Raw genomic sequence first — 115343 nt, 5'->3', positions numbered from 1 at the left:
ACGTTTAGCGGCCTGAATACCAGCGATACGGGCGGTGGCAAACACATCACCCTTGTGATGGCTGCCGTCGATAATCATCGCCAGCGTCTCCGGCAGCATGGTGATGAACGCTTCAGCACGCGCCTCGCGCACCGTTTCGGCTTTGGCGGAGACATCCACCATATGCGCTTCGCCAGCGGCGTTTATGTGGGTCAGTTGTGACATAGCTTATTTCTTTAAATGGGGATGGAAATTACACGGACGGGTACGAGCATCCAGCTGCGGGGCAATAATGTTTTCCCACGCGGTGCGGCAGGCTTTGGTCGACCCCGGCATGGCGAAGATCAGCGTCTTGTTCGCCACCCCCGCGACAGCACGGGACTGAAGCGTAGAGGTACCAATCTCTTCAAACGAGAGCATGCGGAACACTTCGCCGAAGCCTTCCACTTCGCGATCGAACAGCGGGAGCAGCGCTTCCGGCGCCTGGTCGCCTGCGGTAAAGCCGGTGCCGCCAGTGATCAGCACCACCTGGACGTCATTGTTCGCAATCCACTGTGAGACCTGAGCGCGAATGGCGTAACGGTTTTCTTTGACGATCGCTTTATCAACAATCTGGTGTCCGGCTTCGTGTGCCGCCTCGCGCAGCCAGTGGCCGGAGGTATCATCCTCTTCACCACGACGTTCGGAAACGGTAAGAATAGCAATGCGTGTCGGGATAAATTCCGCGCTTACTTGACTCATCTTCTGGTTCCTTCTAAAGCCTGATTACCCGCCGATATAGGACAGGTTCTGAGTAATGCCGGTGTTGCCCTGATGCAGGAAATGGGTCTGCTTTTTGTGCGTCAGCGCCTCGGAAATGCGTGCTTCAAGCGCGTCCTGTTGAGCGTCATCTTCCAGCAAATCGCGCAGATCGACGCCGCCATCCCCGAACAGGCAAAGATGGAGCTTGCCAACGGAGGAGACACGCAGGCGGTTGCAGCTGGCACAGAAGTCTTTTTCATAGGGCATGATCAGGCCGATTTCGCCTTCATAATCCGGATGACAAAAAACCTGCGCCGGGCCATCGCTGCGCTGGCGGATCTGGTGGATCCAGCCGCGTTTCAGCAGTTCATCGCGCAACACCATGCCGGAAATATGGTGACGGCGGAACAGCTCGCTGCCCTCGCCCGTTTCCATCAGCTCGATAAAACGCAGTTGAATGGGACGGGATTTAATCCACGCCAGGAAGGTGTCCAACTGATGGTGGTTTACGTCGCGCATCAGCACCGTGTTGACTTTGACTTTTTCGAACCCGGCGGTAAACGCCGCATCGATGCCGTCCATCACCTGGCGGAACTTGTCCTGACCGGTAATGGCGTGAAACTGCCGGGCATCAAGGCTGTCCACGCTGACGTTGATCGCCGTCAGCCCCGCATCGCGCCAGTTCGCCACGTCACGCGCCATGCGGTAACCGTTGGTGGTCACCGCGATCTGGCGGATACGTTCGTTTTCACGCACGGCGGCAATAATGTCAGGGAAATCACGACGCAGGGAGGGCTCTCCCCCGGTAAGACGCACTTTTTCCGTGCCGAGTTCCGAGAACGCACGCGTAACGCGGCGTACTTCATCCACGGAGAGAAAGCCATTATTGGTGACGCTGCCCGGCTTGTAGCCATCGGGCAGGCAGTAGGTGCAACGGAAGTTGCACACATCGGTAATCGACAGACGCAAGTAGTAAAACTTACGCGCGAAAGCATCAGTAAGTTGTGAAGCCATGTACACCTTTCCAGATCGGGAGGCACAGTCATTTCTTTCTGTACCCTGGTGGCAAATCCGCCACGGCCAGGGCGCCATATCTCTCGACACAGGCGCCAGGGCTAGAGTGTATGTTTTCAGTTTTGAAAACGTGGTTATGGCGATAGTAGCGTGGAAATCGCCACTTCGCCATTGTCGCTTTTCGCTATATAAATTTATACATAACGATGTTATCGTGCATTTTCACTACAGAATACGCAAAAACAGCGCTTTCGCATTGATATACGTCATTATGGATTGTGAGAGGCATCGTCTTTTAGGAGTAGTTGCGTTACTGTGACGCAAGCTTAACAGGATAAGGAATAGGTATGCGCAATCGCACTTTTGCGGATCTGGACCGCGTGGTCGCTCTTGGCGGAGGTCACGGGCTGGGACGGGTTATGTCGTCGTTATCGTCACTGGGCTCACGCCTGACGGGCATCGTGACAACAACGGACAACGGCGGCTCAACCGGGCGGATCCGACGTGCTGAAGGCGGGATAGCCTGGGGCGACATGCGCAACTGCCTCAACCAGCTCATCACTGAGCCAAGCGTGGCCTCGGCGATGTTTGAGTACCGTTTTGGCGGGAATGGCGAACTTTCAGGCCATAACCTTGGAAATCTGATGTTAAAGGCGCTGGATCACCTGAGCGTGCGCCCTCTGGAAGCGATCAATTTAATTCGTAACCTGCTAAAAGTGGATGCGTTCCTGATCCCAATGTCCGAACAGCCGGTAGATTTGATGGCGATCGATGCTGACGATCACGAAGTGTATGGTGAAGTGAATATCGACCAGCTTCTTCTGCCGCCAAAAGAGCTGATGACCTACCCCAGCGTACCCGCAACGCGTGAAGCGGTAGAAGCGATTGGCGAGGCCGATCTGATCCTGATTGGGCCGGGAAGTTTTTACACCAGCCTGATGCCGATCCTGCTGGTGAAAGAGCTGGCGCAGGCGCTGCGCAGAACGCCTGCGCCCATGGTCTATATCGGTAATTTAGGCCGCGAACTCAGCCCGGCGGCGGCAAGCCTGTCGCTGGCGGATAAGCTGGACCTGATGGAACAGTACGTTGGTAAGAAAATTATCGATGGTGTCGTGGTCGGGCCGAAAGTGGATGTGTCAGGGATTGGCGATCGCGTGGTGGTACAGGAGCCGCTGGAAGCCAGCGATATTAAATATCGCCACGACCGCCATCTGCTACGCGAGGCTCTGGAGAAGGCGATTCAGGCATTAGGTTAGGTTCGTTTTGTGCGGCCTGATGCCCTCATCCCGGCCCTCTCCCACAGGGAGAGGGAGAAAACGCCACCGGGCAAAAAACTACGATGCCGCAATAAACAGATCCCGCAGCTGATGCAGCTGATCGCGGATTTGCGCAGCCTCTTCGAACTCCAGGTTCTGCGCATGCTGCATCATCTGCCCTTCCAGCTCGTGGATCTTCTGCTGCAACGCTTTCGGCGTCAGCGCGACGGTATCCTCTTCCACCACTGAACGGGCCTTGCCGCGGCCTTTCGCTTTAGTCTTCGCAATGTTCTGACCCAGCGCCAGGATATCCACCACCTTCTTGTTCAGCCCCTTCGGCGTGATGCCGTGCTCTTCGTTATAGCGCTGCTGCTTCTCGCGACGACGTTCCGTTTCGCCAATCGCTTTGGCCATCGACGGGGTGATTTTATCCCCGTACAGGATCGCCTTCCCGTTGACGTTACGCGCGGCGCGGCCAATGGTCTGGATCAGCGAGCGCTCGGAACGCAGGAAGCCCTCTTTGTCCGCGTCCAGAATCGCCACCAGCGACACCTCAGGCATATCCAGCCCTTCTCGCAGAAGGTTAATCCCTACCAGCACGTCGAACTCGCCCAGACGCAGATCGCGGATGATCTCCATACGCTCCACGGTATCGATATCCGAGTGCAGATACCGCACCTTCTCGCCGTGTTCTTCCAGATACTCCGTCAAATCTTCCGCCATACGTTTGGTGAGCGTGGTAACCAGCACGCGCTCGTTGATGGCGGAACGGGCACGTATTTCCGAGAGCAGATCGTCCACCTGCGTCGCCACCGGACGCACCTCGATAATCGGATCCAGCAGCCCGGTCGGACGCACCACCTGGTCCACCACGTCATCACCGGATTTTTCCAGCTCGTAGTTGCCCGGCGTCGCCGATACGTAGATGGTCTGCGGAGCAAGCGCCTCAAATTCTTCAAACTTCATCGGACGGTTGTCCAGCGCTGACGGCAGTCGGAACCCGTACTCAACCAGCGTCTCTTTACGCGCGCGGTCACCGCGGTACATCCCGCCGATCTGGGGGATCGTAACGTGTGATTCGTCGATCACCAGCAGGCCGTCCGCCGGAAGGTAGTCAAACAGCGTCGGCGGCGCTTCGCCCGGCCCGCGCCCGGATAGGTAGCGCGAGTAGTTTTCGATGCCGGAGCAGTAGCCCAGCTCGTTCATCATCTCCAGATCGAACTGGGTACGCTGGCTCAGGCGTTGCTCTTCCAGCAGCTTATTGTTCGCCAGCAGCACCTTGCGGCGGTCCGCCAGCTCAATTTTGATCTCTTCCATCGCCTGCACGATACGCTCGCGTGGCGTCACGTAGTGCGTTTTCGGGTAGATGGTGAAGCGCTGGATCACCGACTCGACGTGACCGGTCAACGGATCGAACAGCGACAGGCGTTCAACCTCTTCGTCGAACAGCTCCACGCGCAGCGCCATGTCGTCCGATTCCGCCGGGAAGATATCAATCACCTCGCCGCGCACGCGGAAGGTCCCGCGCTGGAACGCCTGATCGTTACGGGTGTACTGCAACTCCGCCAGACGGCGCAAAATCGCCCGCTGATCGATGATCATCCCCTGCGTCAGGTGCAGCATCATCTTGAGATAGAGATCCGGATCGCCCAGGCCGTAGATCGCCGACACCGAGGCCACCACCACCACATCACGACGCTCCAGCAGCGCCTTGGTCGCCGACAAACGCATCTGCTCGATATGTTCGTTCACCGAGGCATCTTTCTCGATAAACGTGTCGGAGCTGGGAACGTAGGCTTCCGGCTGGTAGTAGTCGTAGTAGGAGACGAAATACTCCACCGCGTTTTCCGGGAAGAACTCTTTCATCTCACCATACAGCTGCGCCGCCAGCGTTTTGTTCGGCGCGAGGACCATCGTCGGACGCTGGAGATCGGCAATGACGTTGGCAATGGTGAAGGTTTTGCCCGAACCGGTAACCCCCAGCAGGGTCTGGTGCGCCAGCCCGTCCTCCAGCCCCTCTTCCAGGCGACGAATAGCCTCGGGCTGATCCCCGGAAGGACGGAAAGCAGAATTCAGTTTAAACGGTTTACTCATGGGCGACGACCTGATGACAGAATAAGCGGCAGGTGAGTAATTTTACTCGTTGTGGCCAGGATTGCCAGTAAAAAACACTGGATGAAAAACCAGTAGCGTGTCAGGATATTTAGCGTAGCGCAGAGAGGATTAGTGCGTTCGCGAGCCAAATTTCGACTGTGACAAAATAAAACACCAGCCTCAGGGGGTTATCCCCAGAACTATTACTTTTTTAACATTTGTCAAGGGCGGTTATGAAAGTTTTATGGCAACAGGTGTCGCTGGCGTTGAGGGAATTGCTTTTATCTAATTCGTTAAAAAATAAAGACTAATTTATTAAGCCGCGTTTCCCATCAATTTGGTCGTAACCCGCGTATTCTCTCGCTTATCGCGTGTTTTCTAACTCTAATGCACAAGGTTATCCACAGGAATAGTGGATAACTGCCTCCAGCCCGTACAGCATGCACTTCAGCAAATTCCCGGTTTTTCCCACGAAGCGGCAGTAAAAAATTTTTATCACTCTTTTTTGCCTGGAAAACGTTCATTTTTTCATAAGCAACTGGCGAGATCTTAATCACAATTCTGTCATTTCTCCTGCACCACGATTCGACATACGCGGCACCGGGAATGTGCATTTCGTATAAACGTACAGCTTTTGATAGTGAGTTATTCCTAAAAATGGCCTTTTTTTAATCATTATGAAGTTCCTGGCAGGCGTTTTGCAGACATCACTCTGTGCATCACCCCCACACATTTTTAAGGAGAGAAAGATGTTGAGTCTGCGTGCTGTAAATCAGTTTTACGGAAGCCAACATACGCTATGGAACGTGAATATCGATTTCCCGCAAGGCATCTGTACGGGCATTGTTGGCCTGCCTGGCATGGGTAAATCCACGCTCATGAACTGCATTACCGGAAAGGTGCCCGTTGAGAGCGGCACCATCATCTGGCATGAGGCTGGCGCGCCGCCGCGTAATTTGCTCAGCCCTGCGTCAGCATTCACGGCGCCGCCGACGATAGGCTACGTCCCGCAGGATCGGCGGATATTTTCCCAGCTGACCGTCGATGAAAATCTGCATATCGCTATGCGGGCGACAGGGAAACCTGACCCGACATCAAAAAGTGACGTGTATGCCCTGTTTCCGGAGCTCTATCCGCTGCGACAGAGCCGTGCCTCTTCGCTGTCCCCTGACGACCAGTATCAGCTGGCCCTCGCCAGTGCGCTGGTTAATCGCCCGCGCGTGTTGATTCTGGATGAGCCCATGCATGGCGCAGGGCACGGTTTCGCGCGCAGGCTGGGGCAGCTGCTGGTGCGGCTGAATCGGGAGCTGGGAATGACGGTGCTGTTAGCTGAGCAACAGCTGTCGTTTATCCGCCGGGTAGCGGATCGTTTCTGCATGCTCTATCGCGGGCGTAACGTGGCACAGGGCCACGTTAACGAGCTGGATGACGACCTTATTGCGCACTGGATGGCGCGGGACATAAGGCGCTAAGGTCAAGATAGCGTCCGGTTTCCGCCTGCTCTGCGCCGTCGGCAAGCCACGGGATCTCGCCGAGAAACGGCGCAGGCAGCCCCCGCTTCAGCGTCGCCAGATACTCAGCATGACGTTTACCCGGCGCAACCACGTCATTGGCAATCCACCCTGCCAGACGCAACCCGGCCTGCTGCACGGCCTGAGCGGTCAGCATGGCGTGATTGATACAGCCAAGCTTCACGCCGACCACCAGAATGACAGGAAGCTGCTCGGCCTGCACCCAGTCAGCAAATGTCTGCTCGTCGGACAGCGGGGTAAACCAGCCGCCAGCCCCCTCCACCAGCACCCAGTCGGCCTGCGTTTCCAGGTCGCGTAACCCGGAAGAGAGCACCGAAAAATCAATCGGACGATCTTCATCGGCGCTGACGATGTGCGGCGAGGTGGGTTCAGCAAAGGTATAGGGGTTCACCGCAGAATAGGCCAGCGCAAGGCTGCTATTACGCTGTAGCGCCAGCGCATCGGTATTGCGTAAGCCTTCCGGCGTCATCTCGCTGCCGGAGGCTACGGGCTTATACCCGGCAGTTGTTTTCCCCAGCAGACGCGCCGCCTGCAACAGCGCGGCGCTGGCAACCGTTTTACCGACTTCAGTGTCCGTGCCGGTAACAAAATAACGTTCAGTCACGTTCAATAATCCCATGAAAAAGATGATAAGAGAGCGGGAACCGGCCCCGCTCCTGCGGCCAGGCCAGCTCGAGACGCTGGAGTTGTCCGCGGGTAAGGGGTTTCTTCTCCCGTCCGGCGTGCAGGTGCGTCGCGCCTATGCCCTTAAGCGATCGCATGGCGCTTAACGCATCGCTAAATTCGAGGGTGACGGTCTGGACCACGCTGCGATAGCGCCAGCCTGCCAGCGCCTGAGTGACCTGTTCGTGCGAGAGAAACCGGTTGGCATGAGGCTGTGCATCCACTGCCCTCCACGCCTGATTCAGCTCCGGCAACGAACTTTCCAGCAGGGTGGTAAAGGCCACCGCTCCGCCGGGCCGCGCCACGCGGTATAACTCGCGTAGGGCCTGCGGCAGGCTGGCGCACCACTGCACCGCCAGATGGCTCCAGACGAGGTCAAACAGCGCATCCTCCAGCGGGATGGCCTCGATATCGGCCACCAGATAACGGTCTGCTGACTGCTGCTGGCGGGCTTCATCCAGCATCTGCGCGGATAAATCCAGCGCCGTGACGTGGCTACCTGTTGCGCGCCAGTAACGGCTATTGCCGCCTGGCCCGCAGCCTGCGTCGAGCACCTGCGCAAAACGCCCGTCACCGAGCGCGGCCAGCAGCCCGCGGGCGCTCAGGCGTTGCAGCTCATCGTGCTGTGAATAGCTTTGCGCTGCCCGGCCAAACGCGGCGGCAACGGCCTGTTTATTGACGAGAGACATACAGTGCCTCCAGAAGCGTATCGATATCCTGCGGCTCATGCGCTGCCGTGAGCGTCAGACGCAAGCGCGCGGTGCCTGGTGGCACGGTGGGTGGGCGGATCGCCGTGACCCACTGCCCGCGTTCTCGTAGCGCCTGTGCCACCATCAGCGCCCGATGGTTTTCACCCACAATTACGGGCTGAATGGCGCTGTGCGAGTCGGTAAGCCGGTAAGACAGCTCGCTTATCCCCCGGCGAAAACGCTGAATATGGTCGGCCAGGCGCGCCCGGCGTTCAGCGCCGTCTTCGCCGCGGATCACCGCAAGCGACGCAGAGAGCGCCACGGCCTGCGCCGGGGGCATGCTGGTGCTGTAGATCAGGTGACGGGCGAACTGCACCAGGTAATCGGCCACCGGCTCGCTGCACAACACCGCGGCGCCGCTGACGCCGAAGCCTTTGCCGAAGGTGACCACCAGCAGTTCCGGCCTGACGCGTTGCTGGTGCGCGCTTCCGCGCCCCTCCTCGCCGGTGACGCCAATGCCGTGGGCATCGTCGACCAGCAGCCAGGCGTTCTGCTGTTTTGCGACGTCATGCAAGGTGGCAAGGGGCGCGCTGTCGCCGTCCATGCTGAATACCCCTTCCGTCACCGCCAGCTGAAGCCCAGAACAGGGTTTACCCAGCAGAACGTTCAGCTGAGAGGCATTGTTATGGGCAAAACGCCGCAGCTGCGCCGGGCTGAGACTGGCCGCTTCAAGCAGAGACGCGTGGCTCAGGCGGTCCGCGACGATGCGGTCATCTTTGCCCATCAGGGCGGCAATCACCGCCTGATTCGCGGCAAAACCGGAGATAAACAGCAGCGCCCGCGGGTAGCCCAGCCAGTCGGCCAGCTCTTCCTCCAGCGCCTGATGCGCCGTGGTGTAGCCGCTGACGTGCCCGGAGCCGCCGCTGCCCACGCCGTAACGATCCGCGCCCTGCTGCCAGGCGCGAACGATCTGCGGGTGCTGGCTCAGTCCCAGATAATCGTTGCTGGAGAAATTACAGAACCGCTCTCCTTCCCGGGTGAGAAAACGGCCTGCACCGTTTTCCACTACCCTGCGCACCCGAAACGCATCCGCCGCCCGCCGCTCGTCGAGCGCGGTCCTGATACGTGCCTGCCAGGTCATACGGCTGCCGCGTTGTAGAACTGGTCGGTGTCGGCGTTAAAAATCTGCTGCTCCAGCTGCTGCTGTTGCTCGTTATCCCCCACCTGTACCCCGGTCTGGTGTGGGTTCAGCCCCAGCTTGCGGAACAGCTGGACATCTTTGTCCTCTTCCGGGTTTGGCGTGGTCAGCAGTTTGCAGCCGTAGAAGATGGAGTTGGCCCCGGCCATGAAGCACATCGCCTGGGTCTGCTCGCTCATCTGCTCACGACCGGCAGAGAGGCGAACGTAAGAGGTCGGCATCATGATGCGCGCCACCGCGATGGTGCGGATGAAATCGAAGGCATCCACGTCCTCGTTATCCGCCAGCGGCGTGCCTTTTACCTTCACCAGCATGTTGATGGGCACGCTTTCCGGCGGGGTCGGCAGGTTTGCCAGCTGTAACAGCAGGCCGGCACGATCTTTTACCGTCTCGCCCAGTCCCACGATCCCGCCGGAACAGACCTTGATCCCCGCATCACGCACTTTATCCAGCGTGTCCAGACGCTCCTGATAGGTACGCGTGGTGATGATGTTGCCGTAGAACTCCGGCGAGGTATCAAGGTTGTGGTTGTAGTAATCCAGCCCCGCCGCCGAGAGACGCTGCGCCTGCTCTTCGTTCAGCGTACCCAGGGTCATGCAGGCTTCAAGCCCCATCTCCTTCACCCCCTTCACCATCTGCTCCAGATAGGGCATGTCGCGGTCATGCGGATTTTTCCACGCCGCGCCCATGCAGAAGCGGGTCGAGCCAGCGTTTTTGGCCTTGCGCGCGGAGTCGAGCACTTGCTCGACTTCCATCAGGCGCTCGGATTCGAGACCGGTTTTATAGCGCGCGCTTTGCGGGCAATATTTGCAGTCTTCCGGGCAAGCCCCGGTTTTGATCGACAGCAGCGTGCTGACCTGAACATGACGCGGATCGAAGTGCTGGCGGTGCACCTGTTGCGCCTCAAACATCAGCTCCAGGAAAGGTTTATTGAATAATTCAGTGACTTGCGACATCGTCCAGCGTGCGTGGTGAGCCATCGGGCTTCTCCAAAGGGTTTTGTTAATTGTCGGTTCGGTTTATACTTGTAAACCTAAAACTTTTCAAAATGGTTTACAAGTCGATTATGACCCAGGACGATCTCGCCTTCGACAAGCAGCATATCTGGCACCCTTACACCTCCACGACCCGCCCCCTTCCCGTCTATCCGGTAGCCTCTGCCCACGGCTGCGAGCTGCATCTCGCCAGCGGCGAGCGGCTTGTTGACGGGATGTCCTCCTGGTGGGCGGCGATCCATGGCTACAACCACCCGCGTCTGAACGCGGCGATGAAAGCGCAGATTGACCAGATGTCACACGTGATGTTTGGCGGGATCACGCACCAGCCCGCGGTGGATTTATGCCGTCGCCTGGTAGCGATGACGCCTGAATCGCTGGAGTGTGTTTTCCTGGCCGACTCCGGCTCGGTGGCCGTGGAAGTAGCGATGAAAATGGCGTTGCAGTACTGGCATGCGAAGGGCGAAACGCGCCAGCGGTTCCTCACCTTCCGCAACGGCTATCACGGCGACACCTTCGGGGCGATGTCGGTGTGCGATCCGGACAACTCCATGCACAGCCTGTGGAAAGGCTACCTGCCGGAAAACCTGTTTGCGCCAGCCCCGCAGAGCCGCTTCGACGGCGAATGGGACGAGATGGACATGGTGGGCTTCGCGCGGCTGATGGCGGCCCATCGCCACGAGATTGCCGCCGTTATTCTCGAACCGATTGTGCAGGGCGCGGGCGGAATGCGGATCTATCACCCCGAGTGGCTGAAGCGCATTCGGAAGATGTGCGACCGCGAAGGAATTTTGCTGATTGCCGATGAGATCGCCACCGGCTTTGGCCGTACCGGGAAGCTGTTTGCCTGCGAGCATGCGGGGATCGCGCCGGATATTCTGTGCCTGGGGAAAGCGCTCACCGGCGGCACCATGACGCTCTCCGCCACGCTCACGACCCGCCAGGTGGCCGACACCATCAGCGACGGTGAAGCCGGCTGCTTTATGCACGGCCCGACGTTTATGGGCAACCCGCTGGCCTGCGCCGTGGCAAGCGAAAGCCTCGCCATTCTGGAGAGCGGCGCGTGGCAGACGCAGGTGGCGGCGATTGAGGCGCAGCTGAAGCAGCAGTTAAGCGCGGCGGCGGAGGCGGAATACGTCGCGGACGTCCGCGTACTGGGCGCCATCGGGGTAATCGAGACAACGCATCCGGTGAACATGGCCGCGTTGCAGCGCTTCTTCGTTGACCAGGGCGTGTGGGTGCGACCTTTCGGTAAGCTGATTTACCTCATGCCGCCGTACAGCATTTCTGCGGATCAGCTCCGCAAGCTGACCGGGGCAGTGGTTGAAGCCGTTAACACTTCAGCGCATTTCGCGATTTAACCCCATGCGTTACACTTTCTGAATGAGTGAGTAACGAGGAAAATCGGATGAAAATCATCAGTAAAGATTTGCGCGACGGCGAAAAGCTGCCGGAACGTCACGTGTTTAACGGGATGGGTTATCAGGGGGATAATATCTCTCCCCATCTGGCGTGGGACGATGTGCCAGCGGGAACCAAAAGTTTTGTTGTGACCTGCTACGATCCGGATGCGCCAACCGGGTCGGGCTGGTGGCACTGGATCGTGGCAAACCTGCCCGCCGACACGCGCGTATTACCGCAGGGCTCCGGTTCCGATCTGGTTGCTCTGCCTGACGGTGCGATTCAGACGCGCACTGACTTTGGCAAAGCGGGCTACGGCGGCGCGGCGCCGCCAAAAGGGGAAACGCACCGCTATATCTTCACCGTGCACGCGCTGGATGTGGACAAGATTGAGGTCGACGAAGGGGCGAGCGGCGCGATGGTAGGCTTTAACGTGCATTTCCATTCGCTGGGTAGCGCGTCGATTACGGCGATGTATTCGTAATCGTGCGGGCTGATGCCCTCACCCCGGCCCTCTCCCACAGGGAGAGGGTTAGGGTGAGGGTAAAAATCACAGCACGGAAGGCAATAACCCCACCAGCCGCCCTTCTTCCAGAAGCTGCATCGCCTTATCAATATCCGGCGCAAAGAAGCGGTCGTCATCGTAGTGCGTAACGTGCTCGCGCAGCGTATGACGCGCCTGCTCCAGCAGCGGGCTGGATGTTAGCCCTTCGCGCAAATCAATACCCTGACACGCCGCCAGCCACTCCACCGCCAGCACGCCGCGGGTGTTAGAGGCCATCTCCCACAGACGACGCCCGGCAGCCGGGGCCATCGACACGTGATCTTCCTGGTTGGCTGAGGTTGGCAGGCTGTCCACGCTGTGCGGGTGCGACAGCGCCTTGTTCTCGCTTGCCAGTGCCGCGGCGGTGACCTGGGCGATCATAAAGCCCGAGTTCACGCCGCCGTTACGCACCAGGAATGGTGGCAGCTGGGACATGTGCTTATCCATCATCAGCGCGATTCGACGCTCAGACAGCGCCCCGATTTCGGCAATCGCCAGCGCGATATTATCTGCCGCCATCGCCACCGGCTCGGCGTGGAAGTTGCCGCCAGAAACCACCTCGTTTTCCTGGGCAAACACCAGCGGGTTATCGGACACCGCATTGGCCTCCACCAGCAGCACTTCTGCCGCCTGGCGCAGCTGAGTCAGGCATGCGCCCATCACCTGCGGCTGGCAGCGCAGGGAATACGGATCCTGCACCTTCTCGCAGTTATGGTGTGATTCGGCAATGTCGCTGGTATCGGTAAGTACGTGGCGGTACATGGCAGCGGCATCAATCTGACCGCGCTGGCCGCGCACCTCGTGGATGCGGGCATCGAACGGACGACGCGAGCCGAGCACCGCCTCAGTGGTCAGCGCACCGCACACCACCGCCGAGGCGAACAGATCTTCCGCTTCAAACAGACCGCGCAGCGCGAAAGCGGTCGACGCCTGCGTGCCGTTGAGCAGCGCCAGCCCCTCTTTTGCCGCGAGGGTGATCGGCGTTAAACCGGCTTTTTTCAGCGCCTCTTTCGCAGGCAGCCACTCCCCTTGCCAGCGCGCCTGGCCTTCACCCAGCAGGAGCAGCGACATATGCGCCAGCGGCGCCAGATCGCCGGAGGCGCCGACGGAGCCCTTCGCCGGGATCCACGGATAAACTTCCGCATTGACCAGCGCCATCAGCGCCTGGATCACGCTCAGACGAATGCCGGAAAACCCACGCGCCAGGCTGTTGATTTTCAACACCATCATCAGGCGGACGATCTCATCGTCCAGCGGCTGGCCAACCCCCGCCGCGTGCGACAGCACCAGCGAACGCTGTAAATTCTCCAGATCGTGCGTGGCGATGCGGGTCTGCGCCAGCAGGCCAAACCCGGTATTGATGCCGTAGGCGGTGCGCCCCTCCGCCACAATCGCCTCCACGCAGGCCACGCTGTCGTTAATGGCACGGTGGGCGCTTTCATCAAGGGAGAGTGTCACCGGCTGACGCCAGACGTGACGCAGCTGTTTGAGCGTCAGCGAGCCGGGAGTAAGTGTTAACGCGTTCATGCAGGCTTTCCTTGTGTGGCGGGGATCATCGGCAGATTCAGGCCCTGCTCTTTGGCACAATCAATGGCAATCTCGTAACCCGCATCCGCGTGACGCATCACGCCGGTTGCCGGGTCGTTGTGCAGCACGCGAGCGATACGCGCGGCCGCTTCATCAGTTCCGTCACAGACGATGACCATCCCGGAGTGCTGGGAGAAGCCCATCCCGACGCCGCCGCCGTGGTGCAGCGACACCCAGGTCGCGCCGCTGGCGGTGTTCAGCAGGGCATTCAGCAGCGGCCAGTCGGAGACCGCATCCGAGCCGTCGCGCATGGCTTCGGTTTCACGGTTCGGACTGGCGACAGAGCCGGAGTCCAGGTGGTCGCGGCCAATGACGATCGGCGCGGAGACTTCGCCGCTGCGCACCATTTCGTTAAAGGCGAGGCCGAGTTTTTGCCGCCACTCCAGCCCGACCCAGCAGATACGCGCCGGCAGGCCCTGGAAGTTAATGCGCTCGCGCGCCATATCCAGCCAGCGATGCAGGTGTTCGTCATCGGCGACAATCTCTTTCACTCTGGCATCGGTTTTGTAGATATCCTCCGGATCGCCGGACAGGGCAACCCAGCGGAACGGCCCAATGCCGCGGCAGAACAGAGGACGGATATAGGCGGGCACGAAGCCGGGGAAGTCAAAGGCGTTATTCACCCCCATTTCTTTCGCCATCTGGCGGATGTTATTCCCGTAATCAAAGGTCGGAATACCCATCTTACTGAAGGCCAGCATCGCGGAGACGTGTTCCGCCATGGCGCGTTTAGCCGCCAGTACCGTGCCCTCAGGATCGGTTTCCGCTTTTTGCTGGTAGTCTTCCCACGTCCAGCCTTTTGGCAGATAGCCGTGGAGCGGATCGTGAGCGCTGGTCTGGTCGGTGACCAGATCCGGACGCACGCCGCGCGCCACCAGTTCCGGCAGAATATCCGCCGCGTTGCCGCACAGGGCAACCGACACGGCTTTGCCTTCAGCGGTGTACTTTTTGATGCGCGCCAGCGCGTCATCGAGGTTGTCGGCCTGTTCATCGACATAGCGGGTACGCAGACGGAAATCGATGCGGCTCTGCTGGCACTCAATGTTCAGGGAGCACGCGCCCGCCAGCGTCGCGGCCAGCGGCTGCGCGCCGCCCATGCCGCCCAGTCCGGCGGTGAGCACCCAGCGGCCTTTCAGTGAGCCGTTATAGTGCTGACGGCCCGCTTCCACGAAGGTTTCATAGGTGCCCTGCACAATCCCCTGGCTGCCGATGTAGATCCAGCTACCGGCGGTCATCTGGCCGTACATGGCCAGCCCTTTTGCGTCCAGCTCGTTGAAGTGTTCCCACGTCGCCCAGTGCGGCACCAGGTTGGAGTTGGCAATCAGCACGCGGGGCGCATTTTTATGGGTTTTGAATACGCCAACCGGTTTGCCGGATTGCACCAGCAGCGTTTCGTCGTTTTCGAGATTCGTCAAAGACTCGACAATCGCGTCATAGCACGCCCAGTTGCGTGCGGCGCGGCCAATGCCGCCGTAGACCACCAGCTCGTGGGGATTTTCTGCTACCTCAGGATCAAGGTTGTTCATCAACATGCGCAGCGGTGCTTCGGTGAGCCAGCTTTTTGCGGTGAGCGTGGTGCCGCGCGCGGCGCGGACATCCTGCTTGCGGTATTTATCTGACGACATTGTGTGTTCCTCATAAGGGACAGATGATGCATTTAGATATACTTGTATAGACAAGCACACACAAGGTCGGATTTAACAAAAAAGATACAATTTTGCTATATTGCGTTAGCGATCACGCTTATAAAACTTATGACATAAAGTGGCCCTGCAACCGGTAGCGATTTCCCGGGAACAGCAGCTTCGCATGCGACACAATTTGCGAGGACGACCAGGTACGACGGCGGATCAGCAGGCAGGGATCGTGCTCTTTAATACGCAACAGCTCGCATTCCTGCGGCGTGGCGCGCACGGCTTCCACGATATGCTCCCCTTCCGTCAGCGGGGCGACGAGCGAGAGATACGCATGCGGTGTGGTTTGGGTGTAATCCTGATTCAGATAGTCCGGTATCCGCTCCGCGTTGACGCAGCGATCTTCAATCTGGACCGGAATGTCGTTCTCATAGTGCACCATCACCGAATGGAAAATCCGGGTGCCCTCGGTAACGTTCAGCTCGATGGCCTGTTCGGCGCTGGCCTGCGTCTCTTCAAGCACCAGCACCTCGCAGTGGTGCTGATGGTTGCGGGCGGCAATTTCATCGGCAATGCTGCGGATTTCAAACAGCGCCGACTGTCCTTTTGGCTCCGCCACAAATGTCCCGACCCCTTGCAGGCGCACCAGCAACCCTTCATCGGTCAGTTCACGCAGTGCGCGGTTGATGGTCATTCGGCTAAAGCCAAACTGCGCCACCAGCTCGGCCTCGGACGGAATGCGGTCGTGCGGGCGCCAGACGCCGGCGGCGATTTTTTCGCTGATCGCCTGCTTCACCTTTTCGTAAAAAGGCGCGGGAGGACTCGGCTGCGGCAGGGGCGAGCGTGAAAACATCATGACTCCTTGAATGTTGTTATGCCCACCAGTGAGCAATTTGCCAGGCCAGTCGGGCGGCAAGCTTCGCCCCCTGACCGTCCCGATCGTAGTGCGGATTAAATTCCACCAGATCCGCCGCCTGTAGTTTACCGCTTCGGCAGATACGCTCAATCACCGGGAACAGATCCAGCGCCGGGATCCCCAACGCCGCAGGGGCGGACACGGCGGGCATTTCTGCGGCAGGCAGCACATCGAGGTCAACGGTGAGATAAACCCGGTCTGCCTGCGTAAGCACGCTATCCAGCGCGGATAGCGCATCCCGGCGAAAATCGAGATCTTCAACCAGCGTCACGTTCAACCGCTCAGCTTCCTCCCACAGCGCCTGAGTATTCGCCGCACGGCTTACCCCCAGGCAGGCGTAGTGAAACACCCGAGACTGAGACGCGCAGTAGTGCGCCAGCTGGCGGAACGGCGTGCCGGACGTTGCCCGTTCAGCCTTGCGTAAATCGAGGTGCGCATCCAGGTTGATCACCGCAATGCGATCGTTCGGAAAGGCGTCCAGCACGCCGCGCCCGTGCGCCCAGGCGGTTTCATGTCCACCGCCGAAAACCAGAGTACGCATCCCGGATTGCTGGCACGCGGTTATGGCCTCGCTCAGCGCCTGCTGTGCCGCCTCCAGCGCGTGGCCTTCAACATAAACAGAACCCATATCCACGAGGCGCGCATGCCCCTGATGGCTCGCCATATTCGCCAGCGCGCCGCGCAACACATCGGGCGCCTGTGCAGCACCGGGCCTGCCCTGGTTACGCTTAACCCCTTCATCACATTCAAAGCCCAGCAGGGCAATGCCTGACGGCACGGGAGAAAAGTGTTCGCGCTGCTGTATGGTCTGGAAGAGACGTTTCGCGGTGCTGGACTCGGCGCTGTCGTCACGCCCCTGCCAGACCTGCGGGGAGACGGGATGCCACAGTTTCATGCTACCTGCCCCCGAAACACGCGTTGATACAAAGGATTCCGCCCCGGCTCGTAAACCATCTCAACCGGATGATTCGCCTCCCAGACGACGAAATCAGCCACATAACCGGGCTTTAACTGCCCGTGCGTCGCAGCACGTCCTAGCGCCTGCGCCGCATGCCGCGTCACGCCAGCCCAGGCCTCTTCCGGCGTGAAGCCAAACTGGACGCAGGCCATGTTCATTGCCAGATGCAGGCTGGCAAACGGACTGGTGCCCGGGTTGTAGTCGGTAGCCACCGCCATCGGCACACCCTGCTCTCTGAGCTGCGCCACCGGTGGACGCTGGCGCTCCTGAAGAAAATAGAACGCGCCGGGGAGCAATACCGCCACCGTGCCGCTTTGCGCCATCGCCTGAATACCTGCATCATCGAGATACTCAATATGATCGGCCGACAGCCCTTTATACTGGCTGACCAGCGCCGCGCCGCCAAGATTCGACAGTTGTTCTACATGCCCTTTTACCGGGATCCCGAGCGCGGCGGCGGCCCTGAACAGGCGCTCGGTTTGCGCCGGGGTAAAGCCGACGTTTTCACAAAACACGTCCACCGCTTCAAATAACTCTTTTTGCCACAGCGTGGGCATGATCTGCTCACAGACCAGTGCCAGATAGGCATCCGGATCCTGTCGGTACTCGGCAGGAACGGCGTGCGCGGCCAGCAGCGTCGGGCTGATATCGACCAGATTATTCAGGCTGAGCTGGCGGGCAACCAGCAGCATTTTCTCTTCGGCTTCGGCATTCAGACCGTATCCTGATTTGATTTCAACGGTCGTTACGCCTTCATTCATCAGCCGCTGGAGTCGCTGCTGCGCCACCGTCAGGAGCGTTTCCGGCGAACTGTTGCGGGTGGCCGTGACCGTGGCGTTAATTCCGCCGCCCTGCGCGCTAATGGTCTGATATGACACGCCGTTAAGCCGTTGCTCCCATTCCGCTGCACGATCGCCGCCGAACACCAGATGGGTGTGGCAATCGATCAGGCCGGGAGTAACCAGACGCCCGTCGAGATCGACACACTGACGATGCCCGGAGGGGATCTCGGATTCAGGAATAATGGCCAGAATCGTCTGGCCGCGCACAACGAGGGCATGTTGTTCTCTCAGGCCGTAGGGTTCCGCCTCGCCTGTCGCCAGGGTTGCCAGTCGCGCATTTCGCCATATAACATCATCGGGATTAAGCTGCTGCATGTGCCTTCCACTTGTCATGGGTTGTATAGACATTTATTTTCATCTGCCGCCTGCTGTCAACCGCATTGGGGGAAAATGTTATTTATTTGTGATGACTTTCCCGTCGCCTGCGGGCAAAAATGCAACTTTTCCGGTTTTTATCTTCCCGTTTCGCTCAACTTAGTATAAAAAAGCAGGCTATTTCGTCTATCCAGATAAGACTTGCATACCCAGGAGCATTACCTTGAATATTTCCAGGATTTCCCGTCTGGCGTTGGCACTCGCCTTTGGCGTGACTTTATCCGCTTGCAGTTCAACACCACCGGATCAGCAACCTTCTGAGCAGGTTGCTCCGGGCACCGCTTCCCGTCCGATCCTGTCAGCGGCTGAAGCGAAGAACTTCACCCGTGCGCACTATTTCTCGGCGATGGATCCCAATGCAGCCCCGTGGACGCCTTCTTCTATTAACCTGCCGAAACAGCCAGACTTCGTTGTCGGCCCGGCCGGGGCGCAGGGCGTTACACACACCTCTATTCAGGCAGCCGTTGATGCCGCAATCACCAAACACAGCGCATCTCGTCAGTACATTGCCATCCTGCCGGGTGAATACGAAGGAACCGTTTATGTTCCGGCAGCACCGGGAAGCATTACGCTTTACGGCCTGGGCGAAAAAGCGGTCGACGTAAAAATTGGCCTGGCGATTGATTCAGAGATCGACAGCACCACCTGGCGCCATCTGGTGAACCCGGCCGGTAAATACATGCCAGGTAAACCGGCGTGGTATATGTTTGATAACTGCCAGCGCAAGCGTGCCGCCACCATTGGCGTGATGTGTTCGGCGGTATTCTGGTCACAAAACAATGGCCTGCAATTGCAAAACCTGACCATTCAGAACACCCTGGGCGACAGCGTTGACGCAGGTAATCATCAGGCCGTGGCGCTGCGTAGCGATGGCGACAAGGTACAGATTAACAACGTCAATATCCTGGGCCGCCAGAACACCTTCTTCGTGACCAACAGCGGCGTGCAGAATACCCTTCAGAACAACCGTCTGACGCGTACTCTGGTCACCAACAGCTACATTGAAGGCGACGTGGATATGGTCTCTGGCCGCGGCGCGGTGGTATTTGATAACACCGACTTCCGCGTGGTGAATTCACGTACGCAGCAGGAAGGTTACGTCTTTGCACCGGCCACGCAGTCTAACCTGTTCTATGGCTTCCTGGCCGTGAATAGCCGCTTTACTGCTGCTGGCGATGGCGTGGCGCAGCTTGGTCGCTCTCTGGACGTGGACTCCGCCACTAACGGCCAGGTCGTGATCCGCGACAGCGTGATTAACGAAGGCTTTAACATGGCGAAACCGTGGGCGGATGCGGCGATCTCGAAACGTCCTTTCTCCGGCAACACCGGCACGGTGGATGATAAAGACAACGTGCAGCGTAACCTGAACGACGCTAACTTCAACCGCATGTGGGAATACAACAACCGCGGTCTGGGTAGCAAAGTGGTTGCTGAGCCGAAGCAGTAAAATGCCTGCTGCCGGGTAGCGGCTGCGCCTTACCCGGCCTGCCACATGCATTAACCGCGCATAAAAAACCTCGCATTTGCGAGGTTTTTTTTCGTCTACGGATCAATGAGCGTTAATCACAACCCACATCGGCCCTTGTCCGACCGCATAGCGTCCTTTCTCTTCCAGTAGACCCTGCAAGCCCTGGATTTCATAGAGCGCAATGTGGTGGGATTTCTGCCCCGCCGCAATCAGGTATTTGCCGCTGTGGTCGACATTAAAGCCGCGCGGCTGGGTTTCAGTTGGCTGGAAGCCTTCAACTGCCAGAACGCTGCCGTCTTCAGAGACGCTGAAGACGGTGATCAGACTGGAGGTACGGTCACAGGCATACAGGTGACGGCCATCCGGCGTGATGTGAATGTCTGCCGCCCAGCGTGTGTCGGAGAAATCAGATGGCATCATGTCCAGCGTCTGTACGCACTCGATCTGCCCGTTAGGATCGTTCAGCTCCCACACGTCTACCGAGCTGTTCAGCTCGTTAACGACATAGGCATACTGCTGATTCGGGTGGAAGACCATGTGGCGCGGGCCTGCGCCTTCCACGGTGGTGACTTCCGCCGGGCTCTGCGCGACCAGATGGCCGTCATCGCTCAGGGTGAACAGGCAGATGCGGTCCTGCTTAAGCGCTGGCACCCACAGCGTGCGGTTATCCGGCGAAATGTTGGCTGAGTGGCAACCTTCGAGCCCTTCTACCACGTCGACGGTTTCAACGGGAATACCGTCTTCCAGGCGGGTGACGCTCACGGAGCCTGCATTGTAGGAGCCGCTGAAGATAAAGTTGCCTTTATGGTCAGTGGAAATATGGGTCGGGCTGCCCGGCAGCGGGGCTTCTGCGGTATAGGTCAGCGCGCCGTCATCCGGGGAGATGCGGTATGCCAGTACGCGGAATTCGGGGCGTACGCCGACATAAAGAAAACGTTTATCCGGGCTGACGACCATCGGCTGCACCTGGCCTGGCACATCAACAACCTGAACCAGCGTAAGCGAACCTTCTGTATTCAAACGCCAGACATGGATCTGCTGACTTTCAGGACTGGCGGTATAAACGGTTTGTTTCATGAATACTCCTGATTATTTTTAACGGTGAATGCTGAATTGTAGTCCGGGATTTTGCAGGGTTCCGCTCTCGGTGTACCATCCCGACAGACCTTAAATTCAACATTAACCCGGAAGAAAAAATGACCTCGCGAGTGATTGCCCTGGATTTAGACGGAACACTGCTTACCCCTCAGAAAACCCTGCTCCCCTCTTCTCTTGAGGCCCTCAAACGAGCCCAGGAAGCGGGGTATCAACTTCTCATCGTAACGGGTCGACATCACGTAGCCATTCATCCTTTTTATCAGGCACTGGGCTTAGATACACCTGCAATTTGTTGTAATGGCACCTATTTGTATGATTATCAGGCAAAAAAGGTTTTAGCCTCCGATCCGCTTCCCGTTACGCAGGCGCTGCAATTGATTGATTTACTGGATGAGCACGCCATTCACGGCCTGATGTATGTGGATAACGCCATGGTGTATGAACGCCCTACCGGCCATGTGATCCGCACCAGCAATTGGGCCCTGTCTCTGCCGGAAGCGCAGCGTCCGGTGTTCACTCAGGTTTCCTCCCTGCGCCAGGCGGCGGAAGACGTCGAAGCAATCTGGAAATTTGCCCTGACCGATGAAGACACCGCCAAACTGAATACCTTCGCAAAACATGTCGAGCATACGCTGGGTCTGGAATGTGAATGGTCCTGGCACGATCAGGTGGATATCGCCCGCAAAGGCAACAGCAAAGGAAGGCGTCTGACCCAGTTCGTTGAATCGCAGGGCGGATCAATGCAGGACGTAATTGCTTTCGGCGATAACTATAACGACATCAGCATGCTGGAAGCGGCCGGAACGGGCGTGGCGATGGGTAATGCCGATGACGCGGTGAAAGCGCGCGCTGACGTGGTGATTGGTGATAACACCACCGACAGCATCGCGCAGTATATCTATACCCACCTGCTGTGATCAGGCGGTTATGGAAACGCTCTTGATTTGCGCGTAAAGCCACAGGCCAGGCTTGATACCCAGCTCATCCCTGGCCCACGGGCTGATGCGCGCCCACAGCGTTCTGCTGCCCACTTCCAGCTGCACTTCCACCTGGCCGTTATCATCAAAACACTGCGCCACTTTTGCGCGCAAAATATTGCGGATACTGGTTTGCAGCGGCGGTTGCAGGACCAATGAGACATCCGACGCCTGAATGCGGATCCGTAACGTGGACTGAATCGGCGTATCGATTTTATTCACCCACAAATGCTGATCGCCCAGCGCCAGCGCGGTCATCGCGTAGTGCGGATGGTGCTCCAGCACGCTCACCTTCAGAATGCTGCTCTGCTGCTCCTTTGGCAGCCATGGATGCATAACGCTGCTGCCCCACACCTCCTCCAGATTGCCGAATGCCTTCACCCTGCCCGCTTCCAGCACCAGCACTTTGTCGGCCAGATGTAAAATCTCATCCAGCGAATGGCTGACGTAGAGCATTGGCACATTGATTTCCCGCGCCAGACGTTGCAGATACGGCAGCAGCTCGCGCTTGCGCGGAATATCCAGCGAGGCCAGCGGCTCATCCAGCAGCAGCAGTTCCGGCGCGGTTAACAGGGCGCGGCCAATCGCCACACGCTGTTTTTCACCACCCGACAGCGACGACGGCAGACGATCCAGCAGCGGTTCGATGCCCAGCAGCGCCACCAGCTTATTGAACTGTCCGGCCATGCTTTTTGCCATGCCGTAACGCAGGTTCCCGCGAACGCTGTAGTGCGGAAACAGGCGCGCATCCTGAAACACATAGCCGATACGGCGTTTGTCCGGTGACAGGCAGACCTTCTTCTCCGCGTCATTTAAGACGCGGTTATTTAGCACAATACGGCCAGACTGGGGACGCGTCAGGCCGCTAATCGCATTAATCAGCGACGTTTTCCCCGCCCCGGACACGCCAAAAATGGCGGTGATACCGCTGGCAGGCAGCGTTTCGTTCAGCGTCAGGGTGTGACTGCCCAGGGTTTGCGTAAAGTTGAGTTCCAGCATCACGGTTTCCCCATCCGTTCACGGCTGAGGCGCGCCAGCCATTCAGACACCAGCAGCGAGACCAGGGCGAGTACAATCGAAATAATACACAGCCGGGCCGCCGCAACTTCGCCACCCGGGGTCTGAATCAGGGTATACATGGCCGACGGGATGGTCCGCGTCTCGCCGGGAATGTTGGACACAAAGGTGATGGTCGCGCCAAACTCACCCAACGAGCGGGCGAAGGCTAACACCGTACCGACGATAATGCCCGGTAACGTAAGCGGAAGCGTAATGGTCAGGAATACCCGCCAGCGGCCTGCGCCCAGCGTGCGGGCGGCCTGTTCTAACCGGATATCCACCCCTTCCAGCGCCAGACGGATAGCGCGCACCATCAGCGGGAAAGACATCACCGCCGCGGCCAGAACCGCGCCGCGCCAGCTGAAAGCAAAGGTCAGTCCGAACCAGTCGTACAGCCACTCGCCAATAACGCCGCGTCGCCCCATGGAGATCAGCAGCAGATAGCCGACCACCACAGGCGGCAAGACGAGCGGAAGATGAAGAACACTGTCGAGCAGGGCTTTGCCTGGAAACTTCACGCGAACCAGTAACCAGGCAAAGAACACCCCAAAGGGCAAACTCAGCGCAACCGCCAGGGAAGAGACTTTCAGGCTCAGCAGCACGGCCTGCCATTCAGGTTCGGTCAATATCATTCGTGAGTCGTAAATCCGTAACGTTTAAAGATAGCGGACGCTTCCGGCCCCTTCAGGTAGTCAACGAAGGCCGTCACGCTCGCATTTTTATGCCCATCAACTATCGCAACAGGATATTCCACTTTCTTATGCGAGTCTTCCGGCAAGGTACCCACTACCTTCACGCCTTTACTGGCGACGGCATCGGAGCCGTAAACGATCCCGAGTGGCGCTTCGTTACGCTCCACCAGCGCCAGCGCGCCACGCACATCTTCTGCGGGAGCCAGCTTCGGCGATAAGGTTTCCCATGCGCCAAGTTTTTGCAGCGCTTCTTTCGCATAAATCCCGGCAGGAACATGCTCCGGATCGCCCACCGCCAGACGACCACCGTTGAGCAGACGGGTCCAGTCCGTCTGTTTGTTGATGGCGATGTCGCCCTGCTTGCTGTTTGCGGGTGCAACCACCACCAGGCTATTTCCCAGCAGCGTTTCGCGGGTAGCCGTATCAACAGATTTTTTCTCCACCGCGTAATCCATCCATTTCTGATCGGCAGAGATGAACAGATCCGCGGGCGCCCCCGCTTCAATCTGGCGGGCCAGCGTGGACGAGGAGGCAAACGACGAGACCACCTCGACGTTTTTCTCTTTTTTGTATACCGCAGCAATATCCTGCATCGCGTTAGTCAGCGACGCCGCCGCAAAGACCGTGATTTTTCCTTCATCCGCCAGCGCGTGGCCGGTGAGTGAGAGAGTCAGCGTTGCCCCTGCGAGAAGGCGTACCCATGAACGTGCCATTTGAAGCGCCTGTGCGTATCGTTATATACAAACAAATATAACGATATATCGCAGGCGTTCCTAGCGCTAAATCGTACCCATTAATGCGTAAACTCAAGGAACGTTGTAAAAGATATCGGCGGGAGAGGAATAAACTTGAGAGCAAAACGCCCGGGCTGGCCGGGCGTTTTGGAGGAAATCATTGCTGCTTTTTAGGCTGGTCACGACGATGACCAATGTTCGAAAAGACGTTGAACACTTCACCCAGGCCGTAGATGGCACCGAGGATGATAGCCATCACTACTGGCACCATGATTACCGCGAATACCAGACTTTTCAACAACTCTAACATGGTTTTCTCCAGATCTTGTGAACGGCTTATTCTACCCTGAAAAGTAAGAAAAACATCCCCTTTTGTGCGGTGCGCTTTCCGCCCCCGGGCATTTGGGTCACAATAGCCTTTTTGCCGGGACACTGTTATGCAGGCCGAAATTCTCCTCACCCTACGACTTCAGCAGAAGCTTTTCGCCGATCCGCGACGTATCGCCCTGTTAAAACAAATAGAACAAACTGGCTCGATTAGCCAGGGAGCAAAAAACGCCGGCATCAGCTATAAAAGCGCCTGGGATGCGATTAACGACATGAACACCCTGAGTGAACACACGCTGGTTGAGCGCGCCACCGGCGGGAAAGGCGGCGGCGGCGCCGTGTTGACGCGTTACGGGCAACGTCTGATCCAGCTCTACGATTTACTGGCGCAGATCCAGCAAAAAGCATTTGATGTGCTGAGCGATGACGACAACCTGCCGCTGGACAGCCTGCTGGGCGCCATCTCCCGTTTCTCTTTGCAGACCAGCGCCCGTAACCAGTGGTTTGGTACGGTGACGGGGCGCGATCATTCGCAGGTGCAGGAGCATATTGAGATCCTGCTCGCGGACGGCACGACGCGCCTGAAAGCCGCCATCACCGCGCAAAGTGGTCAACGCCTTGGGCTGAACGAAGGTCAGGAGGTGCTGGTATTACTCAAAGCCCCCTGGATCAGCATCACGCTTAACCCTGAGCAGGCCGCAGAGGCCGACAACCAGCTGCGGGGACGCATCAGCCACATCGAGCGCGGCGCAGAACAGTGTGAAGTGCTGATGACCCTGCCGGATGGACAGTTGCTCTGCGCCACCGTTCCGGTGAACGACGCGACCGAATTAGACAAAGGTGCTGTGGTGACCGCATATTTCAATGCAGACAGGATAATTATCGCCACATTGTGCTAAGCACATTGACAACCCTGCTTACACTGAGTATCCCTGACATCTGTTGCTGCAAAAAATGGGATAACACATGTCATCATTGCATATTTCGCAAGGCACGTTTCGTCTTAGCGATACCCGTACCTTATCGCTGCCAGAGTTAACCCTTCGCGCCGGAGAAAGCTGGGCGTTTGTGGGCTCTAATGGCAGCGGAAAATCCGCGCTGGCCCGCGCTTTGGCAGGCGAATTAACCCAACTGAAGGGTGAACGTCGGTGCACCTTTACCCGGCTGACGCGCCTTTCCTTCGAACAGCTGCAAAAGCTGGTCAGCGATGAGTGGCAGCGTAACAATACCGATTTGCTCAGCCCCGGCGAAGAAGATACCGGCCGCACGACGGCGGAAATTATCCAGGATGAGATAAAAGATCCTGCCCGCTGTCAGCAGCTGGCGGAGCAATTTGGCATTACCGCCCTGCTTAACCGCCGTTTCAAATATCTTTCTACCGGTGAGACGCGCAAAACGCTGCTGTGTCAGGCGCTGATGAGCGAGCCGGAACTCTTGATCCTGGATGAACCGTTTGACGGACTGGATGTACAGTCCCGCGTACAGCTGGCAGCGTTGCTGGCGTCGCTTAACCAGCAGGGATACACGCTTGTGCTGGTTCTTAACCGCTTTGATGAGATCCCGGATTTCGTACATTATGCAGGCGTGCTGGCGGACTGTAGCCTGACCGAAACCGGCGAGAAAGCCGTACTGCTTCGGCAGGCGCTGATTGCGCAGCTGGCCCACAGCGAGAAACTAGACGGTATTGCCCTGCCGGAGCCGGATGCGCCTTCGGCGCGCCACGGGCTGGATCCTGACCAGCCGCGCATTGTGCTGCGCGATGGGGTGGTTGCTTACGACGATCGCCCTATTCTTAATCACCTCAGCTGGACGGTTAATCCTGGTGAGCACTGGCAGATCGTCGGCCCCAACGGGGCGGGTAAATCCACGCTGCTGAGCCTGATCACCGGGGATCACCCGCAGGGATACAGCAACGATCTCACCCTGTTCGGCCGTCGCCGCGGCAGCGGGGAAACCATCTGGGATATCAAAAAGCACATCGGCTATGTCAGCAGCAGCCTGCATCTGGACTACCGGGTGAGCACCACGGTGCGAAACGTGATCCTCTCTGGCTTCTTCGACTCCATTGGTATTTATCAGGCGGTATCCGACAAGCAGCACAAGCTGGCGCAGCAGTGGCTGGATATTCTGGGTATGGATAACCGGGTCGCCGATGCACCCTTCCACAGCCTGTCGTGGGGGCAGCAGCGGCTGGCATTGATCGTCCGCGCGCTGGTCAAGCACCCTACGCTGCTGATTCTGGATGAACCGTTGCAGGGGCTGGATCCGCTCAACCGTCAGCTGATCCGCCGCTTTGTGGATGTCCTGATTAGCGAAGGTGAAACCCAGCTGCTGTTTGTGTCCCACCATGCTGAGGATGCCCCGTCCTGCATCACCCATCGGCTGGAATTTGTCCCTGACGGCGAGCAATACCGCTACCTGCTGAGCAAAATCGATTAACGCTCGGAGGGCGCTGCCCTCCGCTTTTCAGACAACCTGCAACAATACATCTCTATCTCTTTGATCTACAATGCACTCAGTCTGAGAAAAAGCGCGTGTGAAAACCAGTGTAAACGATACCACTATTTTATCCCATGTCACACTTTTCGCGTCTCTGATATGCTATGGTTAATTCATACCATAAGCCTAATGGAGCGAAATATGCGAGTTCTGGTAACAGGTGGTAGCGGTTACATAGGAAGTCATACCTGTGTGCAACTGCTGCAAAGCGGCCACGATGTTGTCATTCTTGATAACCTGTGCAACAGTAAGCGCAGCGTGCTGCCGGTCATTGAACGCCTTTCGGGTAAACAGCCGACTTTCGTGGAAGGCGATATCCGCAATGAAGCATTGATGACTGAAATCCTTCACGATCACGCGATTGAAACCGTTATCCACTTCGCGGGCCTGAAAGCGGTTGGCGAATCGGTGGCAAAACCGCTTGAGTACTATGACAACAACGTCAACGGTACCCTGCGTCTGATCTCCGCCATGCGTGCGGCCAACGTTAAAAACTTTATCTTCAGCTCTTCCGCAACCGTCTACGGCGATCAGCCAAAAATTCCTTACGTTGAAAGCTTCCCGACCGGTACGCCGCAAAGCCCGTATGGCAAAAGCAAGCTGATGGTAGAGCAGATCCTGACCGACCTGCAAAAAGCCCAGCCTGAGTGGAGCATCGCGTTGCTGCGCTACTTCAACCCGGTCGGCGCGCATCCTTCAGGTGATATGGGCGAAGATCCGCAGGGCATTCCTAACAACCTGATGCCGTATATCGCGCAGGTTGCCGTAGGGCGTCGCGATTCCCTGGCGATTTTTGGTAACGATTATCCCACCGAAGATGGCACCGGCGTGCGCGATTACATTCACGTCATGGATCTGGCCGACGGCCACGTGGCGGCGATGCAGCAACTGGCGGACAAACCGGGCGTGCATATTTACAACCTCGGCGCCGGGATTGGCAGCAGCGTGCTGGATGTGGTGAATGCTTTCAGTAAAGCCTGCGGCAAGCCGGTGAAGTATCACTTCGCTCCCCGCCGTGATGGCGACCTCCCGGCTTACTGGGCCGATGCCACCAAAGCGGATAAAGAGCTCAACTGGCGTGTCACCCGCACGCTCGATGAAATGGCACAGGATACCTGGCACTGGCAATCACGCCATCCGCAGGGCTATCCGGACTAAGGATTTGTCATGACGCAATTCAATCCCGTCGATCACCCGCATCGTCGTTTTAACCCGCTCAGCGGGCAATGGATTTTAGTTTCACCGCATCGCGCCAAGCGCCCCTGGCAGGGGGCGCAAGAGACGCCTGCCAAACAGACGCTGCCGCAGCATGATCCGGACTGTTTCCTCTGCCCGGGCAATACCCGCGTGACGGGCGATAAAAACCCGGACTACAAAGGCACCTTCGTGTTTACTAACGACTTTGCCGCGCTGATGACCGATACGCCGGACGCGCCGGAAAGCCATGACCCGCTGATGCGCTGCGAAAGCGCCCGAGGCACCAGCCGCGTGATCTGCTTCTCGCCCGATCACAGCAAAACGTTGCCGGAGCTGAGCGTGGATGCCCTGAAAGAGGTGGTCAGCACCTGGCAGGTGCAAACCGCGGAGCTGGGCCAGAGCTATCCGTGGGTGCAGGTGTTTGAAAATAAAGGCGCGGCGATGGGCTGCTCCAACCCACATCCGCACGGTCAAATCTGGGCGAACAGCTTCCTGCCGAACGAAGCCGAGCGTGAGGACCGACTGCAAAAAGCGTATTTCACCCAGAACGGTTCGCCTATGCTGGTGGATTACACCCAGCGTGAGCTGGCGGATGGCAGCCGTACCGTGGTGGAAACCGAACACTGGCTTGCGGTAGTCCCTTACTGGGCGGCGTGGCCATTTGAGACGCTGCTGCTGCCGAAAGCCCATGTTCAGCGCATTACCGAACTCAGCGACGCCCAGCGTGACGACCTGGCGCTGGCGCTGAAAAAACTGACCAGCCGCTACGACAACCTCTTCCAGTGCTCCTTCCCCTACTCCATGGGCTGGCACGGCGCGCCGTTTAACGGCGAAGAGAATCAACACTGGCAGTTACATGCACACTTCTACCCGCCGCTGCTGCGCTCAGCAACGGTACGTAAATTCATGGTGGGCTATGAAATGCTGGCGGAAACCCAGCGCGACCTGACGGCGGAACAGGCGGCAGAACGTCTGCGTGCCGTTAGCGACGTCCATTACCGCGAATCAGGAGTCTAAAAATGAGTCTGAAAGATAAAACACAATCCCTGTTTGCTGAAAAATTTGGCTACCCTGCCACCCATGTTATCCAGGCGCCAGGCCGCGTTAATCTGATCGGCGAGCACACCGACTATAACGACGGTTTTGTCCTGCCGTGTGCCATCGACTACCAGACGGTGATCAGCTGTGCGAAACGCGACGATCGTCATGTGCGAGTAATCGCCGCGGATTACGGCAACGAAATTGACGAATTTTCCCTCGATGCGCCGATCGTGACCCACGACAGCCAGCAGTGGTCGAACTATGTTCGCGGCGTGGTGAAGCACCTGCAAAAGCGTAACAAGAATTTCGGCGGGGCCGATCTGGTGATCAGCGGCAACGTGCCGCAGGGGGCGGGATTAAGCTCTTCCGCATCTCTGGAAGTGGCGGTCGGCACCGTGTTCCAGCAGCTTTATCATCTGCCGCTGGACGGGGCGCAGATCGCCCTGAACGGTCAGGAAGCGGAAAACCAGTTCGTGGGCTGCAACTGCGGCATTATGGATCAGCTGATTTCCGCGCTGGGCAAGAAAGAACACGCTTTGCTGATTGACTGTCGCTCCCTCGGGACCAAAGCGGTTCCGCTGCCTAAAGGTGCGGCTGTGGTGATCATCAACAGCAACTTCAAACGCACCCTGGTGGGCAGCGAGTACAACACCCGTCGCGAACAGTGCGAAACCGGCGCGCGCTTCTTCCAGCAGCCAGCCCTGCGTGATGTCTCACTTGATGAATTTAACAAGGTCGCCCACGAGCTGGACCCGGTTGTCACGAAGCGCGTGCGCCATATACTGACCGAAAATGCCCGTACCGTAGAAGCCGCCTCCGCGCTGGCGAAAGGTGACCTGAAACGGATGGGCGAGCTGATGGCCGAATCGCATGCCTCCATGCGTGACGATTTCGAAATCACCGTGCCGCAAATCGACACCCTGGTTGAAATTGTGAAAGCCACGATTGGCGACAAAGGCGGCGTGCGTATGACCGGCGGCGGATTTGGCGGGTGCGTCGTCGCCCTCGTGCCGGAAGAGCTGGTCCCTGCCGTCCAGGACGCCGTGGCTAAGCAGTACGAAGCCAAAACGGGCATCAAAGAAACTTTCTACGTCTGTAAAGCATCACAAGGAGCCGGACAGTGCTAAACGAAATACCTACACTCGCACCGGATGGTCTGCCGTATCGCCTGTTAACCCTGCGCAACAGCGCCGGGATGGTGGTTACGCTGATGGACTGGGGCGCAACGTTACTTTCTGCCCGCGTACCGATGCCTGACGGCAGCGTGCGCGAAACCCTGCTCGGCTGCGCATCGCCGGAGCAGTATATCGAGCAGACCGCTTTTCTGGGCGCATCCATAGGCCGCTACGCTAACCGCATCGCCAGAAGCCGGTTTACGCTGGACGGCGTAACGTATTCCCTGCTTGCCAGCCAGGGCGAAAATCAGCTGCACGGCGGCCCGGAAGGGTTTGATAAACGTCGCTGGAAGATTGTGCAGCAAAATGACGGTGAGGTCTGGTTCTCTCTGGACTCCCTCGATGGAGACCAGGGTTTCCCGGGCAATCTCACCGCAACGGCGCGCTTCACCCTGACCGAAGATAATCGCATCGCCATTGAGTACCGCGCGACCGTCGATAAGCCGTGCCCGGTCAACCTGACTAACCACGCCTATTTCAACCTTGACGGTAATCAGACCGATGTCCGCAGCCACAAACTCCAGATCCTGTCGGACGAGTATCTGCCGGTCGATGAGATGGGTATCCCTTATCAGGGGCTGAAACCGGTAAGCGGTAATAGCTTTGATTTTCGTCAGCCGAAAACCATCGCCCAGGATTTCCTGAGTGATGACGATCAGCGCAAGGTGAAAGGCTACGACCACGCGTTCCTGTTGCAGGCGAAAGGCGATCTTTCTCAACCTGCCGCACAGGTCTGGTCTGCTGATGAGAAGTTACAGATGACGGTCTACACCACCGCCCCCGCCCTACAGTTCTATTCCGGTAACTATCTGGAGGGTACCACGGCGCGCGAACATGACGCCTACGGCGCCTGGCAAGGCCTGGCGCTGGAGAGCGAGTTCCTGCCAGACAGTCCTAACCATCGTGAATGGCCGCAGCCGGACTGCGTGCTACGTCCGGGTGAAGAGTACGTAAGCGTCACCGAGTATCATTTCATTCCGCGCGCTTAATGTCCGGCGGCGCACGGGCCTACAAATGTAGGCCTGATAAGCGAAGCGCCATCCGGCAAAAAAGCCTGGCCCTCACCGCGAGGGCTTTTTTATCTCCGCCTTGCTGAAAATAGCGGCGATCGCAGACAAAATCATAACCCTGGATTCACATGCATCTTACACTCTCGAACTATTTTCGCTATGGTTAGGGTTAAGCGTTGCTGCTGGCACAGTCACGGCAATATAATGAGAATTGTTATCATTCAAAATGCTTGAGGAGTAAGAAATGGCTAATACTAAGCTTGTCCTGGTGCGCCACGGCGAAAGCCAGTGGAACAACGAAAACCGCTTCACCGGTTGGTATGACGTTGATCTGTCCGAGAAAGGCGTGAGCGAAGCAAAAGCGGCAGGTAAACTGCTGAAAGAAGAAGGCTTCACCTTTGACTTTGCTTACACCTCTGTGCTGAAACGTGCCATCCATACCCTGTGGAACATTCTAGACGAGCTGGATCAGGCCTGGCTGCCGGTTGAGAAATCCTGGAAACTTAACGAGCGTCACTACGGTGCGCTGCAAGGTCTGAACAAAGCGGAAACCGCAGAAAAATACGGTGACGAGCAGGTTAAGCAGTGGCGTCGTGGTTTTGCGGTTACGCCTCCAGAGCTGAGCAAAGATGACGAGCGCTACCCGGGCCACGATCCGCGTTACGCGAAGCTGACTGAGGCTGAACTGCCGCAGACCGAAAGCCTGGCGCTGACCATCGACCGCGTTGTGCCTTACTGGAACGAAACCATTCTGCCACGCCTGAAAAGCGGCGAGCGCGTCATTATCGCTGCTCACGGTAACTCCCTGCGTGCGCTGGTGAAATACCTGGACAACATGGGTGAAGATGAAATCCTCGAGCTGAACATCCCTACCGGCGTGCCGCTGGTGTACGAGTTCGACGAAAACTTCAAGCCAGTTAAACATTACTACCTGGGTAACGCCGACGAAATCGCTGCAAAAGCGGCAGCCGTGGCGAACCAGGGTAAAGCGAAGTAATATTTGCCGGACATAAAAAAAGCGTGGAGAAATCCACGCTTTTTTATTACCCGCGACATACTTAGCCGCGACGCGCTTTAACCGCATCCGCCAGCTGACGCAGGATCGCATCGGTATCGTCCCAGCCAATGCAGGCATCCGTCACGCTCTTACCGTAGACCAGCGGCTCGCTGCCCTCCAGGTTCTGGTTGCCTTCAACCAGATGGCTCTCAATCATCACCCCAATCACTGCGCGTTCACCGCTGGCGATTTGCTGACACACATCTGCGCCGACTTCCATCTGCTTTTTGAACTGTTTGCTGGAGTTGGCATGGCTGAAATCGATCATCACCTGCGGTGCCAGACCTGCTTTCTCCAGCCCTGCTTTTACCTCCGCTACGTGTTTAGCGCTATAGTTAGGCTCTTTACCGCCGCGCAGTATGATATGGCAATCGCCATTACCGCTGGTATTCACGATAGCCGAGTGGCCCCACTTGGTCACCGACAGGAAGCAGTGCGGCGCGCCCGCCGCATTAATGGCGTCAATGGCGACCTTGATGGTGCCATCAGTGCCATTTTTGAAACCCACCGGGCATGACAGGCCAGACGCCAGCTCGCGGTGAACCTGAGATTCAGTCGTACGCGCACCAATAGCGCCCCAGCTCATCAGGTCAGCCAGATACTGCGGGGTGATCATATCGAGGAATTCTCCGGCAGCAGGCAGCCCGCTGTCGTTGATCTCCAGCAGCAGCTTACGCGCAATGCGCAGGCCGTCGTTAATCTGGAAACTGTTGTCCATATGCGGATCGTTGATTAACCCTTTCCAGCCCACGGTGGTACGCGGTTTTTCGAAATAAACGCGCATCACGATTTCCAGTTCGCCTTTCAGCTCTTCACGCAGGGCGAGCAGACGCGACGCATACTCTTTGGCCGCAGCAGGATCGTGAATGGAGCATGGCCCGATCACTACCAGAAGACGATCGTCGCTACCTTTCAGGATCTTGTGGATCGCCTTGCGGGCATGAGACACCGTGTTGGCGGCATTTTCGGTGGCGGGGAATTTTTCAAGGAGCGCTACGGGAGGTAATAACTCATTGATCTCTTTAATGCGTAAATCGTCGTTCTGATAATTCATCTTCTTTCCGGCTCTGCCATATCTTTAGTAATGAAAGCAATCCTTTCAATCTAACTTGTCGGCCACGAAGTGTAAACGGGCTTTTACACTTCGCGCAGATAATTCCTGGAATTCGCCTAAAATACGCAACAAAATAGCGAAAAATGAGATCTGGCCTAAGCTTTTTACTTGTAACGACTGTTTTTAAATATTTATACGCGATTCCATCCTGACATAATTCAGGAGTCCGGAATCTTTCGCCACTGAACAAGATGCACTGTTGGAGAATGTTATCCAGCGTAACGATAAGAACAGGAGCACCATGATGAAAATGACGAAACTGACTACGCTTTTCCTGACGGCAACCCTTACCCTGGTAAGCGGTAGCGTACTGGCTGCTGATGCAGGCTCATCCGGCAGCAACGGCGACGCGAATGCCGCTGCCGAAGCAGGCCAGGTTGCGCCGGATGCAAAACAGAATATTGCGCCAAACAATGTTGATAACAGTAATATCAACACGGGCAATACCAATACTGGCGGGACGAACACAGGCACGATGAACCATGAGGGTATGACTACCGACGAGGTGCATAAAAACTCAGTCTGTAAAGACGGGAAATGCCCGGACCCGAATGACAAAGTGGGCAGCGATGCCAATACCAAAACGGACGGTACTACCCAGTAACCTTCCATAAGGTAAAACAGGGAGAGCGAATGCTCTCCTTTTTTATTTAAGCTCTTAAAAACGCTACACTAAAAATAATAATAAATCAGGAACGATACCATGGCGCACTCCCACTCCCATTCCCACTCCACTGGCGATGAAAATGCCAAACGGCTTTTGCTGGCTTTTGGCGTCACTGCCACCTTTATGATTATTGAGGTCACAGGCGGGCTGATATCCGGATCGCTGGCGCTGCTGGCCGATGCCGGGCATATGCTGACCGACGCTGCCGCGCTCCTGTTTGCTCTGCTGGCCGTGCAGTTTGCCCGTCGACCTCCCAATGCCCGCCACACCTTTGGCTGGCTCAGGCTGACCACGCTTGCCGCCTTTGTGAATGCGATTGCCTTAGTGGTGATTACCATACTCATCGTATGGGAGGCTTTTCAGCGCTTTCGGCATCCCCAACCGGTAGCCGGGACAACAATGATGGTTATCGCCATTGCCGGGTTGGTCGCCAATATTCTGGCGTTCTGGATATTGCACCGCGGCAGCAGTGAAAAAAATCTGAACGTACGGGCCGCGGCGCTTCATGTGCTGGGCGATCTGCTGGGTTCCGTAGGGGCCATCGTAGCCGCGCTGATCATTATGGGTACGGGCTGGACCCCCATCGACCCGATTCTTTCCGTGCTGGTATCGTGCCTTGTATTACGCAGTGCCTGGCGGCTGTTGAAAGAGAGCGTCAATGAGCTGCTGGAAGGCGCTCCCACGTCGCTGGATATTGGCGAGCTAAAACGCAATCTGTGTCGTTCCATTCCTGAAGTCCGTAACGTTCACCACGTTCACGTCTGGCTGGTGGGTGAGAAACCGCTGATGACGCTGCACGTTCAGGTTATTCCGCCCCACGATCACGATGCGTTGCTTGAACGTATTCGGCATTTCCTCGAGCATCACTATGAGATTGCGCACTCCACTATCCAGATGGAGTACCAGCCTTGCAGCGGGCCAGACTGCCACCTTAACGAGGCGCAGTCCGGCCACTCACACGCACATCATCATTAACGGGAAAGCGCGCGAGAGCCACGCTCACGCGCGCTGTTAATCCACATGCGGCTGCCGTTGAGAGCAATGAAGGTCAGGAGCATATACTCCAGCGACATGGCATAAACACCCTGGCGGGCAAAAATCACCACGCTAATGACATTGATGACCACCCACAACAGCCAGTTCTCAACGTATTTACGGGTCATCAGGATCATTGCGGCAATTGACAACACCATCATGCAGGAATCCCAGAACGGGAAGGCATCCGGCTGAAGCTCAGGCATCGTCACGTTCAATCCCAGACCTGACATCACCGAGACCGCCACGCGCGTCAGGAAGGCAAATACCGGATCAATAAAGACGGTCATAAAGCCGATAGCCACCACGCAGGCCGCGAACCAGGCGATGGCTTTAGGCAACGGCAGCCAGCGGATTTGCAACTCCGCCTCCTGCTGGCTGTTTTGCCGAGACCAGGCGTACCAGCCATAGATATTGGCCGCGAAGAAGAACAGCTGTAGAAGCAGGCTGGCGTAGAGCTGGATCTGGAAGAAGATGATCGCAAACAGCGTGACGTTTATCAGCCCGAACGCATAGTTGCTGATCTTCTCAAGGCTGGCCAGCCAGATACAGAGTAAACCGGCCAGCGTACCCACCGCTTCAATCCACGACAGGTCATAGCCGCCCGCACCAATCGGGATATGAACCAGGATGTTCTGTGTGCTAAAAAAATCCATTTTTTCTCCGGGGCGTAATAAGTTAAGTACGTAGTGTAGCCGCAAAATCCAGCATACGGTTAAGTGGAATTAACGCGCCTTCACGCAGAGCGGCAACCACGTGGATCTCATGCGCTGCGCCACCGTTCTCAAGCGCCTCCGAAATCGCTTTGAGCCCATTCATCGCCATCCACGGGCAATGCGCGCAGCTTCGGCAGCTCGCCCCTTCTCCGGCGGTTGGCGCTTCAAGCAGCTCTTTTTCCGGCACGGCCTGTTGCATTTTGTAGAAGATACCGCGATCGGTCGCCACGATGAGCTGCTTGTGTGGCAGCGTTTTTGCCGCGTTAATTAACTGGCTGGTTGAGCCGACGGCGTCCGCCATGTCGACGATCGACTGCGGAGATTCCGGGTGCACCAGTATCGCGGCCTGCGGGTATAAGCCTTTCATCCGGGTCAGCGCCTGGGTCTTGAACTCATCGTGGACGATACAGGCCCCCTGCCAGCACAGCACATCCGCACCGGTCTGTTTTTGTACGTAGTTTCCCAGGTGACGATCGGGCGCCCAGATGATTTTCTCCCCCAGGCTGTCCAGATGTTCAATCAGCTCAACGGCGATACTGGACGTCGCTACCCAGTCCGCCCGGGCTTTCACCGCCGCAGACGTGTTGGCATAGACCACCACGGTACGGTCAGGGTGGGCATCACAGAAGGCGGTGAACTCATCAATCGGGCAACCGAGGTCAAGGGAGCATTCGGCATTCAGCGTCGGCATCAGTATGGTTTTTTCCGGGCTGAGGATTTTTGCCGTTTCGCCCATGAAGCGCACACCTGCAACCAGCAGCGTGGAGGCAGGATGTTTAGCACCGAAACGCGCCATTTCCAGGGAATCTGAGATACAGCCGCCCGTCTCTTCCGCCAGCTGCTGAATTTCCGGGTCGGTGTAGTAATGCGCCACCATCACCGCATCACGCTCTTTAAGCAGGCGCTTGATTTTCTCTCGATAGAACTGTTTTTCATCCCGGCTTAGCGGAGCAGGCTTTGGCGGGAAGGGATAGATTGCGGTTTCGGGATCAAACATCACACTCATTATGGCTTCTCGTTTTACTGGCTTAACAATATTGCCTTTGTTTTGCATGAGATAACAAAAATGAGGCAATGGTGTTTTGTATACTAAACAAGATAGCGAATTTGAGGGGGAATGTCATCGGGAATTGATGCCGGTAGCATCTGTCGGGTGGCGGCTTCGCCTTACCCGACCTACAAGGCACTGGCGAACGACAGATAGCAAAAAGGCGCCTTTAGGGCGCCTTTTTACATTGGTGGGTCGTGCAGGATTCGAACCTGCGACCAATTGATTAAAAGTCAACTGCTCTACCAACTGAGCTAACGACCCCTTACGGGATGTACTTCAAATCTATTCAGGCTGGTGGGTCGTGCAGGATTCGAACCTGCGACCAATTGATTAAAAGTCAACTGCTCTACCAACTGAGCTAACGACCCATTCGGGTGTTGCCTGAATTATCACTCGGTACCAATAAAATTGGTGGGTCGTGCAGGATTCGAACCTGCGACCAATTGATTAAAAGTCAACTGCTCTACCAACTGAGCTAACGACCCGAGTGGTGGGTGATGACGGGCTCGAACCGCCGACCCCCTCCGTGTAAAGGAGATGCTCTACCAACTGAGCTAATCACCCACTCTGTGCTGCCGGAACTGCTTTAAGTGGTGGGTCGTGCAGGATTCGAACCTGCGACCAATTGATTAAAAGTCAACTGCTCTACCAACTGAGCTAACGACCCACTTTTGCGCTGCTTTCACGTTGTTTGATATCCCGTGGCAACGGCGGCATATATTACTGATTTAAGAATTCTGCGCAACAAAAATTTCGATGAAGATCACTTAACTGCTTAGGAATCATGCTGCACGACCAGAAATAACGCGATTTCTGGTCATGCGATAATCAACCCATCGAACTCAAACGTTTTTGTGCCTGTTTGGCGCCGTCTGTACCCGGGAATTTCGCAACCACCTGCTGATAAACCGCTTTGGCTTTTGCAGTGTCGCCTTTGTCCTGCATGATCACGCCGACTTTATACATCGCATCAGGCGCTTTCGGTGATTTCGGGTAATTTTTCACCACAGAGGCAAAATAAAACGCCGCATCATCCTTTTTACCCTTGTTGTAATTCAACTGACCCAGCCAGTAGTTCGCATTTGGCTGGTAAGTGGAATCAGGGTACTTCTTAACGAAGTTCTGAAACGCAACGATAGCATCGTCCTGGCGCGATTTGTCCTGCACCAGGGCAATGGCCGCGTTGTAGTCCGTATTCGCGTCACCGCTCTGTACAGGCGCACCAGACGACGCGGAGGCATCTGCCGCAGGTGCAGGCGTCGCCGCACCGCTTTGATCGCCTGCTGCTGGCTGTGCTGCTGCTCCGCCGCTGTTCAGGCTATCCATCTGCAACAAAATTTGCTTCTGGCGCTCCACAACCTGATTAAGCTGATACTGACTCTCCTGGATCTGACCACGAAGGGAATCAATATCATTCTGGTTATCGGAAAGCTGCTGCTGGAGTTGAGTTAAAAGCTGGCTGTGAGCGTTAGAAATACGCTCGAGTTGAGTGACTCGATCTTCTACCGAGCCTGAGCCGACACTACTGATTGGTGCCTGAGCAAAAGCGGCCCAGGGGGCCGCTATTCCAACCAGTAACGACAGACTCATCAGATGATGTCTGAAGTTACTGCTCATGCAATTCTCTTAGTAAACGAGTACGGCACGACGGTTTTTGGAGTAAGCCGCTTCGTCGTGACCCAGTACTGCTGGTTTTTCTTTACCGTAAGAAACGATGGAGATCTGGTCAGCAGAAACGCCTTTACCCTGGAGGTACATTTTAACAGCGTTTGCACGACGTTCACCCAGGGAGATGTTGTACTCCGGAGTACCACGTTCGTCCGCATGACCTTCTACGGTGACTTTGTAAGACGGGTTGCTACGCAGGAAGTTTGCGTGCGCATCCAGCATTGCAGCGAAGTCAGAACGAATGTCGTATTTATCCAGATCGAAGTAAACGATGTTGTTCTGCTGTAACTGCTGCATCTGAAGACGCGCTTGCTCTTCAGAAGACATATTGCCATTGCCGTTAGCGTCCATACCGGTGCCGGCACCCATCATGCCTTCGCCGCTCTGGTCATTGCTTGCGTTCTTGTTAGAAGAACACGCTGCGATTGCCATAACAGGCAGAGCGATCATCAGCCCCTTCAGCACTTTGTTCAGTTGCATTTCTAAGATTCCTTTAGTAATCAATTAATTATTATTACAGATACGGCGACCAGGCAGGTGATTTTACCTGTCCATCAGTTGCCGGAAGACGCGCTTTGAAACGCCCATCTGTAGAAACCAGATTCAGCACGGATCCCATCCCCTGAGAAGAGCTGTAGATTACCATGGTGCCGTTAGGTGCCAGACTTGGCGTTTCATCCAGGAACGTTGACGACAGTACTTGTACGCCCCCCGTTACCAGATCTTGTTTGGCAATGTGCTGCTGACCACCCGCAGTACTGACCATTACCATTGTTTTACCATCGGCACTGACGTCAGCATCCTGGTTCTGAGAACCTTCCCAGGTAATACGCTGCGCTGCTCCGCCGTTGATATTCACTTTATAAACTTGTGGACGACCTGCCTGGTCAGACGTAAATGCCAGATTCTGGCTGTCCGGGAACCAGGTTGGCTCAGTGTTGTTGCTACGACCATCCGTGACCTGACGGATCTGACCAGAACCAATATCCATCACGTACAGGTTCAGGCTACCGGTTTTAGACAGGGCAAACGCCAGTTTGGTACCATCCGGAGAGAACGCAGGCGCACCGTTGTGACGTGGGAATGACGCAACCTGACGCACAGCACCGTTAGACAGTGTCTGGATAACCAGCGCGGAACGGCCGCTTTCGAAGGTCACGTACGCCAGCTTAGAGCCATCCGGAGACCATGCCGGAGACATCAGCGGCTGTGGTGAACGGTGTACGGTGAACTGGTTGTAACCATCGTAGTCAGAGACGCGCAGCTCATAAGGGAACTGGCCGCCGTTGGTCTGTACTACGTACGCGATACGGGTACGGAACGCACCTTTAATACCGGTCAGCTTCTCAAACACTTCGTCACTCGCCGTGTGGCCTGCATAACGCAGCCACTGCTTGTTCACCTTATACGTGTTTTGAGCCAGAACGGTACCCGGCGCACCGCCAGTATCCACCAGCTGATAAGCGACGTTATAGCCGCCGTCTGGCGCAGGAGTAACCTGTCCGACAACCACGGCATCAATACCCAGTGCAGACCATGCAGCAGGTTGAACTTCCTGAGCTGTACCCGGCTGCTGCGGCAGACGAGAACGATCTAAGGGGTTAAATTTACCGCTGTTACGCAGGTCAGCTGCAACAATGCCGCCAATATCTTCAGGCGCAGCGCCCGGGCCTGCCCACTGGAACGGAACGACACCGATTGGACGCGCTGAGTCGTTCCAGTCGGTAATGTCGATGCTTACTGTGGCATGCACTGCTGACGTCAACAGTACTAAAAAACCAAAAGCTAATCGTAATGCCTGCTTCATCATATCTCCCTTATCCGAACAATAAGTCCTGGATAATTTAGCAGAAGGTTAACAAACTCAAATACACAAAACTATCAGAACCCGATAACAGCAGCTCTGCTTATGGCTTAAAGTTCAGCGAAGCGTCTTTGAACACTTCATAGACAGCCTGTGATGGAGGTTTTGGCAGTTTTGCCTGATTCACTGCCACAAGTGCAGCCTGGCATAACGCTTCATCTCCCCCTTCTGACTCAACGCTCAGCACCATACCATCCGTAGCCAGTTTAATATGCAGTCGGCACGTTTTCCCGGTATAGAGCGATTTATCGTTAAGTCTGCTGGCAATAGCCGCGGCAATCTGATTCTTATAGTCGTTGATCTCAGCGCCAGAAGCACCGTTGTTCTTAGTGTTACCACTTCCTGCCGGTGCTGCGTTACTTCCTTTCGCCCCACCGCCCGTTTTCGGTGCATTCTTACCGGAGCTCAGGTCCCCCAGCAGATCGTCAACCCCTGCGGCAGCGGCTTTTTCCGCAGCAGCGGCCTTCTTAGCTGCGGCTTTTTCAGCAGCGGCTTTCTCAGCTGCCGCTTTTTTTTCCGCAGCGGCTTTTTCCGCAGCGGCGGCTTTTTCTGCCGCAGCTTTCTCGGCGGCGGCCGCTTTTTTCGCAGCATCGGCAGCCGCTTTCTTCTCTGCTTCCTGCGCAGCTTTTTTGGCGGCTTCCGCTTCGGCTTTCTTCTGTGCGTCAGCGGCAGCTTTTTTCGCCGCTTCGGCTTCTGCTTTCTTCTTCGCATCAGCAGCGGCTTTCTTCGCCGCTTCGGCTTCCGCTTTCTTCTGCGCATCAGCAGCCGCTTTCTTCGCGGCTTCTGCGGCTAACTTAGCCTGAGCATCTGCCTGCGCCTTCGCGTCTGCCGCGGCTTTGGCTGCCGCCTCTTCCGCCTGCTTCTGCTGTTCCTGAGCTTTCTTCGCTGCGGCTTCAGCCTGTTTCTGCTGCTCCGCCTGCTCTTTAGCGGCTTCCTGCGCCTGCAAACGCTCTTTCTCAAGCTGCTTCAGACGTTCCTGCTCGGCGGCCTGCTTTTCACGCAGCTCTTCCGCCTGCTGTTGCGCCTGTTTTTCACGCTGTTCTTCCGCGCGTTTTGCGCTCGCCTGCTGCTGTTGCTGGCGATTATAGTTCTGCACTACCGCACCGGGATCCACCATGACGGCGTCGATGGACGAGCCCCCACCGCCGCCTGATGCATCAAGGTGCTCATCGAACGAACTCCAGATCAGCGCTGCAAAAAGAATTACGTGCAGCACTGCGGAGACGATTATCGCTCGCTTAAGCTTGTCGTTCTGTTCGGTTGCCTTTGACACTATCGGTTCCCAAAAACTACGCAGATGATCAAATAGGCTGAGTCATTAAGCCAACTGACTTAACGCCCGCGCTATGTAGCAAGTTCAGCGCTTTGATAATTTCATCGTATGGTACGTCTTTCGCACCACCGATTAAGAAGACCGTCTTCGGATTTGACTCCAGACGTCGTTGCGCTTCAGCAATAACCTGCTCTGGCGGAAGCTGATCCATACGATCTTTCTCTACCACCACGCTGTACTGCCCTACGCCGGAAACCTCAATGATGACCGGAGGATCGTCATTGGTGCTTACCGCCTGTGATTCTGTCGCATCCGGCAGATCAACTTGCACGCTCTGGGTGATGATGGGCGCTGTCGCCATAAAGATCAGCAGCAGCACCAGCAGCACGTCCAGTAACGGAACGATATTGATTTCGGACTTGAGCTCGCGACGACCTCGTCCACGCGATCTGGCCATGGTTTACCCCTTGTTGCTCTCAGTGCTGGTAAACGCCTGACGATGCAGAATCGCGGTGAACTCTTCCATAAAGTTGTCGTAGTTCAGTTCCAGTTTGTTCACGCGCTGGTTCAGACGGTTGTACGCCATTACCGCCGGAATTGCGGCGAACAGACCGATTGCGGTCGCGATCAGTGCTTCTGCGATACCCGGTGCAACCATCTGCAACGTTGCCTGCTTCACCGCCCCCAGGGCGATAAAGGCGTGCATGATCCCCCACACCGTACCAAACAGGCCGATATACGGGCTGATGGAGCCAACGGTTCCGAGGAAAGGAATATGCGTTTCAAGATTTTCCAGTTCGCGGTTCATGGAGATGCGCATCGCACGCGACGCCCCTTCTACCACGGCTTCCGGCGCATGGCTGTTAGCGCGATGTAAGCGAGCGAACTCTTTGAAACCGCTGTAGAAAATTTGTTCGGAGCCTGAAAGGTTATCACTGCGTCCCTGGCTTTCCTGGTACAGACGAGAAAGCTCAATTCCCGACCAGAACTTATCTTCAAACGCTTCGGCTTCGCGGCCGGCGGCATTAAGGATACGCGTTCTCTGGATGATGATGGCCCAGGATGCGATTGAAAAACCAATCAAAATCAACATGATAAGTTTAACCAGAAGGCTTGCCTTCAGGAACAAATCAAGGATATTCATGTCAGTCACTGCTTAAACTCCGCGACAATAGACTTAGGAAGCGCACGAGGCTTCATTATGGTTGGATCAACACAGACAATCAGGACTTCAGCTGAGTTCAGTACCGTGTTCTCTGCATTGACTATCCGCTGCGTGAAAACCAGTGAAGTTCCGCGCATTGATGTAATTTCTGTTTGAACTTCGAGCATATCGTCGAGTCTGGCAGGCGCAAAATACTCAAGCGTCATCTTGCGTACCACGAAGGCAACTCGCTCAGCCAACAGCACCTGTTGACTAAAGTGATGATGGCGCAGCATCTCTGTGCGTGCCCGTTCATAAAAAGCAACGTAGCTGGCGTGGTAGACCACACCACCGGCATCGGTATCTTCGTAATAGACACGTACCGGCCATCGAAACAGCGTTGTATTCACTTTACATCCCGGTAATACAAGAAAAGTTGGAGCTTTCAAACTTCGCTACTATACGCGCGGGAATGATGGTTTGGAATGGGGGAAAGTAAACGGAGAGTAAATTTTTATGGGCCATGGTAAGCCCATAACGTTAACGGACATTTCTTATTCAGAAGAAGAAGAAAATCAAACCGGCGAGGAGAACCAGATCGGCAATCAGTGGGCAGAAGATGCCCTGCCAGTGTAGCGCTTTCGGACGAAAGCCGACACCGTGAATCACGCCTGCGCACACAGCCCACATAATCAGGAAACCGTGCCAGATTTCAAGCTCGCTGGTTTTCGCCGCGAAGCGCGACGGGTCCCAGAAGATACAGCCTGCCAGCAGTAATGCCATAATGAGGGAAAGCGCCCTCAAGGGGCGCTTATCCATTACCGCATATAAGGTTGCGATAATATTCATTAGTGCTTTTCTTCACCTGCTTTGGTCGCTTCTACATGCTCAAGCGCCAGGGCAGTGATGACACCAAACGCACAGGCAAGAAGCGTCCCTAAAATCCATGCGAAATACCACATATTCAGCTCCTTACTTAGTACATAGAGTGGGTGTTGCTTTCGATATGTTCTTTAGTGATGCGACCGAACATTTTCCAGTAACACCAGGTGGTGTAGAGCAGGATAATCGGTACGAACACGCAAGCAACATAGGTCATTAAGTTCAGCGTCAACTGACTGGACGTTGCATCCCACATGGTCAGGCTGGCATTCATCATGGTGCTGGATGGCATCACGAACGGGAACATCGCAATCCCCGCCGTCAGGATGATGCACGCCAGCGTCAGTGAAGAGAATACGAACGCCAGAGCGCCTTTCTCCAGACGAGACGTCAGCACGGTCAGCAGCGGCAGCAGCACACCCAGAGCCGGGATAGCCCACAGCGCAGGAGTATTGTTGAAGTTCACCAGCCATGCACCGGCCTGACGCGCCACTTCTTTGGTCAGCGGGTTAGACGGTGCAGTATGGTTGATCGCGGAGGTCACCACGTAACCATCAATACCGTACACCACCCACACGCCAGCCAGCGCGAAGCAGACCAGCGTCACCAGCGCCGCCACCTGAGCGGTAGCGCGGGAACGCAGGTGCAGTTCACCTACGGTACGCATCTGGAGATAGGTTGCGCCCTGGGTGATGATCATCGCCACGCTCACCACGCCCGCCAGCAGACCAAACGGATTCAGCAACTGGAAGAAGTTACCGGTGTAGAACAGACGCATATATTCGTCGACGTGGAACGGTACGCCCTGCAACAGGTTACCGAACGCCACACCAATGACCAGCGGTGGAACGAAGCTACCGATGAAGATGCCCCAGTCCCACATGTTACGCCAGCGGGTGTCTTCAATCTTGGAACGGTAGTCGAAACCCACCGGACGGAAGAATAAAGAGGCCAGCACCAGAATCATCGCCACATAGAAGCCGGAGAACGCAGCCGCGTAGACCATCGGCCAGGCAGCGAACAGCGCGCCGCCTGCGGTGATCAGCCACACCTGGTTACCGTCCCAGTGCGGGGCGATGGAGTTGATCATGATTCGACGCTCGGTGTCATTACGACCGAGGAAACGGGTGAGCATGCCCACGCCCATGTCGAAACCATCGGTGACCGCGAAACCAATCAGCAGAACACCGATCAGCAGCCACCAGATAAAACGCAATACTTCATAATCGATCATTTGATGACTCCTGTCTTAGCGTGCCGGCTGAGTAGTCGCAACAGACTGCTCGTAGTGATAGCGACCGGTTTTCAGGCTGCTTGGGCCAAGGCGCGCGAACTTGAACATCAGGAACAGTTCAGCCACCAGGAACAGGGTGTACAGACCGCAAATGAGCAGCATGGAGAAGATCAGGTCGCCTGCGGTCAGGGAGGAGTTCGCTACCGCTGTTGGCAGCACCTCACCGATCGCCCACGGCTGACGGCCATATTCCGCAACAAACCAGCCGGACTCGATAGCAATCCATGGCAGTGGGATACCGTAAAGCGCGGTGCGCAGCAGCCATTTTTTCTCACCGATACGGTTACGAATGACTGACCAGAACGAGGCCGCGATGATCAGCAGCATGATAATGCCGCAACCCACCATGATGCGGAACGCGAAGTACAGCGGCGCAACGCGTGGAATAGAGTCTTTGGTTGCCATCTGAATCTGCGCTTCCGTCGCGTCAGAGACGTTCGGGGTATAGCGTTTCAGCAGCAGACCGTAACCGAGGTCTTTCTTCACGTCGTTAAATTGATCGCGAACGGCCTGGTCGGTAGAGCCGGCGCGCAGCTGTTCCAGCAGCGAGTAAGCTTTCATCCCGTTACGGATACGCTCTTCATGCTGCACCATCAGATCTTTCAGGCCAGTCACCTGTTTGTCGACGGAGCGCGTGGCGATAATACCCAGAGCGTAAGGAATTTGAATGGCGAAGCGGTTTTCCTGCGCTTCCTGGTCAGGCACGCCGAACAGGGTAAACGCTGCCGGTGCCGGCTGGGTTTCCCATTCAGCTTCAATTGCGGCGAGTTTGGTTTTCTGCACGTCGCCCATTTCGTAACCGGATTCATCACCCAGAACAATAACGGACAGAATCGCGGCCATACCGAAGCTTGCTGCAATAGCAAAAGAACGCTTGGCGAACGCGAAGTCACGGCCGCGCAGCATATAGTAGGAGCTGATGCCCAGCACGAACATCGCGCCGCACACATAGCCAGACGCCACGGTGTGAACGAATTTAACCTGGGCAACCGGGTTCAGGACCAGCTCAGCGAAGCTGACCATCTCCATACGCATGGTTTCGAAGTTGAAATCAGATGCGATTGGGTTTTGCATCCAGCCGTTCGCCACCAGGATCCACAGTGCGGACAAGTTGGAGCCTAATGCCACCAGCCAGGTTACCGCCATATGCTGGACTTTACCCAGACGGTCCCAACCGAAGAAGAACAGACCTACAAAGGTGGATTCGAGGAAGAAGGCCATCAGACCTTCAATGGCCAGCGGCGCACCGAAAATATCCCCCACATAGTGGGAATAGTAAGACCAGTTTGTCCCGAACTGGAACTCCATGGTCAGACCGGTTGCCACGCCCAGCGCAAAGTTGATACCAAACAACTTGCCCCAGAACTTGGTCATATCTTTATAAATCTGTTTGCCGGAGAGGACGTAAACCGTTTCCATGATGGCCAGCAGGAACGCCATACCGAGCGTCAGCGGCACAAACAGGAAGTGGTACATCGCGGTCAAGGCAAACTGTAAGCGCGACAGTTCGACTACGTCTAACATTATGACTCCTTGCTCATCGCATGAAGACTCCGAGAGTGAACCCCGTTAGATAAGGATCCACACGCATGCCCCAATACAAAGTTATCTGCTTCCCTTCTTCGTTGCTTATTCTCTACAAGAGGAAAAAGCAATGATGAAAGGTTACAAATACGTTAAGAAAAAACCAAATTGATCCCGTAAATATAATACGCTGCAAAACCCTTACAATAAACAGGTTTTTATTCGAACAGATTTACGTTTTTCGACGGCGATCAATTTATAGCAAAATTACCACTTTTCGGCCATTTTGATCGGGAACAATTTAACGCCTTTTGGAGCCTTTTTCCAAGGATTAAACATTGATTTAAATCAAAAACGGCCAGAGCTGTTAATGATGTTTCTTTGTGGTGCGGATAGTAAAAACCTTGTTAATGATATGTACATTTAAAGGCGTTGATGGTTATAAAAGCCAGAGGATAATATAAACAGTTGTGATTTTTATTAACGCGCGTGAAAAAACGCATTTTGCCGGAAGATAAACATATAATGTTATCTGCTTCACAGTATTTTTCTTTCGCTTTGCTACCTGCCGAAACGATTACATTTTATTCACTTTTAATAATCTTAAAATTAACACCCTTTCGTGACTATTTGATGAAATAAAGGCCGCAGGAATGCGGCCTTTATTTTATTTTGAGGATTACCTTTCAATTTTTATGCTGAAGGTACGTGACTGGCCTGGCCGGAAAGAACCCGTAATGGCTGAGCCCTCTTCCCCGTGCGCCTTGTACACCTCATTCATGTCCGTTTCGCAGCAGGCCTGGACCTCACGGTTCACAGACAAAGCCACGTCACAGGAGCGGGTCTCCGAAGGGTTGTACAGACGAAGAATCATCTCGTCACGATCCTCCGCTTTTTTCAGCGCACTGAGTACGCATCCGTTAGGCGCCAGCGTTAGCAGACTATAGCTACAGGGGGTGGTGAAAGAGGCGCGGTTAAGCTTCATCGCATCCCACGGAATTTTGTTATAACAGTGCACTGGCGTTAACCACGACTTCGCCTGCTGCGCAACACCAGCACTGACGGGCGTACCATTAAAACTGAACAGGCTAAAGCGACAGGTTAACTGGCCCCGCATCTGCGAATCAGGCACCGGCATTTTGATCCCGGACGGTCTGCCGGGGCGCAGCAGTAAATCTTCCTTCCCAAGTACCCCCACGCCGCGAAGCAACGTCAGGGCAAACGTTTTTTGACGCTCGCCAGTCACTTCAAATTCGCGTAACCCTTCGGTAAACAGCGCCATCCCGTTACGCCGTTCCTGGAGCACCGCGTAGTTAAGCAGATTCCACACCGGCAGCGGCGCTTCCTTCCAGCCCTCCTCCTGCCAGTTCGCCATCGCTTCATCCTGTACAGGTCGCGTCAGCGAACCGAACTGGGTATCAGCTAACACCGTGTCTGCGGTGAAGGGCGTCGGGATCAACACCCGAACACGGTGGTCATCCGCGTGATTTCCGAGACGCGCCTCAATGTCGATACGTCGGCTGTTATGGCTGAGCGTGACCGTGAGCTCTGCCTCAAGCGTTCCCGTCTGCTGACGCGCAGAACGTTCAGCGAGATCCGCCGGCACCGCCATGCGGTGGCGGATCACCGCCCTGCTCTGCCAGGCCTCGTGGATCACCTTAACCTCATGCTCGCCCTGCGCGGAAGTGAGTCTCCACTCTTCCCGTGAAGGCGAGTAGTCGTACTCATCGCCATCATCCGAGCTCTCTTCTATTTCCAGCGCGCGGTCATAGATAAGCCCGGACGCTTTATCGAGCAGACGCAGGGTGCCGTCGTCGTTTAACGTTATTTCCCAGAAAGCATTTTCCAGTAATGCCTCCGACGTTGTTTCTGGCGCCAGCAGCTTGCCAGCCACGTGCGGCTCGATATAGAGCGTGCGGTAACCCATTGATGGCAGGATCTGGTTGAGCTGGATATCAAACTCCATAAAGGGATCGTAGTTGCCGTAATGCACAATCTGCCGGTCTATTAAGCCGGGGTCGATTTCACGCGCGCTGCGCAGGCAGTAAGGGATTTCATTCCCCCTATCGTCCAGCAGGCGGAACTGGCTGGCGCGCAGACGTATCGTAGTGTTAATCACTTCCTCACGCGGCCAGGGCGTGAGGTTAAACATCACCAGTTTGTCTTCCTCGCACTGCGGCATGTTGTCGACAATCTTGCGCATATAGAAGCATGTCAGGTTATCGGCCATGTCTTCCGCCAGCTCGAAGCGTGACATCACCTCACGATGCACTTTGTCACTACAGCAGCAGCCGATACTGTCATGGGCGTGATTCTTGAGGATCTCTTTCCACATTTTTTCCAGCAAGCCGTGGTGATACTCAAAGCCCAGCGTCCAGGCAAGCGTGGCCAGCGGCTCAAGGACATTGACGATTTTATTCTCTATCCGGGCGTGGGCGATTTTGATGTCCATTCGCGTGGAGCCTATTGTCCGGTGCACCCGCATATATTTACCGTCAATAAACTCCCCTTTCAGCGTCGCCAGTTCATCGCGGTGCGCGTCAATGTGGTCAAACACCTCCTCGAAGCGGCTCATCACAAACTGACGCTGCGGATAGATTTCGCGCAGCTTATCCATCACCGCAAAGATGTTCTGCTGGAGCGGCATCTGATCATGGCCGTTAGGCAGCAAAATTTCTTTCGTCACGGAGGCTTTTTCCAGCACCTCGAAGTACGTGTCGAGCCGTTTGCGCAGCCCGGCCTCATCCTCCGGTAAGTACTTACCAATCGCGTAGCCCAGCGGTAACACCTGTGCCGTCACTTCACTGCCGTCCTGACTTTGCCAGAGAAATTCGGTTTTATCGGTACCATGCCGCTCGGAACACCCGCGCCAGAACATGGTGCGCGTGATGCCAAAACCGTTGTAAATGTGTGGCAGCTGGGAAGACATGCCGAAGGAGTCCGGCAGATAGCCAATTTTCATCGGCTCGCCAAAGGCCAGACAGTCGCGAATGCCGTACATCAGATTTCGGACAATCGACTCGCCGGAGACAAGGGTGGTGTCCGTCTGGGTATACCACGGCCCGATAATCAGCTTCCCGGCCGCCACCAGCGCCTTCACGCGTGGCCTGTTTTCCGGTTTCACGGCAAAATAATCTTCCAGCACCGCCGTCTGGCCGTCGAGAACGTAGTATTTATATTCTGCGTCCTGCTCAAGACGGGTAAGGATCTCTTCCATATTATTGACCAAAAGAATACGTGACGCTTCGGTGGTGAAGTACCACTCCCGGTCCCAGTGCATATGTGGCGTGATATGAACGCGAGATACAGCTTTCATCTTCGTTTCCTGTCAGTGCGTGTTTAGGATGTTATGTCTTCAGTCACGTAGGTGCCGCTCTTCACGGCCTGGCGTCGCCAGAGGAGTAAAATGAGCGTAGAGATTGCGGCGCCAATCAGCGCGGCGCCAAACCAGCCGGCAGCGGCCAGCACGCCGCCCAGCCCGGCATCATGCAGTAAGAAGAGAGAGAAAATGCCCGCGCCCGGGGTGGATAGCCCAATCCCAATCGCCCCGACAATCGCTCCGGTCGCCATTGACCCCAGAACAAATGAGCCGATGACCCGCAACGGATCCTCGATAGCCATCGGAATTGCTCCTTCGGTGATGCCCGCCAGCCCCAGCAGCCAGGTGGACTTGCCGGTTTCAATTTCGAACTGTTTGAACAGGTTCGGAGCCAGCATCGTTGATGCCGTCACGGTAAAGGCCGATACCATTTTGACGGAGGCAAAAATCGCATAAGGCCCGTATACGCCATTGGCCATCGCCCCCAGACAGAACGCGTAAGAGGCTTTGTTGACCGGACCGCCCAGATCGAACGAGCACATAAAGCCCAGGATCGCCCCCAGCAGCAGCGCGTTCGCGCCGGACAGACCGTTAAGCCAGGCGGTGAGGGCGTTATTGATCCAGGCCACCGGTTCGCCGATCACAAACAGCATCAGGCTGCCTGCGCCCAGCACGCCAATCACCGGATAAAGATAAAAGGTCAGAAAGCCGTTGTAGCGGCTACTCAGCCGGATGTGGTTTTTCACCCAGCGCATCAGGTAGCCCGCAATCAGCCCGCCGACGATGGCCCCCAGAAAGCCGGAGCCGATCATATTGGCGGCAAGACCCGCCGCAAAGCCTGGCGTTAGCGCAGGTTTATCCGCCAGCGAGTAAGCGGTGTAGGCCGCCAGAACAGGCACCATCAGAATACCGAGCATCCCGCCGCCCAGTTTGCGGTACATCCACAGCCACGAATTTTCCTGATCGAACAGATGCTGCAAGCCCAGGATTTGCGCCAGCAGTACCGACACGGCCAGCACCGTGCCGCCAGCGACAATCAGCGGCACCGCAAAGGAGATACCGCTGAGGAGCGCCTGCTTGAGTTCGGTTTTAACGCACTTTTTCGCGTCCGTGTCGACGTGCGCAGGACGCGCATCGGATACAGGCTGTAGCGCCAGCGCACGCTCAATGAGCGCTTCCGCATGGCGCAAGGGTTCCGCGACGGGCACGGAAATGGCAGGGATCCCCTGAAAACGCTCGCGCTCTTTAATCGCCACTTCCGCCGCGAAGATACACGCTTTTGCCTCCTGCAACTGCTGCGCGGTGATGCGCCACTCAATACCGTTTGCCCCCTGCTTTTCGACCACTACATTGACGCCGAGCTTACGTCCCGCTTTTTCGAGATATTCCGCTGCCATGTAGGTATGGGCGATCCCGGCCGGACAGGCGGTAACGCAGACGATCGTCGGGGCATTCTCTGCGACGGCGGTTTCTTGCGCCTCAGGCGCCGTTTCCAGCGCAGCAAGCACCGCTTCCGCGCTGGTCGCCGTCATCACGCGCGCCCTGAGATCGTCATCCGCCAGGCGAGACGTCAGTTCCGTCAGGACCTGAATATGCGTTGACCCCGCTTGTGCGGGAGGAATGGCGAGCAGAAAAATCAGCTCGACCTCCTCCGGTCCGTCCACGCCTTCCCAGGCCAGCGGCTCGCGCAGTGTGGCCACGGCAAAAGCCGCTTCCTTTACCGCCGCTGATTTACCATGAGGTACGGCCAGCCCCTCGCCCAGCGCCGTCGGGCCAAGCGATTCCCGATGGAAAACCTCTGCCAGAAACGTATCGGCGTCGGCTATTTTGCCCAACGCTACCAGCCGCGTCGCAAGCTGACGGATTGCCTCATCACGGCTGTTAAACTGCGCCTGCACGCAGACAGCACGGGGGTCGGTCAGAGTCGTCAGGTTCATAAAGATCCTCACCTATCCAAAGTTTTTGTCTGGGGAGGATTGTGGCAGAGCCAATAAGACATTTATGTGATCATTTTCACTAACATCGAAATTTGTATCTTATTTGTATTATTTACAAATCAGACACTGAAGGCATAATTCCCTGAAAAGGTATTAAATAGGCGTGACCCAATGGGCAATAAACCGATGTACCGGCAGATCGCCGATGCGTTCCGCGAGAAAATTAATGCCGGTGAGTTAAAACCTGGCGACGCGCTGCCGACAGAATCCAGCCTTCAGGAGGCGTTTAGCGTCAGCCGTGTCACCGTGCGGCAGGCGTTGAAGCTGCTCGCCGACGAGCAGATCATCGAAAGTATTCAGGGCAGCGGCTCGTATGTAAAAGAGGAGCGGGTGAATTACGATATTTACCAGCTCACCGGCTTTTACGAAAAACTGGCGGATCGCAACGTCGATACGCACAGCGACGTCAGCGTCTTCGAAGTGGTGAAAGCCGATGAGCGGCTCGCGGCAAAACTGGCGCTCAATCCAAATGATAAGGTCTGGCACGTCAAGCGCGTACGCTTCATCAGGGAAAAGCCGGTGAATCTGGAAGAGACATGGATGCCGCTGGCGATGTTCCCCGACCTCACCTGGGAAGTGATGGAACAGTCGAAATACCATTACATTGAGCAGATCAAAAAGATGGTTATCGATCGCAGCGAGCAGGAGCTGGTGCCAGTCATGCCATCGGACGAGGCGATTGCCGCCCTGGCGCTCGATCCGGCAAAACCGATTCTGGAAAAAGTCTCCCGTGGCTTTCTGAAAGACGGCCGGATATTTGAATACAGTCGCAACGTGTTTAACTCCGACGACTATAAATTCACTCTGGTGGCTAAACGCAGACAATAAAAAAAGGCCGCTTTACAGCGGCCAACCATGTCGAAACGGACATTTTTTTATACTTCAACGCGCCCCATACGGGGAGCAGAGAGGACTTACTTAATGATGGATTTCAGTGCTTCACCGATATCCGCCAGGCTGCGAACGGTTTTCACGCCTGCGGCTTCCAGTGCTGCGAATTTCTCATCAGCCGTACCTTTACCGCCTGCGATAATCGCGCCCGCGTGACCCATACGTTTGCCTTTCGGCGCGGTCACACCCGCGATGTAACCCACCACCGGCTTGGTCACATGATCTTTGATGTAAGCAGCCGCTTCTTCTTCCGCGCTACCACCGATCTCACCGATCATCACGATCGCTTCGGTCTGTGGATCTTCCTGGAACAGCTTCAGGATGTCGATGAAGTTAGAGCCCGGGATCGGGTCACCGCCGATGCCCACGCAGGTGGACTGGCCGAAACCGTAGTCGGTGGTCTGCTTAACCGCTTCATAGGTCAGGGTACCGGAACGGGACACAATGCCCACTTTGCCTGGGCGATGAATGTGGCCCGGCATGATGCCGATTTTGCATTCGCCCGGGGTGATAACGCCTGGGCAGTTCGGGCCGATCATGCGCACGCCTGCTTCATCCAGCTTCACCTTCACGGTCAGCATATCCAGCGTCGGAATACCTTCGGTGATGGTGATGATCAGTTTGATGCCTGCGTCGATCGCTTCCAGAATGGAGTCTTTGCAGAACGGCGCCGGAACGTAGATCACGGTCGCGGTTGCGCCCGTCGCTTCTACGGCTTCACGCACGGTGTTGAACACCGGCAGGCCCAGGTGGGTGGTGCCGCCTTTACCTGGCGTTACGCCGCCTACCATCTGCGTACCGTAGGCAATTGCCTGTTCGGAGTGGAAAGTCCCCTGGCTACCGGTGAAGCCCTGGCAGATAACCTTGGTATCTTTATTAATTAAAACGGACATTATTTCCCCTCCACTGCGGCAACAACCTGCTGAGCTGCATCCGTCAGACTTTTCGCTGCAATAATATTCAGGCCGCTGTCAGCCAGTTTTTTCGCGCCGAGTTCAGCGTTGTTCCCTTCCAGACGTACAACAACCGGAACGTTAACGCCCACTTCTTCTACCGCGCCGATGATACCGTCGGCGATCAGGTCGCAACGTACGATACCGCCGAAGATGTTCACCAGAACCGCTTTCACGTTGCTGTCAGAGAGAATGATTTTGAACGCTTCGGTTACGCGCTCTTTGGTTGCGCCACCGCCCACGTCGAGGAAGTTCGCTGGCTCACCGCCGTGCAGCTTAACGATGTCCATGGTGCCCATTGCCAGGCCCGCACCGTTAACCATGCAGCCGATGTTGCCATCCAGCGCCACGTAGTTCAGTTCCCACTGTGCAGCCTGCGCTTCACGCGGATCTTCCTGAGACTGGTCGCGCATTTCGCGCAGATCGGACTGGCGGAACAGCGCGTTGCCGTCAGCGCCCAGCTTGCCGTCGAGGCAGATCAGGTCGCCCTGGGTGGTGATCACCAGCGGGTTGATCTCGATCAGCGCCAGATCGCGCTCCAGGAAGATGGTCGCCAGACCCATGAAGATCTTGGTGAACTGCTGAACCAGCTTGCCTTCCAGACCCAGTTTGAACGCCAGCTCACGACCCTGGTAAGGCATTGGGCCCGCCAGCGGATCGATAGCCACTTTGTGGATCAGGTGCGGGGTCTCTTCCGCCACTTTTTCGATTTCCACACCGCCTTCGGTAGACGCCATGAACACCACGCGACGGGAGCTACGGTCTACGACTGCGCCGAGGTACAGTTCTTTCGCGATGTCGGTCGCCGCTTCAACCAGGATCTGGTTAACCGGCTGGCCGTTCGCATCTGTCTGGTAGGTTACCAGACGCTTGCCGAGCCAATGTTCAGCAAACGCACGGATCTCTTCTTTGCTCTTAACAACCTTCACACCGCCCGCTTTACCACGGCCACCAGCGTGAACCTGACATTTAACTACCCACGGGCCGGCACCGATTTTAGACGCGGCTTCTTCTGCTTCACGCGGGGTAGTACAGGCATAACCCACCGGAGCCGGTAAGCCATACCGGGCAAACAGCTGTTTGGCCTGATATTCATGTAAGTTCATGTGTTCTATCCATCCTTCAGGTAATCGTTAGGTAGTGCTTTTGTAAGCCCGGCAAGCAACGCGCCGCCGGGCAAGACTGCAAAAACTAGACGTCCAGCAGCAGACGCGTTGGATCTTCCAGCAGCTCTTTAATGGCAACCAGGAAGCCCACGGATTCGCGGCCATCGATCAGACGGTGATCGTAAGAGAGCGCCAGGTACATCATCGGCAGGATCTCCACTTTACCGTCTACCGCCATTGGACGATCTTTAATGGCGTGCATACCCAGGATCGCGCTCTGCGGCGGGTTGATGATCGGGGTAGACATCAGCGAGCCGAACACACCGCCGTTGGTAATGGTGAAGTTACCGCCGGTCAGGTCCTCAACGGTCAGCTTGCCGTCGCGGCCTTTCACGGCCAGCTCTTTGATTTTCTTCTCAATGTCAGCCATACCCAGGGTATCTACGTCACGCAGAACCGGGGTTACCAGGCCGCGTGGAGTAGAAACCGCCATGCTGACATCGAAGTAGTTGTGGTAAACCACGTCATCGCCATCGATAGACGCGTTCACTTCCGGGTAGCGTTTCAGCGCTTCAACTACCGCTTTCACGTAGAAGGACATGAAGCCCAGACGGATACCGTGACGTTTTTCAAACGCGTCACCGTACTGCTTGCGCAGGTCCATGATTGGTTTCATGTTGACTTCGTTGAAGGTAGTCAGCATCGCGGTGGAATTTTTCGCTTCCAGCAGACGCTCGGCCACGCGCTTACGCAGGCGGGTCATTGGCACGCGTTTTTCGCTACGTGCGCCCAGAGCGGGCTGTGCCGCTGGTGCTGCCGCAGGGGCTTTCGCTTCCGCTTTCGCCTCAGAAGGCGCTTTTGCCAGATGCTTGTCGATGTCTTCGCGCGTCAGACGGCCACCCACGCCGGTGCCTTTGATGGCTGCCGGATCGAGGCTGTGCTCAGCCAGCAGGCGACGGATCGCCGGGCTGAGCGCGTCGTTGGTCTGATCGGACAGAGACGCCTGCTGGCGCTGGGCCGGGGTAGACGCTTTTTCTTCAGATTTGGCGCTGGACTCTTTGCCCGCGCTGTTACCTTCACGCAGGCGACCCAGGATCTGGCGAGAAGTGACGGTCGTACCTTCATCTTCCAGGACTGCATCCAGAATGCCATCCGCTGAAGCCGGTACTTCCAGTACCACTTTGTCAGTTTCGATTTCTACCAGCACTTCGTCACGGGTTACCGCGTCGCCTGGTTTTTTGTGCCAGGTGGCGACGGTTGCATCTGCTACGGACTCAGGCAGGTCGGGAACAAGAATATCTACGCTACTCATTATGTATCCTTTAATTAATCGACGTTCAGCGCGTCATTGACCAGATCTTGTTGCTGCTTCTGGTGAACGGACATATACCCTACCGCCGGAGAGGCGGAGGCCGGGCGACCTGCATAACGCAGGGCAGACCCAAATGGAATCACTTCACGGAAATGATGCTGGCTGCAATACCATGCGCCCTGGTTGAGCGGCTCTTCCTGGCACCAGACAAAATCATGAACGTGAGCGTACTGTTTCAGCACTTCCTGCATCGCCTGATGCGGGAACGGATAAAGCTGCTCGATACGCACGATGGCGACATCTTTCTGATCGTTCTTACGGCGCTGTTCCAGCAGGTCGTAATAAACCTTACCAGAACACATTACGACACGCTTAACGGCCTGCGGATCCAGCTCGTCAATTTCACCGATGGCCGGCAGGAAGGTGCCGTTTGCCAGCTCTTCCAGGCTGGAGACCGCCAGTGGATGGCGCAGCAGGGATTTTGGCGACATGACTACCAGCGGACGGCGCATACCGCGCAGCGCCTGACGACGCAGCATGTGGTAAACCTGAGCCGGAGTGGACGGCACGCAAACCTGCATGTTCTGCTCGGCGCAGAGTTGCAGATAACGCTCCAGACGCGCGGAGGAATGCTCCGGCCCTTGTCCTTCATAGCCGTGCGGCAGCAGCATCACCAGACCGCACATACGGCCCCACTTCTGCTCACCGGAGGAGATGAACTGGTCGATAACCACCTGCGCACCGTTGGCGAAGTCACCGAACTGCGCTTCCCAGATAGTCAGGGTGCGGGGTTCTGCGGTGGCATAGCCGTATTCGAAGGCCAGAACCGCTTCTTCTGACAGCACGGAGTCCCAGACCTTGAACTGGCCCTGACCGTTATGCACGTGCTGAAGCGGAGTATACGTTGAACCGTTAGACTGGTTGTGTACAACCGCGTGACGGTGGAAGAAGGTGCCACGACCCGCATCTTCACCGGACAGACGAACCGGAATACCTTCGTCAACCAGCGTCGCATAGGCCAGCGTTTCCGCGCCGCCCCAGTCGAACAGCTTCTCACCCGCCGCCATGGCCTGGCGGTCGCCATAGATCTTGGCCACGCGGGACTGCATCTCGATCGCTTCCGGCACGGTGCTGATGCGTTTAGCCAGTTCCTGCAAACGCTTCATCTCAACCTTGTTCGGGTAGCTCTCGTCCCACTCGTGGTTGAGGTACGGCGACCAGGTAAAGGAGTGCATGTTCATTGGACGCAGCTCTTTGACCACGCATTCACCCGCGTCCAGCGCGTCGCGATAAAGATTGACCATTTCGGTCGCATCTTCCAGCGTCGCCACTTTTTCGCTTTCCAGCTTGTCAGCATAGATTTTACGCGGCGTCGGATGTTTTTTGATTTTCTGGTACATCAGCGGCTGGGTTGCACTTGGCTCATCCGCTTCGTTGTGGCCGTGACGGCGGTAGCAGAAGAGGTCAATGAATACGTCGCGCTTGAAGGTGTTACGGAAGTCCAGCGCCAGACGGGTAACGAAAGCAACGGCTTCAGGGTCATCCGCGTTAACGTGGAAAATTGGCGCCTGAACCATTTTACCGATGTCGGTGCAGTACGGGGTGGAACGCGCATCCAGCGGGTTAGAGGTGGTGAAGCCCACCTGGTTGTTGATTACGATGCGAACGGTACCGCCCACTTCATAACCACGCGCTTTCGACATGTTCAGGGTTTCCTGAACCACGCCCTGCCCCGTGACCGCCGCATCACCGTGAATGGTGATTGGCAGCACTTTATTGCTGCTCGGCTCGTCCAGACGATCCAGACGCGCACGCACGGAACCGATAACCACCGGGCTAACGATTTCCAGGTGCGACGGGTTAAATGCCAGCGCCAGGTGAACCTGACCGCCCTCGGTTTCGATATCAGACGAGAAGCCCATGTGGTACTTCACGTCACCGGTGCCGAGGTGCTCTTTATGTTTACCCGCAAATTCGTCGAACAGATCCTGCGGCTTTTTACCCAGCACGTTAACCAGCACGTTAAGGCGTCCACGGTGCGCCATGCCCAGCACCACTTCGCGCGTACCGCTCTTACCGGCATGACGAATCAGCTCTTTCAGCATCGGGACTAACGCATCGCCGCCCTCCAGTGAGAAGCGTTTTGCGCCAGGGAATTTCGCGCCCAGATAGCGCTCAAGGCCTTCCGCTGCGGTCAGTTCGCTGAGGAAACGTTTTTTCTCTTCTGCTGAGAAATTCGCGTGGCCTGCCACGGATTCGATACGCTGCTGGATCCAGCGTTTCTCTTCGGTGGAGGTAATGTGCATATATTCCGCGCCGATGGAGCCGCAGTAGGTTTGCTTGAGCGCGTCAATCAGATCGCCCAGCTTCATCGTGTCTTTGCCGATGGCAAAAGAACCTACGTTAAAGCTTTCCTGGAAATCGGCCTCGGTCAGATCGTGATAAGCCGGATCGAGATCCGCTACACGTTCCTGCTGCCACAGTCCCAGCGGATCGAGATTCGCATGCTGGTGACCACGGAAGCGATAAGCGTTGATAAGTTGCAGGACTTTTACCTGCTTCGCATTGGTGTCAGGGTCGGAAATCGCAGAAGAGTAACGTGAGGCATCCTTCGCCAGACGACGGAAATAATCACGTGTTTTTGAATGGAATTGATCCGGTTTGACCCCTGTACCAGGCAACTGCTGGAACATGGAACGCCAGTTTGCGTCCACTGAGTCAGGATCGGTTAAGAAGTCTTCATAGAGCTGTTCTATCCAGCTCTGGTTTGAACCAGAGAGGTAAGAAGAGTCCAGCCAGGCTTTCATTGCGCCGTTCTGCATCGTGATCCCTTAAGCATTTTTATGCTTACTTTCGCCGTAGAAACTACCACGCACACCACGTGTACGTGCCGGGGTTCACCTGCGAGCTCTTTTCATTTGGCCCGCGAAGGAACCTTTAGAAACTGTCTAAACTTCAGGGCAGTTTTTAAAGGTTTCTGCAATCTGTCCCCTCTCCCTTTGGGAGAGGGTTAGGGTGAGGGGAACAGCGCTCCCCTCTCACTACTTACGCACTGCGCTGCAACAACATCGACTTAATATGACCGATGGCGCGCGTTGGGTTCAGCCCCTTAGGACACACACTGACGCAGTTCATGATGCTATGGCAGCGGAATACGCTGAAAGCGTCACTTAGCCCTTCCAGACGATTCTCGGTTTCGGTATCGCGGCTGTCGATCAGGAAGCGATAGGCAGCCAGCAGACCCGCAGGGCCGATAAATTTATCCGGATTCCACCAGAACGACGGGCATGACGTTGAACAGCATGCACAGAGAATACACTCGTACAACCCATCGAGTTTTTCACGCTGCTCAGGAGACTGTAAGTGCTCGCGAGCGGGTGGATTTTGCCCATTATTCAATAAGTAAGGCTTAATCTTCTCATATTGTGCATAGAATTGCCCCATGTCCACCACCAAATCACGCACGACCGGCAGGCCAGGCAGAGGACGGATAACAATTTTCTGGCCAGGGCGGTTTAGCGCTGAAATTGGCGTGATGCAGGCCAGGCCATTTTTGCCGTTCATGTTCACACCGTCAGAACCACACACCCCTTCACGGCAGGAGCGACGGAACGACAGCGTAGGATCTTTCTCTTTCAGCTGGATTAAGGCATCCAGCAGCATCATGTCGCGACCTTCTTCCGCTTCGAGGGTGTAATCCTGCATACGCGGAGCATCGTCTACATCCGGGTTATAACGATAAACTGAGAATTCGAGTTTCATTATCCTGTCTCCGCATTAGTAAGTACGAATCTTCGGCGGGAACGCCGGACGCAGTTTCGGTTCCATATTAACGCTACGACGCGTCATGGTTTCCGACTCTGGCAGATACAGGGAATGGCACAGCCAGTTTTCGTCATCACGATCCGGGAAATCGAAGCGGCTATGGGCGCCACGGCTTTCGGTACGGAAGTTTGCCGACATCGCGGTCGCGAACGCGGTTTCCATCAGGTTATCCAGCTCAAGGCACTCAACGCGCTGGGTGTTGAACTCGCTGGAGGTATCGTCCAGACGGGCATTCTTCAGACGCTCGCGAATCGCTTTCAGCTGCTCAAGCCCTTTGGCCATCGCGTCACCTTCACGGAATACCGAGAAGTTGTGCTGCATACACTCTTGCAGCGCTTTACGAATTTCCACCGGATCTTCGCCGTTACGGTTGCCGTTCCAGCGGTTGAGGCGCTCAAGAGAGGCATCGATTTCGTCGTCGGTCGCATCACGCAGCGCGCCCTGCTCGGCAATAGATTCCTGGAGATGCAGCCCCACCGCACGACCAAATACCACCAGGTCCAGCAGGGAGTTGCCGCCCAGACGGTTTGCGCCGTGCACGGATACGCAGGCGATTTCGCCCACCGCGAACAGGCCAGGGATGACCACGTCTTCGCCCTGCTCGTTCACGGTCAGCGCCTGACCGGTCACTTTGGTCGGAATACCGCCCATCATGTAGTGACAGGTTGGGATAACCGGAATTGGCTCTTTCACCGGGTCGACGTGCGCGAAGGTGCGGGACAGCTCCAGAATGCCCGGCAGACGGGATTCCAGCACTTCTTTACCCAGATGGTCGAGTTTCAGCTTCGCGTGTGGACCCCAAGGGCCGTCACAGCCGCGGCCTTCACGAATTTCGATCATGATGGAACGCGCCACCACGTCACGGCCCGCCAGGTCTTTCGCGTTTGGCGCATAACGCTCCATGAAGCGCTCGCCATGTTTGTTCAGCAGGTAGCCACCTTCACCACGGCAGCCTTCTGTCACCAGTACGCCCGCCCCGGCGATACCGGTTGGGTGGAACTGCCACATCTCCATGTCCTGCACCGGCACGCCTGCGCGGATAGCCATACCGACACCGTCACCGGTGTTGATGTGGGCGTTGGTGGTGGACTGGTAAATACGGCCTGCACCGCCGGTCGCCAGCACCGTAGCGCGGGCTTTGAAGTAGACCACTTCACCAGTTTCGATGCACAGGGCGGTACAACCCACCACGGCGCCATCGGCGTTTTTCACCAGATCCAGCGCATACCACTCGGAGAAGATGGTGGTGTGGTTTTTCAGGTTCTGCTGATATAACGTGTGCAGCAGCGCGTGGCCGGTACGGTCAGCCGCCGCTGCGGTACGTGCCGCCTGCTCGCCGCCGAAGTTTTTCGACTGGCCGCCAAACGGACGCTGATAGATGGTGCCATTTTCCAGACGGGAGAACGGCAGACCCATGTGGTCCAGCTCCAGAATCGCTTCCGGGCCGGTTTTACACATATATTCGATGGCATCCTGGTCACCGATGTAATCGGAACCTTTTACCGTATCGTACATGTGCCATTCCCAGTTATCTTCATGGGAATTACCCAGCGCAACGGTGATACCGCCCTGCGCAGACACTGTGTGGGAACGGGTCGGGAATACTTTAGAGAGCAGCGCACAGGTCTGGCCGCTCTGGGAAATTTGCAGTGCGGCGCGCATACCTGCGCCACCCGCACCAATCACAACAGCATCAAATTCTCTGACTGGCAGTTTCATTACACACCCCACACCACAACAAATCCATAAATGACGTAAACCAGCAGAGCAACAACAATAATCAGTTGCAGCGGAAGGCGAATCGCCAGCGGTTTAACGTAATCGGTCAACACCTGCCACATGCCAATCCAGGCATGAATAAGGATGGAGAACAGGGCCAGCAGGGTGAACACTTTGGTGAAGGCCGATCCGAAGAAACCACTCCAGATTTCCCACGTCAGCGTCCCGCTGGTCGCGAAGAAACCGATCATATAGATGATGTAAAGGGTGAGAACGATGGCGGTAGCACGGACCAGGATGAAGTCATGTACGCCGTTGCGTCCTAATGCGGAGGCGTTGCTTACCATACGAGAACTCCTGCGAGAAGTGAAAGCACGACAGTGATCACAAATGAAATGTTAGCGGTACGTTTACCGGCCTCGAACGTCTCTTCCAGGTAGCCAAAGTCCATCAGCATATGGCGAACGCCACCAACCACGTGATAGGCCAGCGCGGTCAGAATGCCCCACATGATAAATTTCACGAAGAAGCTGTTCATGATGGCTGAGGCCTGGAGGAATCCTTCAGGGGATGAGAGGCTGGTTCCCAGTAACCACAGCAAGATACCGACCGCCACAAACGTAATCACACCAGAAACACGGTGCAGAATGGACGCTATTGCTGTTACAGGGAATCGGATCGTTTTGAGATCCAGATTGACAGGTCTTTGTTTTTTCACATTTCTTATCATGAATAACGCCCACATGCTGTTCTTATTGTTTCCTTCCTCCGGACTGCGATGCGGGTCAGACAGCGTTCCTTTTCTATAACTGCGCGTCATGCAAAACATTGCTTCCAAATGCTAAAACGACACGTAACAACGCTGGGTGGCTCGGGATTGCAGGGTGTTCCGGAGACCTGGCGGCAGTATAGGCCGTTCACAAAATCATTACAATTAACCTACATACAGTTTGTTGGGTTTTCTCTGGAACAGTGATCGGGGTCACGATAACAACATCTTTTTAAATTTTAATCATCTGATTTGACAAATGTTAAACAATATTGTTACAAACGTCATCAGAAAAGGCATATAATGCGCAAAAGTTATGAGGTCTCTCTTTCACCTGACAAATAGTTATGTAACAGTGTGATGGTATTGACCGAAGTTATCAGGACAGTTATTAGTGATATACAGGTTTGAATAATTCGGACTGCAAAAACGCTGATTTGCTGTTGTTTCACTGATATTTCATTCGTTTACCTGCAAGGCGCCATAGCTCTGTACCCTGGTTTCTCCTCGTGAGCTGAGCGGTAAGCCAAATAACAATCTGGTAACGATGATTAACAGCTGAAAGCAAATCCGGTAAAGCGCAGTCTTAAGCATAAGGCGCTAAGGAGACCGTAAATGGCTGATACAAAGGCAAAACTCACCCTAAATGGTGATGATGCTATTGAACTGGATGTGCTAAAAGGCACGCTCGGTCAGGATGTTATTGATATCCGTACGCTGGGTTCCAAAGGGGTATTCACCTTTGACCCTGGATTCACCTCCACCGCATCTTGCGAATCCAAAATCACCTACATTGACGGTGACGAAGGTATCCTGCTCCATCGCGGCTTCCCCATCGATCAGTTAGCCACCGAATCCAACTATCTGGAAGTGTGCTACATCCTGCTGAACGGCGAAAAACCGACGCAGGCTCAATACGATGAATTTAAAACCACCGTGACCCGTCACACCATGATCCATGAGCAGATTACCCGTCTGTTCCATGCGTTCCGTCGTGACTCTCATCCGATGGCGGTTATGTGCGGTATTACCGGTGCGCTGGCGGCGTTCTACCACGATTCTCTGGACGTGAATAACCCACGTCACCGTGATATCGCGGCGTTCCGTCTGCTCTCCAAAATGCCTACCATGGCGGCGATGTGTTACAAATACTCTATCGGTCAGCCGTTTGTGTATCCACGCAACGACCTCTCCTACGCGGGTAACTTCCTGCGCATGATGTTCTCCACGCCATGCGAAGAGTATGAAGTGAACCCGGTGCTGGAGCGCGCGATGGACCGTATTCTGATCCTGCACGCTGACCACGAACAGAACGCCTCGACCTCTACCGTCCGTACCGCAGGCTCTTCCGGCGCGAACCCGTTCGCCTGTATCGCTGCGGGTATCGCCTCCCTGTGGGGACCGGCGCACGGCGGCGCGAACGAAGCAGCGCTGAAGATGCTGGAAGAGATCAGCTCCGTTGAGCATATTCCTGAGTTCGTGCGCCGCGCGAAAGACAAGAATGACTCCTTCCGTCTGATGGGCTTCGGTCATCGTGTTTACAAAAACTACGACCCTCGCGCGACCGTCATGCGTGAGACCTGCCACGAAGTGCTGAAAGAGCTGGGCACCAAAGATGATCTGCTGGAAGTGGCGATGGAGCTGGAACACATCGCGCTGAACGACCCGTACTTCATCGAGAAGAAACTCTACCCGAACGTCGATTTCTACTCTGGCATTATTCTGAAAGCGATGGGCATTCCGTCTTCCATGTTCACCGTGATCTTCGCCATGGCGCGTACCGTGGGCTGGATTGCGCACTGGAACGAAATGCACAGCGAAGGCATGAAAATCGCCCGTCCTCGTCAGCTGTATACCGGCTACGAGCAGCGTGATTTTAAGTCTGACCTGAAGCGCTAAAAGTTAAGCCCGGTGGCGCTACCGCTTACCGGGCCTACAAATGCGAAACATAGGCCGGGTAAGGCGTAGCCACCACCCGGCTTTTTTATTTTTGACAATGTGGACACCAGTAAAAGGGTCTCGAAGAGAGCATAATCCTGTCGATAATCCCGCCGCACCGCTCGCACTTCTTCCCCGCCCGATGAAACACCTTGAACCGGAACAGCGCCCCGTGATGCTTGTTCTCATCCACCATGCCGCGCGTGTTGTACGACAGCCGCGGGATGTCCAGCAGCGCGTGGGACAGCGCCTCAAGCTGTTCATCGCTCAACTGCGACGCTTTGTGCTGCGGTGCCAGCCCGACTTCCCAGAGGATCTCCACCCGCAGGTAGTTTCCCAGCCCTGCCAGAAATGCCTGATCGAGCAACAGCCCGGAAAACTGCCGGTTGCGGAATGTGGGCGATAGCAGTCGGGTCTTCACATCGCTCGCCGTCAGGCGCATATCCAGCACGTCCGGCCCAACCCGCTGTAAGAACGGATGCGTGAGCAACTGCTCTGGCGTTAACATTTCGATATCAGAGGCGCTGTAGAGCAGGATCGCCTTATCCGCCGTTTGTAGCCGCACTCGCAGCACGCGGGTCGTTTGCGGCTGCTCGTCCGCCTCCACCACCCGCCAGACGCCGTAAAGCTGATTATGGCTGTATAACGTCAGGTTATGGGAAAAGTGGGTGAGTAACGCTTTGCCGCGCGTTTCAATGTGGGTCACCGTCTGCCCCACCAGCTGCGATTCAAACGGCTTGAGTTGAGGAAAGGCAAACCAGACGTGTGTCAGAGGTTTGCCCTTTATCGCCGCCTCCAGGCTATCCGCCGCGCGGCGGATCTCCGGACCTTCTGGCATGTTATTGTCCTTTCATGATTATTCTGCGCTGACAACAATGCCCTCTTCCGAGAACGCCGCCCGCAGGCGTCGCGCAAACTGGAGCGCATGCTCGCCGTCACCGTGTAAGCACACCGTATCAGCCTGAACGTTTGCCGTTGTACCCTCCGTTGAGGTTACTCGCCCGAAGCGCACCATCTCCAGCGTCTGCGCCAGCGCTTTACCTTCGTCGGTGATCAGCGCACCGGCCCGCGTGCGCGGAACCAGGCTGCCGTCCGGCAGGTATCCCCGATCGGCAAACACTTCCTGCCGCGTGCTCAGCCCCAGCCGTTCGCCGGCACGAATAAGCTCGCTGCCCGCCAGGCCCACCAGCACCAGACGCGGATTGCAGTCCCGCACCGCGCGGGCAATGGCATCCGCCAGCACCGGATCTTTCGCCGCCTGGTTATAGAGCATGCCGTGCGGCTTGACGTGGCGCAACACGCCATTCTCAGCGCGCACTATCGCCTCCAGCGCGCCGATCTGGTAGAGCATTTGCGCGTAAACCGTCTCAGGCGGCAGATCCATCGCCGTGCGGCCAAAGTTTTCCCGGTCCGGAAAGCTGGGGTGAGCGCCTATCGCCACGCCGTTTTTCATGGCATTGCGCACGCTCGCCAGCATGGTCTGCGCATCGCCGGCATGAAACCCGCAGGCGATATTCACCGAGGAGACCAGCGTCATCAGCGCCGCATCGGCGCTGCTGCCCTCTCCCAGATCGGCGTTTAAATCAATCTTTACCATCGAGCCTCCACGCCAGCTGTTCGAGATAACGCTGCTGATCCTGCCGGGCTTTCAGTGCCTCCTCCAGCGAACACTGCACAAAATGAATTGGCTGACCGAGAGGAATTTGCGCCAGATGGTAGCGATCGGCTTCGATAATGCAGGCAATACGCGGATATCCTCCCGTGGTTTGCGCATCGTTCATCAGTACGATGGGCTGTCCGTTGCCTGGCACTTGAATCACCCCCGGCAACAGACCATGGGAAAGCAGCTCCCGGTCAGTCGTGCGGGTCAGCGGCTGTCCCTGAAGCCGGTAACCCATGCGGTTACTCTGCGGGCTGATCTTCCACGGCGAGCGCCAGAAAGACTCTTTCGCGGCTTCATCAAACTCCTGGTATTCCGGTCCTGGTAAGGCGCGGATCACGTTCCCCCACAGCAGCTGTTTCACGCCCTGCGTGGTGGTGAAATGGCGCGTTGAGGTCTTTATTCGCAGACGATCGCCGTCGCGCAGCAGCCGTCCTTCATGGCCGCCCATTCCCGCTTTCTGGTCGGTGCTGGATGAGCCCAGCACCTCCGGCACGTCGATCCCCCCCGCTACCGCAAGATAGCTACGCACGCCGTGCAGAGGACGCTTGAGCGTCAGACGCTGCCCGGCCTTCGCCCGCAGGCGCCAGCCGGTCCACACCACTTTGCCGTCCAGCGTCGCGTCACAGCCCGCGCCGGTTAAGGCAAACCAGGCTTCCTGACCAAACTCAATCACGCACTGACCCAGCGTAATTTCTAACGCCGCCGTGCTGCCTGCGTTACCTACCAGCAGGTTGGCAATCTCCAGCGAGGGACGATCAAGCGCACCGCAGTAGCTCACGCCCGACTGACGCAGCCCAAAACGCCCGGCATCCTGTACCGAGGTGTAAAGCCCTGCGCGAATAAGCGTTAACATACTCCCTCCTTCTGCGGGATAAAGCGCAGCGTATCCCCCGGACGCAGGAGTATGGGCGCGTCCTGGCCTGGTTCGAATAACGGCGTGGACGTGTGCCCAATCAGCTGCCAGCCTCCCGGTGAAGCGAGCGGATAAATTCCCGTTTGCTCGCCACCAATCGCCACGCTGCCCGCCGGTACGCTCAGGCGCGGCTCAGCCCGGCGCGGCGTATGCAGCTGGGGCGATAACCCGCCCAGATAAGGGAAACCCGGCTGAAATCCCAAAAACCAGACAACATAGTCGACTGAGCTATGCAGCTCCACAACCTGCTTCTCCGTTAATCCACAGTGCTCGGCCACCACGCCAAGGTCGGGGCCTCCCTTGCCGCCATAGACAACCGGGATCTCAATCGTGCGCGATTCCGGCTCCAGCGCCTCGCTCTCCTCCCACCAGCGTTGCAGACGCTCAATGGCATCCAGCGCCCCCGTGTGCGGATCACGCAGCACCACGGTGATATTATTCATACCCGGAATAGCTTCAACCACGCCGGGTAGCTCGGGCAGTCGCTGAGCCAGACGCCAGATACGCTTTTGCGTGGCAAGCGTCACCGGAGGCTCAAGTTCCAGAACCACTGCGGTTTCACCCAGAAGATAACAACGCGCTCGCTGCACTTAACTACCTCTCATCAGGCCGGATTAGGGATATCAATAAACGTCACATCCAGATCGGTATTTTCCGTCAGCCACTCGCTGAGGGCGCGGATGCCGCCACGCTCGGTGGCGTGATGGCCCGCCGCGTAAAAATGCAGGCCTTGTTCACGGGCTGAGTGGATAGTCTGCTCGGAGACTTCGCCGGTAATGAAGGCGTCGACACCAAAACGCGCCGCGCTGTCAATAAAGCCCTGGCCGCCGCCGGTGCACCATGCCACGCGCTTCACGGTATCCGGCCCGGTGTCGCCGCACCACAGCGGACGACGCCCCAGGCGCGCTTCGATCCACGAGGCCAGCTCCAGACCCGGAACCGGCATCGACAGTTCGCCCCACGGCACCAGGGGTTCAATTTCACCCATCACGGTAATCCCCAGCAGTTGCGCAAGCTGAACGTTGTTCCCCAGCTCAGGATGCGCATCGAGCGGCAGGTGATAGCCGTACAGGTTGATGTCATTCGCCAGCAGCGTTTTGAGTCGGTTGCGCTTCATGCCGCGAATAATCGGTGATTCGTTTTTCCAGAAATAACCGTGGTGGACAATCACCGCATCGGCTTCCTGACGCACCGCCTCATCCAGCAGCGCCTGGCTTGCCGTCACGCCGGTGATAATTTTTTGCACCGTCTCGCGCCCCTCCACCTGCAAGCCATTCGGGCCGTAGTCGCTAAACGAAGCCGTGTTGAGTTTTTCGTTAATCAGGCGTTCCAGTTCACTGTTTTTCATCATCATTCTCTCAAACTTTTCGGGCGGCTTCGTACGCCGCCAGCGTGGCGACGCGCGCCTGTTTATGGTCGACAATGGGACGGGGATAGTTCAGGGTAACACGCTGTTTATCCGCCCATACCCAGGGTTCATGAATGGCTTTGGCCGGGACATCCTTAAGCTCAGGCAGCCAGCGGCGGATAAACTCGCCGTCGGCGTCAAATCGTTGTCCCTGCGTGGTCGGATTGAAGATCCGAAAATAGGGAGCCGCATCCGTTCCGGTGGAGGCCGCCCACTGCCAGCCGCCGTTATTCGCCGCCAGATCGCCATCGATCAGCTGAGAGATAAAATAACGCTCTCCGGTTCGCCAGTCGATAAGCAGATCCTTCACCAGGAAGCTGGCGGTAATCATACGCAGACGGTTATGCATCCACCCGGTTTCATTGAGCTGCCGCATAGCTGCATCAACAATCGGGAAGCCGGTAAGCCCATGCTGCCATGCCTTAAGCAGCTTCTCATTCGACTGCCACTGTACCTGTTCGGTCCAACGAATAAAGGGCCGATGTTTACACAAATCAGGATGATACGTCATCAGATGGCGATAGAACTCACGCCAGATCAGTTCGTTCAGCCACACTGCGCCCGCCCCCCCGTCTAACGCCTGAGGCTGTTCCGCCAGCAGGCGATGTAAACACTGGCGCGGAGAGAGCGCGCCCAGCGCTAGACAGGCCGACAAGCGGCTGGTGCCTTCAATCGCTGGAAAATCCCGACGCGCCTCGTACTCAACCGCCCCCTGCGCGCAGAACTGACGCAACCGGGCGATAGCCGCTTTCTCGCTGGCGGGGAACACTGTTTCATCGAACGACTGCTGGGGATAATTCAGCCTGATCGCCGGCAGATCCGTTATCGTTTCCCCTCTCACGGACGGGGCGGTAACGCACTCAGGTAGTCCCTCTTTCAGGCGTTTGATAAAGGCATTTTTAAACGGCGTGAAAACTTTATACATCTCGTGACTGCCGGTCATTACGCTGCCAGGCGCGAGCATCACGCTGTCATCAAAGCCTTCACAGACCACGCCCGCGAGGGATTTCTCCAGCTGACGATCCCGCTGCTGCTCGTTGAATTCATACTGATAGTTGTAATAAAGATGCGTTACTGCGTACTGCTGGCAGATTGCCTGCACCGTCTGACGCTGAGCGGCAAAATCATGGGCCTCTTTATAGATCAGCGGAATGCCTTTTTCGGCCAGTGAATGTTGCAGGTCATTCAGATACGCGCTGAGCAGTGCCGCTTGCCGGGGCGCCATGTCATGCTGCCGCCACTGTTCAGGCGTGGCGATAAACAGGGCCAGCACATTCGCGTCTTTAGCGCGGCAGGCCGCCGCGAGAGCGAAGTTGTCGTGAATGCGTAAATCCGCGCGAAACCAAACCAGATGGGTGGGCATAAAACTCCTGGCAATTGTCCATTATGTCCGTAAGGGCATGCCGTAAAAGGAAAAAGGCATGCATTGAACTACTTTGCCATGAAGTGTAGACGGGATGAAATAAAAAAGGCCGCCCGAGGCGGCCTTAACGCTACTTGTCCTGCACTATCGGGGTAAAGGCAATAAACACATCCGGTTTATCACTCTTTACAACGAGTGCGCTGGCGACAGTGAACGCAATGCATAAATAGCGTTTCACTATGCGGTCCCTGCTGCTAACCGCTCCACCTATCACCACCGGTGATAAATCGGTGGACACAAGCCCGGGTAGGTGGGCTGCTTTACGGCTATGGATACACCTTTCCCAGGACCGATGCCCATTTGCGAGATGGCGGAAAGGGACGTGGCATCATAATTAACACCAACGCCAAAAGTAAGTTATTTCAGTAAAATTAGGAATTTATAAAGGTGAAGTGGATTGCGAACTTTTTAAAGAAGGGTATGATAAAAATCCCGGGTAGGGGCTGCAAGATTACCCAACGGACCGCGAATCCCGAGGGACAAAAAAACCGCCACTTTGCTGTAGGCGGTTTTTTTATGGCTACGATGTCACACCGTATCAGTAGAAATCGCAGGTTGCTTTCTCGGCCTGATCCATCCACACCGGCTTCTCGCTGGTTTTCGCCCAGACGCGATGCAGGTAACTGTAGAAACGTGCGCGATCTTTCCAGAACAACATCACCGGCAGGGCCAGCACGCCAGCCACAACGGCGAAAGTGCGACGCATGAAAATGATATGAGCCGGAAACTCTTTATAAAGATCCATATTTTTCTCCCCTGTAGTTGGCCGGAAACCGTCTCCGGAAAATGTGAAATCTGTGACCTGGTTAAAATAATACCGCTTTGTTTGTAATTTTACTACTCATCCGACCACTTATTTTCATCCATTTCGTGAATATTTACATTCATGCCTGTAATTAAGTTACAAAAAAGTTAACGATTTACTTACCAATAGTTAAATTGTGGCTTTTCGCTTTTTTATACTTTTTTTACACCTGCCCTTCTGATTTTTGCGAAATCTTTGCGCCACAAATCCTACCGTTTGTACAACAACAAAAGTCACCCGGAGGTGGAGTGTGAGTGCAGGTCTGATTGCCGGCATCGTGCTGGTGTTCCTGTTATTGGGTTATCTGATTTATGCCCTGATTAATGCGGAGGCATTCTGATGGCTGCTCAGGCGTTTTTGCTTATTGCCAGCTTTTTACTGGTACTGTTTGTGTTCGCCAGGCCGCTGGGAACAGCGCTGGCGCGGCTGATAAACAACGTGCCATTGCCGGGCACGCGAAATATTGAAAATGTGCTCTGGCGCATTTCAGGTATCAGCGACCGGGAAATGAACTGGCGCCAATACCTGATGGCGATACTGCTTCTGAATATCGTGGGGCTTATTGCCCTCTTTACGCTGCTAATACTCCAGGGCAGTCTGCCGTTGAACCCGCAGCATTTACCGGGGTTATCCTGGCATCTGGCACTGAACACGGCGGTCAGCTTTGTCACCAACACCAACTGGCAGTCTTACGCCGGTGAAACCACGCTCAGCTACTTCAGCCAGATGGCCGGGTTAACCGTGCAGAACTTTCTTTCTGCGGCCAGCGGTATCGCGGTGATCTTCGCCCTGACGCGCGCGTTTGCCCGTCAGAATGTCAGCACTCTCGGCAACGCCTGGGTTGATGTCACACGCATCACCCTTTGGATCCTGGTGCCTGTTGCGCTGATTATTGCCCTGTTCTTTATTCAGCAAGGCACTCTGCAAAACCTGCTGCCTTATACCCCTTTCACCTCGCTTGAAGGGGCCAGGGAACTCCTGCCAATGGGGCCGGTGGCGTCGCAGGAAGCAATCAAGATGCTGGGCACCAATGGGGGCGGCTTCTTCAACGCCAATTCATCGCATCCGTTTGAAAACCCAACGGCGTTAACCAATTTTGTACAGATGCTGACGATCTTCCTGATCCCCACCGCGCTCTGCTTCGCCTTTGGCGATGTAGTTAACGATCGCCGCCAGGGCCGTACGCTGCTGTGGGCCATGTCGTTAATCTTCGTGGTCTGCGTAGCACTGGTGATGTGGGCCGAATGGAACGGCAACAGCCACTTCATGCAGCTGGGGGCTAACAGCAATATCAACCTGGAAGGCAAAGAGAGCCGCTTCGGCATTCTTGCCAGCAGCCTCTATGCGGTGGTCACCACGGCGGCCTCCTGCGGGGCGGTGAACGCCATGCATGACTCTTTCACCGCGCTCGGCGGCATGATCCCGATGTGGCTGATGCAGATTGGCGAGGTAGTTTTCGGTGGGGTCGGTTCGGGGCTGTACGGCATGCTGTTGTTCGTCCTGCTCGCCGTGTTTATCGCCGGGCTGATGATCGGCCGCACGCCGGAATATCTCGGCAAAAAAATCGACGTCCGCGAAATGAAATTAACCGCGCTGGCGATCCTGGTCACCCCCGCCCTTGTGCTGCTCGGTACCGCGCTGGCGCTGATGACCGACGCCGGGCGCAGCGGCATCTTTAACCCGGGCATTCACGGCTTTAGCGAAGTGCTTTACGCCGTTTCGTCTGCCGCAAACAACAACGGCAGCGCCTTTGCAGGGTTAAGCGCCAACTCACCGTTCTGGAACTGTCTGCTGGCGTTCTGCATGTTCGTCGGTCGTTTCGGCGTGATTATTCCCGTCATGGCGATCGCCGGAACACTGGTGAATAAGAAGATCCAGCCGACCACCACCGGTACGTTACCGACTCACGGCGCGCTGTTCGTCGGCCTGCTGATTGGCACCGTTCTGCTGGTAGGTGCCCTGACCTTTATCCCCGCCCTCGCGTTAGGCCCGGTTGCGGAATATCTCTCTTTACGCTGATTTTGCGGAGAATTTTTCATGAGTCGTAAACAACTGGCCCTGCTCGAACCGACCTTAGTTCGTCAGGCCCTCATGGATGCGGTAAAAAAACTGAGCCCGCGCGTCCAGTGGCACAACCCGGTGATGTTTATTGTCTGGACTGGAAGTTTACTCACCACCGTACTGGCGATTGCCATGGGAACGGGACACCTTTTGGGGAATGCAACCTTTACCGGCGCCATCAGCCTGTGGCTGTGGTTTACCGTGCTGTTCGCCAACTTCGCCGAAGCGCTGGCGGAAGGCCGCAGTAAAGCGCAGGCCAACAGTCTGAAAGGGGTCAAAAAAACCGCCTTTGCGCGCAAATTACGCGAACCTAAATACGGCGCGCACATGGACCACGTACCGGCGGATGAACTGCGTAAAGGTGACGTGGTGCTGGTGGAAGCCGGCGACATCATCCCCTGCGACGGGGAAGTGATTGAGGGCGGCGCGTCGGTAGACGAAAGCGCCATTACCGGGGAATCCGCACCGGTGATCCGTGAGTCGGGCGGAGATTTCGCCTCAGTTACCGGCGGAACGCGCATTCTTTCCGACTGGCTGGTGATCCAGTGCAGCGTTAACCCGGGCGAAACCTTTCTCGACCGGATGATCGCCATGGTGGAAGGCGCACAGCGTCGTAAAACGCCGAACGAGATCGCCCTGACCATTCTGCTGGTGGCGCTCACCATTGTCTTCCTGCTGGCAACGGCGACCCTGTGGCCCTTCTCCGCCTACGGCGGTACAGCGGTCAGCATCACCGTACTGATCGCCCTGCTGGTCTGTCTGATCCCCACCACTATTGGTGGCCTGCTTTCCGCGATTGGCGTGGCGGGGATGAGCCGTATGCTGGGCGCTAACGTCATCGCCACCAGCGGACGCGCCGTTGAAGCGGCGGGGGACGTAGACGTGCTGCTGCTGGATAAAACCGGGACCATCACCCTGGGCAATCGTCAGGCCTCTGACTTTTTACCTGCTCCCGGCGTGGATGAAAAAACGCTGGCTGACGCGGCGCAGCTTTCCTCGCTGGCCGATGAAACCCCGGAAGGCCGCAGTATCGTGATCCTCGCCAAGCAGCGCTTTAACCTGCGCCAGCGCGACGTACAAAGCCTGCACGCTACGTTCGTTCCCTTCACGGCGCAAACCCGCATGAGCGGCATTAACATTCAGGACCGGATGATCCGTAAAGGGTCCGTTGATGCCATTCGCCGTCATATTGAAGCCAATAATGGACACTTCCCCCCGGAAGTCGACCATCTGGTGGAAAGCGTGGCGCGTCAGGGGGCAACCCCGCTGGTGGTGGCGGAAGGTGCAAGCGTTCTGGGGGTGATCGCTCTGAAGGATATCGTTAAAGGCGGTATAAAAGAGCGTTTCGCCCAGATGCGTAAGATGGGCATTAAAACGGTGATGATCACCGGGGATAACCGTCTGACTGCGGCGGCCATTGCCGCCGAAGCGGGCGTGGATGATTTCCTTTCCGAAGCGACGCCGGAAGCAAAGCTGGCGCTCATTCGCCAGTATCAGGCGGAAGGTCGTCTGGTGGCGATGACCGGCGACGGCACCAACGACGCCCCGGCGCTGGCGCAGGCCGACGTGGCGGTGGCAATGAACTCCGGTACCCAGGCGGCAAAAGAGGCGGGCAACATGGTGGATCTCGACTCGAACCCGACCAAGCTGATCGAGGTGGTGCACATCGGGAAGCAGATGCTGATGACGCGCGGCTCGCTGACCACGTTCAGTATCGCCAACGACGTGGCAAAGTATTTCGCCATCATTCCGGCGGCGTTTGCGGCAACCTACCCGCAGCTAAATGCCCTGAACGTGATGCACCTGCACTCTCCGGCCTCGGCCATTCTGAGCGCGGTGATCTTCAACGCGCTGATTATTGTCTTTCTTATTCCGCTGGCGCTGAAAGGGGTGAGCTATAAGCCGCTGACGGCCGCCGCCATGCTGCGCCGTAACCTGTGGATTTACGGTCTGGGTGGGCTGGTGGTGCCCTTTATTGGGATCAAGGTTATCGACATGTTGCTAACGCTGTTCGGGCTGGTTTAAAAGGTGGATCCAATGACGATGTTACGTCCCGCTATACTGTTGTTTATTCTGCTGTCTCTGATTACCGGCGGGCTTTACCCGCTGATGACTACCGCGCTGGGCCAGTGGTGGTTTCAGGATCAGGCCAACGGCTCGCTGATTATCCAGAACGGTGAAAACCGCGGCTCGCGTCTGATTGGGCAGAACTTTACGGACCCACGCTACTTCCAGGGACGCCCTTCCGCCACTGCGGAAAGCCCGTATAATCCAATGGCCTCCGGCGGCAGCAATCTGGCGGGCAGTAACCCTGACCTGGACAAAGCCATTGCTGAACGCGTTGCCGCCCTGCGCGCTGCGAATCCGCAGGCCAGCCGTGAGGTGCCGGTTGAGCTGGTCACCGCCTCCGCGAGCGGGCTGGATTACAGCCTGACGCCGGACGCGGTGGTCTGGCAGATCCCTCGCGTGGCCGCCGCCCGTCAGCTGACCGTCGAGCAGGTGAGCCAGCTGGTTGCAGAACATACGCAAAAGCCGCTGGTCAGCTTCATCGGCATGCCGGTAGTGAACATTGTTGAGCTGAATCTGGCGCTGGATGCGCTAAGGAAGAACTAAATGACGGACGAGCCCATGCGCCCGGATCCGGACAGGCTGCTTGAACAGACGGCTGAAGCCCACCGTGGCAAGCTGAAAATTTTTTTCGGCGCCTGCGCGGGTGTCGGGAAAACCTTCGCCATGCTGACGGAAGCCCAGCGGCTTCGGGCGCAGGGGCTTGATATTCTCATCGGCGTGGTGGAAACCCACGGTCGCAAAGAGACTGCTGCGCTGCTGACGGGGCTGGCGACGCAGCCGCCCCAGCGTATCAGCCATCGCGGGCGGCTGGTCACGGAGTTTGATCTTGATGCCGCCCTCGCCCGCCGCCCTGCCCTGATCCTGATGGACGAACTGGCGCACAGCAATGCGCCAGGCTCCCGCCATCCGAAGCGCTGGCAGGATGTTGAGGAGCTGCTTGAGGCAGGCATTGACGTCTTCACCACGGTGAATGTTCAGCATCTGGAAAGCCTGAACGACGTGGTGAGCGGCGTAACCGGTATCCAGGTGCGGGAAACCGTCCCCGATCCGTTTTTTGATTCTGCCGATGAAGTCGTACTGGTTGACCTGCCGCCGGACGATCTGCGCCAGCGCCTGCATGAAGGCAAAGTGTATATTGCCGGCCAGGCCGAACGCGCCATCGAACATTTTTTCCGCAAAGGAAACCTGATTGCCCTGCGCGAGCTGGCCCTGCGCCGCACCGCCGATCGCGTTGATGACCAGATGCGCGCCTGGCGAGACCTACAGGGACAAGAGCGCGTCTGGCACACGCGGGACGCCATTCTGTTATGCATTGGTCACGGCAGCGGCAACGAAAAACTGGTTCGCACCGCCGCCCGGCTTGCAGCGAAGTTTGGCAGCGTCTGGCACGCGGTCTACGTCGAAACGCCGCAGCTGCATGGCCTGCCGGAAAATCAGCGCCGCGCCATTTTGAGCGCGCTGCGGCTGGCGCAGGAGCTGGGCGCCGAAACCGCAACCCTTTCCGATCCGCAGGAAGATAAAGCCATTCTGCGCTACGCGCGGGAGCACAACCTGGGCAAGATTGTCATTGGACGTCGCCAGCACCGCCGCTGGTTTAGCCGCGAATCTTTTGCCGACAGGCTGGCCCGCCGCGCGCCGGATCTTGATTTAGTCATCGTCGCGCTGGATGACAAGCCCGCCCCCCTGCCCAACCGTACGCCGGACGCTCGCACCTTTGGCGATAAATGGCGCATTCAGATCCGGGGCTGCATGGTGGCCGTGGTCCTCTGCGCCCTGATTACGGTGATTGCCAGCCAGTGGCTCATCGCCTTCGACGCCGCCAATCTGGTCATGATTTATCTGCTCGGCGTCGTTGTGGTCGCGCTCTTTTATGGCCGCTGGCCGTCGGTGCTGGCGACGGTGATCAACGTCATCAGCTTCGATCTCTTCTTTATTGCTCCGCGCGGGACGCTTGCTGTCTCGGACGTGCAGTACATTCTGACCTTTGCCGTGATGCTTACCGTCGGGCTGGTGATCGGGAATCTGACGGCAGGCGTGCGCTACCAGGCACGCATTGCCCGCTATCGCGAGCAGCGCACGCGCCATCTGTATGAAATGTCAAAATCGCTGGCGGTTGGCCGCACGCAGCGAGATATCGTGCAGACCAGCGAGCAGTTTATCCGTTCGACCTTTCATGCCAGTAACCTGATTTTGCTCCCCGACGAACAAGGGCGCCTTCGCCCGCTGACCTCCCCTTCGGGGATGACGCCCTGGGATGAAGCGATTGCCCGCTGGAGTTTCGATAAGGGTTTACCTGCCGGCGCCGGCACCGACACGCTCCCCGGCGTGCCTTACCAGATCCTGCCGCTGCGCAGCGCGGATAAAAATCACGGGCTGGTCATCGTCGAGCCGTCTAACCTGCGTCAGCTGATGATCCCCGAGCAGCAGCGCCTGCTTGAAACCTTCACCCTGCTGGTCGCCAGCGCCCTTGAACGGCTGGCGCTCACCGCCAGCGAAGAGCAGGCGCGGCTGGCAAGCGAGCGCGAAAGTATTCGCAACTCGCTGCTGGCAGCGCTGTCTCACGATTTGCGCACGCCGCTTACCGTGCTGTTTGGCCAGTCCGAAATTCTGACGCTGGATCTGGCGGCGGAAGGATCAAAGCACGCGATGCAGGCCAGCGAAATTCGCCAGCACGTGCTGAATACCACGCGCCTGGTGAACAACCTGCTGGACATGGCGCGCATTCAGTCCGGCGGGTTTAACCTCAAAAAAGAGTGGCTCACCCTTGAGGAGGTTGTCGGCAGTGCGCTGAAGATGCTGGAGCCGGGTCTCGGCGGGCGCCATATTGAGCTGGACATGCCGGAACCCCTGACGTTAATCCATGTGGATGGCCCGCTGTTTGAGCGCGTGCTGATTAATCTTCTGGAAAATGCCGCTAAATACGCCGGGGCAAAGGCCCGGCTGGGGATTGCTGCCAGGGTGGATAAACGTGTGCTGCGGCTCGACGTCTGGGATAACGGGCCGGGTATTCCGGCCGGTCAGGAGCGCGCCATATTCGAAAAATTTGCGCGCGGTAATAAGGAATCCGCCATTCCTGGCGTTGGGCTGGGGCTGGCGATCTGCCAGGCGATTGTCGACGTGCATGGCGGCACCATTTCCGCAGAGAACCGCCCGGAAGGTGGGGCACGCTTTTGTGTTACACTTCCTCTGGAAAGCCCACCAGAACTTGATGAATTACCAGAGGATTTGTGATTAACGTTCTGATTGTTGAAGATGAGCTCGCTATCAGCCGATTTCTGCGTACCGCGCTGGAAGGCGACGGTTTGCGCGTTCATGAAGCCGGAACGCTTCAACGAGGGTTGATTGAAGCCGCGACCCGCAAGCCAGATCTGGTGATCCTGGATCTGGGACTTCCGGATGGCGACGGCATCGATTTTATTCGTGAGGTGCGTCAGTGGAGCCAGATGCCTATTCTGGTGCTCTCTGCCCGCACCGAAGAGACGGATAAAATCGCCGCACTGGATGCCGGAGCGGATGATTATCTGATCAAACCGTTTGGCATTGGCGAGTTACAGGCCCGGCTTCGTGTGGCGCTGCGTCGACACAGTGCCACCTCCCCTTCCGACCCGGTGTACGCCTTTGGCGATATCCGCGTCGATCTTGCTGCACGCCGCATCGTAAGAGGAGAAGAAGAGATCCACCTTACGCCTATTGAGTTTCGTCTGCTGGCCGTGCTGCTCAATAACCATGGTAAAGTGTTAACGCAGCGACAGCTGTTAAGCCAGGTCTGGGGGCCGAATGCTGTCGAGCATAGTCACTATTTACGCATTTATATGGGACACCTTCGCCAGAAGCTTGAAGCCGATCCCGCGCGTCCTCGTCATTTATTAACAGAAACCGGTATCGGATATCGGTTTATGATCTGAATAAGTATTCACTTTAATTTTAAATAAAAACTTACCAGCCTGAATATAGCCATGAAAATAACGATGAGATTATTTTCACGGCTATATTCGCCCTCTTTAAACACAATTAGAACATCAATTTAACACCGAACCAACAAAACGGCATTTTGATCTGCGTTATTCACTCAAAACGACTAATTATTTCTGAAATGATCGGTTATTGGTGATCTGTTTCACAGTTAATCCCTTTTTCCTGGATAAAATGACCATGCTTTCAATTACTGAAAGGAAATTGAACATGGAAAACAATAATCGTTTAATGCCCCATATAAGGCGGACAACACATATCATGATGTTTGCCCACCGAAACTGTTTTGACTTTCATCTCTTTAACGCCCGGTAGTCCTTCGACTTCTGGCGCATCTGCTTACAGGTTATCCTGAAACACGCTATTTTACAGGCTGTTGCCTGTGAACACCTGCGCTCATTCCTTGTGATTCAGATTCTCCGCAACCGGGCGGACTGAATTCTACTCAGCAAAAAAGCAATTAACTGATTTCGTATCAGCGGACACGCTTTGCTTTTTTTTTCCGGAAATAATCGATTTCTTTACCGCAAGAAGTCGAGGGCCCCATATTGCCTGAAATAAAGAGATAAAGATGAAAACGTTAAAAATTGCCGTCAGCCGTGCCTGCCCTGAATGCTTTACCACTTCGCGCGACATTGTGGATATCACCGCATCGGATTATATTGATGTGGCAGCCGTGGTTCTGGCCGTCAGCGATATTTTCAATGGCGCCATAGAAGAAATAGAAGCCACGGGATTCGGTATTCCGGTGTTTATTGCCACGCATAAAGAAGAAAGGGTTCCGGCTGAATTTCTGTCGCGTATTCACGGCGTTTTTGAGTACTCCGACACCAGCAATGCGTACTACGGGCGCCAGCTTGAAGCGGCTGCGCAGAAGTACGAAACCCAGCTCCGCCCGCCGTTCTTCCGCGCGCTGGTCGATTACGTCCAGCAGGGGAACAGTGCGTTTGACTGCCCCGGACATCAGGGAGGCCAGTTCTTCCGCCGCCATCCGGCCGGAAACCAGTTTGTCGATTTCTTTGGCGAAACGCTTTTCCGCGCCGATCTGTGCAATGCCGACGTGGCAATGGGCGATCTGCTGATCCATGAAGGCGCGCCATGCATCGCCCAACAGCATGCGGCAAAAGTCTTTAATGCGGATAAAACCTACTTCGTGCTGAACGGCACCTCCTCTTCCAACAAAGTGGTGCTCAATGCCCTCCTCACGCCAGGCGATCTGGTGCTGTTCGATCGCAATAACCATAAATCTAATCACCACGGAGCACTGTTACAGGCAGGCGCGACGCCGGTGTATCTGGAAACGGCGCGCAACCCGTACGGGTTTATCGGCGGTATTGACGCACACTGTTTCGACGAGAGTTACCTGCGGGAACTGGTGTCAGAGGTCGCGCCTGGTCGCGCGCGGGATGAACGTCCCTTCCGTCTGGCGGTGATCCAGCTGGGCACCTACGACGGTACCATTTATAACGCCCGTCAGGTGGTGGATAAGATTGGTCACCTGTGCGATTACATTCTGTTTGACTCCGCCTGGGTGGGTTACGAGCAGTTTATCCCGATGATGGCCGACTGCTCACCGCTGCTGCTGGAGCTGAACGAAAACGATCCAGGCATTCTGGTTACCCAGTCGGTGCATAAGCAGCAGGCGGGCTTCTCGCAAACCTCGCAAATCCATAAGAAGGACAGCCATATAAAAGGCCAGGCGCGCTATGTCCCGCATAAGCGCCTCAACAACGCCTTTATGATGCACGCCTCCACCAGCCCGTTCTATCCGCTGTTTGCCGCCCTGGATATCAACGCCCGCATGCACGAGGGGCAAAGTGGGCGCAACATGTGGATGGACTGCGTGGTGACCGGTATCGAAGCGCGAAAACTGATCCTTCAGAACTGTCAGTTTATTCGTCCGTTCGTGCCAGAGACGGTGGATGGCCGTCCATGGGAAAGCTGGGATACGGCAGAGATTGCTACCGATCTGCGCTTCTTCCATTTTGTTCCGGGCGAACGCTGGCACGCCTTTGAGGGATATGCCGAGCATCAGTATTTTATCGATCCCTGCAAACTGCTGCTGACCACGCCAGGCATCAACGCCCGCACCGGCGAGTACGATGATTTCGGCGTGCCCGCCACCATCCTCGCCAACTTCCTGCGTGAAAACGGCATCGTGCCGGAAAAATGCGACCTCAATTCCATTCTGTTCCTGCTCACCCCGGCGGAGGACATGGGCAAATTGCAGCAGCTCGTCGCCCAGCTGGTGCGCTTCGAAAAACTGCTCCAGAGCGATGTGCCGCTGAAAGAGGTTCTGCCCTCTCTTTATAAGCAACATCCGGAACGTTATGCGGATTATACCCTGCGTCAGATTTGTCAGGAGATGCACGACCTCTATGCCCGCCATAACGTGAAGCAGCTGCAAAAAGAGATGTTCCGCAGGTCTCACTTCCCGCGCGTCATGATGAACCCGCAGGAGGCGAACTATGCCTATCTGCGCGGTGAGGTCGAGCTGGTGTCCCTGCGCGACGCGGAAGGCCGTATCGCCGCGGAAGGCGCGCTGCCTTACCCACCGGGGGTGTTGTGCGTGGTTCCGGGGGAAGTCTGGGGCGGTTCCGTGCTGCGCTACTTCGCCGCGCTGGAAGACGGGATCAATCTGCTGCCGGGCTTTGCGCCGGAGTTACAGGGGGTTTACGTCGAGGAGTGTGACGGTCGCAAACAGGTGCGCTGCTACGTCATCAAACAACCTGCCGCTCAGCCATCGCTGCTGAAAGGAGAAAAATTATGAGTAAGGCCAACAAGATGGGCGTGGTGCAACTCACTATTCTCACCATGGTGAATATGATGGGTTCGGGGATCATCATGCTGCCCACCAAGCTCGCTGAAGTGGGGACGATTTCGATTATCTCCTGGCTTGTTACCGCCGTGGGTTCGATGGCGCTGGCATGGGCCTTTGCCAAGTGCGGAATGTTCAGCCGCAAGTCCGGCGGGATGGGTGGCTATGCCGAATATGCGTTCGGTAAGTCCGGTAACTTTATGGCGAACTATACCTACGGCGTGTCGCTGCTGATCGCCAACGTGGCGATTGCCATTTCCGCTGTCGGTTACGGCACGGAGCTGTTTGGGGCGACGCTGACCCCGGTGCAGATTGGGCTGGCAACCATCGGCGTGCTGTGGATCTGTACCGTCGCCAACTTTGGCGGCGCGCGCATCACCCGACAACTTAGCAGCATTACCGTCTGGGGCGTGATTATCCCGGTTGTCGGCCTGTGCATCATCGGCTGGTTCTGGTTCAGCCCGACCCTGTACGCCAACTCCTGGAATCCGCATCACGTACCGTTCTTCACTGCCGTGGGATCGTCCATCGCCATGACGCTGTGGGCCTTCCTCGGGCTGGAGTCAGCCTGTGCGAATGCGGAAGTGGTGGAAAACCCGGAGAAAAATGTGCCGATCGCGGTACTCGGCGGGACGCTGGGGGCGGCGGTGATCTATATCGTCTCGACAAACGTGATTGCGGGAATTGTGCCCAACATGGATCTGGCCAACTCCACGGCGCCGTTCGGGCTGGCGTTTGCGCAGATGTTTACGCCGGAGGTAGGGAAAGTGATTATGGGACTGATGGTGATGTCCTGCTGCGGCTCGCTGCTGGGCTGGCAGTTCACCATCGCTCAGGTGTTTAAATCCTCGGCTGACGAAGGCTATTTCCCGAAAATCTTCTCCCGCGTGACCAAAGCGGATGCACCTGTGCAAGGGATGCTGGCGATTGTCATCTTCCAGAGTGGTTTGTCGCTGATGACCATCAGCCCGTCACTGAACAGCCAGTTTAACGTGCTGGTCAACCTGGCGGTGGTGACGAACATCATTCCGTACATTTTGTCGATGGCGGCGCTGGTGATTATTCAGAAGGTGGCGAAGGTTGATCCGCGCAAAGCCCGTGCGGCCAATATTGTGGCGCTGATTGGCGCAATTTACAGCTTCTATGCGCTCTATTCCTCCGGCCAGGAAGCGATGCTGTATGGTGCGATGGTGACCTTTATGGGCTGGACGCTGTACGGTCTGGTGTCGCCGAGATTTGAATTGAAGAACAAGCACAGTTAGGTAAAAGCAAAACGGCAACCCTGAGGTTGCCGTTTTTAGTGTTTTCTCCCTCTCCCCGTGCGAGAGGGCCGGGGTGAGGGCATCAGCCCGCACCAAACACCACTTACGCGTTTTTCAGCACTTCGCTGACAATCTCTACCGCTTCTTTCTCAATCTGCTGACGATGCTCAGCGCCGAGGAAGCTTTCGCAATAGATTTTGTACGCATCTTCCGTACCGGATGGACGCGCGGCGAACCAGCCGTTTTCGGTCATCACCTTCAGGCCGCCGATGGATGCGCCGTTACCCGGCGCCGCCGTCAGACGCGCGGTGATCGGGTCACCTGCCAGGGTGCTGGCGCTGACCATCTCCGGAGAGAGTTTTGACAGAGCTGCTTTTTGCGCAGACGTGGCGCCAGCCTGGATACGGTTATAGCTTGGCGCACCAAAACGTTCCGCCAGCTCGTTGTAATGTTCCTGCGGGTTCTTACCGGTGACCGCGGTGATTTCCGCCGCCAGCAGGCACATGATGATGCCGTCTTTATCGGTTGACCATGGGGTGCCGTCGAAGCGCAGGAAGGATGCCCCCGCGCTCTCTTCACCGCCAAAGCCGAAGCTGCCGTCGTGCAGACCGTCAACAAACCACTTGAAGCCCACCGGCACTTCCACCAGCTTGCGGCCCAGCGCATCGACCACACGGTCAATCATGGCGGAAGAGACCAGCGTTTTACCCACCGCGACCTCTTTGCCCCACTGCGGACGGTGCTGGAAGAGATAATTAATGGCCACAGCCAGGTAGTGGTTCGGGTTCATCAGCCCAGCCGGGGTGACGATACCGTGACGGTCGTAGTCCGGGTCGTTAGCAAACGCCAGATCGAACTTGTCGCGCAGCGCCAGCAGGCCAGCCATTGCGCATTCGGAGGAGCAGTCCATACGGATCGCGCCGTCTTTGTCCAGGTGCATAAAGCGGAAGGTCTGATCGACGTGATCGTTCACGATGGTCAGATCCAGCTTGTAGTGCTCGGCAATGAGTTTCCAGTATTCAATACCGGAGCCGCCCAGTGGATCCACGCCCAGCTTCAGACCGGCTTTCTGGATAGCGGCCATATCGACGATATCCGCCAGCCCTTCCACGAACGGCTGAACCAGATCCTGCTCTTTCACGTGGCCGGAGGCCATGGCTTCATCCAGTGAGATACGCTTCACGCCGTTCAGACCGTTAGCCAGTAACGCGTTGGCGCGATCTTCCACCACTTTCGTGACGTTGGTATCCGCCGGGCCACCGTTTGGTGGGTTGTACTTGATGCCGCCATCTTCCGGTGGGTTGTGGGACGGGGTGATCACAATGCCGTCAGCCTGCGCGCCACCTTTTTTGTTGTGTACCAGAATAGCGTTAGACACCGCAGGCGTTGGCGTGAAACCGTTGTTCTCCTGAACAATCACGTCTACGCCGTTCGCCGCCAGCACTTCCAGCACGGAGATAAAAGCAGGTTCAGACAGGGCGTGGGTATCTTTCCCTACATAGCACGGACCGGTGACGCCATTTTTGGCGCGCTCTTCCGCGATGGCCTGAGCAATGGCCAGAATGTGCGGTTCGTTAAAGCTGTGGCGCGCCGCGCTGCCGCGGTGGCCAGATGTACCAAACTTCACTGCGTGTTCTGCGTTGCCCACCACCGGTTTCAGCACGTAGTACTGCGCGGTCAGTTGAGCGACGTTAATCAAATCGCGTTGTTGCGCAGGTTGTCCTGCACGGCTGTGATTTGCCATTGCCTGGTCCTTCTGATGCAAGGGTTAAATTGTACCGCAAACCTTTTCGATCAATTCCGCCGGGAACTGCATGGACTGCATGATATGTTCGATCATGCTGCACTTGCGGCCCGTATTGGTATTGGTGATCACCCAGTATGGCGTACCGGGAACGTGTTTGGGTTTGGTTTGGTTGCCATTTTGCAGCAAGGTCTGCTCGTCGCCTGCGAAATAAACGCGCGTGCGACCGTGCAGCGACTCTGTCGCTTCTGCAAATGCGTTGTTATCCAGTGAGTAAAGTGTAGACAGCACCAGCATAAAGCGGTTAACGGCCTTTTTCTGCTCGGCATATTCATCGGACAGCAGCAGCTCGCGCATCGCGCGCACTTTGTCCTTTGCCGGCATGACGGCAGGTTTTACTTGTGCAACAACGCTCGGCTGAGACACGACATCTTTAGTGACAGGAGTGGGCTGTGAGGCGGCGGAAATTTTAAGCATGCGCCGTAAAATGTCGGACGCGCTCTCCCCAATATGCCGCGTCTGGCTGGCAATATACTGATAGAGTTCGTCATCAACTTCGATTGTTTTCATCTTAATCCAGTGCGATATCTTATCTGAATACAAGTCGTTGAGATTATAAGGTCAAATCCCAACAGCGGATAGCGTCAAACCAGGTTGGCGGCAAAAGTCAGATTAAACTGGATCCTTGCCCCCGGGCGGCAGAATGGTCAACATGATACCCTAACCTGACAAACCTAAAAAAAGAACTTTGCCATGAAATTGAATACCCGAGCGCAAACTGCACAATCGCCGAACAATAATTCTCCCATCGTACTGGTTCACGGCCTGTTTGGTAGCCTGGATAATCTGGGTGTGCTGGCGCGCGATTTAGTGACCGATCACGAGATCCTCCAGGTTGACATGCGCAATCACGGTCTTTCAGGGCGCTCGGAGGAGATGACCTACGCAGCCATGGCGCAGGATCTGCGGGACACCCTCGATGCGAATAATATTCAGAAAGCGACGCTTATCGGGCATTCAATGGGCGGTAAAGCGGTGATGGCGCTCACTGCGCTGGCACCTGAGCGAATTTCCGGGCTGGTGGTCATCGACGTTGCGCCCGTCAATTACGACGTTCGCCGTCACGATGAGATTTTTGCCGCCATCAATGCGGTCACCGAAGCGGGTGTCGCAACCCGCCAACAGGCGGCTGCCGTTATGCGCGAGCATCTTGATGAAGAAGGCGTGGTCCAGTTCCTGCTGAAATCGTTTGTTGACGGGCAATGGCGCTTTAACGTCCCGGTGCTGTGGGATCAGTATTCGCATATTGTGGGCTGGGAAGCCGTCCCCGCCTGGCCGCACCCTACCCTTTTTATTCGCGGCGGCAACTCCCCTTACGTCACTGACGCGTACCGTGACGCGCTGCTGGCGCAATTCCCGCAGGCTCGCGCTCACGTCATTGCGGGTGCCGGGCACTGGGTACACGCGGAAAAACCGGATGCCGTCCTGCGCGCCATTCGCCGCTATCTTACTGATACAGCGAATTGATTAAAAAGCCAGCGACCGGAAGACGACGGGCTTCCAGTCGTTGGCGTGTGGATTTGGGTGATGTATGATGGCGCGCTTATCGCCCGGGCATTAGCAGGGCGGCGTGTTTCCCCCGAAGTCTCAGAATCATGGCCAAAGAACAAACGGACCGTACGACACTAGATCTGTTCGCGAATGAGCGTCGACCGGGACGACCGAAAACGAATCCGCTTTCGCGCGATGAACAGCTGCGTATCAATAAACGCAACCAGCTTAAACGCGATAAAAATCGTGGGCTTAAGCGTGTCGAACTGAAGCTGAATGCCGATGCCGTCGATGCGCTTAACGAATTAGCTGACGCGCGCAACATCAGCCGCAGCGAACTGATCGAAGAGATGCTGATCGCCCAGCTTGAGACGTTACGCGGCAAGGCGTGAGTCAGAAAATCCCCAATATTACCTTTTTCATGTAGCACAGAGTGCAGTCCTGCGTGATAGCTGTTTCCGCAGGGTTGCCTGTTCTGCTATTATTGCCCTTATCCGTGGACAATTTGCGCCACCATACCATTAAGTTTCAAGAGGTTATTTTACTCATGGCAATCATCGGCATTTTCTTTGGCAGTGATACCGGCAATACTGAAAATATCGCAAAAAACATTCAAAAACAGCTCGGTAAAGACGTTGCTGATGTGCATGACATCGCCAAGAGCAGCAAAGAAGATCTCGAGGGCTATGACATCCTGCTGCTGGGCATCCCCACCTGGTACTACGGTGAAGCACAGTGTGACTGGGACGATTTCTTCCCGACGCTGGAAGAAGTAGACTTCAACGGCAAGCTGGTTGCCCTGTTTGGCTGTGGCGATCAGGAAGACTATGCTGAGTATTTCTGTGATGCGCTGGGCACTATTCGCGACATCATTGAGCCACGCGGTGCGGCGATCGTCGGTCACTGGCCAACGGCGGGTTACCATTTCGAAGCTTCCAAAGGTCTGGCAGATGACGATCACTTCGTTGGCTTGGCCATTGATGAAGACCGTCAGCCAGAGCTGACCGCTGAGCGTGTAGAAAAATGGGTTAAGCAGGTTCGTGAAGAGCTGAACCTGGACTATATCCTTAACGCCTGATATCCCTGCGGCGCAACTCCGGTTGCGCCCGTTTTCCAGGTAAAACCGATTAAATTAATTGCTACAAACTTTTAACTTTTTCGCCCAGACCTGTACAATATCCCCCTGGTAAAAAGTGGGTGCCATCGAACAAGTTTGTTGGTGATACCACGTTTTTATAAGCATACTTTGCTTGAGACTTGCAGTTTTCATTTAGCCATGGCAGTTCTATAATGAGACGCATTATCCCAAGTGCATTTTCTGTCACTTCTTCTTTTGAAGTGAATCGTTTAGCAACAGGACAGATTCCGCATGACTGACAACAATACCGCATTAAAGAAAGCTGGCCTGAAAGTAACGCTTCCTCGGTTAAAAATCCTTGAAGTGCTTCAGGGGCCAGACAATCACCATGTCAGTGCGGAAGACCTTTATAAGCGTCTTATCGATATGGGTGAAGAGATTGGGCTGGCAACCGTCTATCGTGTGCTGAACCAGTTTGATGACGCGGGCATTGTTACTCGTCATAATTTCGAAGGCGGTAAATCCGTGTTCGAGCTGACTCAGCAGCACCACCACGATCACCTGATCTGCCTCGATTGTGGCAAGGTCATTGAATTTAGCGATGATTCCATTGAATCGCGCCAGCGTGAAATCGCCGCCCGTCATGGCATCCGCCTGACCAACCACAGCCTGTACCTGTACGGTCACTGCGCTGAAGGTGATTGCCGCGAAAATGAACATGCGCACGACGCAAAATAAGTGAGTGTTCATACTCTGAGCCAGCCGTGAGGTTGGCTTTTTTTTGCCTGAAAAAAGCCCGGTGACGCTGCGCCACCGGGCGTAAAGCAACTTATTTATTGTTATTGCGTATCTCGTTCCAGATCTTATCGCAACGCTTCGCCACTTCCTGATCGTTACCGGTTTTACGCGCCTGAATACAGGCCTGGTAATCCATCACGCGAACGTTTTCCTGCGTGGCGAATTGCTCATGGGCTTTGTCTTTTTTCAGCACGTTCAGCACGCTTTGACAGGCCTCAATCTTCTCAGGTGAACCCTGTGCGGTATTGATGCACGCGCTGTAGGCCTCTTTCAGACGGGAGTCCTCTTTCGGCACCTGATCCTGCGCGCATGCCACCAGCCCGAAGGTCAGCAACGCAACGATTACCCTTTTATTCATCATGTTCAGTCTCCATAACGGCGGGACACCGCCCGCCGCAGCATTCCTCAGAAGATGGTAAATGGCGCAATGACCATGAATTTCACGTCACGTTCATCCTGGAAGATGTTGCCGTAGCCGCCCGCGTAGCTCGGGATATCGGAGTGGTTGTCATACTGGGTGAAGTGCAGTTTGAACATCGTGCCTTTCGCACGGCCCTCCTGAAGGGTATAAATCGCATCCAGACTGTATGAAGACTCTTTCAGACGGTAGTTCGGATCGTAGTACGCGTCTGGCGTTGCCATATCCCCGGGCTTCGCATCCCAGGCGTACGCGTAGGATGCTCCCACTGCCCAGCCGGGCAGGTTCCAGTTTTTCAGGTCATACATTGCCCCGAAGAAGACCGCCTTTTCGCCGTCGGCGTTAAAGTCAGAGCGGTTATCCCACCAGATATCCAGACGACCGTTAGAGGAGGCGTAGGTAGGCGTCATACGTTGCAGGAAGTAACCCTGCTGCCCTTCTGCCTTGACCCATGTTCCCTCCAGACGCAAATCAACCTGACCTACCTTGTAGCCGAAGGTCAGCGCCTGTAACCACGCGGTGCCGTCATAGATATCATTTACGCTGCCATCACTGACCTTGTCGCGCGTACCGTAGAACTGATAGCTGGTGCTAAGCGGGCTACCCGCGATATCAAATTTGTAGCTGGCTTTAGCAAAGTACTGATCGATATAGCCTTCAGCCTGACCAAATGCAGCTTCCAGCACCAGATCGTTTTTAAAGTCGTACTTCGCTCCCAGCGAGTGGAGATAATCAACTTTGGTTTTTTTATCGTTCTGATAGAACTTGTCCATCTCAATGTGCCACGGCGCTTTGTACTCGTTGGTCCACATATAGGAGAAGCTCAACGCCCCCGCATCGCCGTAGTCAAAATTAGCACCGGCTTCCACCCCCTGATAGGTGCCTGGCATAAAGCTCCAGTGCGGCGCTAACAGCGTCTGACCGGTTGGCTGGATATAACCTCCGCGCGCCCAGACCGGACCATATTTGAATTTTGCAGCCGCTTTATACAGGCTGATTCCGCTTTTATCGCCGGACCAGTCTTCGTCGTAGGCTTTATTGCTGGAGGAGAACGCAATTTCGTTCGGATGGCCGCTGTCGCCATTTTCGGCCATTTCAATTGCGGTGAACGCTGCAATATCGATCCCGAACATATCGGCGGCATATCCCGACTGGAAATCAAGGTTGGCGTTCCAGGTCGAGTGAGAAAGGTTGGTTTTGTATTTATCTTCAGTGACGTCTTTACGGTCACGCTCACGCTGCCAGTAATAAATACCGCCCGTGAGGGTGGAATCTTCGATGAAACCTGCTGCTTTTGCCTCTGGCGCAACCACCAGGCCCGACATTGCTGTCACACCGGCGATAGCCAGCGCCAGCGCACTACGTTTGCCACTGAACGTACGCATAGATTATTCCTCTTTGACGAATTAAAACGCCTTAAACGGCGAAAAACAGAAAAGACCAAGTGGTCAGGGGTAGTCAGAAATACCCTCGAATTAACTACCGTCTTTAGGTTATTTTTCGCGACGCGAATTATCAATGCTTTTAATCAGGCAAAAGTCAGGATTATGACGAAGAGCACATATTTCGTAGTGCTTTGTAACATTTACCGGGAAGCGAGTACTGGCGGGGGAATGCGCTAATTTTCAGTAAGTAACATTGATATTGTGAATATATTTTTCAGTGTTTCTGTTTTTGGAAAACAACAAACTTTTTTTAAATAAAATAAGTAGCACCACATTGACCTGGAATGTTGGGTTTAAATGATTATCCCGATGCTTAACGACATGATCGTTAAATAAAAAAACGCCGCATTACGCGGCGTTTGTTTCTCATTGACCAGAGCAGCGTTATTATTCGCCGATCTTAGTCCAGGTATCACGCAGACCGACGGTACGGTTAAATACCGGTTTTTCTGCCGTGCTGTAACGGCTGTCCAGGCAGAAGTAACCCTCACGTTCAAACTGGAACGCTTTACCGGCTTCAGCGGCTTTCAGAGACGGCTCGGCATACCCCTGCTTGATAATCAGAGACTCAGGGTTAATGACCGCCAGGAAGTCCTCCGCAGCGCCTGGATTAGGCACGCTGAACAGACGATCGTAGAGACGGATCTCAACCGGCAGCGCATGCTGCGCGCTCACCCAGTGGATTACACCTTTTACTTTACGACCATCCGCCGGATCTTTACTCAGCGTCTCTGCGTCGTACGTACAGAAGATGGTCGTGATGTTACCTTCCGCATCTTTCTCTACTCGCTCTGCTTTGATCACATAGGCGTTACGCAGACGCACTTCTTTGCCCAGCACCAGACGCTTGTACTGCTTGTTCGCTTCTTCGCGGAAGTCGGCGCGATCGATCCAGATTTCACCGCTGAACGGCACGTCGCGGGTGCCCATTTCCGGTTTGTTCGGATGGTTAGGCATCGAGACCTGTTCGCTTCCGCCCTGCGGATAGTTTTCGATAACCAGTTTCACTGGATCGATCACTGCCATCGCGCGCGGCGCGTTTTCGTTCAGGTCTTCACGAATGCAGGATTCCAGAGACGCCATTTCGATGGTGTTGTCCTGCTTGGTGACGCCAATACGTTTGCAGAACTCACGAATGGACGCCGAGGTGTAGCCACGACGACGCAGGCCAGAGATGGTCGGCATACGCGGGTCGTCCCAGCCTTCAACGTGCTTGTCGGTGACCAGCAGGTTCAGCTTACGCTTGGACATCACGGTGTATTCCAGGTTCAGACGAGAGAACTCGTACTGACGCGGATGCACAGGAATGGTGATGTTATCCAGCACCCAGTCGTACAGACGACGGTTGTCCTGGAATTCCAGCGTGCACAGAGAGTGCGTAATGCCTTCCAGCGCATCGCTGATGCAGTGGGTGAAGTCGTACATCGGGTAGATGCACCACTTGTTACCGGTCTGGTGGTGTTCAGCGAACTTAATGCGGTACAGCACCGGATCGCGCATCACGATGAACGGAGACGCCATATCGATTTTGGCACGCAGACACGCTTTACCTTCTTCGAAGCCACCGGCACGCATTTTTTCAAACAGCGCCAGGTTCTCTTCCACGCTACGATCGCGGAACGGGCTGTTTTTACCAGGCTGAGTCAGCGTACCGCGGTATTCACGGATTTCGTCAGCTGACAATTCGTCGACGTATGCCAGACCTTTGTTAATCAGTTCAACCGCGTAGGCATACAGCTGATCGAAATAGTCTGAGGAGTAGCAGATATCGCCAGACCAGTTGAAGCCCAGCCATTGCACGTCGTTTTTTATCGACTCAACGTATTCGATGTCTTCTTTTACTGGGTTGGTGTCATCGAAACGCAGGTTGCACTGCCCCTGGTAATCTTGCGCAATACCAAAGTTCAGGCAGATCGATTTGGCGTGACCAATGTGCAGGTAGCCATTTGGCTCCGGCGGGAAACGCGTGTGGACTGTGGTGTGCTTACCACTGGCCAGATCTTCATCGATGATCTGACGAATAAAGTTACTCGGGCGGGCTTCTGCCTCACTCATCGTGGATTCCTCAAAGCGTAAACAACGTATAACGGCATATGATCTTATAAGCCGGACGTAGTGACAACCCTTAAAACGTCCCGGAAGAAAATAATGGGGGCAATTGCTGCAAAAAAAAGCGGCGGAGGATATCCCCCGCCGCTAAAGGCATAACTCTACTCAGGAGCGATTACTTGCCTTTAATCTCATACAGTGGCGTCTGGCCTGCAACTACCTGCCCCTGCGCCTGGATCACCAGACCGCTGAAGTCGTCGATGTTGCTGCACACGACCGGGCTTATCATGGAGCGCGCGTTAGCATTCAGGAAGTCCAGATCCATTTCCAGAATCGGCTGGCCTGCCGCCACTTCAGCACCCTCTTCCACCAGGCGAGTAAAGCCCTGGCCGTTCAGCGCAACGGTATCGATACCCATATGGACAACGATCTCCGCGCCTTTTTCCGTTTCCAGGCAGAACGCATGGTTGGTGTTGAAGATTTTCACGATAGTACCGGCAGCCGGAGAGACCACGGTTTTGTCCGTTGGTTTTACCGCCACGCCGTCACCGACCGCTTTGCTGGCGAACGCTTCGTCAGGCACCTGTTCAAGCGCAACAACGTCACCTGTCACCGGAGAAACCAGCGCAGCGATGGTCACCGCGTTTGGCACAGCCTGCGGTTTTGCAACCGGCGCGTCAGCCACCGGTGCGTTATCCGTTGAGGCGGCAGCGACCGGCCCACGGGCAACCACTTTTTTCATTTCATCGCCGATAGATTCGGCCTTCGCACCCACGATAACCTGGATGGTTTGTTTGTTCAGTTTCACCACACCAGACGCACCCAGGCGTTTGCACATTGCATCGCTCACGCGCGCGGAGTCGCCTACGGTCAGACGCAGACGGGTAATACAGGCATCGATCGCTTTCAGGTTGTCGGTGCCACCCACAGCGGCAATGTAGCTGGTTGCCAGCTGGGTTAAACCCTCTTCGGTATTGCTGTTGGCTTCACTGGTCACAACATCATCTTTCGTATCTTCGCGACCAGGCGTCTTCAGGTTAAACATACGAATAACCGCGCTGAACAGAACGAAGTAGATAACGAAGAAGATCAGGCCCATCACCATCAGGATCCAGACGTTGCTGCTTGCCGCCGGCAGGTTGTACATCAACACATAGTCGATGGCACCTGCGGAGAAGGAGAAGCCAGCATGGATACCCAGAAGGGTGGCGACGAACAGGCTGATACCGGTCAGGATCGCATGCATCAGATACAGCAGCGGAGCCAGGAACATGAACAGGAATTCCAGTGGCTCGGTCACGCCGGTCAGGAAGGCGGTGATCGCAACGGACAGCAGCATCCCGCCAACCATTGGGCGACGCGCTTTCGGCGCAGCCAGGTACATTGCCAGCGCCGCGCCAGGCAGACCAAACATCATGATTGGGAAGAAGCCAGACATGAACATGCCCGCGGTGCCGTCGCCTGCGTAGAAGCGGTTGATATCACCGTGGAATACCGCGCCGGCCGCGTTGGTGAACTCACCAATCTGGAACCAGGCGATGGTGTTCAGTACCTGATGCAGACCGGTTGGGATCAGCAGACGGTTAATGAAACCGAAGATGCCCGCACCCATTGCGCCCGCAGACACGATCCACTCGCCACCCGCATGGATAGCATGCTGCACCGGTGGCCAAACGTAGCCAAAGATGGCGGCGAGGATCAGACAGAAAAAGCCCGTCGCAATCGGCACAAAACGTTTACCGCCGAAGAAGCTCAGGAAGTCAGGAAGTTTGATACCTGCCCAACGGTTGTACACGGCGCCACCCACCAGGCCAGTAATGATACCTGCCAGCACACCCATGTTGATTTCAGGATTGATGGTTACCATCGCTTTCGTGAGGATGAAGTAACCGACAGCCCCTGCCAGTGCCGCGGCACCCGCGCTGTCTTTTGACCAGCTTGACGCCACACCGATGGCGAAAATCAGCGCCAGGTTGTCAAAAATTGCGCCGCCTGCCTGGGCAATAAACGGCACGTTAAGAAGATCGGGTTGCCCGAATCGCAGCAGCAACGCTGCAACCGGTAGCACGGCGATAGGGAGCTGCAAAGCCCTACCGAGGCGCTGGAAAAAACCTAAAATATTCATCCTATTCCCCCTACGAGACCCTTTGTTAAGACTCGCGCATAAACTATGTTTTTATTGTGTCACGAACGATAGATACAGTTGATGATTCACTGGCAGTGTGAGTGTGTGAAAAATTAATTCGTATCGCAAATTAAACACCTATTTTTTGTGATTATTGTCACCAAATATCGTATTAAACCCTCCCTGTCACTGGCTAACGACGAAAACTTATTTTATCATTCAAAAAATCAAGACGGATTGATCCGGCCTGAAAGGTTCCAGGTTACGCTTAGTTCAGGTTGCACTAATCATCCGCCCACTTTTACTTAAACTTTAGAGGTGAATAATGAGACTGATTCCCCTGGCAACAGCTGAACAAGTCGGAAAATGGGCTGCTCGTCATATCGTTAATCGCATCAACGCGTTCAAACCAACAGCCGATCGTCCTTTCGTTCTCGGTCTTCCAACCGGCGGCACGCCCCTGACCGCTTATAAAGCTCTGGTTGAAATGCACAAAGCGGGCCAGGTTAGCTTTAAACACGTTGTGACCTTCAACATGGACGAATATGTCGGCCTGCCAAAGGAACATCCGGAAAGTTACCACAGCTTTATGCACCGTAATTTCTTCGATCACGTTGATATTCCGGCTGAAAACATTAACCTGCTGAATGGAAACGCGCCTGATATTGACGCAGAATGCCGTCAGTATGAAGAAAAAATCCGTTCCTACGGTAAAATCCACCTGTTTATGGGCGGCGTAGGCAACGATGGTCATATCGCGTTCAACGAACCGGCATCTTCACTGGCTTCCCGTACCCGTATTAAAACGCTGACCCATGATACGCGCGTGGCTAACTCCCGCTTCTTTGACGGCGACGTCAATCAGGTGCCTAAATACGCGCTGACCGTGGGCGTGGGCACGCTGCTGGATGCCGAAGAAGTGATGATTCTGGTGCTGGGCGCGGTGAAAGCGCAAGCGCTTCAGGCTGCCGTTGAAGGCAACGTGAACCATATGTGGACGATCAGCTGCTTACAGCTGCATCCAAAAGCGGTTGTCGTGTGTGACGAACCGTCCACCATGGAGCTGAAAGTGAAAACGCTGAAATACTTCAACGAGCTGGAAGCTGAGAACATCAAAGGTCTGTAATTGAATAACCGCCTCTTTTATCCGGGGCGGTCGCTTTTTTTAACCGGGGGTCGATATGTACGCTTTAACTCACGGTCGGATTTATACCGGCCATGAAATTCTGGATGACCATGCGATTGTAATCGCCAATGGCCTGATTGAACGTGTTTGCCCGCTGGCGGAACTGCCGCCGGAGATCGAACAGCGTTCACTCAATGGAGCTGTAATCTCCCCCGGTTTCATCGACGTACAGCTTAACGGCTGCGGCGGTGTCCAGTTTAACGATACCGCAGAGGCGGTGACGGTTGAAACGCTGGAAATCATGCAGAAAGCCAACGAGAAATCGGGCTGCACCAGCTATCTGCCAACGCTGATCACCAGCAGCGATGACCTGATGAAACAGGGTATCCGCGTCATGCGCGAATACCTGGCAAAACATCCGAATCAGGCGCTGGGGCTGCACCTGGAAGGGCCCTGGCTGAATATGGTCAAGAAAGGCACCCATAACCCAAACTACGTGCGCAAACCGGATGCCGAGCTGGTGGATTACATGTGCGCCAATGCCGATGTGATCACCAAAGTGACGCTGGCCCCGGAAATGACCGGCACGGACGTTATCAGCAAACTGGCCGCCGCCGGGATTGTGGTATCTGCGGGCCATTCGAACGCGACGCTGAAAGAGGCGAAGGCCGGTTTCCGCGCAGGCATTACATTTGCCACACACCTTTATAACGCGATGCCCTATATTACTGGCCGCGAACCGGGACTGGTTGGCGCAATTCTGGATGAACCAGACGTCTACTGCGGCATTATCGCCGACGGCTTGCATGTCGATTACACCAACATCCGCAACGCCAAACGCCTGAAAGGCGACAAGCTCTGCCTGGTGACGGATGCTACCGCTCCGGCAGGAGCGAATATTGACCAGTTCATTTTTGCTGGTAAAACAATATACTACCGGAATGGACTGTGTGTGGATGAGAACGGCACGCTGAGCGGTTCTTCTCTGACGATGATCGAAGGGGTACGTAACCTCGTTGAACATTGCGGCATCGCGCTTGAGGAAGTGCTGCGCATGGCCACGCTTTATCCGGCGCGCGCCATTGGCGTCGATAAACAGCTCGGTGGTATTGCGCCAGGTATGGTTGCAAACCTGACGGCGTTCACACACGATTATAAAATTATTAAGACCATCGTTAATGGTAACGAGGTCGTCACTGAGTAAGTAAAAGTATGACACCAGGCGGACAAGCTCAAATCGGTAATGTCGATCTCGTTAAACAACTTAACAGCGCGGCAGTTTATCGCCTGATTGACCAGCACGGGCCAATCTCACGCATTCAGATAGCCGAACAAAGCCAGCTTGCTCCCGCCAGCGTGACAAAAATTACACGTCAGCTTATTGAGCGCGGCCTGATCAAAGAAGTCGATCAGCAGGCCTCCACCGGGGGCCGCCGCGCGATTTCCATCGTCACGGAAACCCGCAATTTTCAGGCCATTGGCGTTCGCTTAGGACGTCATGACACCACTCTTACGCTCTACGACCTGAGCAGCAAGGCCATTGCCGAAGAGCATTACCCCCTTCCTGAGCGCACGCAGGAGACGCTTGAACATGCGTTACTGAATACCATTGCGCAGTTTATCGAAAGCTGTCAGCGCAAGATCCGTGAACTCATCGCCATCTCGGTGATTTTGCCCGGCCTGGTTGACCCGGAAAGCGGCGTTATTCGCTACATGCCGCATATTAAGGTAGAGAACTGGGGGCTGGTTGAGGCGCTGGAAAAGCGCTTCAAGCTGACCTGCTTTGTTGGTCACGATATTCGCTCGCTGGCGCTGGCGGAGCACTACTTTGGTGCGAGCCAGGACTGCGAAGACTCTATTCTGGTGCGCGTTCACCGTGGTACAGGTGCGGGCATCATCTCGAATGGCCGCATTTTTATTGGTCGTAACGGTAACGTAGGCGAGATTGGTCATATCCAGGTGGAACCGCTTGGCGAGCGTTGCCACTGCGGTAATTTTGGCTGTCTTGAAACCGTTGCCGCCAACGCCGCCATTGAACATCGCGTTCGCCATCTGCTGGAGCAGGGTTACCAGAGCCGCGTCACGCTGGACGATTGTAAGATCGGCACCATCTGCAAAGCGGCAAACAAAGGCGATGCGCTGGCTTGCGAAGTGATCGAACAGGTAGGACGCCACCTGGGTAAGACCATCGCCATTGCCATCAACCTGTTTAATCCGCAAAAGGTGGTGATTGCCGGCGAGATCGTTGAAGCCGAAAAAGTGTTACTGCCCGCCATTGAAGGCTGCATCAATACCCAGGCGCTGAAGGCATTTCGCCAGAATTTGCCGGTGGTGCGATCTACGCTCGATCACCGCTCGGCAATTGGCGCATTCGCCCTGGTAAAACGTGCCATGCTGAACGGGATCCTGCTGCAACATTTGCTGGAATCCTGATCGGATCTTATAGTAACGCCTTCTTTTTTTGATGTCGGATTGTCCATGACCATTAAGAATGTAATTTGTGATATCGACGGCGTGCTGATGCACGACAACGTTGCCGTGCCGGGTGCTGCGGAGTTTCTTCACCGCATCATCGACAAAGGAATGCCACTGGTTCTTCTCACGAACTACCCTTCACAGACTGGTCAGGATCTGGCAAACCGCTTTGCTACTGCGGGCGTCAACGTCCCGGACAGCGTGTTTTATACCTCTGCGATGGCGACCGCGGATTTCCTGAAGCGTCAGGAAGGCAAAAAAGCCTATGTCGTTGGCGAAGGTGCGCTGATCCACGAGCTGTATAAAGCGGGCTTCACCATCACCGACGTGAACCCGGACTTTGTCATCGTGGGCGAAACGCGCTCCTTTAACTGGGAGATGATGCATAAGGCAGCCTACTTTGTCGCCAACGGTGCGCGTTTTATCGCCACCAACCCGGACACGCACGGTCGCGGTTTTTATCCCGCCTGCGGTGCGCTGTGTGCCGGTATCGAAAAAATCTCGGGCCGTAAGCCGTTTGTTGTCGGTAAACCGAGCCCGTGGATTATCCGCGCCGCACTGAATACGATGCAGGCACACTCAGAAGAAACCGTCATTGTGGGCGACAACCTGCGTACCGATATTCTTGCTGGCTTCCAGGCGGGGCTTGAAACCATCCTGGTGCTTTCTGGCGTTTCACAGCTTGATGACATTGATACGATGCCGTTCCGGCCAAGCTGGATTTACCCCTCTGTCGACGAAATCGACGTTATTTGATTCAGAACCACGCCTCAGGGCGTGGTTTTTCATTTCTGCTGTCTTAAAACATCACTTCATCTAACGAAATCAGCTCTTCATTGAGAAATCATCAATATAATTGCTTAAGGCATACACTTTTTTTTAAGATTCGGCAATTGCCATTGCACTTTTTACGTTTTCATCGGTAAAACGCTTGCGCCCCCTCCCCTTTTTGCGGCATTTTCATAAGCAAGCAACATCACAACGCAACAGGGTTAACGGAGAAGGTTATGTGTTCTATTTTTGGCGTACTGGATATTAAAACTGACGCGGGCGAACTGCGTAAAAAAGCACTCGAATTGTCCCGCCTGATGCGCCATCGCGGTCCGGACTGGTCAGGCGTTTACGCCAGCGATAAAGCGATTCTGGCTCACGAACGTCTCTCCATTGTTGATGTCAACGCTGGCGCACAGCCGCTGTATAACGAGAAAAAAACGCACGCGCTGGCTGTTAACGGTGAAATTTACAACCATCAGGCGCTGCGCGCTGAGTACGGCGATCGCTACGCGTTTCAGACCGGCTCAGACTGCGAAGTGATCCTGGCGCTGTATCAGGAGAAAGGCCCGGAGTTCCTCGACGACCTGCAAGGTATGTTCGCCTTCGCCCTGTACGACAGCGAAAAAGACGCTTACCTGATTGGCCGCGACCATATTGGTATTATCCCGCTGTACATGGGACACGATGAACACGGTAACTTCTACGTTGCCTCAGAGATGAAAGCCCTGGTACCGGTATGCCGCACCATCAAAGAGTTCCCGGCAGGTAGCTACCTGTGGAGCCAGGACGGCGAGATCCGCCCGTACTACCAGCGCGACTGGTTTGATTATGAAGCGGTGAAAGACAACGTGACGGACAAAGCGGAACTGCGTCAGGCGCTGGAAGAGTCAGTGAAAAGCCACCTGATGTCAGATGTCCCCTACGGTGTACTGCTCTCCGGCGGTCTGGACTCCTCCGTGATCTCCGCGATCACCAAGAAATTCGCCGCACGTCGCGTGGAAGATCAGGAGCGCTCTGAAGCCTGGTGGCCACAACTGCACTCCTTTGCCGTGGGTCTGGAAGGGGCACCTGACCTGAAAGCCGCCCAGGAAGTGGCGAACCATCTTGGCACGGTGCACCATGAAATTCACTTCACCGTACAGGAAGGTCTGGATGCGATCCGCGATGTGATCTATCACATTGAAACCTATGATGTGACCACCATTCGCGCCTCCACGCCGATGTATTTGATGTCGCGGAAGATCAAAGCGATGGGCATCAAGATGGTGCTCTCCGGCGAGGGTTCTGACGAAGTGTTTGGCGGTTACCTCTATTTCCACAAAGCGCCAAACGCCAAAGAGCTGCATGAAGAAACGGTGCGTAAGCTACAGGCGCTGCACATGTTTGACTGCGCGCGCGCCAACAAAGCGATGTCCGCCTGGGGTGTGGAAGCCCGCGTGCCGTTCCTCGATAAGAAATTCCTCGATGTGGCGATGCGCATCAACCCACAGGACAAAATGTGCGGCAACGGCAAAATGGAGAAACATATCCTGCGTGAATGTTTTGAATCCTACCTGCCGGCGAGCGTGGCGTGGCGTCAGAAAGAGCAGTTCTCCGATGGCGTAGGCTACAGCTGGATCGACACCCTGAAAGAGGTGGCGGCGAAACAGGTTTCTGATCAACAACTGGAAACTGCGAGCTTCCGTTTCCCGTACAACACGCCAGCCTCGAAAGAGGCGTATTTGTACCGTGAGATCTTTGAGGAGCTGTTCCCGGTTCCAAGCGCAGCCGAGTGCGTACCGGGTGGTCCTTCGGTCGCCTGCTCTTCTGCTAAAGCCATTGAATGGGATGAATCCTTCAAAGCGATGAACGATCCGTCAGGACGCGCGGTGGGCGTTCACCAGTCTGCTTATAAATAATGTCCAGACTATAATCAGGCCCTCCGGGGCCTGATTTTTTTGTCTCTCTTTTCCCGGCATAAAATCGATTAATAACCAATAATTGTCGAATATTCGGCCTCGCTGTTCGCAACCTAACCAAACAGTCACATTCCGGCTATTTTCATTGAAAAAGGTGTTGACGCTGCAAGGGTCTATACGCATAATGCGCCCCGCAACGCCGATAAGGTAACGCGAAAAAAAGATGGCTACGTAGCTCAGTTGGTTAGAGCACATCACTCATAATGATGGGGTCACAGGTTCGAATCCCGTCGTAGCCACCATCTTTTTTGCGGGAGTGGCGAAATTGGTAGACGCACCAGATTTAGGTTCTGGCGCCGCAAGGTGTGCGAGTTCAAGTCTCGCCTCCCGCACCATTCCCAGGTAAGCGTTGCACGGATGGGGTATCGCCAAGCGGTAAGGCACCGGTTTTTGATACCGGCATTCCCTGGTTCGAATCCAGGTACCCCAGCCATATTTCTTCGATCATGCGGTTCTCCGCGGTATTGGGGTATCGCCAAGCGGTAAGGCACCGGTTTTTGATACCGGCATTCCCTGGTTCGAATCCAGGTACCCCAGCCATCGAAGATTGCAGTACTGGCTACGTAGCTCAGTTGGTTAGAGCACATCACTCATAATGATGGGGTCACAGGTTCGAATCCCGTCGTAGCCACCATATTTACGTTATCGAATACGATTCGGTAAACTGAACATTGTTGGGGTATCGCCAAGCGGTAAGGCACCGGATTCTGATTCCGGCATTCCGAGGTTCGAATCCTCGTACCCCAGCCACTTTAAGTCGTTAAGCAGTTTGTTTAACGCAATTGGGGTGTCGCCAAGCGGTAAGGCTCTGGTTTCTGATACCAGCATTCCGGGGTTCGAATCCCTGCACCCCAGCCACTTTAAACAAACAAGCCCGCTCTGCGGGCTTTTTTGTTTTTGTTGTTTAGAATAGTGCGGCCTGATGCCTTCCCCCTAACCCTCTCCCACGGGGAGAGGGAATAAAGATCAGAGTCCGAGGGCGTACTTCAGGGCCTGACGCTTCAGACCACCGGCACGTTCCGCTGCCATCAATCCAATATTGCGCACTATACGCACCGGACCAACATCATTGCTGAACCCGGCATAGAACAGATCCATCCCCGACTGCATAATGAAGTTATCCGCCATACGGCGCGTCTGGTAGCGCTTCAGAACCTGATGGCTGGCCCAGGCTTCCGCGTGGGCGCGAGCGTTACCCAGCACATCCAGTAACGCATCGACGTCACGGTATCCCAGATTCACCCCCTGCCCCGCCAGCGGATGAATGGTGTGCGCCGCGTCCCCCACAAGCACCAGTCCTTCACGGGCATACTGCAACGCATGGCGTCGCATCAGCGGGAATGCGCCGGCGGCAACCGGGGTCACGTTGCCCAGACGGCTCGGGAAGTGCTGGCGGATTTCGCGCTGCAACTGATCCATGGACAGCCCCTGCAACTGTCGAATGCGCGCCGGTTTGTCGTACCACACCAGCGAAGCCCAGTTATCAAACAGCGGTAAGAATGCATGCGGGCCGTTCGGCGTAAAATGCTGCCAGGTGCTTTCGCCCGGCGCGTTTTCTGACTGAACGGTGATCAGCATGCAGGACTGCTGGTACTGCCAGGCATGGATCCCAATGCCTGCCATCTGCCTGACCTGCGAGTTCGCGCCATCCGCCCCCACCACCAGCTTCACGGCCAGCTCATCGTCGTTGTCCAGCGTCAGGAGATACCCGCCCTCATGACGATGCAGGCCTTTCAGCGAGTCCGGCACGCGCAGCGTCACCTTCGGGTGCGCCTCCAGCGCCTGCCAGAGTGCCTGCTGGAGCACGTTGTTTTCCACCATATAGCCCAGGCGCGGCAGTTTCAGCTCGGCGGCATCAAACGACACGTGAGCATTTTCCCACTCCCAGGTTTCGAGACGGCTGTAAGGATGCGCGCGCATCGCCAGCACCGCCTCCCAGACGCCCAGCCCGCGAAGCAGATCAACAGAGGCCGCGCTGATGGCGGAAATACGTACGTCCGGTTGGCTGGCAGGATCGAATGCCGGCGGAGCCGCCTGTTCAATAACGGTTACGTCAAATCCCTGCTGCGCCAGCCCCAGCGCCAGTGCGCCGCCGACCATACCGCCGCCAACAACGGCAACTTCGGTGTTCAGGAGTGTCATGGTCACTATTCCTTATTGAAGAATACCTTAAGTTTACCGGATTTTTGCGGCCCTGAGGTTGACAACCTTCATACTGGTCACAACCGCACCAAAGCATTACAATACGCGGCTTGCAATCCTGAGCTGAGCAAGTCGATGACTAAAAAACTCCATATAAAAACCTGGGGCTGTCAGATGAACGAATACGATTCATCGAAGATGGCCGATCTGCTGGATACCACCCACGGATACCAGCTGACTGAAAATGCGAAAGAAGCCGATGTGCTGCTGCTGAACACCTGTTCAATTCGTGAAAAAGCACAGGAAAAAGTCTTTCATGTGTTAGGCCGCTGGAAGCTTCTCAAACGGAAAAATCCGGACCTGATCATTGGCGTGGGTGGCTGCGTCGCATCGCAGGAAGGTAAGCTGATCCGCCAGAGAGCCCCCTATGTGGATATCGTTTTTGGCCCTCAGACCCTGCACCGCCTGCCAGAAATGATTAATCAGGTTCGCGGCAGCCGTAGCCCGGTGGTTGACGTGAGCTTCCCGGAGATCGAGAAATTTGACCGTCTGCCAGAGCCGCGCGCTGATGGCCCGACCGCCTTCGTCTCCATCATGGAAGGCTGCAACAAATACTGTACTTACTGCGTGGTGCCTTACACCCGCGGTGAAGAAGTGAGCCGCCCGGCAGACGATATCCTGTTTGAAATCGCGCAGCTTGCCGCGCAGGGCGTTCGCGAAGTGAACCTGCTGGGGCAGAACGTGAACGCCTGGCGCGGGGAAAACTACGACGGTACCACCGGCAGCTTTGCTGAACTGCTGCGTCTGGTGGCGGCGATTGACGGCATCGACCGCATTCGTTTTACCACCAGCCATCCGATGGAATTTACCGACGACATTATTGACGTCTATCGCGATACGCCAGAGCTGGTGAGCTTCCTGCACCTGCCTATCCAGTGCGGCTCTGACCGCGTGCTGAACCTGATGGGTCGTCCACATACGGTGCTGGAGTATAAGTCCACCATCCGCAAGCTGCGTGAAGCGCGCCCGGATATCCAGATTAGCTCCGACTTTATCGTCGGCTTCCCTGGCGAAACCGCTGATGACTTCGAGCGCACCATGAAGCTCATCGGCGAGGTGAATTTCGACGTCAGCTACAGCTTTATCTTCTCTGCGCGCCCGGGCACCCCTGCGGCCGATATGGTTGATGATGTACCGGAAGAAGAGAAAAAGCAGCGTCTGTATATTCTACAGGAGCGTATCAACCAGCAGGCCAACGCCTGGAGTCGTCGCATGCTCGGCACTGTCCAGCGTATTCTGGTGGAAGGCACCTCCCGTAAGAGCATCATGGAACTGTCTGGTCGAACCGAAAATAACCGCGTGGTGAATTTTGAAGGCACCCCGGACATGATCGGTAAGTTTGTGGACGTCGAGATTGTCGAAGTGCTCACGAACTCGCTGCGCGGGAAGGTGGTACGCACTGAGGATGAAATGGGTCTGCGAATTGCACAGACTCCGGAATCCGTTATCTCTCGCACCCGCAAGGTCAACGACTCTGGCGTAGGTATTTACCAGCCGTGATCCTCCTGGCCTGCCTGTCCGGCAGGCCTTGTATTTCCTCTCATCACCCCCAATATCTACCGTAACGCTTGCGCCTTTATTCTATGGCGTGAATAATTTCGGTAATGACCGTTTTATTACGCCGTGTGGCCACAGGTCAGTTAACCAATTAAAGAGGAACAGTTTGAACATAGATACGCGTGAAATTAGCCTTGAGCCCGCAGACAACGCTCGCCTGCTGAGCCTGTGCGGGCCGTTTGATGACAATATCAAACAACTGGAGCGACGTCTGGGTATCGAAATCAATCGTCGCGATAACCATTTCAAACTCACCGGACGCCCAATCTGCGTTAACGCCGCGGCAGATATTCTCCGCAGCCTGTATGTTGATACCGCCCCGATGCGCGGTGAGATCCAGGATATTGAACCTGAACAGATCCACCTGGCCATCAAAGAGGCGCGCGTGCTTGAGCAGAGCGCGGAGAGCGTGCCGGAGTATGGCAAAGCCATCAACATCAAAACTAAACGCGGCGTGATTAAGCCTCGTACCCCGAACCAGGCGCAGTACATCGCCAATATTCTCGACCATGACATCACCTTCGGCGTGGGCCCGGCGGGTACGGGTAAAACCTATCTGGCCGTTGCCGCTGCGGTCGATGCGCTTGAGCGTCAGGAGATCCGCCGTATCCTGCTGACCCGCCCTGCTGTTGAAGCCGGTGAAAAACTGGGCTTCCTGCCGGGCGATCTGAGCCAGAAGGTCGACCCGTATCTGCGCCCGCTGTATGACGCGCTGTTCGAAATGCTCGGCTTCGAGAAAGTTGAAAAGCTCATCGAGCGTAACGTGATTGAAGTGGCCCCGCTGGCCTACATGCGTGGCCGTACGCTTAACGACGCGTTCATCATTCTGGATGAGAGCCAGAACACCACTATCGAACAGATGAAGATGTTCCTGACGCGTATTGGCTTTAACTCGAAAGCGGTTATCACCGGTGACGTCACCCAGATTGACCTGCCGCGTAACACCAAATCGGGTCTGCGTCACGCCATCGAAGTCCTGGCCGAGGTAGAGGAAATCAGCTTCAACTTCTTCCACAGTGAAGACGTGGTACGCCATCCGGTGGTCGCGCGTATCGTTAACGCTTATGAGGCCTGGGAAGAGGCAGATCAGAAGCGCAGGGCCGAACTGGCCGCAGAACGTAAGCGCGAAGCGCAGGAGCATGAACAGAAATGAGTCAGGTGATCCTCGATTTACAGCTGGCCTGTGAAGATAATTCCGGCATGCCAGAAGAGGCACAGTTTCAGAAATGGCTGGATGCCGTTATCCCCCAGTTTCAGGAAGAATCAGAGGTCACGATTCGCCTGGTGGATGAAGCAGAAAGCCATGAGCTCAACCTGACCTACCGCGGGAAAGATAAGCCGACCAACGTGCTCTCTTTCCCGTTCGAAGCCCCTCCGGGCATTGAGATGCCGCTGCTGGGCGATCTGATCATCTGCCGTCAGGTGGTTGAGCAGGAAGCCAAAGAGCAGCAAAAGCCGCTGGAAGCGCACTGGGCACACATGGTGGTGCACGGTAGCCTGCATCTTCTGGGTTACGACCATATTGAAGATGACGAAGCGGAAGAGATGGAATCCCTCGAGACAGAGATAATGCTTGCTCTGGGCTATGAGGATCCGTACATTGCCGAGAAAGAATAGTCAGTCACTGACTACCATGCCGCCGCGCAGGGACATAGCGCGGCGGTTAACGTTGAACTAACAAGAGAACCCTTAACAAACGCCATGAGCGACGACAATTCACACAGTAGCGACACGACAACCACTAAAAAGGGATTTTTCTCCCTCATTCTGAACCAGCTTTTCCACGGCGAACCGAAGAACCGTGATGAACTGCTGGAGCTGATTCGTGATTCCGGGCAGAACGACCTTATCGACGAAGATACGCGCGAAATGCTCGAAGGGGTGATGGACATCGCCGACCAGCGCGTCCGCGACATCATGATCCCCCGCTCGCAGATGATTACCCTGAAACGCAACCAGACGCTGGACGAGTGCCTCGATGTGATTATCGAATCGGCTCACTCACGTTTCCCGGTCATCAGCGAAGATAAAGATCACATTGAAGGGATTTTGATGGCGAAAGATCTGCTGCCGTTTATGCGCAGCGATGCCGAAGCCTTCAGTATGGAAAAGGTGTTACGCCCGGCCGTGGTTGTGCCGGAAAGTAAGCGTGTGGATCGGATGCTGAAGGAGTTTCGCTCCCAGCGCTATCACATGGCGATTGTTATTGATGAATTTGGTGGCGTTTCCGGTCTGGTCACAATCGAAGACATCCTTGAGCTGATCGTGGGCGAAATCGAAGACGAGTATGACGAAGAAGAGGATATCGACTTCCGTCAGCTGAGCCGCCACACCTGGACCGTGCGCGCGCTGGCCTCCATTGAAGACTTCAACGATACCTTTGGCACCAGCTTCAGCGATGAAGAAGTGGACACCATTGGTGGTCTGGTGATGCAGGCCTTCGGCCATCTTCCGGCCCGCGGTGAAACCGTTGACATCGATGGTTACCAGTTCAAGGTCGCAATGGCTGACAGCCGACGTATTATTCAGGTTCACGTCAGAATGCCGGACGACTCACCGGTGCCAAAACTGGAAGATTAATGTAAATGGCATTTGCCCCACTCTTTGAACGCCAGCGCGTCCGTTTGCTGCTGGCGCTGTTACTCGGAGCCAGCGGTACGCTGGCTTTTTCTCCTTACGATATCTGGCCAGCCGCTATTCTCTCCCTGATGGGGCTACAGGGGCTTACCCTGAACCGTCGTCCGGTACAGGCCGCGGCCATCGGCTACTTCTGGGGGCTGGGACTGTTTGGCTCTGGTATCAACTGGGTCTACGTCAGTATCGCGCAATTTGGCGGAATGCCGGGGCCGGTTAACGTCTTCCTGGTTGTGCTGCTCGCCGCCTATCTTTCGCTCTACACTGGCCTGTTCGCGGGCATCCTGTCTCGCCTGTGGCCAAAAACGACCTGGCTGCGCGTGGCGATAGCGGCACCCGTTGTCTGGCAAATCACCGAATTTCTGCGCGGCTGGGTACTGACCGGCTTCCCGTGGTTGCAGTTCGGCTATAGCCAGGTAGACGGCCCGCTGAAAGGCCTGGCCCCGGTCATGGGCGTGGAAGCCATCAACTTCCTGTTGATGATCGTCAGCGGCCTGCTGGTGCTGGCCCTGGTGACACGTAACTGGAAGCCGCTGGTTGCCGCGTTAATCCTGTTTGCCCTGCCCTTCCCGCTGCGTTATATCCAGTGGTTTACGCTGGAGCCCGCGCGCGCCACGCAGGTTTCTCTGGTCCAGGGCGATATCCCGCAGTCCCTGAAATGGGATGAGAATCAGCTGCTGAACACGCTGAAAATCTACGCCAACGCCACTGAAAAGGTGATGGGCAAATCGCAGCTCATCATCTGGCCTGAGTCTGCGATCCCAGACCTGGAGATCAATCAGCAGCCCTTCCTGAAGATGATGGACGATCTGCTGCGCGCACGCGGCAGTACGCTGATCACCGGAATTGTGGATGCGCGTCTCAATCAGCAGAACCGCTATGACACGTACAACACGATCATTACGCTCGGTAAGGGCAGCGAATACAGCTATACCTCGACCAATCGTTACAACAAAAACCACCTTGTACCGTTTGGCGAATTTGTTCCGCTGGAGTCTATTCTGCGCCCACTGGCACCGTTCTTTGATTTGCCGATGTCCTCATTCAGCCGGGGCCCTTACGTTCAGCCGCAGCTGCATGCGCACGGTTTTGCCCTGACGGCCGCCATTTGCTACGAGATTATCCTCGGCGAGCAGGTGCGCGATAATTTCCGCCCGGACACCGACTATCTGCTGACCATCTCAAACGATGCGTGGTTCGGTAAATCGATTGGTCCGTGGCAGCACTTCCAGATGGCGCGAATGCGTTCTCTGGAGCTGGCGCGTCCGTTGCTGCGCAGCACCAATAACGGCATTACCGCCGTGATTGGTCCGCAGGGTGAAATCCAGGCCATGATCCCGCAATTTACCCGTGAGGTGCTGACTACTAACGTCACGCCAACTACCGGGCTCACCCCTTACGCGCGCACCGGGAACTGGCCGCTGTGGATTTTGACCGTGCTGTTCGGCTTTGGCGCAGTGCTGATGAGCCTGCGTCAGCGTCGTAAATAACCTTACCTTCTGTTGCCGGGTGGCGGCTACGCCTTACCCGGCCTGCTCTCCGGCGCCGGCGCCACCCGACAATTTCCTCCCAAACTTCAATTCTGGCACGCCTGTTGCTTTGTTTAATTACATCAACGCTGTCTGGCTTAACGTGCAACCTTGTCGCACCAGCGTAGATCATCGGTAGCACCGAAATGGTGCAACGAGGGATTATTGCCTCTGAATGGTGCGGCGCGCTTCGCAAAAATAAACAATAACGCAGCAAAATCTTTACATTAAGCCAGACTAAATGTTAACAAGCTTGCATAACACTGCACTCGCATTGCGCGAGATATAACAACATCACAATGGGTATCTATGCGTCACTGGCGCTGATAAGAAAGGAGTTGGGTATGCAATTACGTAAACTGGCCACAGCAATGCTGGTTATGGGAATGTCTGCGGGGGTTGTCCACGCTGAAGACGCTCCGGCAGCAGGAAGCACTCTCGACAAGATTGCCAAAAACGGCGTGATCGTGGTCGGCCACCGTGAATCTTCTGTCCCGTTCTCTTACTACGACAACACGCAAAAAGTCGTGGGCTATTCACAGGATTACTCCAACGCCATCGTTGAAGCCGTGAAGAAAAAGTTGAACAAACCTGACCTGCAAGTGAAGCTGATCCCCATCACTTCACAGAACCGTATTCCTCTGCTGCAAAACGGCACATTTGATTTTGAATGTGGCTCAACCACCAACAACCTTGAGCGTCAGAAACAGGCCGCTTTCTCGGACACCATCTTCGTTGTGGGCACCCGCCTGCTGACGAAGAAAGGCGGCGACATCAAAGATTTTGCTGACCTGAAAGGCAAAGCGGTTGTCGTGACCTCCGGTACCACGTCCGAAGTGCTGCTGCACAAGCTGAACGACGAGAAGAAAATGGACATGCGCATCATCAGCGCGAAAGACCATGGCGACTCCTTCCGTACCCTGGAAAGCGGCCGTGCCGTCGCGTTTATGATGGATGACGCTCTGCTGGCAGGCGAGCGCGCCAAGGCGAAGAAACCAGACAACTGGGAAATCGTCGGTACCGCCCAGTCGAAAGAAGCCTACGGCTGTATGCTGCGTAAAGGTGACGAGGACTTCAAGAAACTGATCGATGACACCATCGCTCAGGCGCAAACCTCCGGCGAAGCGGCAAAATGGTTCGACAAATGGTTCAAGAACCCAATTCCACCAAAAAACCTGAACATGAACTTTGAACTGTCTGACGACATGAAAGCGCTGTTCAAATCACCAAACGACAAAGCTCTTAACTAATTAGAACGACAGGGGCGGGATCTCCTGCCCTCTCGATTGTCGGGAAGCATGGACAGACTATACGTTGAGTGGTCGTTCCCCACTCAGCGCAAAAATTGAGCTTCTCACCAATCTTCGAGGGTAGCGCTGCTACCCTTTTTTTTCTGGAGTTTACTATGTCAATTGACTGGAACTGGGGCATCTTTCTGCAACAAGCCCCGTTCGGCAACACCACCTATCTCGGCTGGCTGTGGAGCGGCTTTCAGGTTACCGTTGCGTTATCGATAACGGCGTGGATTATCGCGTTTCTTGTCGGTTCGCTGTTCGGTATTCTGCGTACCGTCCCTAACCGTTTTCTCTCTTCAATTGGCACGCTCTATGTGGAACTGTTCCGTAACGTTCCGCTGATCGTGCAGTTCTTTACCTGGTATCTGGTGATCCCGGAACTGCTGCCGGAAGATCTCGGCATGTGGTTTAAGGCCGAGCTGGATCCTAACGTACAATTTTTTGTCTCCTCTATGCTGTGTCTGGGGCTGTTCACCGCTGCGCGCGTCTGCGAGCAGGTACGTGCCGCCATACAGTCACTGCCGCGCGGGCAAAAGAATGCGGCACTGGCGATGGGCCTGACTCTGCCTCAGGCCTACCGTTACGTACTGCTGCCGAACGCTTACCGCGTCATCGTTCCGCCGATGACGTCCGAAATGATGAACCTGGTAAAAAACTCGGCTATCGCCTCAACCATTGGTCTGGTAGATATGGCGGCGCAGGCGGGCAAACTGCTGGATTATTCCGCTCACGCATGGGAATCCTTCACGGCGATCACGCTCGCCTATGTTCTGATTAACGCATTCATCATGCTGGTGATGAACCTGGTTGAACGCAAAGTACGCCTGCCGGGCAATCTGGGGGGCAAATAAATGTACGATTTTGACTGGAGTTCCATTGTTCCCTCCATGCCCTATCTGCTGGATGGACTGGCAATCACCTTAAAGATCACCGTTATCGCCATTATCGTCGGTATTGTCTGGGGCACCCTGCTGGCAGTGATGCGCCTGTCGAGCTTTAAGCCGCTCGCCTGGTTTGCCACGGCTTACGTTAACGTGTTCCGCTCCATTCCACTGGTCATGGTGCTGCTGTGGTTTTATCTGATTGTTCCCGGCTTTTTACAGAACGTACTGGGACTGTCGCCAAAGACCGATATCCGCCTGATCTCTGCCATGGTGGCGTTTTCCATGTTTGAAGCCGCCTACTACTCAGAGATCATCCGCGCCGGTATTCAGAGTATCTCGCGCGGGCAGTCCAGCGCTGCGCTGGCGCTCGGTATGACGCACTGGCAGTCTATGAAGCTCATTATTCTGCCGCAGGCGTTTCGCGCCATGGTTCCGCTGCTGCTGACGCAGGGCATCGTCCTGTTCCAGGATACCTCCCTGGTCTACGTGCTGAGTCTGGCAGACTTCTTCCGTACCGCCTCCACCATTGGCGAACGTGACGGAACGCAGGTTGAGATGATCCTCTTCGCGGGCGGGGTCTATTTTGTGATTAGTTTAAGCGCATCGCTGTTGGTCAGCTGGCTGAAGAAAAGGACGGTATAATGATTTCCCTGAAAAATGTTTCTAAATGGTATGGGCACTTTCAGGTGCTGACCGACTGCTCAACAGAAGTGAAAAAAGGCGATGTGGTGGTGGTATGCGGTCCGTCCGGTTCCGGTAAGTCCACGCTTATCAAAACCGTTAATGGGCTGGAACCTGTCCAGCAGGGCGAGATTGTCGTTAACGGCACCAAAGTGAATGACCGCAAAACCAACCTTGCCCAGCTTCGCTCCCACGTAGGGATGGTGTTCCAGCATTTTGAGCTGTTCCCTCACCTCTCCATCATTGAGAACCTGACGCTGGCGCAGGTGAAAGTGCTGAAGCGCGACAAAAAAGCGGCGCGCGAAAAGGGGCTGAAGTTGCTGGAACGCGTCGGGCTGTCTGCACATGCGGATAAGTTCCCGGCACAGCTTTCGGGCGGCCAACAGCAGCGTGTGGCAATCGCGCGTGCGCTGTGCATGGATCCGGTGGCTATGCTGTTTGATGAGCCGACGTCCGCGCTCGATCCTGAGATGATCAACGAAGTACTGGACGTCATGGTGGAGCTGGCGCACGAAGGGATGACCATGATGGTGGTGACGCATGAAATGGGCTTCGCCCGTAAAGTGGCCAACCGCGTGATCTTCATGGATGAAGGGAAAATTGTTGAAGACTCACCAAAAGAAGAGTTCTTCGCAAATCCTAAATCTGAACGTGCAAAAGACTTCCTCGCCAAAATCCTGCATTAATCTTTTTAGTGCGCAATCTGCGGATTGCGCACTGCTTCACGCTTTAGATCTCTTTTTCTATTCGGCGTCACATCACAGCGTTAACCTTGTCACAAATAATGCTGAAAATGGAGAACGCTATGGCACAGCCAATTATTCTCGACTGCGATCCGGGTCATGATGACGCGATCGCACTCGTCCTTGCTCTTGCTTCCCCTGAACTGGACGTAAAAGCTGTCACCTCCTCCGCCGGGAACCAGACGCCGGATAAAACCTTGCGAAACGTGTTGCGCATGTTGACGCTGCTGAAACGCACCGATATTCCGGTCGCAGGTGGCGCCGTTAAGCCGCTGATGCGCCAGCTGATCATTGCGGATAATGTTCACGGTGAAAGTGGGCTGGATGGCCCGGCGCTGCCGGAGCCGGATTTCGCACCGCAAAACTGCACTGCCGTCGAGCTCATGGCGAAGGTGCTGCGTGAAAGCGCAGAACCCGTGACGCTGGTGGCGACCGGCCCGCAGACCAACGTAGCGCTGCTGCTGAACAGCCATCCTGAACTGCACAGCAACATCGCCCGTATCGTCATCATGGGCGGGGCAATGGGGCTGGGGAACTGGACGCCAGCAGCAGAGTTCAACATCTTCGTTGACCCGGAAGCCGCGGAAATCGTCTTCCAGTCGGGCCTGCCGATTGTGATGGCGGGGCTGGACGTTACCCACCGCGCACAAATTATGGCGCAGGACATCGAACGATTCCGTTCTGTGGGTAACCTGGTTGCAACAACCGTGGCAGAGCTGCTCGATTTCTTTATGGAGTATCACAAAGCCGAGAAGTGGGGCTTCCACGGTGCCCCGCTGCATGACCCATGCACCATCGCCTGGCTACTGAAGCCGGAAATGTTTACCACGGTCGAGCGTTGGGTTGGTGTGGAAACACAGGGGAAATATACCCAGGGAATGACGGTGGTGGACTATTACTCGCTAACGGGAAACAAGCCGAATACCACGGTGATGGTGGATATCGATCGGGAAGCGTTTGTGGATTTGTTGGCGGAGCGGCTGGCTTATTATTCTGCGGCCTGATGCCCTCACCCCGACCCTCTCCCTGTGGGAGAGGGAATAAACCTGCGCTTTTACTTATGGCTCAAACGGGCGACGCTGGAACTGGTCGTGACCGCACTTCGGACACAGCGACAACACCTCCGGCGTATACACGGCGATATGGTGGTGGCACTTCTCACACACCAGGTTCCCCAACCCCACTACTTCGCCGCTGTGATAGACACCGTGGTGGTTTAAATCCTGAAACACCTCACGCCATTCCAGCTGAGTTTTATCGGTAATATCCGCCAGCTCCTGCCACAGGCTCTCTTTAATGACCCGCATAAAAACGCTGTCGGCGATCTCGTCCTGGCTCTCTTCATAGCTTCGCGCGAACTCCTCCAGGTCGCGGCGCACGGCGCGCGTTACCTCTTCCACTTCGGTTCGCGTTAACTCACCCGTTTGCGTCACGCGTGCGCGTGCCTGTTCGACCAGCGCGTCGATATCACGCTCGCCGTTACGCAGCCGTTCCGTCAGAGTCGCTACCAGTTCACGGTAAAATTGAGCAACCTTGTTCATCATTTTGCCTCCCGGGTAAGTAACTGTCTCTAATAATAGACCTTATTTCGTCGCCGCTTTGTCAGGTGAAGCACAGACCCGGTAAATTCCTGCAAAGTGCATTTGCGTGAAAGGCTGTTTTGACGCGGGCGTTTGGGCTATGCTATGCGGATCTGAATTACCACATCCATTGGCTACATTTGTAGCTGTATTGAACACAGGACCACTGGCTGCCATGCAAGAGCAATACCGCCCGGAAGAGATAGAATCAAAAGTCCAGCAACACTGGGACGAGAAGCGCACCTTTGAAGTAACCGAAGACGAGAGCAAAGAGAAGTATTACTGCCTGTCGATGCTTCCCTATCCTTCTGGTCGACTACACATGGGCCACGTGCGTAACTACACCATCGGTGACGTGATTGCACGCTACCAGCGCTTGCTGGGCAAAAACGTTCTTCAGCCTATCGGCTGGGATGCGTTCGGCCTGCCTGCTGAAGGCGCGGCGGTGAAAAACAACACGGCACCGGCTCCGTGGACGTACGACAACATCGCGTACATGAAAAACCAGCTGAAAATGCTGGGCTTCGGCTATGACTGGAGCCGCGAGCTGGCAACCTGTACCCCGGAATACTACCGCTGGGAGCAGAAGTTCTTCACCGAGCTGTATAAAAAAGGCCTGGTGTACAAGAAGACCTCTGCCGTTAACTGGTGCCCAAATGACCAGACCGTTCTCGCGAACGAACAGGTTATCGATGGCTGCTGCTGGCGCTGCGACACCAAAGTAGAGCGTAAAGAGATCCCGCAGTGGTTTATCAAAATCACCGCCTACGCTGACGAACTGCTGAACGATCTGGACAATCTGGACCACTGGCCAGATACCGTTAAGACCATGCAGCGCAACTGGATCGGCCGTTCCGAAGGTGTGGAAATTACCTTCAACGTTGAGAACTACGATCAGACCCTGACCGTCTACACCACCCGCCCGGACACCTTCATGGGCGCGACCTACCTGGCCGTGGCCGCAGGTCACCCGCTGGCGCAGAAAGCGGCAGAAAACAATCCAGAACTGGCGACCTTTATCGACGAATGCCGCAACACGAAAGTGGCCGAAGCCGACATGGCGACGATGGAGAAAAAAGGCGTTGATACCGGCTTCAAAGCGATCCACCCGCTGACGGGCGAAGCGATCCCTGTCTGGGCCGCCAACTTCGTACTGATGGAATACGGCACAGGCGCCGTGATGGCCGTGCCGGGTCACGACCAGCGCGACTACGAATTTGCCACCAAATACGGCCTGACCATCAAGCCTGTTATTCTTGCTGCTGACGGCTCTGAACCCGATCTCTCTGAGCAAGCGCTGACTGAAAAAGGCACCCTGTTTAACTCCGGTGAGTTCAGCGGCCTGAGCTTTGAAGAGGGCTTCAACGCCATCGCCGACAAGCTGGCCTCCCTGGGCGTGGGCGAGCGTAAAGTGAACTACCGTCTGCGCGACTGGGGCGTTTCCCGTCAGCGTTACTGGGGTGCGCCAATCCCAATGGTGACGCTGGAA

103 protein-coding genes, 12 tRNA genes, 1 pseudogene and 1 riboswitch (2 of these 117 cut by a window edge) are annotated in these 115343 nt (G+C 55.7%); of the genes and pseudogenes, 54 read left to right on the top strand and 62 right to left on the bottom strand.

The window, feature by feature from the left end:
• The 3 genes from moaC to moaA form a co-directional block, all read right to left on the bottom strand.
• On the bottom strand, window positions 1–204 hold the 5' portion of the coding sequence (moaC, locus tag RY075_RS07160) for a cyclic pyranopterin monophosphate synthase MoaC (protein WP_003858511.1). The gene continues 282 nt to the left of window position 1, outside the view; 204 of the gene's 486 nt are visible here — the first part of the coding sequence; it begins with the start codon at window positions 202–204; its stop codon lies off the left edge, out of view.
• Window positions 205–207: 3 nt separating this feature from the next.
• Entirely contained in the window at window positions 208–720 is a 513-nt protein-coding gene (gene moaB / locus RY075_RS07155; protein ID WP_213845264.1) for a molybdenum cofactor biosynthesis protein B, read from the bottom strand.
• Between the two features lie 24 nt (window positions 721–744).
• Complete coding sequence (moaA, locus tag RY075_RS07150) at window positions 745–1734, bottom strand: GTP 3',8-cyclase MoaA (protein ID WP_023315666.1); 990 nt, start codon at window positions 1732–1734, stop codon at window positions 745–747.
• A riboswitch (molybdenum cofactor riboswitch) is annotated at window positions 1722–1855 on the bottom strand. It overlaps the preceding gene by 13 nt.
• Window positions 1856–2081: 226 nt before the next feature.
• Between moaA and yvcK the strand changes: the two genes are divergently transcribed.
• Complete coding sequence (gene yvcK, locus RY075_RS07145; RefSeq protein ID WP_023299636.1) at window positions 2082–2990, top strand: uridine diphosphate-N-acetylglucosamine-binding protein YvcK; 909 nt, start codon at window positions 2082–2084, stop codon at window positions 2988–2990.
• Between the two features lie 78 nt (window positions 2991–3068).
• Here yvcK and uvrB read toward each other — a convergent pair whose 3' ends face one another.
• Window positions 3069–5084: an excinuclease ABC subunit UvrB gene (gene uvrB / locus RY075_RS07140; RefSeq protein ID WP_233131893.1), complete on the bottom strand. Its 2016-nt coding sequence runs from the start codon at window positions 5082–5084 to the stop codon at window positions 3069–3071.
• A 749-nt stretch (window positions 5085–5833) separates the two neighbouring features.
• Between uvrB and RY075_RS07135 the strand changes: the two genes are divergently transcribed.
• Window positions 5834–6556: an ATP-binding cassette domain-containing protein gene (locus RY075_RS07135; protein WP_003858522.1), complete on the top strand. Its 723-nt coding sequence runs from the start codon at window positions 5834–5836 to the stop codon at window positions 6554–6556.
• On the opposite strand, the gene bioD is transcribed toward RY075_RS07135, so the two are convergent.
• Genes bioD through bioB form a run of 4 tightly spaced genes read right to left on the bottom strand, consistent with a single transcriptional unit; the run spans window position 6519 to window position 10146 of the window.
• The gene (bioD, locus tag RY075_RS07130) at window positions 6519–7220 is read right to left on the bottom strand and encodes a dethiobiotin synthase (protein ID WP_003858523.1); all 702 of its coding nucleotides are present in this window, start codon (window positions 7218–7220) and stop codon (window positions 6519–6521) included. The two genes, RY075_RS07135 and bioD, sit on opposite strands and share 38 nt — an antisense overlap.
• Complete coding sequence (gene bioC, locus RY075_RS07125; protein ID WP_032608895.1) at window positions 7213–7968, bottom strand: malonyl-ACP O-methyltransferase BioC; 756 nt, start codon at window positions 7966–7968, stop codon at window positions 7213–7215. Before bioC ends, bioD begins: the two co-directional genes overlap by 8 nt.
• On the bottom strand, window positions 7952–9109 hold the full coding sequence (bioF, locus tag RY075_RS07120; RefSeq protein ID WP_003858526.1) for an 8-amino-7-oxononanoate synthase: 1158 nt from the start codon (window positions 9107–9109) through the stop codon (window positions 7952–7954). The genes bioC and bioF overlap by 17 nt, the downstream gene beginning before the upstream one ends.
• Window positions 9106–10146 carry a biotin synthase BioB gene (gene bioB, locus RY075_RS07115; protein WP_003858529.1) on the bottom strand — a complete coding sequence of 347 codons (1041 nt, stop codon included), beginning with the start codon at window positions 10144–10146 and terminating at the stop codon, window positions 9106–9108. Before bioB ends, bioF begins: the two co-directional genes overlap by 4 nt.
• 68 nt (window positions 10147–10214) lie before the next feature.
• Between bioB and bioA the strand changes: the two genes are divergently transcribed.
• The gene (bioA, locus tag RY075_RS07110; RefSeq protein ID WP_109948657.1) at window positions 10215–11522 is read left to right on the top strand and encodes an adenosylmethionine--8-amino-7-oxononanoate transaminase; all 1308 of its coding nucleotides are present in this window, start codon (window positions 10215–10217) and stop codon (window positions 11520–11522) included.
• A gap of 47 nt (window positions 11523–11569) precedes the next feature.
• Complete coding sequence (locus RY075_RS07105) at window positions 11570–12046, top strand: kinase inhibitor (RefSeq protein WP_003858531.1); 477 nt, start codon at window positions 11570–11572, stop codon at window positions 12044–12046.
• A gap of 66 nt (window positions 12047–12112) precedes the next feature.
• Here RY075_RS07105 and hutH read toward each other — a convergent pair whose 3' ends face one another.
• From hutH to hutI, 5 genes are all read right to left on the bottom strand, one after another.
• The gene (gene hutH / locus RY075_RS07100) at window positions 12113–13633 is read right to left on the bottom strand and encodes a histidine ammonia-lyase (RefSeq protein WP_003858532.1); all 1521 of its coding nucleotides are present in this window, start codon (window positions 13631–13633) and stop codon (window positions 12113–12115) included.
• Window positions 13630–15318, bottom strand: coding sequence for a urocanate hydratase (hutU, locus tag RY075_RS07095; RefSeq protein ID WP_003858533.1), 1689 nt, complete (start codon window positions 15316–15318; stop codon window positions 13630–13632). Before hutU ends, hutH begins: the two co-directional genes overlap by 4 nt.
• 127 nt (window positions 15319–15445) lie before the next feature.
• Entirely contained in the window at window positions 15446–16180 is a 735-nt protein-coding gene (locus RY075_RS07090) for a histidine utilization repressor (protein ID WP_003858534.1), read from the bottom strand.
• A 19-nt stretch (window positions 16181–16199) separates the two neighbouring features.
• Window positions 16200–17138 carry a formimidoylglutamase gene (hutG, locus tag RY075_RS07085; protein ID WP_003858535.1) on the bottom strand — a complete coding sequence of 313 codons (939 nt, stop codon included), beginning with the start codon at window positions 17136–17138 and terminating at the stop codon, window positions 16200–16202.
• Window positions 17135–18358: an imidazolonepropionase gene (gene hutI, locus RY075_RS07080; protein WP_045346786.1), complete on the bottom strand. Its 1224-nt coding sequence runs from the start codon at window positions 18356–18358 to the stop codon at window positions 17135–17137. The genes hutG and hutI overlap by 4 nt, the downstream gene beginning before the upstream one ends.
• Before the next feature lie 223 nt (window positions 18359–18581).
• Between hutI and RY075_RS07075 the strand changes: the two genes are divergently transcribed.
• Window positions 18582–19865, top strand: coding sequence for a putative acyl-CoA thioester hydrolase (locus tag RY075_RS07075; protein WP_003858537.1), 1284 nt, complete (start codon window positions 18582–18584; stop codon window positions 19863–19865).
• A 102-nt stretch (window positions 19866–19967) separates the two neighbouring features.
• Here the strand turns inward: RY075_RS07075 and pgl are convergent, their stop codons facing one another.
• Window positions 19968–20963: a 6-phosphogluconolactonase gene (gene pgl, locus RY075_RS07070; protein ID WP_048241126.1), complete on the bottom strand. Its 996-nt coding sequence runs from the start codon at window positions 20961–20963 to the stop codon at window positions 19968–19970.
• Between the two features lie 119 nt (window positions 20964–21082).
• Here pgl and RY075_RS07065 point away from each other — a divergent pair, with 119 nt between their 5' ends.
• The gene (locus RY075_RS07065) at window positions 21083–21901 is read left to right on the top strand and encodes a pyridoxal phosphatase (RefSeq protein ID WP_045350713.1); all 819 of its coding nucleotides are present in this window, start codon (window positions 21083–21085) and stop codon (window positions 21899–21901) included.
• On the opposite strand, the gene modC is transcribed toward RY075_RS07065, so the two are convergent.
• From modC to RY075_RS07045, 4 genes are all read right to left on the bottom strand, one after another.
• Window positions 21902–22960, bottom strand: coding sequence for a molybdenum ABC transporter ATP-binding protein ModC (gene modC / locus RY075_RS07060; RefSeq protein ID WP_003858541.1), 1059 nt, complete (start codon window positions 22958–22960; stop codon window positions 21902–21904).
• Window positions 22960–23652 carry a molybdate ABC transporter permease subunit gene (gene modB / locus RY075_RS07055; protein ID WP_338628356.1) on the bottom strand — a complete coding sequence of 231 codons (693 nt, stop codon included), beginning with the start codon at window positions 23650–23652 and terminating at the stop codon, window positions 22960–22962. The genes modC and modB overlap by 1 nt, the downstream gene beginning before the upstream one ends.
• Window positions 23649–24425: a molybdate ABC transporter substrate-binding protein gene (gene modA / locus RY075_RS07050; RefSeq protein WP_338628354.1), complete on the bottom strand. Its 777-nt coding sequence runs from the start codon at window positions 24423–24425 to the stop codon at window positions 23649–23651. Before modA ends, modB begins: the two co-directional genes overlap by 4 nt.
• A gap of 178 nt (window positions 24426–24603) precedes the next feature.
• On the bottom strand, window positions 24604–24756 hold the full coding sequence (locus RY075_RS07045) for an AcrZ family multidrug efflux pump-associated protein (RefSeq protein ID WP_003858549.1): 153 nt from the start codon (window positions 24754–24756) through the stop codon (window positions 24604–24606).
• 127 nt (window positions 24757–24883) lie between these two features.
• Here RY075_RS07045 and modE point away from each other — a divergent pair, with 127 nt between their 5' ends.
• The 7 genes from modE (at window position 24884) to gpmA (ending at window position 32692) form a co-directional block, all read left to right on the top strand.
• Window positions 24884–25672: a molybdenum-dependent transcriptional regulator gene (gene modE, locus RY075_RS07040; protein ID WP_338628353.1), complete on the top strand. Its 789-nt coding sequence runs from the start codon at window positions 24884–24886 to the stop codon at window positions 25670–25672.
• Between the two features lie 67 nt (window positions 25673–25739).
• Window positions 25740–27212 carry a molybdate ABC transporter ATP-binding protein ModF gene (gene modF / locus RY075_RS07035; protein WP_109948659.1) on the top strand — a complete coding sequence of 491 codons (1473 nt, stop codon included), beginning with the start codon at window positions 25740–25742 and terminating at the stop codon, window positions 27210–27212.
• Between the two features lie 201 nt (window positions 27213–27413).
• Window positions 27414–28430 (top strand): UDP-glucose 4-epimerase GalE, encoded by a 1017-nt coding sequence (gene galE, locus RY075_RS07030; protein ID WP_003858554.1) that lies wholly within the window; start codon window positions 27414–27416, stop codon window positions 28428–28430.
• 9 nt (window positions 28431–28439) lie between these two features.
• The gene (gene galT / locus RY075_RS07025; protein WP_022650627.1) at window positions 28440–29486 is read left to right on the top strand and encodes a galactose-1-phosphate uridylyltransferase; all 1047 of its coding nucleotides are present in this window, start codon (window positions 28440–28442) and stop codon (window positions 29484–29486) included.
• A gap of 2 nt (window positions 29487–29488) precedes the next feature.
• Complete coding sequence (gene galK / locus RY075_RS07020) at window positions 29489–30637, top strand: galactokinase (RefSeq protein WP_003858559.1); 1149 nt, start codon at window positions 29489–29491, stop codon at window positions 30635–30637.
• Window positions 30631–31674, top strand: a complete 1044-nt coding sequence (gene galM / locus RY075_RS07015) for a galactose-1-epimerase (protein ID WP_338628352.1) — start codon at window positions 30631–30633, stop codon at window positions 31672–31674. The genes galK and galM overlap by 7 nt, the downstream gene beginning before the upstream one ends.
• A gap of 265 nt (window positions 31675–31939) precedes the next feature.
• Entirely contained in the window at window positions 31940–32692 is a 753-nt protein-coding gene (gene gpmA / locus RY075_RS07010) for a 2,3-diphosphoglycerate-dependent phosphoglycerate mutase (RefSeq protein ID WP_003858562.1), read from the top strand.
• A gap of 61 nt (window positions 32693–32753) precedes the next feature.
• Here gpmA and aroG read toward each other — a convergent pair whose 3' ends face one another.
• Complete coding sequence (aroG, locus tag RY075_RS07005) at window positions 32754–33806, bottom strand: 3-deoxy-7-phosphoheptulonate synthase AroG (protein ID WP_003858564.1); 1053 nt, start codon at window positions 33804–33806, stop codon at window positions 32754–32756.
• 304 nt (window positions 33807–34110) lie between these two features.
• On the opposite strand from aroG, the gene RY075_RS07000 reads away from it, so the two are divergent.
• Complete coding sequence (locus tag RY075_RS07000) at window positions 34111–34470, top strand: protein YbgS (protein WP_109948660.1); 360 nt, start codon at window positions 34111–34113, stop codon at window positions 34468–34470.
• A gap of 99 nt (window positions 34471–34569) precedes the next feature.
• Entirely contained in the window at window positions 34570–35508 is a 939-nt protein-coding gene (gene zitB, locus RY075_RS06995; protein ID WP_232967351.1) for a CDF family zinc transporter ZitB, read from the top strand.
• Here the strand turns inward: zitB and pnuC are convergent.
• From pnuC to mngA, 20 genes are all read right to left on the bottom strand, one after another.
• Window positions 35505–36224: a nicotinamide riboside transporter PnuC gene (pnuC, locus tag RY075_RS06990; RefSeq protein ID WP_022650623.1), complete on the bottom strand. Its 720-nt coding sequence runs from the start codon at window positions 36222–36224 to the stop codon at window positions 35505–35507. The genes zitB and pnuC overlap by 4 nt on opposite strands.
• 22 nt (window positions 36225–36246) lie before the next feature.
• Entirely contained in the window at window positions 36247–37290 is a 1044-nt protein-coding gene (gene nadA / locus RY075_RS06985; protein WP_109948662.1) for a quinolinate synthase NadA, read from the bottom strand.
• Window positions 37291–37520: 230 nt separating this feature from the next.
• Window positions 37521–37596, bottom strand: a tRNA-Lys gene (locus tag RY075_RS06980).
• Between the two features lie 31 nt (window positions 37597–37627).
• Window positions 37628–37703: transfer RNA gene (locus RY075_RS06975), tRNA-Lys, on the bottom strand.
• A gap of 41 nt (window positions 37704–37744) precedes the next feature.
• Window positions 37745–37820 (bottom strand) — tRNA-Lys (locus tag RY075_RS06970).
• Window positions 37821–37823: 3 nt separating this feature from the next.
• A tRNA-Val gene (locus RY075_RS06965) sits at window positions 37824–37899 on the bottom strand.
• Window positions 37900–37926: 27 nt separating this feature from the next.
• A tRNA-Lys gene (locus RY075_RS06960) sits at window positions 37927–38002 on the bottom strand.
• Between the two features lie 161 nt (window positions 38003–38163).
• Window positions 38164–38952, bottom strand: coding sequence for a cell division protein CpoB (gene cpoB / locus RY075_RS06955; protein WP_003858574.1), 789 nt, complete (start codon window positions 38950–38952; stop codon window positions 38164–38166).
• A 9-nt stretch (window positions 38953–38961) separates the two neighbouring features.
• Entirely contained in the window at window positions 38962–39483 is a 522-nt protein-coding gene (gene pal / locus RY075_RS06950) for a peptidoglycan-associated lipoprotein Pal (protein WP_003858578.1), read from the bottom strand.
• Between the two features lie 34 nt (window positions 39484–39517).
• Window positions 39518–40810: a Tol-Pal system beta propeller repeat protein TolB gene (gene tolB / locus RY075_RS06945; RefSeq protein ID WP_017384962.1), complete on the bottom strand. Its 1293-nt coding sequence runs from the start codon at window positions 40808–40810 to the stop codon at window positions 39518–39520.
• Window positions 40811–40910: 100 nt separating this feature from the next.
• The gene (gene tolA / locus RY075_RS06940; protein ID WP_049126817.1) at window positions 40911–42140 is read right to left on the bottom strand and encodes a cell envelope integrity protein TolA; all 1230 of its coding nucleotides are present in this window, start codon (window positions 42138–42140) and stop codon (window positions 40911–40913) included.
• Between the two features lie 28 nt (window positions 42141–42168).
• Window positions 42169–42597: a colicin uptake protein TolR gene (gene tolR, locus RY075_RS06935; protein WP_045896416.1), complete on the bottom strand. Its 429-nt coding sequence runs from the start codon at window positions 42595–42597 to the stop codon at window positions 42169–42171.
• A 3-nt stretch (window positions 42598–42600) separates the two neighbouring features.
• Window positions 42601–43293: a Tol-Pal system protein TolQ gene (gene tolQ / locus RY075_RS06930; RefSeq protein WP_263717793.1), complete on the bottom strand. Its 693-nt coding sequence runs from the start codon at window positions 43291–43293 to the stop codon at window positions 42601–42603.
• On the bottom strand, window positions 43290–43694 hold the full coding sequence (gene ybgC, locus RY075_RS06925) for a tol-pal system-associated acyl-CoA thioesterase (RefSeq protein WP_003858593.1): 405 nt from the start codon (window positions 43692–43694) through the stop codon (window positions 43290–43292). Before ybgC ends, tolQ begins: the two co-directional genes overlap by 4 nt.
• A 148-nt stretch (window positions 43695–43842) precedes the next feature.
• Window positions 43843–44133, bottom strand: a complete 291-nt coding sequence (gene ybgE / locus RY075_RS06920; RefSeq protein WP_003858596.1) for a cyd operon protein YbgE — start codon at window positions 44131–44133, stop codon at window positions 43843–43845.
• On the bottom strand, window positions 44133–44246 hold the full coding sequence (gene cydX, locus RY075_RS06915) for a cytochrome bd-I oxidase subunit CydX (protein ID WP_003858598.1): 114 nt from the start codon (window positions 44244–44246) through the stop codon (window positions 44133–44135). The genes ybgE and cydX overlap by 1 nt, the downstream gene beginning before the upstream one ends.
• A gap of 14 nt (window positions 44247–44260) precedes the next feature.
• A complete protein-coding gene (gene cydB, locus RY075_RS06910; RefSeq protein WP_003858599.1) occupies window positions 44261–45400 on the bottom strand; it encodes a cytochrome d ubiquinol oxidase subunit II in 1140 nt (379 codons plus the stop codon).
• Window positions 45401–45415: 15 nt separating this feature from the next.
• Window positions 45416–46984: a cytochrome ubiquinol oxidase subunit I gene (gene cydA, locus RY075_RS06905; protein WP_003858601.1), complete on the bottom strand. Its 1569-nt coding sequence runs from the start codon at window positions 46982–46984 to the stop codon at window positions 45416–45418.
• A 679-nt stretch (window positions 46985–47663) separates the two neighbouring features.
• Window positions 47664–50300 carry a mannosylglycerate hydrolase gene (gene mngB / locus RY075_RS06900; RefSeq protein ID WP_045896415.1) on the bottom strand — a complete coding sequence of 879 codons (2637 nt, stop codon included), beginning with the start codon at window positions 50298–50300 and terminating at the stop codon, window positions 47664–47666.
• A 23-nt stretch (window positions 50301–50323) separates the two neighbouring features.
• Window positions 50324–52240, bottom strand: coding sequence for a PTS 2-O-a-mannosyl-D-glycerate transporter subunit IIABC (gene mngA, locus RY075_RS06895; RefSeq protein WP_276191052.1), 1917 nt, complete (start codon window positions 52238–52240; stop codon window positions 50324–50326).
• Window positions 52241–52411: 171 nt separating this feature from the next.
• Between mngA and RY075_RS06890 the strand changes: the two genes are divergently transcribed.
• Window positions 52412–53128: a GntR family transcriptional regulator gene (locus RY075_RS06890; protein WP_032665443.1), complete on the top strand. Its 717-nt coding sequence runs from the start codon at window positions 52412–52414 to the stop codon at window positions 53126–53128.
• Window positions 53129–53214: 86 nt separating this feature from the next.
• Here RY075_RS06890 and sucD read toward each other — a convergent pair whose 3' ends face one another.
• The 8 genes from sucD to sdhC all read right to left on the bottom strand — a co-directional run bounded on the left by sucD (window position 53215) and on the right by sdhC (window position 62851).
• Window positions 53215–54084, bottom strand: coding sequence for a succinate--CoA ligase subunit alpha (gene sucD / locus RY075_RS06885; protein WP_003858609.1), 870 nt, complete (start codon window positions 54082–54084; stop codon window positions 53215–53217).
• Window positions 54084–55250, bottom strand: a complete 1167-nt coding sequence (sucC, locus tag RY075_RS06880; RefSeq protein ID WP_003858611.1) for an ADP-forming succinate--CoA ligase subunit beta — start codon at window positions 55248–55250, stop codon at window positions 54084–54086. Before sucC ends, sucD begins: the two co-directional genes overlap by 1 nt.
• Before the next feature lie 85 nt (window positions 55251–55335).
• Complete coding sequence (odhB, locus tag RY075_RS06875) at window positions 55336–56562, bottom strand: 2-oxoglutarate dehydrogenase complex dihydrolipoyllysine-residue succinyltransferase (protein WP_003858613.1); 1227 nt, start codon at window positions 56560–56562, stop codon at window positions 55336–55338.
• 14 nt (window positions 56563–56576) lie between these two features.
• The gene (sucA, locus tag RY075_RS06870) at window positions 56577–59384 is read right to left on the bottom strand and encodes a 2-oxoglutarate dehydrogenase E1 component (RefSeq protein WP_003858615.1); all 2808 of its coding nucleotides are present in this window, start codon (window positions 59382–59384) and stop codon (window positions 56577–56579) included.
• Between the two features lie 223 nt (window positions 59385–59607).
• Window positions 59608–60324 carry a succinate dehydrogenase iron-sulfur subunit SdhB gene (sdhB, locus tag RY075_RS06865; protein ID WP_003858617.1) on the bottom strand — a complete coding sequence of 239 codons (717 nt, stop codon included), beginning with the start codon at window positions 60322–60324 and terminating at the stop codon, window positions 59608–59610.
• 15 nt (window positions 60325–60339) lie between these two features.
• On the bottom strand, window positions 60340–62106 hold the full coding sequence (gene sdhA / locus RY075_RS06860; RefSeq protein WP_003858619.1) for a succinate dehydrogenase flavoprotein subunit: 1767 nt from the start codon (window positions 62104–62106) through the stop codon (window positions 60340–60342).
• The gene (sdhD, locus tag RY075_RS06855; protein WP_003858621.1) at window positions 62106–62453 is read right to left on the bottom strand and encodes a succinate dehydrogenase membrane anchor subunit; all 348 of its coding nucleotides are present in this window, start codon (window positions 62451–62453) and stop codon (window positions 62106–62108) included. The genes sdhA and sdhD overlap by 1 nt, the downstream gene beginning before the upstream one ends.
• Entirely contained in the window at window positions 62447–62851 is a 405-nt protein-coding gene (sdhC, locus tag RY075_RS06850; protein WP_026080740.1) for a succinate dehydrogenase cytochrome b556 subunit, read from the bottom strand. The genes sdhD and sdhC overlap by 7 nt, the downstream gene beginning before the upstream one ends.
• Window positions 62852–63490: 639 nt before the next feature.
• Between sdhC and RY075_RS06845 the strand changes: the two genes are divergently transcribed.
• Window positions 63491–64774 (top strand): citrate synthase, encoded by a 1284-nt coding sequence (locus RY075_RS06845; RefSeq protein ID WP_003858624.1) that lies wholly within the window; start codon window positions 63491–63493, stop codon window positions 64772–64774.
• Window positions 64775–64859: 85 nt separating this feature from the next.
• On the opposite strand, the gene nei is transcribed toward RY075_RS06845, so the two are convergent.
• The 7 genes from nei to RY075_RS06810 all read right to left on the bottom strand — a co-directional run bounded on the left by nei (window position 64860) and on the right by RY075_RS06810 (window position 70965).
• The gene (gene nei / locus RY075_RS06840; protein ID WP_003858627.1) at window positions 64860–65651 is read right to left on the bottom strand and encodes an endonuclease VIII; all 792 of its coding nucleotides are present in this window, start codon (window positions 65649–65651) and stop codon (window positions 64860–64862) included.
• 18 nt (window positions 65652–65669) lie between these two features.
• Window positions 65670–66410, bottom strand: coding sequence for a 5-oxoprolinase subunit PxpA (gene pxpA / locus RY075_RS06835; RefSeq protein WP_003858628.1), 741 nt, complete (start codon window positions 66408–66410; stop codon window positions 65670–65672).
• Complete coding sequence (gene pxpC / locus RY075_RS06830; protein ID WP_232967348.1) at window positions 66397–67329, bottom strand: 5-oxoprolinase subunit PxpC; 933 nt, start codon at window positions 67327–67329, stop codon at window positions 66397–66399. The genes pxpA and pxpC overlap by 14 nt, the downstream gene beginning before the upstream one ends.
• Window positions 67323–67979, bottom strand: coding sequence for a 5-oxoprolinase subunit PxpB (gene pxpB, locus RY075_RS06825; RefSeq protein ID WP_003858633.1), 657 nt, complete (start codon window positions 67977–67979; stop codon window positions 67323–67325). The genes pxpC and pxpB overlap by 7 nt, the downstream gene beginning before the upstream one ends.
• A 14-nt stretch (window positions 67980–67993) precedes the next feature.
• Window positions 67994–68737: a type 2 GTP cyclohydrolase I gene (locus RY075_RS06820; RefSeq protein WP_003858635.1), complete on the bottom strand. Its 744-nt coding sequence runs from the start codon at window positions 68735–68737 to the stop codon at window positions 67994–67996.
• A gap of 10 nt (window positions 68738–68747) precedes the next feature.
• The gene (phrB, locus tag RY075_RS06815; protein WP_022650613.1) at window positions 68748–70160 is read right to left on the bottom strand and encodes a deoxyribodipyrimidine photo-lyase; all 1413 of its coding nucleotides are present in this window, start codon (window positions 70158–70160) and stop codon (window positions 68748–68750) included.
• 598 nt (window positions 70161–70758) lie between these two features.
• Window positions 70759–70965, bottom strand: a complete 207-nt coding sequence (locus tag RY075_RS06810; RefSeq protein ID WP_003858637.1) for a YbfA family protein — start codon at window positions 70963–70965, stop codon at window positions 70759–70761.
• 310 nt (window positions 70966–71275) lie between these two features.
• On the opposite strand from RY075_RS06810, the gene kdpF reads away from it, so the two are divergent.
• The 9 genes from kdpF (at window position 71276) to potE (ending at window position 83208) form a co-directional block, all read left to right on the top strand.
• The gene (kdpF, locus tag RY075_RS06805; protein WP_003858638.1) at window positions 71276–71365 is read left to right on the top strand and encodes a K(+)-transporting ATPase subunit F; all 90 of its coding nucleotides are present in this window, start codon (window positions 71276–71278) and stop codon (window positions 71363–71365) included.
• Window positions 71365–73044, top strand: a complete 1680-nt coding sequence (gene kdpA / locus RY075_RS06800) for a potassium-transporting ATPase subunit KdpA (RefSeq protein ID WP_063401314.1) — start codon at window positions 71365–71367, stop codon at window positions 73042–73044. Before kdpF ends, kdpA begins: the two co-directional genes overlap by 1 nt.
• 18 nt (window positions 73045–73062) lie before the next feature.
• Window positions 73063–75111, top strand: a complete 2049-nt coding sequence (gene kdpB, locus RY075_RS06795; RefSeq protein WP_032665446.1) for a potassium-transporting ATPase subunit KdpB — start codon at window positions 73063–73065, stop codon at window positions 75109–75111.
• A 12-nt stretch (window positions 75112–75123) separates the two neighbouring features.
• Window positions 75124–75699, top strand: a complete 576-nt coding sequence (gene kdpC, locus RY075_RS06790; protein WP_003858641.1) for a potassium-transporting ATPase subunit KdpC — start codon at window positions 75124–75126, stop codon at window positions 75697–75699.
• Window positions 75700–78387, top strand: a complete 2688-nt coding sequence (kdpD, locus tag RY075_RS06785; protein ID WP_059370808.1) for a two-component system sensor histidine kinase KdpD — start codon at window positions 75700–75702, stop codon at window positions 78385–78387.
• Window positions 78384–79061, top strand: a complete 678-nt coding sequence (gene kdpE, locus RY075_RS06780; RefSeq protein ID WP_003858643.1) for a two-component system response regulator KdpE — start codon at window positions 78384–78386, stop codon at window positions 79059–79061. The genes kdpD and kdpE overlap by 4 nt, the downstream gene beginning before the upstream one ends.
• Before the next feature lie 277 nt (window positions 79062–79338).
• On the top strand, window positions 79339–79443 hold the full coding sequence (gene speFL, locus RY075_RS06775; RefSeq protein ID WP_003858645.1) for a leader peptide SpeFL: 105 nt from the start codon (window positions 79339–79341) through the stop codon (window positions 79441–79443).
• A 256-nt stretch (window positions 79444–79699) separates the two neighbouring features.
• On the top strand, window positions 79700–81898 hold the full coding sequence (gene speF / locus RY075_RS06770) for an ornithine decarboxylase SpeF (protein ID WP_022650609.1): 2199 nt from the start codon (window positions 79700–79702) through the stop codon (window positions 81896–81898).
• Entirely contained in the window at window positions 81895–83208 is a 1314-nt protein-coding gene (potE, locus tag RY075_RS06765) for a putrescine-ornithine antiporter (protein WP_338628341.1), read from the top strand. The genes speF and potE overlap by 4 nt, the downstream gene beginning before the upstream one ends.
• A gap of 103 nt (window positions 83209–83311) precedes the next feature.
• Here the strand turns inward: potE and pgm are convergent, their stop codons facing one another.
• Together pgm and seqA are read right to left on the bottom strand one after the other, a co-directional pair.
• Entirely contained in the window at window positions 83312–84952 is a 1641-nt protein-coding gene (gene pgm / locus RY075_RS06760) for a phosphoglucomutase (alpha-D-glucose-1,6-bisphosphate-dependent) (RefSeq protein ID WP_232967346.1), read from the bottom strand.
• Between the two features lie 24 nt (window positions 84953–84976).
• Window positions 84977–85522 (bottom strand): replication initiation negative regulator SeqA, encoded by a 546-nt coding sequence (seqA, locus tag RY075_RS06755; protein ID WP_003858650.1) that lies wholly within the window; start codon window positions 85520–85522, stop codon window positions 84977–84979.
• A 183-nt stretch (window positions 85523–85705) separates the two neighbouring features.
• Between seqA and ybfF the strand changes: the two genes are divergently transcribed.
• The 4 genes from ybfF (at window position 85706) to fur (ending at window position 88319) form a co-directional block, all read left to right on the top strand.
• Window positions 85706–86479, top strand: a complete 774-nt coding sequence (gene ybfF, locus RY075_RS06750) for an esterase (RefSeq protein WP_003858651.1) — start codon at window positions 85706–85708, stop codon at window positions 86477–86479.
• Window positions 86480–86607: 128 nt separating this feature from the next.
• The gene (gene ybfE / locus RY075_RS06745; RefSeq protein ID WP_003858652.1) at window positions 86608–86895 is read left to right on the top strand and encodes a LexA regulated protein; all 288 of its coding nucleotides are present in this window, start codon (window positions 86608–86610) and stop codon (window positions 86893–86895) included.
• A gap of 155 nt (window positions 86896–87050) precedes the next feature.
• Window positions 87051–87581, top strand: coding sequence for a flavodoxin FldA (fldA, locus tag RY075_RS06740; RefSeq protein WP_302378532.1), 531 nt, complete (start codon window positions 87051–87053; stop codon window positions 87579–87581).
• Between the two features lie 291 nt (window positions 87582–87872).
• Window positions 87873–88319, top strand: a complete 447-nt coding sequence (fur, locus tag RY075_RS06735; RefSeq protein ID WP_003858655.1) for a ferric iron uptake transcriptional regulator — start codon at window positions 87873–87875, stop codon at window positions 88317–88319.
• Window positions 88320–88410: 91 nt separating this feature from the next.
• On the opposite strand, the gene chiQ is transcribed toward fur, so the two are convergent.
• Window positions 88411–88737, bottom strand: coding sequence for a ChiQ/YbfN family lipoprotein (chiQ, locus tag RY075_RS06730; protein WP_045350624.1), 327 nt, complete (start codon window positions 88735–88737; stop codon window positions 88411–88413).
• Between the two features lie 47 nt (window positions 88738–88784).
• A complete protein-coding gene (chiP, locus tag RY075_RS06725) occupies window positions 88785–90182 on the bottom strand; it encodes a chitoporin (protein ID WP_338628339.1) in 1398 nt (465 codons plus the stop codon).
• An 87-nt stretch (window positions 90183–90269) separates the two neighbouring features.
• On the opposite strand from chiP, the pseudogene RY075_RS06720 reads away from it, so the two are divergent.
• Window positions 90270–90368: pseudogene (locus RY075_RS06720) on the top strand (methionine synthase); the annotation flags it as partial.
• A 261-nt stretch (window positions 90369–90629) separates the two neighbouring features.
• Here RY075_RS06720 and glnS read toward each other — a convergent pair.
• Complete coding sequence (gene glnS, locus RY075_RS06715) at window positions 90630–92297, bottom strand: glutamine--tRNA ligase (protein ID WP_023315634.1); 1668 nt, start codon at window positions 92295–92297, stop codon at window positions 90630–90632.
• Window positions 92298–92466: 169 nt separating this feature from the next.
• A complete protein-coding gene (gene nagE, locus RY075_RS06710) occupies window positions 92467–94416 on the bottom strand; it encodes a PTS N-acetyl glucosamine transporter subunit IIABC (protein WP_003858662.1) in 1950 nt (649 codons plus the stop codon).
• Between the two features lie 325 nt (window positions 94417–94741).
• On the opposite strand from nagE, the gene nagB reads away from it, so the two are divergent.
• The 12 genes from nagB (at window position 94742) to RY075_RS06650 (ending at window position 101607) form a co-directional block, all read left to right on the top strand.
• Window positions 94742–95542: a glucosamine-6-phosphate deaminase gene (gene nagB, locus RY075_RS06705; protein WP_003858663.1), complete on the top strand. Its 801-nt coding sequence runs from the start codon at window positions 94742–94744 to the stop codon at window positions 95540–95542.
• Between the two features lie 55 nt (window positions 95543–95597).
• Window positions 95598–96746: an N-acetylglucosamine-6-phosphate deacetylase gene (nagA, locus tag RY075_RS06700; RefSeq protein WP_003858664.1), complete on the top strand. Its 1149-nt coding sequence runs from the start codon at window positions 95598–95600 to the stop codon at window positions 96744–96746.
• A gap of 8 nt (window positions 96747–96754) precedes the next feature.
• Window positions 96755–97975, top strand: a complete 1221-nt coding sequence (locus RY075_RS06695; protein WP_003858665.1) for an N-acetylglucosamine repressor — start codon at window positions 96755–96757, stop codon at window positions 97973–97975.
• A gap of 45 nt (window positions 97976–98020) precedes the next feature.
• A complete protein-coding gene (gene nagD / locus RY075_RS06690; protein WP_003858667.1) occupies window positions 98021–98773 on the top strand; it encodes a ribonucleotide monophosphatase NagD in 753 nt (250 codons plus the stop codon).
• A 251-nt stretch (window positions 98774–99024) separates the two neighbouring features.
• Window positions 99025–100689, top strand: a complete 1665-nt coding sequence (gene asnB / locus RY075_RS06685) for an asparagine synthase B (protein WP_003858669.1) — start codon at window positions 99025–99027, stop codon at window positions 100687–100689.
• Between the two features lie 225 nt (window positions 100690–100914).
• Window positions 100915–100991: transfer RNA gene (locus tag RY075_RS06680), tRNA-Met, on the top strand.
• A gap of 8 nt (window positions 100992–100999) precedes the next feature.
• Window positions 101000–101084, top strand: a tRNA-Leu gene (locus RY075_RS06675).
• 23 nt (window positions 101085–101107) lie between these two features.
• A tRNA-Gln gene (locus RY075_RS06670) sits at window positions 101108–101182 on the top strand.
• Window positions 101183–101214: 32 nt separating this feature from the next.
• Window positions 101215–101289: transfer RNA gene (locus tag RY075_RS06665), tRNA-Gln, on the top strand.
• A gap of 17 nt (window positions 101290–101306) precedes the next feature.
• Window positions 101307–101383, top strand: a tRNA-Met gene (locus tag RY075_RS06660).
• A gap of 41 nt (window positions 101384–101424) precedes the next feature.
• Window positions 101425–101499: transfer RNA gene (locus RY075_RS06655), tRNA-Gln, on the top strand.
• A 33-nt stretch (window positions 101500–101532) separates the two neighbouring features.
• Window positions 101533–101607: transfer RNA gene (locus RY075_RS06650), tRNA-Gln, on the top strand.
• A 108-nt stretch (window positions 101608–101715) separates the two neighbouring features.
• Here the strand turns inward: RY075_RS06650 and ubiF are convergent.
• On the bottom strand, window positions 101716–102891 hold the full coding sequence (ubiF, locus tag RY075_RS06645) for a 3-demethoxyubiquinol 3-hydroxylase (protein WP_003858670.1): 1176 nt from the start codon (window positions 102889–102891) through the stop codon (window positions 101716–101718).
• A 135-nt stretch (window positions 102892–103026) separates the two neighbouring features.
• Here ubiF and miaB point away from each other — a divergent pair, with 135 nt between their 5' ends.
• From miaB to rihA, 10 genes are all read left to right on the top strand, one after another.
• Entirely contained in the window at window positions 103027–104451 is a 1425-nt protein-coding gene (miaB, locus tag RY075_RS06640) for a tRNA (N6-isopentenyl adenosine(37)-C2)-methylthiotransferase MiaB (protein ID WP_003858672.1), read from the top strand.
• A 163-nt stretch (window positions 104452–104614) separates the two neighbouring features.
• The gene (locus RY075_RS06635) at window positions 104615–105661 is read left to right on the top strand and encodes a PhoH family protein (RefSeq protein ID WP_086626349.1); all 1047 of its coding nucleotides are present in this window, start codon (window positions 104615–104617) and stop codon (window positions 105659–105661) included.
• Complete coding sequence (gene ybeY, locus RY075_RS06630; RefSeq protein WP_003858677.1) at window positions 105658–106125, top strand: rRNA maturation RNase YbeY; 468 nt, start codon at window positions 105658–105660, stop codon at window positions 106123–106125. Before RY075_RS06635 ends, ybeY begins: the two co-directional genes overlap by 4 nt.
• Window positions 106126–106209: 84 nt before the next feature.
• Complete coding sequence (gene corC, locus RY075_RS06625; protein ID WP_003858679.1) at window positions 106210–107088, top strand: CNNM family magnesium/cobalt transport protein CorC; 879 nt, start codon at window positions 106210–106212, stop codon at window positions 107086–107088.
• Window positions 107089–107093: 5 nt separating this feature from the next.
• On the top strand, window positions 107094–108632 hold the full coding sequence (lnt, locus tag RY075_RS06620; protein WP_023315631.1) for an apolipoprotein N-acyltransferase: 1539 nt from the start codon (window positions 107094–107096) through the stop codon (window positions 108630–108632).
• A 383-nt stretch (window positions 108633–109015) separates the two neighbouring features.
• On the top strand, window positions 109016–109921 hold the full coding sequence (locus RY075_RS06615) for an amino acid ABC transporter substrate-binding protein (RefSeq protein ID WP_003858681.1): 906 nt from the start codon (window positions 109016–109018) through the stop codon (window positions 109919–109921).
• 155 nt (window positions 109922–110076) lie between these two features.
• Entirely contained in the window at window positions 110077–110817 is a 741-nt protein-coding gene (gltJ, locus tag RY075_RS06610) for a glutamate/aspartate ABC transporter permease GltJ (protein WP_015571133.1), read from the top strand.
• On the top strand, window positions 110818–111492 hold the full coding sequence (gltK, locus tag RY075_RS06605; RefSeq protein ID WP_003858686.1) for a glutamate/aspartate ABC transporter permease GltK: 675 nt from the start codon (window positions 110818–110820) through the stop codon (window positions 111490–111492). It begins immediately after the preceding gene.
• Window positions 111492–112217, top strand: coding sequence for an amino acid ABC transporter ATP-binding protein (locus tag RY075_RS06600; protein WP_006809622.1), 726 nt, complete (start codon window positions 111492–111494; stop codon window positions 112215–112217). Before gltK ends, RY075_RS06600 begins: the two co-directional genes overlap by 1 nt.
• 119 nt (window positions 112218–112336) lie before the next feature.
• Complete coding sequence (gene rihA / locus RY075_RS06595) at window positions 112337–113278, top strand: pyrimidine-specific ribonucleoside hydrolase RihA (protein ID WP_232967341.1); 942 nt, start codon at window positions 112337–112339, stop codon at window positions 113276–113278.
• Between the two features lie 54 nt (window positions 113279–113332).
• Here the strand turns inward: rihA and RY075_RS06590 are convergent, their stop codons facing one another.
• Window positions 113333–113815 carry a zinc ribbon-containing protein gene (locus RY075_RS06590; RefSeq protein ID WP_003858689.1) on the bottom strand — a complete coding sequence of 161 codons (483 nt, stop codon included), beginning with the start codon at window positions 113813–113815 and terminating at the stop codon, window positions 113333–113335.
• Window positions 113816–114029: 214 nt separating this feature from the next.
• Between RY075_RS06590 and leuS the strand changes: the two genes are divergently transcribed.
• Window positions 114030–115343: the 5' portion of a leucine--tRNA ligase gene (leuS, locus tag RY075_RS06585; protein ID WP_338628335.1), read on the top strand. Its footprint extends 1269 nt past the window's final position; only the first 1314 of its 2583 coding nucleotides appear in the window; its start codon is at window positions 114030–114032; its stop codon lies off the right edge, out of view.

This window comes from Enterobacter sp. JJBC, from assembly GCF_036936505.1.
Lineage (GTDB): Bacteria > Pseudomonadota > Gammaproteobacteria > Enterobacterales > Enterobacteriaceae > Enterobacter > Enterobacter hormaechei_C.
This window is presented reverse-complemented; position numbering and strand designations above follow the sequence as displayed.

What these genes read in the sequence shown, in the direction of transcription:
- potE (WP_338628341.1), top strand. Translation starts at nt 81,895, where the DNA reads ATGAGTAAGGCCAACAAGATGGGCGTGGTGCAACTCACTATTCTCACC.
- yvcK (WP_023299636.1), top strand. Translation starts at nt 2,082, where the DNA reads ATGCGCAATCGCACTTTTGCGGATCTGGACCGCGTGGTCGCTCTTGGC.
- fldA (WP_302378532.1), top strand. Translation starts at nt 87,051, where the DNA reads ATGGCAATCATCGGCATTTTCTTTGGCAGTGATACCGGCAATACTGAA.
- RY075_RS06615 (WP_003858681.1), top strand. Translation starts at nt 109,016, where the DNA reads ATGCAATTACGTAAACTGGCCACAGCAATGCTGGTTATGGGAATGTCT.
- modB (WP_338628356.1), bottom strand. Translation starts at nt 23,652, where the DNA reads ATGATATTGACCGAACCTGAATGGCAGGCCGTGCTGCTGAGCCTGAAA.
- pgl (WP_048241126.1), bottom strand. Translation starts at nt 20,963, where the DNA reads ATGAAACAAACCGTTTATACCGCCAGTCCTGAAAGTCAGCAGATCCAT.
- hutI (WP_045346786.1), bottom strand. Translation starts at nt 18,358, where the DNA reads ATGCAGCAGCTTAATCCCGATGATGTTATATGGCGAAATGCGCGACTG.
- rihA (WP_232967341.1), top strand. Translation starts at nt 112,337, where the DNA reads ATGGCACAGCCAATTATTCTCGACTGCGATCCGGGTCATGATGACGCG.
- nagB (WP_003858663.1), top strand. Translation starts at nt 94,742, where the DNA reads ATGAGACTGATTCCCCTGGCAACAGCTGAACAAGTCGGAAAATGGGCT.
- pnuC (WP_022650623.1), bottom strand. Translation starts at nt 36,224, where the DNA reads ATGGATTTTTTTAGCACACAGAACATCCTGGTTCATATCCCGATTGGT.
- RY075_RS06695 (WP_003858665.1), top strand. Translation starts at nt 96,755, where the DNA reads ATGACACCAGGCGGACAAGCTCAAATCGGTAATGTCGATCTCGTTAAA.
- modE (WP_338628353.1), top strand. Translation starts at nt 24,884, where the DNA reads ATGCAGGCCGAAATTCTCCTCACCCTACGACTTCAGCAGAAGCTTTTC.
- modC (WP_003858541.1), bottom strand. Translation starts at nt 22,960, where the DNA reads ATGCTGGAACTCAACTTTACGCAAACCCTGGGCAGTCACACCCTGACG.
- galK (WP_003858559.1), top strand. Translation starts at nt 29,489, where the DNA reads ATGAGTCTGAAAGATAAAACACAATCCCTGTTTGCTGAAAAATTTGGC.
- aroG (WP_003858564.1), bottom strand. Translation starts at nt 33,806, where the DNA reads ATGAATTATCAGAACGACGATTTACGCATTAAAGAGATCAATGAGTTA.
- cydX (WP_003858598.1), bottom strand. Translation starts at nt 44,246, where the DNA reads ATGTGGTATTTCGCATGGATTTTAGGGACGCTTCTTGCCTGTGCGTTT.
- corC (WP_003858679.1), top strand. Translation starts at nt 106,210, where the DNA reads ATGAGCGACGACAATTCACACAGTAGCGACACGACAACCACTAAAAAG.
- speFL (WP_003858645.1), top strand. Translation starts at nt 79,339, where the DNA reads ATGGAAAACAATAATCGTTTAATGCCCCATATAAGGCGGACAACACAT.
- galE (WP_003858554.1), top strand. Translation starts at nt 27,414, where the DNA reads ATGCGAGTTCTGGTAACAGGTGGTAGCGGTTACATAGGAAGTCATACC.
- nagA (WP_003858664.1), top strand. Translation starts at nt 95,598, where the DNA reads ATGTACGCTTTAACTCACGGTCGGATTTATACCGGCCATGAAATTCTG.
- pal (WP_003858578.1), bottom strand. Translation starts at nt 39,483, where the DNA reads ATGCAACTGAACAAAGTGCTGAAGGGGCTGATGATCGCTCTGCCTGTT.
- RY075_RS06810 (WP_003858637.1), bottom strand. Translation starts at nt 70,965, where the DNA reads ATGGATCTTTATAAAGAGTTTCCGGCTCATATCATTTTCATGCGTCGC.
- RY075_RS06890 (WP_032665443.1), top strand. Translation starts at nt 52,412, where the DNA reads ATGGGCAATAAACCGATGTACCGGCAGATCGCCGATGCGTTCCGCGAG.
- pgm (WP_232967346.1), bottom strand. Translation starts at nt 84,952, where the DNA reads ATGGCAAATCACAGCCGTGCAGGACAACCTGCGCAACAACGCGATTTG.
- modF (WP_109948659.1), top strand. Translation starts at nt 25,740, where the DNA reads ATGTCATCATTGCATATTTCGCAAGGCACGTTTCGTCTTAGCGATACC.
- cydB (WP_003858599.1), bottom strand. Translation starts at nt 45,400, where the DNA reads ATGATCGATTATGAAGTATTGCGTTTTATCTGGTGGCTGCTGATCGGT.
- sucD (WP_003858609.1), bottom strand. Translation starts at nt 54,084, where the DNA reads ATGTCCGTTTTAATTAATAAAGATACCAAGGTTATCTGCCAGGGCTTC.
- RY075_RS07105 (WP_003858531.1), top strand. Translation starts at nt 11,570, where the DNA reads ATGAAAATCATCAGTAAAGATTTGCGCGACGGCGAAAAGCTGCCGGAA.
- asnB (WP_003858669.1), top strand. Translation starts at nt 99,025, where the DNA reads ATGTGTTCTATTTTTGGCGTACTGGATATTAAAACTGACGCGGGCGAA.
- ybeY (WP_003858677.1), top strand. Translation starts at nt 105,658, where the DNA reads ATGAGTCAGGTGATCCTCGATTTACAGCTGGCCTGTGAAGATAATTCC.
- cydA (WP_003858601.1), bottom strand. Translation starts at nt 46,984, where the DNA reads ATGTTAGACGTAGTCGAACTGTCGCGCTTACAGTTTGCCTTGACCGCG.
- ubiF (WP_003858670.1), bottom strand. Translation starts at nt 102,891, where the DNA reads ATGACACTCCTGAACACCGAAGTTGCCGTTGTTGGCGGCGGTATGGTC.
- kdpA (WP_063401314.1), top strand. Translation starts at nt 71,365, where the DNA reads ATGGCTGCTCAGGCGTTTTTGCTTATTGCCAGCTTTTTACTGGTACTG.
- gltK (WP_003858686.1), top strand. Translation starts at nt 110,818, where the DNA reads ATGTACGATTTTGACTGGAGTTCCATTGTTCCCTCCATGCCCTATCTG.
- fur (WP_003858655.1), top strand. Translation starts at nt 87,873, where the DNA reads ATGACTGACAACAATACCGCATTAAAGAAAGCTGGCCTGAAAGTAACG.
- uvrB (WP_233131893.1), bottom strand. Translation starts at nt 5,084, where the DNA reads ATGAGTAAACCGTTTAAACTGAATTCTGCTTTCCGTCCTTCCGGGGAT.
- bioB (WP_003858529.1), bottom strand. Translation starts at nt 10,146, where the DNA reads ATGGCTCACCACGCACGCTGGACGATGTCGCAAGTCACTGAATTATTC.
- sdhD (WP_003858621.1), bottom strand. Translation starts at nt 62,453, where the DNA reads ATGGTAAGCAACGCCTCCGCATTAGGACGCAACGGCGTACATGACTTC.
- odhB (WP_003858613.1), bottom strand. Translation starts at nt 56,562, where the DNA reads ATGAGTAGCGTAGATATTCTTGTTCCCGACCTGCCTGAGTCCGTAGCA.
- kdpC (WP_003858641.1), top strand. Translation starts at nt 75,124, where the DNA reads ATGACGATGTTACGTCCCGCTATACTGTTGTTTATTCTGCTGTCTCTG.
- bioC (WP_032608895.1), bottom strand. Translation starts at nt 7,968, where the DNA reads ATGTCTCTCGTCAATAAACAGGCCGTTGCCGCCGCGTTTGGCCGGGCA.
- gltJ (WP_015571133.1), top strand. Translation starts at nt 110,077, where the DNA reads ATGTCAATTGACTGGAACTGGGGCATCTTTCTGCAACAAGCCCCGTTC.
- seqA (WP_003858650.1), bottom strand. Translation starts at nt 85,522, where the DNA reads ATGAAAACAATCGAAGTTGATGACGAACTCTATCAGTATATTGCCAGC.
- moaA (WP_023315666.1), bottom strand. Translation starts at nt 1,734, where the DNA reads ATGGCTTCACAACTTACTGATGCTTTCGCGCGTAAGTTTTACTACTTG.
- RY075_RS06820 (WP_003858635.1), bottom strand. Translation starts at nt 68,737, where the DNA reads ATGAAAAACAGTGAACTGGAACGCCTGATTAACGAAAAACTCAACACG.
- RY075_RS07065 (WP_045350713.1), top strand. Translation starts at nt 21,083, where the DNA reads ATGACCTCGCGAGTGATTGCCCTGGATTTAGACGGAACACTGCTTACC.
- gpmA (WP_003858562.1), top strand. Translation starts at nt 31,940, where the DNA reads ATGGCTAATACTAAGCTTGTCCTGGTGCGCCACGGCGAAAGCCAGTGG.
- RY075_RS06590 (WP_003858689.1), bottom strand. Translation starts at nt 113,815, where the DNA reads ATGAACAAGGTTGCTCAATTTTACCGTGAACTGGTAGCGACTCTGACG.
- lnt (WP_023315631.1), top strand. Translation starts at nt 107,094, where the DNA reads ATGGCATTTGCCCCACTCTTTGAACGCCAGCGCGTCCGTTTGCTGCTG.
- sdhA (WP_003858619.1), bottom strand. Translation starts at nt 62,106, where the DNA reads ATGAAACTGCCAGTCAGAGAATTTGATGCTGTTGTGATTGGTGCGGGT.
- sucC (WP_003858611.1), bottom strand. Translation starts at nt 55,250, where the DNA reads ATGAACTTACATGAATATCAGGCCAAACAGCTGTTTGCCCGGTATGGC.
- RY075_RS06600 (WP_006809622.1), top strand. Translation starts at nt 111,492, where the DNA reads ATGATTTCCCTGAAAAATGTTTCTAAATGGTATGGGCACTTTCAGGTG.
- cpoB (WP_003858574.1), bottom strand. Translation starts at nt 38,952, where the DNA reads ATGAGCAGTAACTTCAGACATCATCTGATGAGTCTGTCGTTACTGGTT.
- tolB (WP_017384962.1), bottom strand. Translation starts at nt 40,810, where the DNA reads ATGAAGCAGGCATTACGATTAGCTTTTGGTTTTTTAGTACTGTTGACG.
- chiQ (WP_045350624.1), bottom strand. Translation starts at nt 88,737, where the DNA reads ATGAATAAAAGGGTAATCGTTGCGTTGCTGACCTTCGGGCTGGTGGCA.
- nagD (WP_003858667.1), top strand. Translation starts at nt 98,021, where the DNA reads ATGACCATTAAGAATGTAATTTGTGATATCGACGGCGTGCTGATGCAC.
- nagE (WP_003858662.1), bottom strand. Translation starts at nt 94,416, where the DNA reads ATGAATATTTTAGGTTTTTTCCAGCGCCTCGGTAGGGCTTTGCAGCTC.
- chiP (WP_338628339.1), bottom strand. Translation starts at nt 90,182, where the DNA reads ATGCGTACGTTCAGTGGCAAACGTAGTGCGCTGGCGCTGGCTATCGCC.
- RY075_RS07000 (WP_109948660.1), top strand. Translation starts at nt 34,111, where the DNA reads ATGAAAATGACGAAACTGACTACGCTTTTCCTGACGGCAACCCTTACC.
- ybfF (WP_003858651.1), top strand. Translation starts at nt 85,706, where the DNA reads ATGAAATTGAATACCCGAGCGCAAACTGCACAATCGCCGAACAATAAT.
- kdpD (WP_059370808.1), top strand. Translation starts at nt 75,700, where the DNA reads ATGACGGACGAGCCCATGCGCCCGGATCCGGACAGGCTGCTTGAACAG.
- zitB (WP_232967351.1), top strand. Translation starts at nt 34,570, where the DNA reads ATGGCGCACTCCCACTCCCATTCCCACTCCACTGGCGATGAAAATGCC.
- phrB (WP_022650613.1), bottom strand. Translation starts at nt 70,160, where the DNA reads ATGCCCACCCATCTGGTTTGGTTTCGCGCGGATTTACGCATTCACGAC.
- hutU (WP_003858533.1), bottom strand. Translation starts at nt 15,318, where the DNA reads ATGTCGTCAGATAAATACCGCAAGCAGGATGTCCGCGCCGCGCGCGGC.
- RY075_RS06845 (WP_003858624.1), top strand. Translation starts at nt 63,491, where the DNA reads ATGGCTGATACAAAGGCAAAACTCACCCTAAATGGTGATGATGCTATT.
- kdpB (WP_032665446.1), top strand. Translation starts at nt 73,063, where the DNA reads ATGAGTCGTAAACAACTGGCCCTGCTCGAACCGACCTTAGTTCGTCAG.
- RY075_RS07045 (WP_003858549.1), bottom strand. Translation starts at nt 24,756, where the DNA reads ATGTTAGAGTTGTTGAAAAGTCTGGTATTCGCGGTAATCATGGTGCCA.
- ybgE (WP_003858596.1), bottom strand. Translation starts at nt 44,133, where the DNA reads ATGAATATTATCGCAACCTTATATGCGGTAATGGATAAGCGCCCCTTG.
- mngB (WP_045896415.1), bottom strand. Translation starts at nt 50,300, where the DNA reads ATGAAAGCTGTATCTCGCGTTCATATCACGCCACATATGCACTGGGAC.
- sucA (WP_003858615.1), bottom strand. Translation starts at nt 59,384, where the DNA reads ATGCAGAACGGCGCAATGAAAGCCTGGCTGGACTCTTCTTACCTCTCT.
- RY075_RS07135 (WP_003858522.1), top strand. Translation starts at nt 5,834, where the DNA reads ATGTTGAGTCTGCGTGCTGTAAATCAGTTTTACGGAAGCCAACATACG.
- sdhB (WP_003858617.1), bottom strand. Translation starts at nt 60,324, where the DNA reads ATGAAACTCGAATTCTCAGTTTATCGTTATAACCCGGATGTAGACGAT.
- hutH (WP_003858532.1), bottom strand. Translation starts at nt 13,633, where the DNA reads ATGAACGCGTTAACACTTACTCCCGGCTCGCTGACGCTCAAACAGCTG.
- bioA (WP_109948657.1), top strand. Translation starts at nt 10,215, where the DNA reads ATGGTTTACAAGTCGATTATGACCCAGGACGATCTCGCCTTCGACAAG.
- bioF (WP_003858526.1), bottom strand. Translation starts at nt 9,109, where the DNA reads ATGACCTGGCAGGCACGTATCAGGACCGCGCTCGACGAGCGGCGGGCG.
- speF (WP_022650609.1), top strand. Translation starts at nt 79,700, where the DNA reads ATGAAAACGTTAAAAATTGCCGTCAGCCGTGCCTGCCCTGAATGCTTT.
- ybfE (WP_003858652.1), top strand. Translation starts at nt 86,608, where the DNA reads ATGGCCAAAGAACAAACGGACCGTACGACACTAGATCTGTTCGCGAAT.
- galT (WP_022650627.1), top strand. Translation starts at nt 28,440, where the DNA reads ATGACGCAATTCAATCCCGTCGATCACCCGCATCGTCGTTTTAACCCG.
- moaB (WP_213845264.1), bottom strand. Translation starts at nt 720, where the DNA reads ATGAGTCAAGTAAGCGCGGAATTTATCCCGACACGCATTGCTATTCTT.
- RY075_RS07090 (WP_003858534.1), bottom strand. Translation starts at nt 16,180, where the DNA reads ATGTTTTCACGCTCGCCCCTGCCGCAGCCGAGTCCTCCCGCGCCTTTT.
- tolR (WP_045896416.1), bottom strand. Translation starts at nt 42,597, where the DNA reads ATGGCCAGATCGCGTGGACGAGGTCGTCGCGAGCTCAAGTCCGAAATC.
- hutG (WP_003858535.1), bottom strand. Translation starts at nt 17,138, where the DNA reads ATGAAACTGTGGCATCCCGTCTCCCCGCAGGTCTGGCAGGGGCGTGAC.
- sdhC (WP_026080740.1), bottom strand. Translation starts at nt 62,851, where the DNA reads ATGTGGGCGTTATTCATGATAAGAAATGTGAAAAAACAAAGACCTGTC.
- pxpC (WP_232967348.1), bottom strand. Translation starts at nt 67,329, where the DNA reads ATGTTAACGCTTATTCGCGCAGGGCTTTACACCTCGGTACAGGATGCC.
- nei (WP_003858627.1), bottom strand. Translation starts at nt 65,651, where the DNA reads ATGCCAGAAGGTCCGGAGATCCGCCGCGCGGCGGATAGCCTGGAGGCG.
- mngA (WP_276191052.1), bottom strand. Translation starts at nt 52,240, where the DNA reads ATGAACCTGACGACTCTGACCGACCCCCGTGCTGTCTGCGTGCAGGCG.
- pxpA (WP_003858628.1), bottom strand. Translation starts at nt 66,410, where the DNA reads ATGGTAAAGATTGATTTAAACGCCGATCTGGGAGAGGGCAGCAGCGCC.
- glnS (WP_023315634.1), bottom strand. Translation starts at nt 92,297, where the DNA reads ATGAGTGAGGCAGAAGCCCGCCCGAGTAACTTTATTCGTCAGATCATC.
- nadA (WP_109948662.1), bottom strand. Translation starts at nt 37,290, where the DNA reads ATGAGTGTGATGTTTGATCCCGAAACCGCAATCTATCCCTTCCCGCCA.
- modA (WP_338628354.1), bottom strand. Translation starts at nt 24,425, where the DNA reads ATGGCACGTTCATGGGTACGCCTTCTCGCAGGGGCAACGCTGACTCTC.
- miaB (WP_003858672.1), top strand. Translation starts at nt 103,027, where the DNA reads ATGACTAAAAAACTCCATATAAAAACCTGGGGCTGTCAGATGAACGAA.